A 115,343-nucleotide genomic window follows, 5' to 3' on the forward strand; every position below is an offset into this window, starting at 1 on the left:
CTACCAACCCCAAAAACAGAAAACACCCCCAACCAACAACTGAGGGTGTTCACTATGTCGCGAGACATCTGTCCTCGATGTCTCGCGACATCACAGTGTGTCCGAGGGGGGACTTGAACCCCCACGCCCATTAGTAGGGCACTAGCACCTCAAGCTAGCGCGTCTGCCATTCCGCCACTCGGACCAGACCAACGAGAGTTGGCAGCTAAGGCTAGCGGATCGGCCCGCGCCGACCCAACTTAGCTCGCCGTCGGTGGTTTGAAGCGTTGGCGAGCTAGCGGTGGTGGTGGCGTACGCGACAGGGCAGACAACCACCCTGATGGCCCTCTATCGCACGGCCGGCGACTTGGGCGCGTCCCGGAGCGGCGGTAGCCACCTCGGCCAGCCCCAGAACGGCAGCTCCCAGAATGGCAGCTCCCAGAATGGCGACGGCCGCCACGCCCGCTAATCTCCGCATCCGCAGAAAATACCATACCCCCCTTGGGTACCTGTAAAGGCTCGCCGAGTTTTCCGGGCCGCCCGCGGACCGATTGGGTTCCGCTGCCTGAGCCGGGCATCCTCGGCAGTGGTAGGAAAGGTGGTTGTGACAGTTGAGAACGGAGTTCCCAACCATCCGAGCGACGATGTGGTCGAAGTTGTCAGCCGGTTGATCCGGTTCGACACCACCAACACCGGTGACCCCGAGACCACGCAGGGCGAGGCCGAATGCGCCCACTGGGTCGCCGAACAACTCGCGGAGGTCGGCTACCAGCCCGAATACCTCGAATCCGGCGCCCCCGGGCGGGGCAATGTGTTCGCCCGTCTCAAGGGCGCCGACAGCTCACGCGGCGCACTGCTGATCCATGGGCATCTCGACGTTGTGCCGGCCGAACCCGCCGATTGGAGCGTGCATCCGTTTTCCGGCGCGGTCGAGGACGGCTATGTCTGGGGCCGCGGCGCGGTCGACATGAAAGACATGGTCGGCATGATGATCGTCGTCGCCCGCCAGTTGAAGCGGGCCGGCATCGTGCCGCCACGCGATTTGGTGTTCGCGTTCGTGGCCGACGAGGAGCACGGTGGCAAGTACGGGTCACACTGGCTGGTCGACAACCGCCCGGAGCTGTTCGAGGGTGTCACCGAGGCGATCGGCGAGGTGGGCGGGTTCTCGCTGACCGTGCCGCGTCGTGACGGCGGTGAACGCCGGCTGTATCTGATCGAGACGGCCGAGAAGGGCATCCAGTGGATGAAGCTGACCGCCCGGGGCCAGGCCGGGCACGGCTCGATGGCCAACGACCGCAACGCGGTCACGCTGCTTTCCGAGGCCGTTGCCCGGATTGGCCGGCACCAGTTTCCGCTGGTGATGACGGACACCGTCGTCGAGTTCCTGGCTGCCATCAGTGACGAGACCGGCCTGACCTTCGACACCGAATCCGGCGATCTGGAGGGCGTGATCGAAAAACTCGGCCCGATGGCTCGGATGCTGAAGGCGATCGTGCGGGACACCGCCAACCCGACGATGCTCAAGGCCGGATACAAGGCCAACGTGATCCCCGGCAGCGCCGAGGCGGTGATCGATTGCCGCGTCCTGCCCGGCCGGCAGGCCGCGTTCGAGGCCGAGATCGACGAGTTACTCGGCCCGGATGTGACGCGGGAGTGGATCCGGGACTTGCCCTCCTACGAGACCAATTTCGACGGGGATCTGGTCGACGCGATGAACGCCGCAGTGCTGGCGGTCGACCCGGACGGCCGCATCGTGCCCTATATGCTCTCCGGTGGTACCGACGCGAAAGCCTTCGCGCGCATAGGAATTCGTTGCTTCGGCTTCGCGCCGCTGCGGTTGCCGCCGGAATTGGATTTCGCTTCACTGTTCCACGGTGTCGATGAGCGGGTACCCGTCGACGCGCTGCGGTTCGGCACCGACGTGCTGGCCCACTTCCTGACCCACTGTTAGAACGAACCGACACGAGAGGATCGCCATGAGCCTGAAGCCCGACCCGTATGACGCGCTGCCAAAGCTGCCGACATTCACCGTGACCTCGACCTCGATCACCGACGGTCAACCGCTGGCCATGCCTCAGGTCAGCGGCATCATGGGCGCCGGGGGAGAAGACGTGAGCCCGCAGCTGAGCTGGTCGGGATTCCCCGCCCAGACGCGCAGCTTCGCGGTCACCGTCTATGACCCCGACGCGCCGACGCTGTCCGGCTTCTGGCACTGGGCCGTAGCCAACCTGCCGGCCGACGTCACCGAGCTGCCCGAGGACGCCGGCGACGGCCGCGAACTGCCCGGCGGCGCACAGCAACTGGTCAACGACGCCGGCATGCGGCGATTCATCGGTGCCGCGCCGCCGCCCGGACACGGTCCGCATCGCTACTACGTCGCTGTGCATGCCGTCGACGTCGACAAGCTCGACCTCTCCGAGGACGCGAGCCCGGCGTTCCTCGGCTTCAACCTGTTCCAGCACGCGATCGCGCGGGCCTACATTCACGGCACCTACGAACAGCAGTAGGTGAAACCTCGCGCGTGTGTGCTGGTCCTCCCGGGCGGGCGGGTGCGCAGCGATGAGGCGTCGCGCTGGTGGCAGCTGGCCAACGTCCGGATGATGTTGGTCGTTGCCGCCCTTCGATGGCGGCTGGGGCGCGACGTCGAGGTGCGACGCGTCCAGTACCGACTGCGCGGCTGGAACAGTCCGCGCTACGACGCGGTCGCCGACGCCACCGCGGTACTGGACGTCGTTCGGGATCGCTTCGATGCGGAAAGCATTGTGCTAGTGGGTCATTCGATGGGTGGTCGAGTCGCGACCCGGCTCGCCGCCGGTGGACAGGTCGGCGCGGTGGTTGCGCTGGCGCCGTATTGGCCCCGCGACGACGGCGACCTGATTCCGCCGTCGACCCGGCTGTTGGTGGTGCACGGCACCGCCGACACCCGCACCGACCCCGAAGCATCGCGTATCCAGACGCTACGAGCCCGCCAGCGTGGATTGGACGCCCAATGGGTGGGCATTGCGGGTGCGGGCCATTCGATGATGCGGCCGTACTTTGAATGGCAGCGCCGCACAGTCGATTTCGTCGCAGAGTACCTTCAGTAAGTGTTCAACATAGGGCACATTTGCTTGAGCCAGTTGGCAATTGAGCTGCGATTGGTGTCGAGAGTGGGATCGCTGGGTTGGGCGCCGACGGTGGTGACGAAATGCTCGATCGCGGCTTTGACCGCGTCGGGAGGGCTGTGCTTCTCGAGCGTGTCGGCAGCCGTGCGGGCGGTTTCCGGTTTCGACGCGAGCATGAGGTTGTCCTTGGCGCTGCCAAGGTCGTAACACGTGGCGGTGTCGGGCGGCTCGCCGTTCGCCGTGCCACCGAAGCAGCCCGCGATAACCACTGCTATGCCAGTCGTTGCGACAATCGTCAATCCCTTGAATCGCACCGGAGGCCTCCTTGGGAGGATCGTTTGTGGTGCGGCCACCATACAGCTATTGCCAGACCAAGACAGCGAATCTCGAAAACGTTCTTAGATGCTTCGTATGCACGGACGGCAAAGGTGTCGGCGACCGGAGTGCCTTCGTCCAAACCACTTGAGTCACTTTGGTTTCAGCGGTTTCACGCTGGCATTCTTGTCGGTGGAGCCCGCTATCATTCGAACATGGGTTCGATCAGTCGCGAGGAGATTCAGCAGGATTTCGATGCGCTGCGCACCGCGGTGTCGCGCGTCGTGGCGCACTCGTACGACGCGCTTGCCACGCCGGAGCGGTTGGCATTGCTGGAGCGACTCGAACACGAGACTCGGCGGCTGCGGGTCCCGGGGCATGAATTGATCAACCAGATCGGCGAACAGGCGACGGCCGAAGAATTGGGTGGCAGCCTGGCCGTGGCACTTGCCGATCAGTTGCGAATCACTCGAAGTGAAGCCAGCAGCCGGGTGTCGGAGGCTGCGGACCTAGGGCAGCGGCGCGCGATCACGGGCGAGCAGCTGCCGCCGCGGTTGACCGCGACGGCAATGGCGCAGCGCGACGGCAAGATCGGTCCCTCCCATGTCGCGGTGATTCGCCAGTTCTTCAAGGAGTTGCCGCAGTGGGTGGACATCGAGACCCGGGAATGTGCCGAGAAGGATCTGGCCGAACACGCCACCCAATATCGGCCCGACCAGGTGGCCAAGCTCGCCGAGCGGCTGGCCACCTACCTCAACCCCGACGGCAACTACTCGGATGACGATCGCGCCCGACGGCGCGGACTGACCCTGGGCAAGCAGGGCATCGACGGCATGTGCCGGCTCAGCGGCTGGCTGACTCCCGAGGCCCGCGCCACTATCGAGGCCGTGCTGGCCAAAACGGCTTCCCCCGGCATGTGCAATCCCGAGGACGACCTGCCCGTCGTGGACGGCACACCAGCCGCCGATGTCGCGCGGCGTGATATCCGGACTGCCGCCCAGCGCAATCACGACGGCCTCAATGCCGCACTACGCGCCGTGCTGGCCAGTGGAAAGCTCGGTCAGCACAACGGTTTACCTGCCGCAATCATCGTGACAACCGCGCTGAAGGACCTAGACGCCGCGGCCGGCAAGGGATTGACCGGCGGCGGCACGGTGCTCCCGATGAGCGACGTGATCCGGCTGGCCCGCCACGCCCACCACTACCTGGCGGTCTTCGACGACGCGAAACCCGTTGCGCTGTACCACACCAAGCGGCTGGCCTCGGCGGGACAGCGAATAGTCCTCTACGCCAAGGATCGGGGGTGTACCCGCCCGGGCTGTGACGTGCCCGGCTACTGGTGCGAGGTCCATCACGTCGAAGACTGGGTGACAACCCGTCGCACCGACATCGACCAGCTCGCCCTGGCCTGCGGCCCCGACCACAAACTCCACGAAAACGGCTGGAAAACCCGAAAACGCGTTAACGGCGACACGGAATGGATCCCGCCGCCACATCTGGACCGAGATCAGCCGCGGGTCAACACATTCCATCACCCGGAGAATCTGCTGGCCGACGAAGGACCCGGCGCGGCCTAGGTCGGCGGGCTGATCGCCGACCCGACCGCTTCGCTCAGTGAGGCGAACCCGCCGTCGTGCAGCCGCCTCGCGATGCCTTCGTGAATGTGCTTGGGCCACAAGCCACCCCCGTAGACGAAGCCGGTATAGCCCTGCAGCAGTGAGGCGCCCGCGGTGATGCGCTGCCATGCGTCATCGGCGGTCTCGATACCGCCGACGCTGATCAGTACCAGCCGATCGCCGACCCGCCGGTAGAGCCGGCGCAGCACCTCGACCGCGCGGTGTGCCACCGGCGGCCCGGAGATGCCGCCGGGCCCCAGCGCGTCGACACCCGGGGTACGCAGACCCTCTCGCGACACCGTGGTGTTGGTCGCGACGATGCCGGCCAGTCCCAGCTCGACGGCCAGGTCCGCGATGTCGTCGACGTCGGTATCGCTGACATCCGGGGCGATCTTGACCAGCACCGGCACCGACGTCTCGGCGAGGACCGCGGCCAGGACGGGCCGCAACGATTCGACCGCCTGCAGATCACGCAGCCCCGGCGTGTTCGGCGAGCTGACGTTGACCACCAGATACGACGCCAGCGGGCCGACCAGCCGTGCGCTGGCCCGGTAGTCGTCGACGGCCTCGGCGGCCGGCGTGGCCTTGGTCTTGCCGATGTTCACCCCGATCGGCACGTCCGGCCGATGGCGGGCCAGCCGGGTGGCCAGCTCGCCGGCGCCGTGATTGTTGAACCCCATCCGGTTCAGCAGCGCCCGATCCGCTGGCAGCCGGAACAGGCGCGGCGCCGGGTTGCCCGGCTGCGGGTGCGCGGTCACGGTGCCGACCTCGGCGTACCCGAAGCCCAAGGCGCCCCAGGTGCGCAGCCCCATGCCGTCCTTGTCGAAGCCGGCGGCCAGCCCCAGCGGCGCGGGGAAGTGCACGCCGAACACCGTGCTGGCCAACACCGGATCCGTCGGGCCCAGCAGCCGGTGCAGCAGCCGGCGCGGCACCGCTGTGGCGGTCGCGGCGCGCAGCGCGGCGAAGACCAGCGTGTGAATCCGCTCGGGCGGGATCAAGAAGAACAGGCGGCGCAGCAGACCGTACAGACCGTTATCCACCGTCACAGTTCCGGCTGATCGGGCCGTCGGTCGCTGACGCGTGTTTTCTTGCGGCGCAACAACACCCGTCTGCTGCCGTCGTTATACAGCCGCACCCGGGTGAGCTCCCAGCCACGGTATTCGGCCTCGATGGACAGCCGGATGGAGGCGCTGAGCCTGGTCACCTCGGGGGGCAGGCGCAGCGGCACCCATTCGTAGTCGTCGGACATGTCCGAGACCCAGCCGGCCGGTAGGCGACTCCAGCGCGGCGCCGTCAACGCGTGCCCGCCGCGCGCTCGATGACCTGGACCCCCGCACCGGACCCCGACACCACGTACAAAGTGTCCGAGGTCTCGTCAAAGGCCAACGAGTTGGGTTGCTGCACAGTTGGGTAACGCACCTTTTCGACGGGAATTCCGGTTGCTAAATCGTAACCAATAACCATATTCGATGCGGTTTGTGACACCCAGGCCAAATCCCGAGAGCCGGCCAGTCCGTACGGGGCCTGCCGGACCGGGTATGCCTGCCGCAGGATCAGCGGGTCGACGCCGTACACCAGCAGCTCGTCGCCGCGGGTGTCGGCCACCAGGACCCGACCCACCGGATCGGCGACCATCGTGGTCGCGCCCGCACCGGCCCGCAGCGACTGCGCGACACGGCCGTCGGAGTCGATCGTCGTCACCGAGGTCTGTCCACGATCCAGTACCACCGTCGTATTGCCCTGTGTCACAAGCCCGTCAACCCGGGCGAAAATTTTCGTCCGGTTCTGCACCGTCGCGCCGGCCGGGCCTTCAGCGCCCACGGTGTACACCGCACCGTCGGCGCTGCCCAGCATCAACTTGCCGTCGGCTCGGCGCGTGATCGCGGTGAAGTCCACCCCGGCGCAATCGGCGACCTTGACCTGCGTGGCGTGGCCGCCGGTCAGATCCAGCACGACGTAGCCGCCGCGGGCGGCGAGGTAGGCCGTGCCGTGGCCGTCGCTGGTCAGCGCGCTCGCCGGGCCCGGCAGCTCGACCATCCGCGGCACGACCTGCCCTGGGCCGAACACCGCGACGCCGGCGGGCGCTGCCGGATCGGCGCCGGCAGTCAGCACTGCCAGCTGCCGGGTGCCGTCGTCGAAGACACTCGAAGCGGCGGGCGCGGCCAGCGGCCGCACCGTGCCGGCCGGATTCTGCGACACCGGCGGTGACTGGGCGGGATGCGCGGATTCGATGGTCGGCGGGGCGCTGTCGAGCGGATTCGATGAACAGCCAGCGACCAATGTCAGCAAAGTGACCAGGCTAACAAAAGATCGTTGAGCTGTGGCCTTACGAGGTGATAGCAACAACCAACCTTGAATCGGAGGACATGGAATACAAATTCTAAGGAACGCTTGCGCATCCAATAGGGCGATGTTGCCGACATGCGCCCGTACTGGAGAGGTATGGTCGGACTATGACCGTCATCGCTGACCGGCATACCGCGGACAAAGAGTTTGCTGTCGAAGACATTTCGACAGGCATCTTTGCCAGCGGATACGGGCAAGTCGGTGACGGACGCAGCTTTTCGTTCCACATCGAGCATCGCTCGCTCGTCGTCGAAATTTACCGGCCGTGCCTTGCCGGGCCCGTTCCGCAGGCCGAGGACGTGGTCGCGACGGCGGTGCGCGGTTTGGTCGACATCGACCTCACCGACGAGCGCAGCTTGACCGCGGCGGTGCGCGACTCGGTCGCCGCCGCGGTCCCCGTGTCTCGCTAGTCACCTCCGGGCACCGCGATTCGCAGCGGGTACGGTCGTCGTCGTGACACAAACGGTGGCCGCGACGTGACGGTGATCCTGCTGCGCCACGGCCGTTCGACCTCGAACACCGCGGGCGTCCTGGCCGGCCGTTCCGAGGGCGTCGACCTCGACGACAAGGGCCGCGAGCAGGCTGTGGGCCTGATCGACCGGATCGGCGACCTGCCGATCCGTGCGGTGATCACCTCGCCGCTGCTGCGCTGCCGGAACACGGTCGCGCCGCTGGCCGAGGCGCTGTGCCTACAACCGTTCGTCGAGGACCGGCTGGCGGAGGTGGACTACGGCGAGTGGACCGGCCGCAAAATCGGCGAGCTGGGCAAGGAGCCGCTGTGGCGGGTCGTACAGGCGCACCCCAGCGCGGCGGTGTTTCCCGGCGGCGAGGGGTTGGCCCAGGTGCAGACGCGCGCGGTGGCCGCGGTGCGGGAACACGACCGGCGGCTGAGCGAGGAGCACGGCGGTGACGCGCTGTGGGTGGCTTGCACTCACGGTGATGTCATCAAGTCGTTGATCGCCGACGCGTACGGCATGCATCTGGACGGCTTCCAGCGCGTCACCGCCGATCCGGCGTCGGTGAGCGTCATCCGCTACACCCCGCTGCGGCCGTTCGTGTTACACGTCAACCACACCGGTGGACGGCTGGCCGCGACGCTGCGGGCCGGTCCGCCGGCCAAGGCGGACGACGAGGCCGACAAATCAGAAGAGCCGCAACAACAACCGGCCGAAGCGGAGCCGTCGAGCGACGCGGTCGTCGGGGGATCCACTGACTAAGTCGGTTGCTGCAACCGAATCGAATCGCCTTGCGACGGCAACAGCCGGTATTTTGGAGGTGCCATGGCTCGCGCAATCCATGTATTCCGCACTCCCGACCGCTTCGTGGCCGGGACCGTCGGTCAGCCCGGAAACCGGACCTTCTACATCCAGGCTGTGGGCGATTCCCGGGTCGTGTCGGTGGTCCTGGAGAAGCAACAGGTCGCGGTGCTCGCCGAACGCATCGGTGCGCTGTTGCTCGAGGTGAACCGCCGGTTCGGTACGCCGGTGCCGCCGGAACCGTCCGAGGTGGACGACCTCAACCCGCTCATCACGCCCGTCGACGCGGAGTTCCGGGTCGGGACCATGGGCCTGGGCTGGGATTCGGAAGCCCAGACCGTCGTGGTCGAACTGCTGGCCGTCACCGACGCCGAGTTCGACGCCTCGGTGGTGCTCGACGACACCGACGAAGGCCCGGACGCGGTGCGCGTGTTCTTGACCCCCGAATCGGCACGGCAGTTCGCCACCCGCTCCAATCGGGTGATCTCGGCGGGACGACCGCCCTGCCCCCTGTGCGACGAACCGCTGGACCCTGAGGGTCACATTTGCGCGCGCGCCAACGGATATAAGCGCGGCGCGCTGCTCGGGTCGAACGATGACCCCCCTGAATAACAAGAATGACGATCGAGAGGTCTTGCGGGGCGGCGAGCTGACGGTTCTCGGACGGATCCGCTCGGCCAGCAATGCCACCTTCCTGTGCGAGGCCACGTTGGGCGAGTCCAGCGTGCACTGCGTCTACAAGCCCATCTCCGGCGAGCAGCCGCTGTGGGACTTCCCGGACGGGACGCTGGCCGGCCGCGAGCTTGCCGCGTATCAGGTGTCGGCACAGCTGGGCTGGAACCTGGTGCCCTACACCATCATTCGTCATGGTCCGGCGGGGCCGGGCATGCTGCAGCTGTGGGTGAAGCAGCCGGGCGACGAGGTGGACAGCGATCCGCGGCCGGGGCCGGATCTGGTGGACCTGTTTCCCGCCGGTCGCCACCAGCCGGGTTATCTGCCGGTGCTGCGCGCCCAGGATTACCGCGGCGACGAGGTCATCCTGATGCACGCCGACGACATTCGCCTGTGGCGGATGGCGGTGTTCGACGTCCTGATCAACAACGCCGACCGCAAGGGCGGGCACGTCCTGCGCGACCTCGACGGCCACATCTACGGCGTCGACCACGGAGTGTCCCTGCACGTCGAGAACAAGTTGCGCACGGTGCTGTGGGGCTGGGCCGGCAAGCCGATCGACGATCAGACGTGCCAGGCCATCGCCGGCCTGTGCGACGCGCTCGGCGATGAATTCGGCGACGCGCTGGCCGGGCAGATCAGCCGAACCGAGATCGCGGCGCTGGGGATGCGGGCGCACGCGCTGCTGGACAACCCGGTGATGCCCGTCCCCAACCGGCATCGCCCCATTCCCTGGCCCGCCTTTTAGGGTCCGGCATCGCCGTCGGCGATACTGAGACGGTGAGCCCGGCCTCCCACGACCAATCGGCGGAGATGACGGACGCCGAATTGGCCGCCGATCTCGCCGCCGACGCGGGGGAGCTGCTGCTGAAAGTCCGCGAGGAGATCGGGTTCGGTCATCCATGGATGCTCGGCGACGCGGGTGACAGCCTGGCCAACGAGCTGATCCTGCGGCGGCTGCGGGCCGAGCGTCCCGACGATGCCGTGCTCAGCGAGGAAGCCTACGACGATCTGAAGCGGCTCAAGCACGACCGGGTGTGGATCATCGACCCGGTCGACGGCACCCGCGAGTTCTCCACCCCGGGGCGTGACGACTGGGCGGTACATATCGCGCTGTGGCAGCGTCCCGTCGATGGCCGGCGCGAAATCACCGATGCGGCAGTCTCTTTGCCCGCGCGCGACAACGTCGTGTATCGCAGCGACACCGTGGACGGCAGCCAGGCGCGGGTCGGGATTCCGCACACGTTGCGCATCGCCGTCAGCGCGACCCGGCCACCGGCCGTGCTGCACCGCATCCGGCAGTCGCTGGCGATCCAGCCGGTGGGGATCGGTTCGGCGGGCGCCAAGGCGATGGCCATCATCGACGGCGATGTCGACGCCTACCTGCACGCCGGCGGTCAATGGGAGTGGGATTCGGCGGCGCCGGCCGGGGTGGTGATGGCGGCGGGTATGCACGCGTCGCGGCTGGACGGCTCGCCGATGCGCTACAACCAGGAAGACCCGTACCTGCCCGACTTCGTGATGTGTCGCGCGGAGGTGGCGCCGATCCTGCTCGGCGCCATCCGCGACGCGTGGCGCTGAACCCCGGGCCTAAAGTCGACAGCATGCAGTCGTGGTCTCCCGCACAGGTTCCGGTGCTGCCCGGACGCGGCCCGGAGTTACGGCTTTACGACACCTCCGACCGCCAGGTCCGCCCGGTGGCGGCCGGGTCCGGTCCTGGTTCAGTCGCCACCATGTACGTCTGCGGGATCACCCCGTACGACGCCACGCACCTGGGCCACGCGGCCACCTATCTCGCCTTCGACCTGATTCACCGGCTGTGGCTTGATCTCGGGCACGACGTGCACTACGTGCAGAACGTCACCGACGTCGACGACCCGCTGTTCGAGCGGGCCGCGCGCGACGGCATCGACTGGCGTGAGCTCGGCGATCGTGAGGTGCAGCTGTTCCGCGAGGACATGACCGCGCTGCGGGTGCTGCCGCCGCGCGAGTATGTCGGCGCGACCGAAGCCATTCCCGAAGTGGTGGAGCTCGTCGAAAAGATGCTGGCGTCAGGGGCGGCCTACGTCGTCGACGACAAGTATCCGGACGTCTACTACCGCGCGGATGCCACGCCGCAGTTCGGCTACGAGTCGGGCTATGACCGCGACACCATGCTGCGGCTGTTCGCCGAGCGCGGCGGCGACCCGGACCGCACCGGCAAGTCCGACCAACTCGACGCGCTGCTGTGGCGGGCCGAGCGGCCCGGGGAGCCCAGCTGGGCCGCGCCGTTCGGTGCCGGGCGGCCCGGCTGGCACGTGGAGTGCGCGGCGATCGCACTCAGCCGCATCGGCAGTGGCCTCGACATTCAGGGCGGCGGCCGCGACCTGATCTTCCCGCACCACGAATTCACCGCCGCGCACGCCGAATGTGTAAGGGGCGAAAGGCGATTCGCCCGGCACTATGTGCATGCCGGGATGATTGGCTGGGACGGGCACAAGATGTCGAAGAGCCGCGGCAACCTGGTGCTGGTGTCGGTGCTGCGCGCGCAGGGCGCCCCGCCGGCCGCCATTCGGCTCGGTCTGCTGGCCGGGCACTACCGCGCGGACCGCTCCTGGAGCCAGCAGCTGCTCGACGAGTCCGCCGCACGGTTGCAGCGCTGGCGCACCGCGGCGATGCTGCCCGCCGGCCCGGATGCCACCGACGTCATCGCCCGGGTGCGCAAGTACCTGGCCGACGACCTCGATACTCCCAAAGCGATTGCGGCACTTGATGGTTGGACCACCGACGCGCTCGAGTACGGCGGACACGACGAGGCTGCGCCGAAGTTGGTGGCCACCGCGATCGACGCGCTGCTCGGCGTGGAACTGTGAAAGGTAGTTGACGGCAATGACATCGCTACAGGGCAAAGTCGTTCTCATCACCGGGGGTGCCCGGGGAATCGGCGCCGAGGTCGCTCGCCGGCTGCGTGGCAAGGGCGCCAAACTCGTCCTGACCGATCTCGACAAGGCCGCGCTGGACACCCTGGCCGCCGAACTCGGTGGCGACGAGCACGTGCTGACGGCGGTCGCCGACGTGCGTGACCTGCCTAGCATGCAGGCCGCCGCCGAGGCCGCCGTGCAACGCTTCGGCGGGCTCGACGTTGCCGTGGCCAACGCCGGCATCGCCAGCTACGGCTCGGTGCTGCAGGTCGACCCGGAGGCATTCAAGCGGGTGCTCGACGTCAACCTGCTCGGCGTCTTTCACACCGCGCGCGCGGCGCTGCCCGCACTGATTGAGCGGCGTGGTTACCTGCTGATCGTGTCGTCGCTGGCGGCGTTCGCGGCGGCCCCGGGAATGGCGTCCTACGACATGTCGAAGGCCGGCACCGAGCACTTCGCCCACGCGCTGCGACTCGAGGTGGGTTACCGCGGCGTCGACATCGGGGTGGCGCACATGTCGTGGATCGACACGGCTCTGGTACGCGACACCAAAGCCGACCTGCCCGCGTTCACCACCCTGCTCAAGAAACTGCCCTGGCCGTTGAGCAAGACCACCGACGTGGACAGTTGCGCGACCGCCTTCGTCAAAGGCATCGAAGGGCGCAAGGACCGGGTCTACTGCCCGGGCTGGGTGGCCGCCTTCCGCTGGCTCAAGCCGGTGCTCTCCACTCGCGTCGGCGAACTGCCGATTCGCAGAACCACCGCGGAACTGATGCCTCAGATGGACGCCGAGGTTGCCGCGCTCGGTCGTTCCACCAGCGTCTACAACCAGGAGTTGGGCCAGGCCTAGTGCCCGCTCACCAGCGCGTCGTGGTGGCGGCGACCCGCTTGCGTACCACGAACCAACCCACGACCAGCGCCGGACCGATCACCAGCAACGAGCCGACGGTGAAGATACCGACCGGTTTGTCGAACGCCATCAGCACCACGACGCATACCAAGAACACCAAGGTGAGATAGCCGCTATACGGGGTCAACGGCATCCGGAAGCGGGGGCGCTCCAGGATTCCGGCCTGGGTCTTCTTATAGAACTGGAGCTGACACAATACGATCATCGCCCAGGACGCGACGATGCCGAGCGAGGCGCTGTGCAGCACGATCTCAAAGGCTTTACCGGGATTGAAGGCGTTGAGCGCGACGCCGAAAAGACAGATGACAGCGGTCATCGCGATACCGCCGAACGGCACGCCACGGCTAGTCATCCGTTTCGCGAACTTAGGGCCGCTGCCGCTCACCGCCAGCGAGTGCATGACGCGGCCGGTCGAATACAGTCCCGCGTTCAGGCTGGACAGCGCCGCGGTGAGCACCACGACGTTCATCAAATCGCCGGCACCGTGGAAGCCGATGCTGGAGAAGAACGTGACGAACGGACTCTCCCCGGCCTTGAATGCGGTGTAGGGCAACATCACCCCCAGCAGGGCGACCGAACCGACGTAGAACACCGCGACTCGGGCGATCACCGAGTTGATAGCCCGCGGCATGATCTTCTCCGGCTCGGCGGTCTCGCCGGCGGCGATACCCACCAATTCGACTGCCGCATAAGCGAATACCACCCCTGAGGTGGTCACCAACAGGGCTATCGCGCCGGTCGGGAACAGGCCGCCATGGTCATCCCAGATGCCGGTCCCGGTGTCGTGCCCCTGGATTTGAAATCGCCCGGCCAGGAACACAAGAGCGATGATCAGGAACGCGACGAGCGCGAACACCTTGATCAGTGCGGCCCAGAATTCGAGCTCACCGAACCACTCGACGGAGATCAGGTTCATCGACAACACCACCACGAGGGCTGCCAGGGCCAGAACCCATTGGGGGACAACCACAAACGCCGTCCAGTGGCGCAGGTAGGTGGCGATCGCGGTGGTGTCGACGATCGACGTCATCGCCCAGTTCAGGAAGTACATCCAGCCCACGACGTAGGCGGCCTTCTCGCCGAAGAACTCGCGCGCGTAGGACACGAACGAACCCGACGACGGACGGTGCAGCACCAGCTCGCCCAATGCGCGCAGGATCAGGAAGACGAAAACGCCGCACACCCCGTAGACGATGAACAGCCCGGGCCCGGCGTTGGCCAGACGCCCGCCGGCGCCCAGGAACAGGCCGGTGCCGATCGCGCCGCCGATCGCAATCATCTGCAGCTGGCGGGGTTTCAGTCCTTTGTGGTAGCCGGCTTCCTCGTTGAGAGTTGCCGGCGGGACGTCGGGTTGCGGCGTGTCAGGCAGGGCGGTCATCGAGGTCCAATCGTCGTCGTTCGCCCAACCTGCGGGATGGCCCGGAATCGCCAAGACCAGGACTGTCAACCCGGTTGGTTTGCCAGCGATCTTTTCGCAGTCGGCCGCCGACGGCAACAGGACAGGCCCGTCAATTACTTCCCGAATCCCGGGCGGCGACGACGCAGGTAACGCTCGAACTCGGCGGCAAGCGCGTCGCCGTCGATCTTGCCCAGGGCCTCGTTCACATCGACCTCGGCGTCGCCGCGTTGCTCGAGCGACAGCACGTATTCGGCCAAGTCCTCGTCCTCGGTGGCCATCTCGGTGACCGCCAGCTCCCACTCCTCGGCCTGGGCGGGCAGGTCGGCCAGCGGAACCTCGATATCGAGCACGTCTTCGACGCGGCGCAGCAGCGCCACCGTCGCCTTCGGGTTCGGCGGGTGCGACACGTAGTGCGGCACCGCGGCCCAGAACGTCACCGCCGGGATCCCGGCGGCCACGCAGGCGTCCTGGAAGACCCCGGCGATCCCGGTCGGCCCTTCGTAGCGGGTCTCCTGCAGGCCGAAACGTTCCGCCGACTCGGGGGAGTAGGCCGCGCCCGACACCGGGACGGGCCGCGTGTGCGGGGTGTCGGCCAGTAGCGCACCGAGGATCACCACCGTGTCGACGTTGAGCTTGTCGGCGATGGCCACCAGCTCGGCACAGAACGTGCGCCAGCGCATGTTGGGCTCCACGCCGTGCATCAACACGATGTCGCGGTCGCTGCCCGGTGGCCGGCAGTGCGTGATCCGCATCGCCGGCCACACCAGTTCCCGGGTCACCCCGTCGACCTGGCGGATGACCGGGCGGTTCACCTGGTAGTCGTAGTACGCCTCGTCGTCGATCTCCACGATCGGGTGGGCTTCCCAGATCGCGTCGAGGTGCTCGAGCGCATCGCTGGCCGCGTCACCGGCGTCATTCCAGCCTTCGAACGCCGCCACAACAATCGTGTTGTGGAGGTCGGGGAGCGCTGATGCTTCCGGGCCACGATCCGGCGGAGTCACGCCAATCAGCCTAAGGCCTGCCCGCCCCGCGACGATTCCCAGCCGCGCGGGCGGCCGGCGCACCTCGGTATTTGCATAGGCCGACTATCCTTGCGGCGTGGTTGCTACCAGCGCACACGACTACGTCACGGGCTGCTCGAATGCGGTCGACCCGAAATACGCTCGGCAGCAAACTGGTTAACATTGGTAATTACTACACTGCCGGTACGATCCGCCAGCACCGAGCGGGTCCGATCGAGCTGGGCGTCCAGACGTCGGGGGAGGACGTAGACTTTTCTGGTCGAGAGGCGTTGCAACGGTTCGCCGGTTCCTGCCGGTAGCCGCCACGCTCGGCAGAGTCAAGGACGCCTTCCGCTATGGAAGGAACGTACGTGAGCGCCTCCGAATCGAGCACGGTGTCGAAGACCTTCGCGCCGAACATCCGCCCCGACTGCACCGACGAACTGACGGCGGCGCTGCGCCAGCGGATCATGGTGATCGACGGCGCGATGGGCACGGCGATTCAGCGCGACCGCCCGGACGAGGCCGGCTACCGCGGCGACCGCTTCACCGAATGGCCGACCGCCCTTCAGGGCAACAATGACCTGCTCACCCTGACGCAGCCACAGATCATCGAGGGGATCCACCGCGAATACCTCGAGGCCGGCGCCGACATCCTCGAGACCAACACCTTCAACGCGAACGCGATCTCGCTGTCCGACTACGACATGGCCGACCTGGCCTACGAGCTCAACTACGCCGGCGCCGCCCTGGCCCGTAAGGCCGCCGACGAGTACAGCACACCGGACAAGCCGCGCTACGTCGCCGGCGCCATCGGACCGACGACCCGGACCGCGTCGATCTCGCCGGACGTCAACGACCCCGGAGCCCGCAACGTCTCCTACGACCAGCTGGTCGCCGCCTACCTCGAGGCCGTCAACGGCCTGGTCGACGGCGGTGCCGACCTCCTGATCATCGAGACGATCTTCGACTCGCTGAACGCCAAGGCGGCGGTGTTCGCCGTCGAGACGCTGTTCGAGGAGCGCGGCCGCCGCTGGCCGCTGATCATCTCGGGCACGATCACCGACGCTTCGGGGCGCACGCTGTCCGGCCAGGTCACCGAGGCGTTCTGGAACGCGATCAGGCACGCCAAACCGCTCGCGGTGGGCCTCAACTGCGCCCTGGGTGCACCGGAGATGAGGCCCTACATCGCCGAGGTGTCGCGGATCGCGGACACTTTCGTGTCCTGCTATCCGAATGCCGGTCTGCCCAACGCCTTTGGCGAGTACGACGAGTCCCCGCAGCGTCAGGCCTCCTACATCGCCGACTTCGCCGAGGCCGGCCTGGTCAACCTGGTCGGTGGCTGCTGCGGAACGGCGCCACCGCACATCGCCGAAATCGCCAAGGTCGTCGAGGGCAAAGCGCCGCGCGAGCTGCCGGAGATCCCGGTGGCCACCCGACTTTCGGGGCTCGAGCCGCTCAACATCACCGACGACTCCCTGTTCGTGAACATCGGTGAGCGCACCAACATCACCGGTTCGGCGCGATTCCGCAACCTGATCAAGGCGCAGGACTACGACACCGCGCTGTCGGTTGCTTTGCAACAGGTCGAGGTCGGCGCGCAGGTCATCGACATCAACATGGACGAGGGCATGATCGACGGCGTCGCCGCGATGGACCGGTTCACCAAGTTGATCGCGGCCGAGCCGGACATCAGCCGCGTTCCGGTGATGATCGACTCCTCCAAGTGGGAGGTCATCGAGGCGGGCCTGAAGAACGTGCAGGGCAAGCCGATCGTCAACTCGATCTCCATGAAGGAGGGCGAGGAGAAGTTCATCCGCGAAGCGCGGCTGTGCCGCAAGTACGGCGCCGCCGTCGTCGTGATGGCCTTCGACGAGCAGGGGCAGGCCGACAATTTGGAGCGCCGCAAACAGATCTGCGGGCGTGCCTACCGGATCCTGACCGAGCAGGTCGGCTTCCCGCCCGAGGACATCATCTTCGACCCGAACTGCTTCGCGCTGGCCACCGGTATCGAGGAGCACGCGACCTACGGCATCGACTTCATCGAGGCCTGTGCCTGGATCAAGGAGAACCTGCCCGGGGTGCACATCTCCGGCGGTATCTCGAACGTGTCGTTCTCGTTCCGGGGTAACAACCCCGTCCGCGAGGCGATCCACGCGGTATTCCTGTTCCACGCCATCAAGGCCGGCCTGGACATGGGCATCGTCAACGCCGGTGCGCTGGTGCCCTACGACTCGATCGACCCCGAGCTGCGCGAGCGCATCGAGGACGTGGTGCTGAACCGTCGCGAGGACGCGGCCGAGCGGCTGCTCGAGATCGCCGAGCGGTTCAACAGCACGGAGAAGTCCGACGAAGCGGCGGTGGCGCAGTGGCGCAACTTGCCGGTCCGCGAGCGGATCACCCACGCGCTGGTCAAGGGCATCGACGCTCACGTCGACGAGGACACCGAGGAATTGCGGGCCGAGATCGCCGCCGCGGGTGGCCGCCCGATCGAAGTGATCGAGGGCCCACTGATGGACGGTATGAACGTCGTCGGCGACCTGTTCGGCTCGGGCAAGATGTTCCTGCCCCAGGTCGTGAAGTCGGCCCGGGTGATGAAGAAGGCCGTGGCGTACCTGCTGCCGTTCATCGAGGAGGAGAAGGTCACCTCCGGTGCGGCCGCCGGTAAGGACACCAACGGCACGATCATCATGGCGACCGTGAAGGGCGACGTCCACGACATCGGCAAGAACATCGTCGGAGTTGTCCTGCAGTGCAACAACTTCGAAGTGATCGATCTCGGTGTGATGGTGCCCGCCGAGAAGATCCTGGCCGCGGCGAAGGAGCACGAGGCCGACATCATCGGGTTGTCCGGGCTGATCACCCCGTCGCTGGACGAGATGGTCAACTTCGCCGTCGAGATGGAACGCGAGGGGCTGGAAATTCCGCTGCTGATCGGTGGAGCGACCACGTCGCGCGCCCACACGGCCGTGAAGGTGTCGCCGCGTCGCAGCGGTCCGGTGGTCTGGGTCAAGGACGCGTCGCGCTCGGTGCCGGTCGCCGCGGCGTTGCTCGACGACAAGCAGCGTCCGGCCCTGTTGGAGGCCACCGAGAAGGACTACGCGGCCCTTCGCGAGCGGCACTCCCAGAAGAACGAGCGGCCGATGCTGACGCTGCAGAAGGCCCGCGCGAACCGGACGCCGATCGAGTGGGATGGCTACACGCCGCCGGTGCCCGCCCAGGGCCTCGGCGTGCGCGATTTCCATGACTACGATCTCGCCGAGTTACGCGAATACATCGACTGGCAGCCGTTTTTCAACGCCTGGGAGATGAAGGGCCGGTTCCCCGACATCCTCAACAACCCGACCTCGGGCGAGGCCGCCCGCAAGCTGTACGACGAAGCCCAGGAGATGCTCGACACCCTGATCAAGGAGAAGTGGCTGACGGCCAACGGCGTGATCGGGTTCTTCCCGGCCAACGCGGTCGGTGACGACATCGAGGTCTACACCGACGAGACCCGTACCGAGGTGCTGACCACGTTGCACAACCTTCGCCAGCAGGGCGAGCACCGCGACGGCATCCCGAACCGCTCGCTGGGTGACTACATCGCGCCCAAGGACACGGGTCTGGCCGACTACGTCGGTGCCTTTGCCGTCACCGCGGGGCTCGGTAGCCAGGACAAGATCGCGGAGTTCAAGGCTGCCAACGACGACTACAGCGCGATCCTGCTGGAGTCGCTCGCCGACCGGCTGGCCGAGGCGTTCGCCGAACGGATGCACCAGCGGGTTCGCAAGGAGTTCTGGGGATTCCAGCCGGACGAGCAGTTGGACAACGAGGCACTCATCGGCGAGAAGTACGTGGGAATCCGTCCTGCCCCCGGCTACCCGGCTTGCCCGGAGCACACCGAGAAGGTGACGCTCTTCGAATTGATGGACGTCACCCAGCGCTCCGGTATCGAGCTGACCGAGTCGATGGCGATGTGGCCGGGTGCCGCCGTCAGCGGCTGGTACTTTTCGCACCCGCAGTCGCAGTACTTCGTGATCGGCCGGATGGCTCAGGACCAGGTCGCCGACTATGCCAAGCGCAAGGGCTGGACCCTGGCCGAAGCCGAGCGCTGGCTCGGCCCCAACCTCGGCTACAACCCGGAGGACTGAGCTCTAAACTCAATAGGCATCTGGGAGGGATGTCATGCTTGAGCGAGAACGCAATCGCATTGCATATCTGGCGGTTGAGGCCGTCGGCGCTACCGCGCTGCATATCCGGCGCATTGTCGGGGCGCTACATACCGCGGTCGGCCGGGCCAAGCGCGAAGTCAGCGATTTGGTCTGGGATTACCACGAATTGGCGGGAAGCGTGCGCTGGTCCGCCCACCGCAGCAAGACGGCCACGGATGATCATCACCAGAGCGTGCACGAGGAGCACATCGCCGATGTGATTTCGATCGATCTGCGCCGGCGGCAGGCAAACTAACGAACCGCCGGGGTCAGCTTTCGGCGGCAGCCTGGAAGACGCTGGCGATCTCGGACACTCGTGGATCGACACGCAGTTGCTCGAGCGTCTGCGGCAGCGGCAACCGCCAATTCGGGTATTCGTCGATGGTGCCAGGCAAGTTGGGTTGCCGCGGTTCGGCGACGATGTCGTAGGGTGAGATCAGCTTCAACCGGCTCGGGGTGGCCGCTAAGAAGCGATGCATCGCCGAGATGATCGCGGCTTCGTCCGGATCGGCCGGCAACAGGCCGTGGGAACGCAACAGTGCCAGCCACTCGGCTTTTTCCTTGCCGGCCGCGGCTTGTTCGGCCGGTACGTCGTTGAGCAGATCGAGTTCGGCGCGCACGCGCACATGTTCTCCACGCAAAAAGCCTGCCGCGGTGGGCAAGTCGTGCGTGGACAGGCTGGCGGCCACCCGCGTTGGCCATTGCGATGCGGCAAGTAGCGGTTGTCCGGACTTCGATTCGTCGCGGGTAAACCAGGACACCGCAGAACCCAGCATGCCGTTTTCGCCGAGTGCCTCGGTGACTTCCGGTTCGACGGTGCCCAGATCCTCGCCGACGACGGTCGCGCCCGCCCGGTGTGCCTCGAGGGCAAGGACCGCGAGCATAACATCGGCGTCGTAGTGCACGTAGGTGCCTCGGTCGGGGGTGTCACCGGGAGGAATCCACCACAGCCGCCACAAGCCGGCGACGTGATCGATCCGTAAGCCGTCGGCGTGAACGACGATCGCGCGCAACATGTCTCGCAGCGCGGTGTATCCGGTGGCGGCTAGCCGGTCCGGACGCCAGGGCGGTAGTCCCCAGTCCTGGCCGCGCGGGGTGAAGTTGTCCGGCGGTGCACCGACGTGCACCCCGGCCGCCAGCATGTCGGCCAGCGCCCACGCGTCAGCCCCGTCCGAATCGACCCCCACCGGCAGGTCGTGCAGAACGCCGAGTGCCATACCGGCATTGCGCGCGGTATCGCGCACCGCGCGGAGTTGCTCCGCGCAACGCTGCTGAACCCACGCGTGGAAGCCGATTCGGTGCGCCAGCTCGCCACGGGCCGCAATCACGGCCGGCCCGTTGACATCTCGTAGCGGTTGAGGCCATCTCGACCAGCGACCACCGTGGCGCTCGGCCAGCGCGCAGTAGGTGGCCCAGTCGCGCAGCCCCGCAGAAGCCCCCGGTTCCTCCAGGGGACTGGGCCGGCCTTCGGCCCGCCACAACAATTCCAGCGCCGAGCGCTTGGCCGCCCACACGAGATCGTGGTCGACGCGCTCGGTATCGGGCGCGACGCGCAGCGCATCGACTTCGGCACGCGTCGCGGGCTCGGCCCGACGGTAAGCGTCGAGGTCCTCGATGTGCAGCGCCAGCGGATTGGCGAATCGTCTGCTGGACGGCGTGTAGGGCGAGGGCTGCACGGGGTGTGTCGGCCCGGGCGCATTCAGCGGGTTGAGTAACACCGCGCCCGCGCCGTGTTCGGCCGCGGTCCACTCGATGAACTCGCGTAGGTCCGCCAAATCACCGATGCCCCACGATCGTCCGGAACGCAGCGCGTAGAGCTGCAGCATCCATCCCCAGGTAGCCGGTGTCTGCGGCACCCGGGGCGGGGCTGCCACCAGGGTGACCTCCTGGCCGTCACGGGTGTGCAGCCGATACCACCCCGGTGACAGATCGGCCGGCAATTCCTCGCGAAGGGCGGTCTCGGCCCCGTCCTCGCCGACCAACCCCACCGCACCGGGGAAGGGCCGGCGACGACCGTCGATGCGGACCGCGATCGTGGGCGCCAGGGCTGCATCCCGCTCGGCCAGCTTGTCCAACTCGCGGAGCCGACCGGCGTGGGTCGCGGCATCGACCTCCAGTAGGGAAAGCACCTTGACCACGACGTCGGCGTCGACCTCTACCGGCTCGCGCCGTTCATTGCGGTAAAAGGTCGCCACCCCATGGGCTTTGGCGAGTCGGCGTAGATCGTCGGGCAGCGAGGACACCACCGAGGTGTACCCACGTCAGCCCGGCTTACACGGACCCCCTCGGCTCGGTGTCCGCGCCCAGCACCGCCGACAGGTAACCGGAGGATCCACCGAATGAGGCCAGCTCGTCTTGCGGAAGCTGGAAACCCTGGGCGGCGAACGCCTGCTCGGTCGTGGTGATGTCGACCCGCCAACCGCGCTCACCGAGATACTCACCGGCGGTGTTGCGATCACCGGTGTAGAACAACTCGGCCAGATTGATCTTCGAGCCGATGCGCCGCGACCTCTCGGTGAGCTTGTCCGCCCAATCCGCGGGAATGTTGCGGAAATCCAGGTGCTCACAGGCGATTCGGCTGCCTGGCGCCGACAGTGCGGCGACGTTGTCGAACAAGCGGTCCTGCGCCTCCGGCGGCAGATAGACGAGCAGGCCTTCGGCGCTCCACGCGGTCGGCTTGGAGGTATCGAATCCGGCGTCGACGAGTGCGGTGGGCCAGTCCTCGCGCAAGTCGATCGCGACCGTGCGACGTTGCGCGGGCGGCTTAGCGCCCAGGTCGGCCAGCGTGCGGGTCTTGAAATCGATGACCCCGGGCTGGTCGATTTCGTAGACCACCGTGTCGGCCGGCCACGGCAGCCGGAAGGCCCGGGTGTCCAGACCGGACGCCAGAATCACCGCCTGCCGCACGCCGGCATCGGCGGCTTGCAGGAAGAAGTCGTCGAAGAACCGGGTGCGCACGGTGATCTGCTCGATCACAGCCTTTCGGTTCATCACTGGATCGTCGGTGTCGCCGAGCTTTCCGTCGATCAGCTTGATGAAGGTGTCGCTGCCCACCGCGCGCACCAGCGGATCGGCCCAGGGGTCGTCGAGCAGCGCATCCGGCCCCTGCGACGCCATCGCGCGCTGTGTCGCGACTGCCGTCGCGGTCGCGCCGACGCTGGAGGCCAGATCCCAGGTGTCATTCTCGGTGCGCGCCATGGGCATTCCCTTCCCGGCGTTAGTTAGGTGACTTAACCACTGCCACTGTACGCGGCAAGGCCGCCGACTAGACGCGCAGGACCGGGCCCAGCGCCGCCAGGGGAATGTGGGCCTGGACGGTGCCGCCGTCCATGTACCACTGCGGCAGGCCCGGCGAGAAGTTGACCGGCTCGTCATGGCCGACGGGATAGTCAGGCATGTAGAGGATCAACTCGTCGGGAGTCAGTGCCCACGCCTTGTAGGCCCCGGAGTAGACCTTGTCGGGAGTCCAGCGATCGACGATGAACGGGTAGGTCCCGGGGTCATGCGGGGGCGGTGCTTGATTGAGCGCGGTCTCGATGAAGGGCTGCGCCAGCGGTGGGATCGCGGTCAGCGGATTCGACGTCGTCACATCGGACAGCTGCAACCGCCGGCCGCTGGCCATGTCGAACGTGAAGGTGCGGTAGGCGTTGTTCGGCTTGGGCCCGTCGGCGTGATAGTCCTCGTGGAACACCGCGCTCAGCAGGTTGCCGTGCCGGAAGATTTCGTAGTTCTCCTCGCCGTAGCTGTCGGCGGCCATGTGCGCGTTGGCATTGCGCCAGTTGTTGACCAGGGTGTGCAGATAGTCGCGCACCGCACCACTGGTGACGGGGTTGTCGATCAGCTCACCGGGCAGCGCGACCTTGATGTCACGGACGGCATTGCGTTCCGAGGTCACCGTGGTGTGGCAGTACTGGCCGTCCCAGTCGCCGCCGAGCTCACCGCAGAACGACGGGGCGGAGGCCCGCGCGATGGCCGGATCGGGAATCGCCGTCGCGGCGAGCAACAGAAGTGCGGCGCTCAGTCTCCTGCACATGGCCTGGCTCATCGGCTCAGAGCAGCTGGACTTTGCTGGCCCGCCAGCGGCCGTCGACCTTTTCCATCGTCATCTTGATCCGGCTGCGGTCGATGCGTGGATCCGGCGACTGCGAGTTGGCCACGGTTTGGTCGATAAAGACAAGCACCACAACTTTATTCGTGGATGCGGACTGAATCGCCGAATCCACCACCACCCCGTGCGCGCTTGCCTTGTTGTCGATCAGCAGCTGTCGAAGTTGCACGCTGGATTGGGTGTACATGTCTTTGAACTCGCCGGTCGCGCCGTCGAGCACCTGCCGGAAGTTCTCGTCGACCTTGTTGGAGTCGATGCTCGTGAGCACCTGTGCGTAGGCGATCGCGGCCTGTTGAGCCTGCTGGCCGGCCTCCTTCACCTGATGCTCTTGCCACAGCTTCCAGCCCAGCAGGCCGCTAACCGCAAGCGAGGCAACGAGTAACAGGGGCAGCGCGCTGCGGCGCAGGTAGCGCCCCCACGGCCGATCGCGCAGCGGGGTCTTGTCGGCTTTGTCCTTGTTGGCCCCACGCCCGAACGGGATGTCCTCGTCGTCCTCGTCGGTCGCTTCGGCGTCCTTGACGCCGTCGTCTATGCCGTCGGTGCCCTCGAGGTCTTCGGGTTCTGAGCTTGGCGCTTCGGGCATTTCGGCCTCGGCAACTTTCTCGGATGTGGCGGTCACAGTCAACTCCTCCGTCAGAGTTTAGGTTGGTCTCAGTGGGGCGGTTCGATCGGCAGCGGGGGTCCGCCGTATGGCGTCGGAATCGTGAAGCGGCCGTTGGGTGTTGGGTCGGTTCTGCGGCCCAGGTCGGCTCCCGGTGGCGGACCGGCGGTGTCATCGCCGCCGGGGCGCGGTGCGTTCTTGGCCCCGCGGATGGACACGGCGGGGTCGGTGTCACGGCAATAGGTGTACATGAACGGCTCGTAGTAGTCCGCGGCCGACGGCGGGTGCGCGGGCGTCCCGTAATCGCACACGTAGCGGGGATAAAGGTCGGCGATTGCCCAGACCCCTTGGTCGTGAAAGGAGCTCGACACCGCGTCCAGCACCGAGCCGCGGTAGTCGGGGAACAGCGCGTTGAGCGCCGGCACCCGCTGGTAGAGCAATTGCGACATGGTGGCCATGCTGCCCAGCAGCTGCACCATTGTCTCGGAATTGTCCGAGAATAAATTGTCGACCGCCGAGAGCGTCTGCGGTGTCTGCGCGGTCAGCCGCCGGTAGCCGGCTTGCATGCGCGCAACCCCGGACAACGTGCGGTTGAGTTTGGTTGCGGTGGAGGCTAATCCGGCGTTCTTATCACTCGCCAGGGTGAGCACCACCCGGCTGGTCTTGATGATGCTGGTTGTTTGGGGCAGCACCGAATCGAGCGTCGACAACAAGAACGTGCCGCCGTCGACGATGGCGGCCAGCTTCGCCGGGCCCTGGCTGCTCAGGCTCAGTTCCTTCTTGATCAGCTCGACCTTTCGGGGGTCGACCTGGGCCAGCATCCCGTCGGCGTCGCCGAGCAACTGCGCCAGGCTGACCGGCACACTGGTGTGGGCCGGCCCGATCAGGCTGCCGTCGTGGAGATACGGCCCGGCATCGGATTCGGCTTGGAAGTCGATGTACTGCTCGCCGGCCGGTGAGAGCGCCGACACGCGCGCGACGCTGCTGGCCGGAATCCGCACCTTCGAGGAGATGCTGGCGATCGCGTTGACTCCACTGTCGGTGATCTGCAACGACTCGACGCGACCGATCCGCACGCCGCGCAACGCCACATCCTGATTGGGCAGCAGGCCGCCGGATTCGGGTAGCTGCACGGTGACTCGATAGGACGACGCCAGCGGTGCTACCCGCAATGCCCCGATCAGCAGATAAGCGGTTCCGACCACCAGGGTGAGCACCAGCCCGGCCACCGACAGCCAGACCTGCTGGCGGTGAGCGGCGCGCACCACCCGGACCACGACGTTGGCGGCCGCGGCGATCATGGCCGCGGTCCCGGCGCCGGCGACAACGGACCGGGGGCGATGTCGATTTGGCCCGGCACGTTCGGGTCGGGCACGACCGGAACCTGCGGCGAGTTCGGGCCCCGCCCGACGACGCGTTCTTGCAGGCGCCACAGGGTGTATTTCAGGGTGCCGACGAGAAGGTTCATGTTGTAGTGGTGCGGCCCGTGCAGTCCGATGTCGCCGGGATATCCGATGTCGGGCAGCGATCCGAGGATCAGCTTGTCGACGCCCACGTGCACCGAAATCGCGCTTCCCGACGTCGATTTGACCAATGGGGGAATCAGCCGGTTGATCGCGTAAAAGCTGGTGTCCGGGCTTATCGCAACGTCGTTGGCGGCCCCGGCGATCGTGTTGAGGTCGCGGATCATGCTGCGCCCGCTGGTGTCGGTCCCCCCGATCGACGGGAACCTGGCCAGCAACCGGGAGGTGTTGCCTACCTGCACGGCGAGATCGGACAGCTGGGTGGTGTTGTCGGCCAGGGCCGAGGTGGCGGGCCGGGCCGCGGTCATCAAGTCGGTGACGGCGGCATCCTTGGCATCGAGTTCGTTTGCCAGACGGGATAATTCGGTCAACGCACCCGAGATCTGGCCGGATCTGGCGTCGAGCGTGGCGACCAGTTGGTTGGACTTGCGGATCAGCTCACCGAACGCCTGGCCCTGATCACCGGTGGCTTTCCCGAAACCGTTAATGATATTGGTGAAATTGCGCACCGCTCCGCCGTTGACGAGGATCGCCGCCGAGCTCAGCACCGATTCGACGGTCGCCGCCGCGGCCGTCGAATCCAGGCCGATGGTGTCGCCGTCGTGCAGCATCGGATCGTCGACGGGATCGTCGGCGGGGGGCTTGAGCGCGACGAACACGTCGCCCAGCGGTGTGGCGGTGCGCAATTCGGCGGTACTGCCGCGCGGCAGTAGCACCCCGTTTCTGATCCGCAGCGTGGTGACCGCGGTGTAGTCACGTGCGACCATCGCGTCGACCTGCCCGACGTCGGCGCCGGCGAGCTTCACCTTGGCGTTCATCGGAAGGTTGAGCGCATTGGAGAACACCGCGGTCAAGCGGTATCCGCCCGAACCCAGTCCTGGAGCCGGAAGGGGCAGGCTGGCAAGACCATTCGTGCCGCATCCGGACGCGATCAGCACCGTGGCCGCCATGGCCAGTGCGACGCGGACGCGGGGGGTGATCATTTCTGCCCCATCGCGGCCATGCCGTCCAGCACGTAGGTCAGCCCGAAATCCGGCCCGAAGTCCTGGATTGTTCCGGTGCTGCATCCGAGTTGCCGCAGGCCCATCAGGTTGCAGATCTCTTTGGTGTATTGGCTGTCGAAGACCAATCGGTCGGTGAGGAAACGGGCGCGCACGGCACCGTTGGCGCGGTCGATCATGTTGTAGGCGTTGTCGGCCAGCATCGGTGCCACATCCAGGAGCTCGGCAAGGTCGCGGCGCTGATTAGTCACCATTGTCAGCATCTTGTTGCCGTGGAGCAAAGAATTCTTGATGGTGTCCCGGTTGGTGTCGAGCAGCTCACCGGCCCGTTGCACCAGCTGGTCGAATCTGCGTCCGGTGCTGCCGCCGCCGATTTCCTCGTCGGCCATGATCTGGCTGACTTGGTGGATGGTGGAAGCGAATTCGCGCAGCTTGCCGTCGTTGGCGGCCACCGCGTCGAACAGCGCGCTGATGTTCTTGACGATTGTGGTGATCTGCTCGCGGGTCGCCGCCCCGCCGTCGCTGGACAGGCGCAGCGCCCGGGACAGCTCGTCGAGCGCCGATTTGATCTGCCCGCCGTTGCCTTCGACAACCTTGGTGCCGTTGTTGAGCACATCGGCGACGGGGCCACCGCCGTGGCCGTCGCCCTCGAGCGACTTGGTGACCTTGTCGAGAACGCTGAGCACACGGCTGAATTCGACGGGCGTCTTGGTCCGGGTCAGGCCGATGGTGTCGTGGTTCTCAAGCACCGGACCGCCACGATAGGGCGGCGTCAGCTCGATCTGCCGGTCGGTGAGGATCGAGGTGGACACCGTGACGGCTTGGGCGGTAGCGGGTACCTTGACGTGGCGATCAACGGTGAATTCGACTTCGACGTAGCCGCCCTTGGCGTTGATCTTGGTGATCTTGCCCACCGGCATTCCCAGCACCGCGACCACATTGCCCTCGTAAAGGCCTGAGGCGCTGTCGAATTGGGCTGTTACCGTGATGGTGTCCTGATCAGGTGCCAGGTACCACCACGAGGCCCCGACGGCCGCGGCCACCACCGCCAGGGTAGCGACGATGGCCACCGCCTTGGACCGGCTCTTCGAGGCCATCACTTGCAGTCCTTGAAGTATTGGATCATCCCGAACTGCTTGGCACGGCCGCTGATGGCGCACATCCACGAGTCGACGAGCGGGACGTTGTTGGCGTTGAAATTCAGCGCATTGCCCTCGCCGGTGAGGTTGGCCGCCTCGCGGAAGAAGATGGGGCTGATTTGCAGCAGGTTGCTCATCAGGTCGTCGTGTTGCGCCATCATCGCGGTGAAGTCGCGCATGTCCGCGATCAGCGAGTCAAGACCCGACCGGTCGTTGACCACGATCTGGCTCATGGTGTTGACGAGGTTGGTCAGCGATTGCATCATCGCGTGGAAAACGGCTCGCCGCGCGACAAATTGGCCCAGCAGGTCTTGTCCCTGGTTGATCAGATTGCCGAGGCCGGCCTGCTGGCGGCGCAATGTGTTGGTCACCCGCTCGGTGCTTGCCAGCAGCTGGCCCAGTTGGTCGCGTCGTACCGCGATGATGGACGACAGCGAGTGAATGTTCGTCATCGCCTGTGGCACCACCGCGGGCAAGCCCTCGAGTTGCTTGCCCAGCACCGCGAGCGATTGCGCGAACCGGTCGGAGTCGACCTGCTCGAACGTCGTGGTGGCGTCCTGCAATGCGGATTGCAAGTCGTAGGGAACCTCGGTGTGCGCCAGGTCAAAGGTGCCGTGGGGCAGCGCGGCCGAGCCGTTGGGCTGCACCGAGAGATAACGCGATCCCAGGATCGTGGTGACCTTGATCGTGGCTCGAGAATCCTTGCCCAACGCGATATTGTCGCGAATCTTCAGCCCCGCCTCGACGTGATCGCCGTCGAGTTTCATGCTGGTCACTTCGCCGACCGGGATGCCGGCGACCACGATCGGGTTGCCGGCCCGCAGCGAGGCGGCCTGCAGAAACTCGGCGGTGTAGTGCCGGTAGCCGGCACCGAGCGCGTGCACCGCGAGCATGCCCCCGATCACGACCGCAACCACCGCGACGGCGATAAACCCCATCCAGGTAGTGTTGTAGCTTTCCAGCGGACGCTTCCTGATCCGCGAAAGTCGAAGCCAGACAGACGATTCAGCCACCGGCGGTGCTCCTGCATCTGGGTGTGTGCCACGTCTTGTTTCCCGGGGTGGCGGCGGCGACGATGATCGGCACGACGTCGTTCAGACCGGGGAAGAAGCCCATGAAGTTGACGTCGCACACATAGGCGTTGCCGTAGGCGCCCTGGTTGCCCACTCGGACAAGCCCTTTGAGCAGCAGCGGGATGTTGTCGCCGAAAAAGGCCACCTGCGGCTCGACATCCATCAAATGCCTGGCCACACCGGGTTTGCGGTCGATGAATTCTCGCAGCGCGGGGTAGACGTCGTTGGCCGACGTCGAGAGCCGGCCCATCACCCGGGACAGTGAACCCAGCGAGGCCACCAGCTCGGGACGTCGGCGGTCGAGTTGGTCGACCACGTCGCGGGTTTGGGTGATGACCCCGTCGAAATTGTCGTTCTGCCGCGCCAGGTTGCCGACCACCTTGTTGAGGTTGGTGATCACGTCGCCGAGGGCTTGGTCTCGCCCGGCGAATGTCTGTGTGAGCGTTGATGTCTGGCTGATCAGCGTGGTCAGTGACGAGGTGTCGCCCTGCAGCGACGCTATGATTCCCTTGGTGAGGTTGTCGGCATCCTGCGGGTTCAGCAGACTGAACAGCGGCTCGTAGCCGTTGAGCAGCGCGGTGACGTCAAAGGATGGTTCGGTGCGTTCCAGCGGCAGCACACTGCCCGGCGGGAGCAGGCTTCGACTGCCCTCCGGCCCCAACGACAGCCCGAGGTAACGCTGTCCGACGATGTTTTGGTACGTCACCGACGCGACGGTGTTGCCGTGCAGGTGCTGAGAGGTTTGCACCACGAAAGCCACTCTCGCGAGTTTCCCGTCGAGTTCCACGCTTTCCACCCGGCCGACCCGCACCCCGGCCATCCGGACGTCGTCGCCTTCGCGCAGCCCGTAGACGTCGGTGAACAGTGCCGAATACTTGGCCGTGTCGCCGGCAACATCACGTCGCAGGCTCACGTACACCAGCCAGGTGAGGGTCAGCGCGACGACCATGAACAGCGTCAGACCGATCAGCGGCGCACGAAATCTCATTCGCATCTCACTTGGGTTGTCCGACTGCGGGTTTGGGGGCATGACTTAGCGAGACCGTGGATCCGCGGGCCACCGGTCCCAGCAGTAGCTCGGTGGCCGGCGTGGTGGTCTGTCCGGTGATCACGCTGAGCATGTTTCGCTCGTACTGGCTGCCGACGGGTCCGACGTTGCCTCCGAAGGACGATTGCGGTATCCACGGCGCCTTCGGCGCCACCGGCGGAACCCACGGTGCGTTCGGCGACGGAGTTGCGGGAGCACCGGGTACCGGGTTATCGGGGTTGGCGCTGCCCGGCACCGGCGGCGCCGGCGTAATACCAGGGGCCAGCGGGGGATTGGGATCGGTCAGGTCGGGATTTGGGTTGATCAACGGTGGTCCGACGGCAACAAGGTTTCCGTTGGGGCCGATGACGGTTCCCGGCGGCGGCGCCAGATCCTCGGGCGGCTGATAGTTCTGCGGCAGCAGCACTTCCGGCAGGTCGGGGCGCACCGGGATGAGCGGTGCGGTAAAGCAGCTGGGCCCCTTCAGGTCTCCGTAATGTGGACAGTCCGCGCGGGTGTAGGTGGAGCTGGGAGTAAAGGTCAGCATCGCGCGCATATTGCCGACGTCTTGGCCCGGCACCCAGACTTCCTCCATGAACCTGTTGGCGAGGTTGTCCAACTTGGTGACCGCGGGCACGAAATTGTTCGACTTCATCGCCAACACACCCAGCACCGGGGTGAAATCGCTGGTGATGTGAATGAGCTGGTCGATGTGATGGTCGAAGGACTGATGCACCGTGGCGACGGTGTCTTCGGCGCCGGAGAGCAGCGCGGTCAACTGCCCCCGCGTCTCGGCGAAGGTTTGCATCGGTTCGACGGCCTGGTGCAGGGCGTCGAGCAGATCGGGTGCGGTGGCCTGCAGCCCACGAGCCGCGTCAACGAGCGCGGACACCGTCGACGGCCCAGTGTCGGTGCTGACGATCGAATTCAGTTGGTCAAGAAGACGATTCAGCTGCGCCCCGGCGTTCAGTAACGGAACGCGGCGGTGGTCGGTGGCCGCACCGAGTGCGGCCAGGATCCCGATGGATCTGTCGTCGCGGCCACGGCCGGCGGCGGCCAGCAGGTCGCGCAACTTGCTCACTGTGGTCTGAAACAGCACGGTCGGAAGCCGGGTGTCTTCGGGGATGTGCGCGCCGGGGCGGATCGCCCCGCCGGGGCCCTGCTGTCTCGCGGAGCCCACCAACTGCACCGACGACACCGCGAAAACGTTACTGGGCACCACGCGAGCGGTGACCCCAGCCGGAATCGACTTGGCGTACTCGGTTTTGAGATCGATGTGGACGTAGTTGGGTTTTCCGTTGGACGCGGGGGTCACATCATCGACCGTCCCCACGAGCACGCCGTGATACTTGACGTCGGACTTCTGCGGCAGGCCGTCGCCGACGTTGACCAGATCGGCGACCACCCGGACATAGTCGTTGAGCCGGCCGGTGGACTTGAGCAGCATCGCGACGGTGAGCAGCGCCGCGACCACTACCACCGCGGTGCCGGTGAGTAGCAACTGCCGGTCCGAGGGCCCGCGGCCGTCCAGCTCAAAGGAATTCGGCTTACCCATCCGGCTAACCACCGAACCTTGCGCCGGCGTCTACCCCCCACAACGCCATGGTGAGCAGCATGTTCACCATGATCACGACGGTGATGCTGGCCCGCATTCCGTGCCCGGCGGCCACCCCGACGCCCTCCGGCCCGCCGGTCGCGTAATAGCCGTAGTAGCACTGAATGGTGGACGCGATCCACACGAAGATCACGGCCTTGATCAACGAGTAGACGATGTCCTGGCCGGCCAGCATCAGCGTGAAGTAATGCAGGTAGGAGCCCGTCGAGCCACCGCTGCTGATCCCCACCACCAGCTGGGTGGTCAGATAGCCGATCGCCAGGCACGCCACATACAGCGGGACGATTGCCGCGACCGAGGCGATCAGTCGCGTCGTCACCAGATACGGAATCGGGCGGATCGCAATGGATTCCAGCGCATCGATCTCCTCGGCGATCCGCATCGACCCCAACTGGGCGGTGAAGCGGCAACCGCCCTGCATGGCGAACGCCAGCGACGCCATCAGCGGCGCCAGCTCGCGGGTGTTGACCAACGACGACACGAAGCCGGTGGCCGGCCCGAGGCCCAGCAGGTCCAGGAAGTTGTAGCCCTCGATACCGACCAGCGCGCCCACGGTCATGCCGAGAACGACGGCCACACCGGCGGTTCCGCCACCCACCACGATCGAGCCGTTGCCCCAGGTGATGTTCGACAACAGCCGCAGGAACTCGCCGCGGTACTGGCGCAATGCGAGTGGCACCGCGACCAGCGCCCGGATGAAAAAGACCAGCAAATGGCCCAGCCGGATGATCGGTACCGTGCCCCGGCGATACAGCCGCAGCATCGGGACGGTGATGGGTGCGAACGGCAGGTAGGGGGCGGCCGCCATGTCAGAGCCCCGTCCTGGGCACCAACATGATGTAGAGCTGGCTGATCGCGACGTTGACGATCATCAGCAGCAGGATCGCTTCGACGACAGCGGCATTGACCGAGTTCGCGACGCCCGTTGGGCCACCGACGGTGGACAGGCCCTTCTGCGCCGACACGACGGCGACGATCGCGCCGAAGATGACCGCCTTCACCAACGCCAAAATCATGTCGTCGGTGGTCGCGAACGACGCGAAGGTCGACACGAAGCTCCCGGGAGCGCCGTTCTGGAAATACACGTTGAACATGTAGCTCGCGAAAAATCCGACGAAGCACACGACACCGGTGAGCGCGACGCCGATCATGACGGCCGCGGCAAAGCGCGGCACGACCAGACGGCGGATCACCGATACGCCCATCACCTCCATTGCATCGGTTTCTTCGCGCATGGTTCGTGACCCCAGATCGGCGGTGATCGCCGAGCCGACGGCCGAGGCCATCAACACGGCGGCGACCAACGAAGCGCCCTGCCGGATGACGGCCAGACCGCTCGCAGCGCCGGCCAGCGAGGTGGCGCCCACCTGCCCGGCGAGCAGGGCGAATTGAATGGACAGCGTGACGCTGATCGGCAGTGACACCAGAATCGTCGGCAATACCGCGGTGCCTGCCATGAACGCGCCCTGGCGAACAAACTCCTGCCACTGAAATCGGCCCGTCACCAGGTCGAAAAAGAAGTACTGAATGGTGCGCACGCCGAGGACGAACTGCTCGCCCACCGTCGTCAGCGACGCGATCGGATGACGTTTGACGTAACCGACAGACCAGTTTTGAATCGCGACGATGCCGTCTTCCTGGGTCGTCATCGCCCGACTATTTGTCGTATGTCTAGCAAACTCGCGGCACCCGTCATCGCGAACCAATTACGTCCTGACCGCCGAGCGGAGAGGTCGGAGCACGGGAAGCCTAACTTCACTAAAATAGCCTTATCAGGTTCCGTAACTTCGCAGCTCATAGGCGTGTGCTGAGTCACACTAGCCTACTTGATAGGGACTTTCAATAGTGTAGAGTCACTCATCTGGCTCGCCGTTGAGCGGCTCCATGGGGCTGAAATGTCGGACTGGCGAAGGTGAAGGCATGCCCTCAGCAAACACCGGCTCGTTACGAGACCGCCGCCGTGCTGAGCTAGTTTCGCAGATCCAGCAGACCGCCCAGCGGCTTTTCGCCGAACGCGGTTTCGACGCGGTGACCACCGAGGACATCGCCGCGGCGGCCGGCGTATCGATCAGCACCTATTTCCGGTACGCACCCACCAAGGAGAGCCTGCTGGTCGGTCCCGTCCGGGAGGCTAGCGCCGAGATCGTCGAGTCCTACAGCGCGAGACCATCGGACGAGTCACCGGTCGAGGCGTTGATCCGGCTGTTCGTCGTGCGCGCGCAAGAGGTCATCGAAGTCCAGACGCTGGACACCTGGCGGCAGGCCGTCGCCACCGCCCCGCACCTGCTGAGCCAATCGGTGCTGGTCACCGAAACCGAACATCGCGAATTCATCGCACAGGTGGCTGCCCGCATGGGCGTCGACGCAGCGGCGGACGTCCGGCCCGCGCTGTTGGTGCACACCAGCTTGGCCACGGCCAAGTTCGTCATCGATCGTTGGCTCACCGAACCCGTCGACGGCCCCGAGTTTCACGTTCAGCTCGAAGAGGCGCTGCGCATGACGCTCGCCGGATTCGATTAGCGGGTTGCCCGCACTGCGAAAAAACCTGTGCGGCTTCGGGATTCCAGTAGGCATGGTCACCAGGAGAAACCGAGGTGACTTTGCTCGCTGCCTCGTGAAACAATCGCTGGCCGTGAAGACATTCGAGGATCTGTTCGCCGAACTCGGCGACCGTGCCCGCACCCGACCGGCCGGCAGTGCCACGGTCGCCGCGCTCGACGGCGGGATTCATGGGGTGGGCAAGAAGATCCTGGAGGAGGCCGGCGAGGTGTGGCTGGCCGCCGAGCACGAATCCAACGACGCATTGGCCGAGGAGATCAGTCAGTTGCTGTACTGGGCTCAGGTGCTGATGATCGCGCGCGGACTGTCCCTCGACGACGTCTATCGGAAGCTATGAGCATGCTGCGAGTCGCCGTACCGAACAAGGGCACGCTCAGCGAGCCGGCCAGTGAGATCCTCTCGGAGGCCGGCTACCGGCGGCGCACCGATTCCAAAGACCTCACCGTCATCGACCGCGCCAACCATGTCGAGTTCTTCTTCCTGCGGCCCAAAGACATTGCCATCTACGTCGGTTCGGGACAGCTTGACTTCGGCATCACCGGACGCGACCTGGTGCTCGACTCGGACGCCCCGGTAACCGAATGCCTGGCATTGGGTTTCGGGTCGTCCAGCTTCCGCTACGCGGGGCCGGCCGGGTTCGACTGGACGACGGCCGACCTGGCCGGCAAGCGAATCGCCACCGCCTACCCGAATCTGGTACGAAAAGATCTGGCGGACAGAGGAATTGAAGCGACGGTCATCAGACTTGACGGCGCTGTGGAGATTTCGGTGCAGCTCGGCGTGGCCGACGCGATCGCCGACGTGGTCGGATCCGGCCGCACCCTGAGCCTGCACGATTTGGTGGCCTTCGGTGAGCCGCTGTGTGATTCGGAGGCGGTGCTGATCGAGCGCGGCGCCGGGGACCGCGACGGCGCACAGCAGGCGGCACGCGATCAGCTGGTCGCCCGGATTCAGGGTGTGGTGTTCGGGCAGCAGTATTTGATGCTCGACTACGACTGCCCGCGCTCGGTGCTGGATCAGGCGACGTCGATTACCCCGGGCCTGGAGTCGCCGACCATCGCCCCGCTCGCCGACCCGGACTGGGTTGCGATCCGCGCGCTGGTGCCGCGTCGGGGCGTCAACGAGATCATGGACGAGCTCGCGGCCATCGGCGCCAAAGCGATCCTGGCGTCCGATATCAGGTTCTGCCGATTCTGATCTCACCAGCTCGGCCCAGGCTGTGTTAGCGTCCGGCTAGGGGTTGGGGGCCCGAGCGGCCGCCGCCCGCTCTTATGGTTGACGCGCTGTTCATCCCCCAGGAGGGTTGCCGTGACGCATGTCCTTGTTCTGTTGCTGGCTTTGCTGATTGGCGTTGTCGCCGGGTTGCGTTCCCTGACGGCTCCTGCGGTGGTCGCGTGGGCCGCGTACCTCGGCTGGATCGACTTGCACGGCACCTGGGCATCGTGGCTGGGCAACATCATCACCGTCGTCGTCTTCAGCGTTCTGGCCGTGGGCGAATTGGTGAACGACAAGCTGCCCAAGACGCCGCCGCGGACCGCGCCACCGGTCTTCGCGGCCCGGCTCCTAATGGGCGGGCTCGCTGGCGCGGCGCTGGGCGCGTGGCCGCACTGGACGTTTACCGCCCTCGGGGCCGGCATCATCGGCGCGGTGCTGGGCACCCTCGGCGGCTATCAGGCACGCAAGCGGCTGGTGGCGGTCAGCGGTGGGCGGGACCTGCCGATCGCGCTGCTCGAGGATGCGGTCGCGATCCTGGGCGGGTTCGCCGTCGCGGCACTGACGGGTCACGTGCTGGCCGAATACCTGGTCTCGGGCGTTAAGTGAGCGAGCATTTCGACGCGATCATCGTCGGGGCCGGCCAAGCGGGACCCCCGCTTGCGGGTCGGCTGACCGCTGCGGGGCAGCGCGTCGCGGTCGTCGAGCGCAAACTGATCGGCGGCACCTGCGTCAACAACGGATGCATCCCGACCAAGACGCTGGTCGCCAGCGCGCACGCCGCCCAACTCGCCCGCCGCGGCGGCGAATACGGTGTGGCGACCGGTTGGATCAGCGTGGACATGGGGAAAGTCAAGGACCGCAAAGAGGGCATCGTGCTCGCCGACCGCAAGGGTGTGCAGGACTGGCTCGAGGGCATGGACGGTTGCACCGTTGTTCGCGGCCATGCCCGTTTCACCGACCCGCACACGCTGCGCGTCGATGACCGGGAGCTGCGCGCCGACCGGATCTTCCTCAACGTCGGTGGCCGCGCCGTGGTGCCCGACATCCCGGGCCTGGCCGATGTCGACTACCTCACCAACGTGTCCATCCTCGAACTCGACACGCTGCCAACCCATCTCGTCATTGTCGGCGGCAGCTACATCGCTCTGGAGTTCGCCCAGATGTACCGGCGCTTCGGCGCGGCGGTCACCGTGGTGGAGCGGGGACCGCGGTTGGCCCCCCGCGAAGACGAGGACGTCTCGGCCACCATCAAGGAAATCCTGGAAGCCGAAGGCGTCGCGATCGTCCTGGGTGCCGACGATGTGCGGATCACCAAGACAGACAACGGATTCGAACTCACGCCACGCGCCGGGGCCGAGCCCATCGCGGGAAGCCACCTGCTGATGGCGGTCGGGCGCCGGCCCAACACCGACGATCTGGGACTGGAGGCCGCCGGTGTGCAGACCGACGCGCGCGGCTACATCGTCGTCGACGACGCGCTCAAGACCAACGTCGATCACATCTGGGCGATGGGCGACTGCAACGGCAAGGGTGCATTCACCCACACCTCCTACAACGACTACGAGATCGTGGCCGCCAACCTGCTCGATGACGATCCACGCCGGGTCAGTGACCGCATCACCACTTATGCGCTCTACATCGATCCACCGCTGGGCCGCGCCGGGATGACCGTCGGCGAGGTCCGCGCGTCGGGCCGCAAGGCGCTGATCGGCAAGCGGCCGATGACCAAAGTTGGCCGGGCCGTGGAAAAGGGTGAGACGCAGGGCTTTATGCAGGTAGTTGTCGACGTGGAAACCGACCAGATCCTCGGCGCGGCCATCCTCGGGGTCGGCGGTGACGAGGCGATCCACGCCATTCTGGATGTCATGTCGGCCAAGGTGCCCTACACCACGTTGTCGCGCACGATGCACATCCATCCCACCGTCAGCGAGCTCATTCCCACCATGCTGCAGGAGATGACACCGCTCGACTAGCCGGTGGCGACTAGGCCGCCGGTTCGCTCGAACACGAAATGGCTTGCGCCCGAACGTCGTCCGGCCAGCCGGGGTAGGGCGGCGGGGTGCCGCCGAAAACCGGGCAGAACTCCTGGTGCGGACACCAGTCGCACAATCGCGACTTGCTGGGGCGGAAATCGCCTGTCGCACCGGCAGATTGGATGGCACGCCAGATCGCCATCAAGGTCTTCTCGAAGCGCTCCAGCTCGTCGCGCTCGGGCGAGTAGTCCAGCACCTGGCCGTCGGCGAGGTAGATCAGGCGCAGCCGGGTCGGCGGCACCCCGCGGGTGCGCAGCAGCGCCACCGCATAGAACTTCATCTGAAACATCGCCTTGAACTCGGCCAGTGCCCGCGCCTCCGGCGGTGCCTTGCCGGTCTTGTAGTCGACCACCCGCAGCTCGCCGGTCGCCGCGACGTCGATCCGGTCGATGAAGCCACGCAGCAGCGTGCCATCGGCGAGTTCCACCTCCACCCGCTGCTCGCAGCACTGCGGGTCGAATCGGGTCGGGTCTTCCAGCCGGTAGTAGCCGGACAGCAGCGCGCGAGCATCCTCGAGTACCTGGGCGCGCTGCGCGGCGTCCAGCTCGCCGAACCGGCCCGGTTCGGCGGCGATCACCTGCTCCCATGCGGGCTCCAGTAGCGAGATCGCGGTCTGGGGATCGCGCGACGCCGCGGGTAGACCGTAGAGCTGCTCGAGCGCGGCGTGCACGACCGACCCGCGGATCTGCGCCGTCGACGGCGGCTCGGGCAGTCGGTCGATCGCCCGGAACCGGTACAACAACGGGCACTGCTTGAAGTCGGCCGCTCGCGACGGCGACAGTGCCGGCCGCGAAGCCGATCTGGAAGCCGCCCGCGCCTGCTCTACTGGCTGGTCGGTCATATTCGCAGCCTAGGACGCCGTGCCGACAACCCCGAGCATCGCCAACGGCGAGTCGGCTGGCACGCTGAACGGCGTGTCCAACACCGGTCCATTCGTCGTCGGCGAGCGTGTTCAGCTCACCGACGCCAAGGGCCGTCACTACACGGTGGAGCTGACCGAGGGTGCGCAGTTCCACACGCACCGCGGTGCGATCCCGCACGACACGATCATCGGGCTGCAGCAGGGCAGCGTGGTCAAATCCAGCAACGGCAACCCCTACCTGGTGCTGCGCCCGTTACTGGTCGACTACATCATGTCGATGCCGCGCGGGCCGCAGGTCATCTATCCCAAGGACGCCGCGCAGATCGTGCACGAGGGCGACATCTTTCCGGGAGCCCGGGTGCTGGAGGCCGGAGCCGGCTCAGGCGCGCTGACCTGTTCGCTGTTGCGTGCGGTGGGTCCCGAGGGGCGGGTGGTGTCCTACGAAGTGCGCGCGGATCACGCCGAACATGCGCGGCGCAACGTGGACGTCTTCTTCGGCGCAGCACCGGCCAACTGGGAGCTGATCATCGGCGACGTCGTCGACTCCGGGCTGCCCGACGGCTCCTTCGACCGGGCCGTGCTGGACATGCTGTCGCCGTGGGAGGTGCTCGACGCGGTGTCGCGGCTCGTCGTCGCCGGCGGGGTGCTGCTGATCTACGTGGCCACGGTCACCCAGCTGTCGAAGGTGGTGGAGGCGCTGCGGGCCCAGCAGTGTTGGACCGAACCGCGTGCCTGGGAGACGATGCAGCGCGGTTGGCATGTCGTCGGCCTGGCGGTCCGGCCACAGCACACCATGCGCGGCCACACCGCGTTCCTGGTGGCGTCGCGACGGCTCGCGCCGGGCACGGTGGCCCCGATGCCCTTGGGCCGCAAGCGAGCGGGCCGGGACGGCTAGTCCCGGCTAGTCATCGTCCTCGCTGCGCACCAGCGAGCGTCGCACCGATAGCAGCTCGAACTCGGGATGCGCGGCGACCAGACGTTCGGCCGCTTCCAGGACGTCGACGGCATGCGCCCGGTCGCCGGACACCAGGGCCACCCCGATGCCGGCGCGCCGATACAGTTCCTGCGAACCAGTCTCGGCGGCCGACACGCTGAACTTGCGGCGCAACTCGGCGACAACAGGACGGATCAGCGAGCGCTTCTCCTTGAGCGATCGAACGTCACCCAGCAGCACGTCGAATTCCAGCCAGGCGATCCACATCAGCCAGGCGCGGGTTGCGCGGGCTCGGGAGGCGGCGCGGGCGTCGTTGGTGAAGCGGGCGCAGGCGGCGCGGCCGGGGCGGCGGACGGCGGAGCTGGCGAAGGAGAAGGCGGCTGGACCGGTTCCGGCGGCGGGGGCAGCGGAATGGTCGGGCTGGGCGGCGGGGGTGGCGGGGCCGGCGAGTTGCCCAACGCCAACAGCATTTCCGCCGTCTTGCGGGAAAGCTGCCAGCCGCCCGCCAGCGGAGCGAACTCCATCGGGAAGGTGAACGCGCCGTTGGGCCCCTTGGCGGTGTTGACGCTGACCGTGGCCACCACGTTGGCCGGATTCTTGTCCGACCACGCGATGTTGTTCGCCACGAACGTCATCGGCAGGTAGCCGTTGTCGCGCAGCGCGTTGACGAACTTGTCCAGCGTGGCCGCGCTTTCCGGCGTCGCGCCTTCGACGAGGTTCACCTTGTTCATCCCGGGGACGTTCGGATCGACCAGCCGGTTCAGCACCTCGACCAGAGCTTCGGGCACCGGCAGCGGCGCGGTCGGTGGAGCCGCGGCGATCAGCGGACTCGACGTCGGCACCGGCACCGCCAAACTCGTCGACGGCAGCACCTTGGGCTCGCTGTGCGAGCATGCCGCGACCCCGAACGCCGCCACGACGGTGGCGGTGCTCAGCGCTACGGACAGGTGTCGGTGCATCCGTTGACCGGCCGGGCTATTCGGCGCCGTCTGATTCGTGGAGGGCGGTGGTTGCCGCGATCTGGCCAACTGGTGCAATGGAAGTCACAGTTGGAAACATTGCGTTGATGACCGCGACCACGGCAGGGCCTGTGGTGAGGGGTTTTGCGGTCACGGGGTGTCCTTTCGGTGGTCCCAAATCGACGCCGAGGTTACCAGCGGGAGTAAAGACGCGACTTTTGATGGCTTTTGAGTTCACGCATGAACGGCCAATCGCCGGTAGCGTTGTAAGGATCCACCGCATCAATTCGGGGCGGGAAAGGAGCGCAACATGGGTGAGTCAGAGCGTTCTGAAGCATTCGGGATCAATCATGAAACCGGCATGTCCAGCAGCGATGCTGCCGAGCTGGAACAGCTGCGCCGCGAAGCCGCGGTGCTGCGCGAGCAACTTGAGCAAGCCGCCGAATCGCCGGCCGGCACGCGCTCCGCGCGCGATGTGCATCAACTCGAAGCGCGGATCGACTCGCTTGCGGCCCGCAATTCCAAATTAATGGAAACTCTTAAAGAGGCCCGGCAACAACTGCTGGCGCTGCGGGAAGAAGTCGACCGGCTGGGGCAGCCGCCGAGTGGCTACGGCGTTTTGCTTGCGTCGCATGAGGACGAAACCGTCGACGTGTTCACCTCGGGTCGCAAGATGCGACTGACCTGCTCGCCCAACATCGACGTGCCGGCGCTGCGCAAGGGACAGACGGTTCGGCTCAACGAGGCACTGACCGTCGTCGAGGCCGGGACGTACGAATCCGTGGGCGAGATCTCGACTTTGCGCGAGGTACTCAACGACGGACACCGCGCATTGGTCGTGGGCCACGCCGACGAGGAACGGATCGTCTGGCTGGCCGAGCCGCTGGTGGCCGAGGACTTGCCCGACGGGGTGCCCGACGCACTCAACGATGACACCAGGCCGCGCAAGTTGCGGCCTGGCGATTCTCTGCTGGTCGACACCAAAGCCGGCTACGCGTTCGAGCGCATTCCCAAGGCCGAGGTCGAGGACCTGGTGCTCGAAGAGGTGCCCGACGTCAGCTACCAGGACATCGGCGGTCTGACCCGGCAGATCGAGCAGATCCGCGACGCGGTGGAGCTGCCGTTCCTGCACAAGGAGCTCTACCGGGAGTACGCACTGCGTCCGCCCAAGGGTGTGTTGCTCTACGGTCCGCCCGGTTGCGGTAAGACGCTGATCGCCAAGGCGGTCGCCAACTCGCTGGCCAAGAAGATGGCCGAGGTGCGCGGCGACGACGCCCGCGAGGCGAAGTCGTACTTCCTCAACATCAAGGGTCCCGAGCTGCTGAACAAGTTCGTCGGTGAGACGGAGCGACACATCCGGCTGATCTTCCAGCGGGCCCGCGAGAAGGCGTCCGAGGGTACGCCGGTGATCGTGTTCTTCGACGAGATGGACTCGATCTTCCGGACCCGCGGTACCGGTGTGTCGTCGGACGTCGAGACCACGGTGGTGCCGCAGTTGCTGAGCGAGATCGACGGTGTCGAGGGTCTGGAGAACGTCATCGTGATCGGCGCGTCCAACCGCGAGGACATGATCGACCCCGCGATCCTGCGGCCCGGACGTCTCGATGTGAAGATCAAGATCGAGCGGCCCGATGCCGAAGCGGCACAAGACATCTTCTCGAAGTATCTGGTCGAGACGCTGCCGGTGCACGCCGACGATCTCGCCGAGTTCGACGGCGACCGCGGAGCGTGCATCGCCGCGATGATCGAGAAGGTCGTCGAGCGGATGTACGCCGAGATCGACGACAACCGGTTCCTGGAGGTCACCTACGCCAACGGTGACAAGGAAGTCATGTACTTCAAGGACTTCAACTCCGGGGCCATGATTCAGAACGTCGTCGACCGGGCGAAGAAGAACGCGATCAAGTCGGTGCTGGAGACGGGTCAGCCCGGTCTACGGATCCAGCACCTGCTCGACTCCATCGTCGACGAGTTCGCCGAGAACGAGGACCTGCCCAACACCACCAACCCCGATGACTGGGCGCGGATCTCGGGCAAGAAGGGCGAGCGGATCGTGTACATCCGCACCCTGGTCACCGGCAAGTCGTCGAGCGCGTCGCGCGCCATCGACACCGAATCGAACCTCGGCCAGTACCTCTAGGGATCCAATCCCTAAGCGGCTCAGTCGAATTCGAACGAGTAGGTGTTCGTCAGGTCGTCCTGCGTCACGCGCGCGGGACGATCTGTCGTGTCGACTCGCAGCGTCTCGGTGAGCACCCGCGGCTGATAGCTCCACCCGTCGGGCAGGGTCAGCCGCTGCGCCAGCCCGGCCAGGTCGGTCCGCGACAGGTTGGGGTCGACGACCTGGCTCCAGGTCTGCATGACCCAGCGCTTGCCGTCGGGATCGATCAGTTCGTAAATCTCTTCGCCGGCGTTGAAGACGAAGACCGTATCGCGGGTCACTTCGTTGACGGTGTAGGGCGCGGGGTTCATCGACGACAGCGCCACGGTGGCCTGTTTGATCATCTCGATGCCGCCGAATGTCTTCCGCTCTTGCGGACCGTCGGCTTGCTTATCGATCGCGTTCATCAGCCAGTAGCGCGGGCCGTTGAGCAAGGCCGCGGCGGCGCCGTGTTCGGCCGCGATCGCCGCCGCGTCGAGCTTGGACCACAACTCGGCCGGACAGTCGTTGAGCGGAAAGCTGTTGTAGACGGTGGCTTGTGGGCCGGATTCGCCCACCTCGACGAGAAGTACTTCGCCATAACGCTTCCCGGACAGGTCGGTCATTTGCTTACTCGCTTTCTCTCGTTGTGTCGGATGCGACGTTGCCCAGGTAGCGGTTGCGCGCGGCCAGAGCGGTGTGCAGGTCCTCGACCAGTGGGTCGAGGAACATCGCCCGGTACTCGGCATCGTCGACCGCGCGGGCCGCGATGTACATGAACGTCAGCGCGCCGAGGAACAGGCACATGTGGATCAGCGAGTCCGGTACGGGCAGCGTCCATCCCAACACCGTCGCGGTGCTCACCGAGGTGTGCGTCCATTCGTTGAGCAGCGACGGCGTCAGGATGATCAGGCCGAGAATGAGATACATCGTGGCGCCGACGAGCGCGACCACCAGGATCTCGACCAGCTGCGAGGTCGCCAGCAGGAACACCACATTCAGGCGTTCGGCTTTCTTCAGCGCCGAGCCGGGCGACGGGTCGGCCATCGTGGCGAAGGGGGTTCCGGCGAGGCCCTCGCTGCCCTCGGGTAGTGACGCCGTCGACCTGAGCAGCGGCCTGACCCGCTCGACGGTTTTGGAGACGACGAATGCTGCCGCGATGCCGAGCAGAAAGGCGATGGCCAGCGAGAGCCGTTCGCCGTTGATGGTGGCGGCCATCAGCCAGACGTAGGTGTTGAAGAACACCAACGCGGTCAGTAGCACGATCGGCAGCGCCCGGACCGCCAGCGTCCCGACCGTCGCGAGATGTTCGAACGTCATCCGCATTGCCCACGCGAGCACCGATCCGACACCGGAACCGGTCAGCACCAACACCAGCGCCAGAATCACCGCGTCGCGCGTCAGCCGGACAGGGCCGCTTTCGACGACTCCACAGACGATCACGAAAGCCAGTGCCAGCGATGCGACCGCCGCGCGGGTGCGCCCGCTCGATATGCGCGACACCAGCCAGCCGAACAGGGCGGCCAGCGGCAGGGCGGCCGCGAGCAAGGCCAGGATCACCCATTGCCGCGTCGTGGGTGTCCCGTCGATGAAGACCTCGTTGCCGTCGCTGGCGAAGAAGCAGCCCAGCAGGCAGGCCTCGATGGTCGCCCATGCGGTCAGCATCGGTGACGACCGCGGCCAGAGCCGTCGCCATCGGCCCCGGGTTGTGAGCACCGACGGTAAACCGCGCTCCAGGAACCACTTTTCAGCGGCGGCTGTGGCTGCCTTCTGGGTGTTCGGCGTGCGGCGCGCAGTTACGTCCACACCGGCACACCCTAGTGGCGCAGCAACCCGCGTGCGGGTCGTTCTCGTCGGCACGCCTACCCTTAAGGCATGCAACGGATTATCGGGACGGAGGTCGAGTACGGCATTTCGTCGCCGACCGACCCGACCGCCAACCCGATCCTTACTTCGACTCAGGCGGTGCTGGCCTACGCGGCCGCCGCCGGCATTCAGCGCGCCAAGCGCACCCGCTGGGACTACGAGGTGGAGTCGCCGCTGCGCGACGCCCGCGGTTTCGACCTGAGCCGCTCGGCCGGCCCGCCACCGGTGGTCGACGCCGACGAGGTCGGCGCGGCGAACATGATCCTGACCAACGGCGCGCGGCTCTACGTCGACCACGCGCACCCCGAGTACTCCGCGCCCGAGTGCACCGACCCACTGGACGCGGTGATCTGGGACAAGGCCGGTGAGCGCGTGATGGAGGCTGCCGCGCGCCACGTCGCCAGCGTGCCCGGGGCCGCCAAGCTGCAGCTGTACAAGAACAACGTCGACGGCAAGGGCGCCTCGTACGGGTCGCACGAGAACTACCTGATGAGCCGGCAGACGCCGTTCTCGGCCATCATCGCCGGTCTGACGCCGTTTTTGGTGTCGCGGCAGGTGGTCACCGGCTCCGGCCGGGTCGGCATCGGCCCCTCGGGGGACGAGCCCGGCTTCCAGCTGTCGCAGCGCTCCGACTACATCGAGGTTGAGGTCGGGCTGGAGACCACGCTCAAGCGCGGCATCATCAACACCCGCGACGAGCCGCACGCCGACGCCGACCGTTACCGCCGACTGCACGTGATCATCGGCGACGCCAACCTCGCCGAGACGTCGACCTACCTCAAGCTGGGCACCACGGCGCTGGCCCTGGACCTGATCGAAGAGGGCCCGATGCACGGCATCGATCTGAGCGATCTGGCGCTGGCCCGGCCGGTGCACGCGGTGCACGCGATCAGCCGCGACCCGTCGCTGCGTGTCGCGGTGGCCATGGCCGACGGCCGGGAGCTGACCGCGCTTGCGCTGCAACGGATCTACCTCGATCGGGTGGCCAAGCTGGTCGACGGTCGCGACCCCGACCCGCGGGCCGCCCACGTGGTCGAGACCTGGGCGCATGTGCTGGACCTGCTCGAGCGCGACCCGATGGAGTGCGCGGAGCTGCTGGACTGGCCGGCCAAGCTGCGACTGCTCGAGGGGTTCCGGCAGCGCGAGAACCTGAGCTGGTCGGCGCCGCGGTTGCACCTCGTGGACCTGCAATATTCCGACGTCCGGCTGGACAAGGGCCTGTACAACCGGCTGGTCGCGCGCGGCTCGATGAAGCGTCTGGTCAGCGAACACCAGGTGCTCGAGGCGGTGGACAACCCGCCGACCGACACCCGTGCGTACTTCCGCGGCGAATGCCTGCGCCGATTCGGCGCCGACATCGCCGCGGCCAGTTGGGACTCGGTGATTTTCGATCTCGGTGGCGATTCGCTGGTGCGCATCCCGACGCTGGAGCCGCTCCGGGGCAGCAAAGCGCACGTCGGAGCCCTGCTGGACTCCGTGGACAGCGCCGTCGAACTGGTGGAACAACTGACGAGCTGAGGTCTGTTAACCAAAGAACGTCGGCTTTGACCGGTAGGGTAGAGATACCAGCGGGCGGCTTAAGCGGCCAGTGAGCAAGCCCAGACATAGCAGGAGGCGGCGATGGCGCAGGAGCAAACCAAACGTGGCGGTGGCGGCGGCGACGAAGATGACGTCGCTGGCACCACGGCTGCGGGCCAAGAGCGTCGCGAGAAACTGACCGAGGAAACCGACGATCTGCTCGATGAGATTGACGACGTCCTGGAGGAAAACGCCGAGGACTTCGTCCGCGCGTATGTCCAAAAGGGCGGACAGTGACCTGGCCTTTCCCTGATCGCTTGTCCACTAACTCGGCTCTACCCGGATTTTCTGCTGTAAATACGTCGTCCTTCGCGGACCTGTTGCGCCGTCAGGCGCCGGAGTTGCTCCCGGCCGTCCTGGGGGGTGGCTCCGGCCGATCCGGTGGTGAGGCCGGGCTGCCGCACGGCACCACGATCGTCGCCCTGAAATACCCCGGCGGTGTCCTGATCGCCGGTGACCGGCGCTCCACCCAGGGCAATATGATCGCGGGCCGCGACGTCAAGAAGGTCTACATCACCGACGACTACACCGCGACCGGCATCGCCGGCACCGCCGCGATCGCCGTCGAATTCGCCCGCCTGTATGCGGTGGAGCTGGAGCACTACGAGAAGCTGGAAGGCGTCCCGCTGACGTTCGCCGGCAAGGTCAACCGGCTCGCGATCATGGTGCGCGGGAACCTGGCCGCCGCGATGCAGGGGCTGGTCGCGCTGCCGCTGCTGGCGGGCTACGACATCCACGCCGCCGACCCGGAAACCGCCGGGCGCATCGTCTCGTTCGACGCCGCGGGCGGCTGGAACATCGAGGAAGAGGGCTACCAGTCGGTGGGGTCGGGGTCGATCTTCGCCAAGTCATCGATCAAGAAGCTGTATGCCCAAGTCACCGACGTCGACTCCGCGCTGCGGGTAGCCGTGGAGTCGCTGTACGACGCCGCCGATGACGATTCCGCCACTGGCGGGCCGGATCTGGTGCGCGGCATCTTCCCGACGGCGGTCACCATCGGCGCCGAAGGAGCGGCCGACGTGCCCGAGAGCCGGATCGCCGAATTGGCCCGCGAGGTCATCGAAAGTCGCTCGCGCGCAGACACTTTCGGCCCGGACGGCGGTGAGAAGTGAGCTTCCCGTATTTCATCTCACCTGAGCAGGCGATGCGCGAGCGCAGCGAGCTCGCGCGCAAGGGCATCGCCCGGGGCCGCAGCGTGGTGGCGCTGGCCTACGCCGGCGGTGTGCTGTTCGTCGCGGAGAACCCGTCGCGGTCCCTGCAGAAGATCAGTGAGCTCTACGACCGGGTGGGTTTCGCCGCCGCCGGCAAGTTCAACGAGTTCGACAACCTGCGGCGCGGCGGCATCCAGTTCGCCGACACCCGCGGCTACGCCTACGACCGCCGCGACGTCACCGGCCGGCAGCTGGCCAACGTCTACGCGCAGACCCTAGGCACCATCTTCACCGAGCAGGCCAAGCCGTATGAGGTCGAGTTGTGCGTCGCCGAGGTCGCCCACTACGGCGAGACCAAAGCGCCTGAGATGTACCGGATCACCTACGACGGGTCCATCGCCGACGAGCCACACTTCGTGGTGATGGGCGGCACCACCGAGCCGATCACGACCGCGCTCAAGGAGTCGTATGCCGAAAACGCCGACCTGAGCGGTGCTTTGGGGATTGCCGTCGACGCGCTGCGAGCCGGGAGCGCCAACGGCAGTGACGAACACAGTCTGGACGTGGCCAACCTCGAAGTCGCCATCCTGGACGCGAACCGGCCGCGGCGCGCGTTCCGGCGCATCGGCGGGTCCACCCTGGAGAACCTGCTGCAGGAGTCGAAGGGTGCGAAATCCGAGGGCGATTCCCCGGATTCAGCCGGCGAATCTTAGCCCCTGGGCGCGGCTGCTGCTCGTCGCGTTCAGACAACCAGTACCCTCGATAATGTGCAGCGACGAATCATGGGCATCGAGACCGAGTTCGGTGTCACCTGCACGTTCCACGGCCATCGCCGCCTGTCCCCGGACGAGGTAGCCCGCTACCTTTTCCGCCGGGTGGTGTCATGGGGTCGCAGCTCCAACGTGTTCTTGCGTAACGGTGCCCGGCTGTATCTCGATGTGGGTAGCCACCCCGAGTACGCCACCGCCGAGTGCGACAGCCTGGTGCAGCTGGTCACCCACGACCGGGCCGGGGAATGGGTGCTGGAAGACCTACTCGTAGACGCCGAGCAGCGGCTTGCTGACGAAGGCATCGGCGGCGACATTTACCTGTTCAAAAACAACACCGACTCCGCGGGCAACTCCTACGGGTGCCACGAGAATTACCTGATCGTGCGGGCCGGTGAGTTCTCCCGGATCTCCGACGTGCTGCTGCCTTTCCTGGTCACCCGCCAGCTGATCTGCGGGGCCGGCAAGGTGCTGCAGACCCCCAAGGCCGCGACGTTCTGCCTGTCGCAGCGCGCCGAGCACATCTGGGAAGGTGTTTCGTCGGCCACCACCCGCAGCCGCCCGATCATCAACACCCGTGACGAGCCGCACGCCGACGCCGAGAAGTACCGGCGGCTGCACGTCATCGTCGGTGACTCCAACATGTGCGAGACCACCACCATGCTCAAGGTGGGCACCGCCGCGCTGGTGCTGGAGATGATCGAAGCCGGTGTGCCTTTCCGCGACTTCTCGCTGGACAATCCGATCCGCGCCATCCGCGAGGTCAGCCACGACATCACCGGCCGCCGTCCGGTGCGGCTGGCCGGCGGGCGTCAGGCCAGCGCGCTGGACATCCAGCGGGAGTACTACACCCGCGCCGTCGAGCACCTGCAGACCCGGGAGCCCAACGCGCAGATCGAGCAGGTCGTCGACCTGTGGGGACGCCAGCTCGACGCCGTCGAGAGTCAGGACTTCGCCAAGGTCGACACCGAGATCGACTGGGTGATCAAGCGCAAGCTGTTCCAGCGCTACCAGGACCGCTACAACATGGAGCTGGCCGACCCCAAGATTGCCCAGCTCGACCTGGCGTACCACGACATCAAGCGTGGTCGCGGTGTGTTCGATCTGCTGCAGCGCAAGGGCCTCGCGGCGCGCGTCACCACCGACGAGGACATCGCCGAGGCGGTCGACAACCCGCCCCAGACCACCCGGGCGCGGCTGCGCGGCGAATTCATCAGCGCCGCGCAGGCAGCCGGCCGCGACTTCACCGTCGACTGGGTGCACCTCAAGCTCAACGACCAGGCCCAGCGCACGGTGCTGTGCAAGGACCCGTTCCGGGCCGTCGACGAGCGGGTGAAGCGGCTCATCGCCAGCATGTGACGCCCTCGGGGTCCACCGCGAGTCGGTGCGCGCGGCGGGTCCGGGCCATCTAACCTGGAGCAAATGGCGACCTCGAAAGTCGAACGGCTGGTCAATCTCGTCATCGCCCTGCTGTCCACTCGCGGATACATCACCGCGGAAAAGATCCGGTCCAGCGTCGCCGGCTATTCGGACAGCCCGAGCCTCGAGGCGTTTTCCCGGATGTTCGAGCGCGACAAGAACGAACTGCGCGACCTGGGCATCCCGCTCGAAGTCGGCCGGGTGTCGGCGCTGGACCCCAGCGAGGGGTACCGCATCAATCGCGACGCCTACGCGCTGCCGCCGGTCGAACTGACCGCCGACGAGGCGGCCGCGGTCGCCGTCGCCACCCAGCTGTGGGAGTCACCCGAACTGATCACCGCGACGCAGGGCGCACTGCTCAAGCTGCGCGCCGCCGGTGTGGACGTCGACCCCGAGGCGCCGGTGGCCATCGCCTCCCCGGAAGGTGTGCCGGGTCTGCGTGGCTCCGAGGACGTGCTCGGAATCCTGTTGTCCGCCATCGATTCCCGGCAGGCCGTACGGTTTCCGCATCGCCCGTCGCGTGCCGAGCCCTACACGATGCGCACCGTCGAGCCGTGGGGGGTGGTCACCGAGAAGGGCCGCTGGTATCTCGTCGGTCACGACCGTGACCGCGACGCCACCCGCACCTTCCGGCTGTCCCGCATCGGCGTCGACGTCGAGCCGATCGGCCCGGCCGGCGCCGTCACCGTCCCCGACGGCGTCGATCTGCGCAAGATCGTCGCCCAGACCGTCACGGACGTTTCAGGGACACCGACCGGCGCGCAGGCCCTGGTCTGGGTCGCCGACGGGCGGGCCACCGCGCTGCGCCGCGCCGGACGATCCACCGGCGCGCGGCCATTGGGCGGGCGCGACGGCGAGGTGATCGAGCTCGAGATCCGCTCGAGCGACCAGCTGGCCCGCGAAATCGCCGGATACGGGGCCGACGCCGTCGTGCTCGAGCCGCAAACACTGCGCGACGACGTGGTGGCCCGGTTGCGCGCCCAGGCGGAGGTGGATGCGTGACTCCCGTGTCGACCCGCCTGGTTCGGCTGCTGAACATGGTGCCGTACTTCCAGGCCAATCCGCGGATCACCCGCGCCGAGGCCGCCGCCGAGCTGGGGGTGTCGGCCAAGCAGCTGGAGGAGGACCTCAACCAGCTGTGGATGTGTGGGCTTCCCGGCTACTTCCCGGGTGATCTCATCGACTTCCAGTTCTCCGGCGACACCATCGAGGTCACGTTCTCGGCGGGCATCGACCACCCGCTCAAGCTCACTTCGCCGGAGGCCACCGGTCTGCTGGTCGCGCTGCGGGCGCTGGCCGACATCCCGGGCGTGGTCGATCCGGAGGCGGCCCGCAGCGCGATCGCCAAGATCGCCGCCGCGGCCGGCGCCGTCGGACAGGACGCGACGGGTACGGTCACGGCGATCGACGAGCCGGCACCCATCGAGAGCCGGGCCGCGGCCGTGGTCCGCACCGCCGTGCAGTACAAACACGCGCTGGCCATCGACTACTACTCGGCCTCACACGACACCCTGACCAGCCGGATCGTCGACCCCATCCGGGTGCTGCTGATCGGCGGACACAGCTATCTGGAGGCGTGGTCGCGCGAAGCCGAGGGCGTGCGGCTGTTCCGCTTCGACCGGATCGTCGAGGCGACCGAGCTGGGGGAGCCGGCCGCCCCGCCCCAGCCGGCGCTGCAGGCGCCGCCGGACACGTCGCTTTTCGACGGGGACCCCTCGCTACCGTCGGCCAAGCTGCGAGTTTCTGCGGCCGCGTCGTGGATGTTCGAGTACTACCCGATGCGTGACGTGCACGAGCTGCCGGACGGGTCGTGCGAGGCGGTCATGACGTATGCCTCCGAGGACTGGATGACACGCCTGGTGCTGGGCTTCGGGCCGGACGTGCGGGTGATTGAACCGCAGTCGCTCGCCCAGCGTGTACGGGATGCCGCGGCGGCGGCCCTGGAGTCCTACCAGGCTGTGACGTCCTGACCGCACGGCGCGGGCACACCGGCAGTTGGCCGCGCTGCGGTAGCATCGGGTGGACGTCTGGAGGTAATCAAAGTGGGCAGTCTTAGTCCGTGGCATTGGGCGATCCTCGCGGTCGTCATCATCCTGCTGTTCGGCGCCAAGAAGCTCCCGGACGCAGCGCGTTCGCTGGGCAAGTCGATGCGCATCTTCAAGTCCGAAATGCGGGAAATGCAGACGGAGAGCAAGTCCGACGCGCCTTCCATCGAAACCCCCGCGGCGGCTCCGCAGCCCGTGCAGTCGCAACGGGTCGACCCGTCGGCCTCCGAGCAGGGCCACACCGAAGCGCGCCCCGCTTAGGGGGCATCGGCCGCGGTGCCTGAGCGCCACTGACCGAGCGTCGTGAAAGCATTCAAGACTTCAGCCCGTACTGCTGCGTTTCTGAAGCATCTCAATCCGCGCAACAGGCGCAGTCGGACCAATCCCGACGCGACGATGTCGCTGGTCGACCATCTGACCGAGCTGCGCACCCGGCTGCTGATCTCGCTCGCGGCGATCCTGGTCACCACAATTTTCGGCTTCATCTGGTACAGCCATTCGGTGTTTGGGCTGGAAAGCCTGGGCGAGTGGCTACGCCATCCCTATTGCTCGCTGCCGCAGTCGGCGCGCGCGGACATCAGCGCCGACGGGCAGTGCCGGTTGCTGGCGACGGCGCCGTTCGACCAATTCATGCTGCGGCTCAAGGTTGGGATGACGGCCGGGATCGTGCTGGCCTGCCCGGTGTGGTTCTACGAGCTGTGGGCGTTCATCACGCCTGGGCTCTATCAAAAGGAACGCCGCTTCGCGATCGGGTTCGTGATTCCCGCCGCGTTGCTGTTCGTCGGCGGTGCGATCCTGGCCTACTTCGTGCTGTCCCAGGCGCTGGGCTTCCTGCTGACGGTCGGCAGCGACGTGCAGGTGACCGCGCTGTCCGGCGATCGCTATTTCGGCTTCCTGATCAACCTGCTACTGGTGTTCGGATTCAGCTTCGAATTCCCGCTGCTGATCGTCATGCTCAACATGGTCGGCGTGCTGCCCTACGAGAAGCTCAAGGCGTGGCGGCGCGGCCTGATCTTCGCGATGTTCGTGTTCGCGGCGGTGTTCACCCCCGGCTCCGATCCTTTCTCGATGACCGCGCTGGGCGTCGCGCTGTCCGTACTCCAAGAGCTGGCCATTCAGATCGCCCGCGTCCACGACAAGCGAAAAGCCAAGCGCGAAGCCCAAACCGCGATCCCCGACGACGAAGCGTCGGTCATCGAGCCGGCCGGACCCCTATCCGAGCCGCAGCCCGAGCCGTCGTTGCACGCCGGGCAACACGACGACGTCACGTAGATGACCGCACCACCTGACGGCGGCGTGACCGAACTGACCGAGCTGCCACGGTTCACCGCGGAATTGCCGTTTGGGCTCGACGATTTCCAGACCCGGGCCTGTGCGGCGCTAGAACGCGGTCACGGCGTATTGGTTTGTGCGCCAACGGGTGCCGGCAAGACAGTGGTCGGCGAATTCGCCGTGCACCTGGCGCTGGCCGCCGGCAGTAAGTGCTTCTACACCACTCCGATCAAGGCGTTGAGCAACCAGAAGCACACCGACCTGACGGCACGCTACGGTCGCGACCGGATCGGGCTGTTGACCGGTGACGTGTCGCTGAACGCCGACGCTCCCGTGGTGGTGATGACCACCGAGGTGCTGCGCAACATGCTTTACGCGGATTCGGCTGCGCTGCAAGGACTTTCCCATGTGGTGATGGACGAGGTACATTTCCTGGCCGACCGGATGCGGGGTCCGGTGTGGGAAGAGGTGATCCTGCATCTGCCCGACGAGGTGCGGCTGGTCAGCCTGTCGGCGACGGTGAGCAACGCCGAGGAGTTCGGCGGCTGGATCCAGACCGTGCGCGGCGACACCACGGTCGTCGTCGACGAGCACCGGCCGGTGCCGCTGTGGCAACACGTATTGGTCGGCAGGCGCCTGTTGGACCTGTTCGACTACGAGAACGAGAAACCGGCCGCGGATCGTCAGCCGCGGGTGAATCCCGAACTGCTGCGCCACATTGCGCACCGTCGCGAGGCCGACCGGATGGGCGATTGGCGTGGTCCTCGCCGGCAGTCAGGAAGGGGCCGCCCCGAGCGCCCACGGTTCTACCGGCCGCCCGCGCGACCGGACGTGATCGCGACGCTGGACTCCGAGGGGCTGTTGCCGGCCATCACGTTCGTGTTCTCGCGGGCGGGGTGCGATGCCGCCGTCGCGCAGTGCCTGCGCTCGCCGCTGCGGCTCACCAGCGAGGAGGAACGCGCCCAGATCGCCGAGGTGATCGACCACCGCTGTGGTGACCTCGCCGAAGCCGACCTCGCGGTGCTGGGCTACTACGAGTGGCGGGAGGGGTTGCTGCGCGGGTTGGCGGCCCACCACGCCGGCATGTTGCCGGCCTTCCGGCATACGGTCGAGGAGCTGTTCACGGCCGGGCTGGTCAAGGCGGTGTTCGCCACCGAAACCCTGGCGCTGGGCATCAACATGCCCGCCCGAACGGTGGTGCTCGAGCGGCTGGTGAAGTTCAACGGCGAGGCGCACGTGCCGCTGACGCCGGGGGAGTACACGCAGCTGACCGGGCGGGCCGGGCGGCGCGGGATCGACGTCGAGGGGCACGCGGTGGTGCTTTGGCATCCCGCCGAGGAGACCTCCGAGCCGTCGGCGGTCGCCGGGCTGGCGTCCACCCGGACGTTCCCGCTGAAAAGCTCGTTCGCGCCGTCGTACAACATGACGATCAACCTGGTCCAGCACATGGGTCCGGAGCAGGCGCACCAACTGCTGGAGCAGTCGTTCGCGCAGTACCAGGCCGACCGGTCGGTCGTCGGGCTGGTGAAAGGCATCGACCGCGGCAAGCGGATGCAAGACGAGATCGCCGCCGAACTCGGCGGGGCCGACGCGCCGATCCTGGAATACGCCCGGATGCGCGCACGGATCACCGAGATGGAACGCGCGCAGTCCCGGGCGTCGCGGCTGCATCGGCGTCAGGCAGCCAACGACGCGCTGGCCGGATTGCGCCGCGGCGACATCATCACGATCACCAACGGCCGGCACAGCGGTCTGGCGGTGGTGCTGGAATCGGCGCGCGACGGCGACGACCCGCGACCGCTGGTGCTCACCGAACACCGTTGGGCGGGCCGGATTTCGTCGGCCGACTACTCGGGTGCCTCGGCGCCGCTGGGGTCGATGTCGTTGCCCAAGCGCGTCGAACATCGTCAGCCGAGGGTGCGCCGCGATCTGGCTTCGGCGCTGCGGTCGGCCGCAACTCCGCTCGACGTTCCGTCGCGTCGTCGCGCCGCGGATCCCGACGGCGGCTTCCACGATCCGGAGCTGGCGTCGTTGCGGGAGGAGCTGCGCCGCCACCCGGCGCATAACAGCCCCGGCGTCGAGGCACAGGTTCGTGAGGCCGAGCGCTATCTGCGCATCGAACGCGACAACGCGCAGCTGGAAAAGAAGGTCGCCGCCGCCACCAACTCGCTGGCGCGCACGTTCGACCGGATCGTCGGGCTGCTCACCGAGCGTGAGTTCATCCAGGGCTCCGCGGGTGATCCGCGCGTCACCGACGACGGTCGGCTGTTGGCCCGGATCTACAGCGAAAGCGACCTGCTGGTCGCCGAATGCCTGCGCACCGGTGCGTGGGCGGAGCTGAAGCCCGCCGAGTTGGCCGCCGTCGTCTCGTCGGTGCTCTACGAGACCCGCGGCGGTGACGGCCCCAGTGCTCCGTTTGCGGCCGAGGCGCCCACGCCGCGGTTGCGGCAGGCGTTGCTGCAGACCGCGAAGCTGTCGTTCGCACTGCGCGCCGACGAGCAAACACATCGCATCGCGCCCAGCCGCGAGCCCGACGACGGTTTTGTCACCGTGGTCTACCGCTGGGCCCGGACCGGCGATCTGGCTGCCTCGCTGGCCGCGGCCGACGCGACCGGCAACGGTTCGCCGTTGTTGGCAGGCGATTTCGTACGGTGGTGTCGCCAGGTGCTCGACCTGTTGGACCAGGTTCGCAATGCCGCGCCGGATGCCGAACTGCGGGCCACGGCGAAGCGGGCTATCAACGACGTTCGGCGCGGCGTCGTCGCAGTTGACGCCGGGTAGGCTGGCTCCGAGCTACCGTTACAGGGCCAGAACACGAGGTGATTGAGGAGAAATGATGAGCGGACCGCACGGATCGGACCCGGGCCAGCAGTGGCAGCCGCCCGCCGAGGGTGGCGATCGCTCCCAGGAACCGACTCAGGTGGGTCAGGTGGGCTCGCCCTGGCAACAGCAGCAACCGGCGGCCCAGGAAGGGACCTGGCAGGCGCCTGCGTACACGCCGCCCGCCGAGTACCCCCAGTACCAGCAGCCGTACCCCCAGCAACCGCAGCCGGGGTACGGGCAGCCCGAGCAGCAGTACGGTCAGCCCGGCCAGTATGGCCAGCCGGGTCAGTACGGTCAGCCCGGTCAGTACGGCCAGCCGGGTCAGTACGGCCAGCCCGGTCAGTACGGCCAATACGGTCAGCCGGGCCAGTACGGTCAGCCCGGCCAGTACCCTCAGCAGTACCCGGCTCAGCCCCAGAAGAAGCGCTCGATGGCGTTGATCGGCGGCATAGCCGGCGCGGTCGCCTTCCTGCTGATCGCGGTCGTGCTGGTGCTCGGATTCTGGGAGCCCGGCTTCTTCGTCACCACGAAGCTGGACATCAACAAAGCGCAGGCCGGTGTGCAGCAGGTCCTGACCGACGAGACCAACGGCTACGGCGCCAAGAACGTCAAGGACGTCAAGTGCAACAACGGCGCCGATCCCACCGTGACGAAGGGCGCCACGTTTGACTGCGCCGTCAGCATCGACGGGGCTCAGAAGCGCGTGACGGTGACCTTCCAGGACGACAAGGGCACCTACGAGGTCGGCCGGCCGCAGTAACTCACTGCGGCAACGAGTCGAGCGCTTTCTGCAGTCGGGCGACCGAGGATCCCACGCCGAATTCCGTGGCCAGCGTCGCGGTGCGCTGCGGGTCGGCGGCGACCAGCGGTAGCTCGTCGGTGGGCGTCGACAAGGTGATCGGTGCGTCGGTGGCCACCCGCACCACCTGGCCGGCGGCCTCGATGTAGTCGGTCGCGCCCAGCAGTTTCGTACGCAAGCCCTTGGCTAGCTTGGATTTCGGGTCGTGGGCGGCGGCCAGGATCTGATCCAGCGAGCCGTGCTGGGCCAACAGGGTGGCGGCCGTCTTCTCGCCGATGCCCGGCACACCCGGCAGGCCGTCGGACGGGTCGCCGCGCAGCAGCGCGAGTTCGGCGTAGGCCGGCCCGGCGCGGTCGATTGGCACGGAGTAGTTTTCGGCCACCTCGGTGGGCCCGAACAGGGTGGCTTTGGCCAGGCCGCGGCCCAGGTAGAGCACCCGGACCGGGACCGGGTCGTCGGCCACCACCTGCAGCAGGTCGCGGTCCCCGCTGACCACGACGACCGGGTCGTCGCGTTCCCGGGCGGCCAGCGTGCCGAGCACGTCGTCGGCCTCGAAGCCTTCCGAGCCGGCTGTCGCAATCCCGAACGCGTCCAGCAGCGCCATGATCATGTCGACCTGCGGTGTCAGCTCGTCGGGCACCTCCTCGATGTCGGGCGTGCCTTCGGGTTCCGGCTCGGCCACCCGATGCGCCTTGTACGACGGGATCAGGTCGACCCGAAACTGCGGGCGCCAGTCCAGATCGAGGCAGACCGCCAGCCTTTTCGGCCGCTGCGCGGTGATGACGACGGCCATCGAGTCGATGAATCCCCGGACGGCGTTGACCGGCCGGCCGTCGGGGGCGGTGATCGACGACGGCACCCCGAAGTACGAGCGGAACCACATGCTGGCGCCGTCGAGGAGGCACAGAGGTGCGGGCATGCGGCTATCCTGCCAGCGCGGTTAGCCTGGCTGCCATGGACTCTCACCGATTCGACGCCGAGGTCTACGCCCGTCGCCTGGCCGCGGCCGCCGCGGTGACCGCTAAGGCCGGACTCGACGGCCTGGTGATCACCCCCGGGTACGACCTGCGCTATCTCAGCGGCTCGCGCGCGCAGACGTTCGAGCGGCTGACCGCACTGGTGGTGCCGGCCTCCGGCGATCCGACCGTCGTGGTGCCGCGGCTGGAGCTGGCTTCGCTCAAGGGATCGGCCATCACGGAACTGGGCGTGGCGGTGCGCGATTGGGTCGACGGCGACGACCCCTACCAGTTGGTTCGTGCGGCGCTGGGTGGTCCGGCCGCTGTTGCCGTCACCGATTCGATGCCGGCGTTGCATTTGCTGCCGTTGGCCGGAGTGCTGGGCGTGACGCCGGTGTTGGCGACCGACATCCTGCGTTCGCTGCGAATGGTCAAGGAGGAGTGTGAGATCGACGCGCTGCGTAAGGCCGGTTCGGCCATCGACCGGGTGCACGCCCGGGTGCCCGAGTTTTTGATCCCGGGCCGCACCGAAGCCGATGTGGCCGCCGATATTGCCGAAGCCATTGTCGCCGAGGGGCATTCGGATGTGTCCTTCATCATCGTCGGATCCGGGCCGCATGGGGCCGACCCGCACCATAGTTATTCGGATCGCGAGCTGCGGGCCGGTGACATTGTCGTCGTCGACATCGGCGGAGCCTACGAGCCCGGATACCATTCCGACTCGACGCGTACCTATAGCCTCGGTGAGCCGGATGCTGTTGTTGCGCAGCAATATTCGCTGTTACAGCAGGCGCAGCAAGCGGCGCTCGAGGCGGTTCGTCCGGGAGTGACCGCCGAGCAGGTCGACGCCGCTGCGCGCGACGTGTTGGCCTCAGCCGGCCTGGGTGAGTTTTTCGTGCACCGCACCGGCCACGGCATTGGGCTCTCGGTGCATGAAGAGCCGTACATCGTCACGGGCAATGATCTGCCTTTGACTGCGGGAATGGCCTTTTCGATCGAACCTGGTATCTACTTTCCGGGCAGCTGGGGCGCGCGCATCGAAGACATCGTCATCGTGACCGAGAGCGGCGCGCTGCCCGTCAACAACCGCCCGCACGAACTGGTCGTGGTGCCGGTGGCCTAGGTGGGGTAGACGGCGCGCACTTGGGCGGTGTTGTGTTCCTCCATGTCGGCGAAGGTGACGGCGGCTTTGTGCGCCTTGGCGCCGACGTCGGACAGCGTTTCGCCATGGGCCTGAAGGTTTTTCACGTGCTTACCGTGGGCAACGCTTACTGCTTGGTGAAAAGCGTCCGCGGCGTCGAAGTCGCCGAACATGCCCGACATGACGGGTCCGCGCGACAGGCGATCGGCCGCGTCTTGCGCGTGGCCGCCCGCGCGGTGCGACTGGCTTGCGCCCGAGTGCAGTAATCCCATGTCGACGAACAACGCTGCCGTCCTTAATGGCTAATCGAGGCGCTGCAGGCCTGGAACCAGGCGAGGTGATAGTTGGCTTCCGACTTGTCCCCGGCCACCAGGGCTTCGATCGCGGCCAACAGCTGCCAATTGCCGACATCGTGGAAGTCGACATTGTCGGGGTAGCTGTCCAGAACCCGGGTGCTGACCTCTTTGAGATGCGTTTGCAGGAGTTCGACCTCTTTGTCCAATACTCCGGTGCCGCTGGTGGCGGCCTTCGCCAGCGTGTGGGCCAGACGTGGTAGGCCGTCGCGCCATTGGGTCGCTTGGTTGAGTTCCCAGCCGAGCTCGTCGATTTCGGGCAGGCGTCGCGGGCGAGACGAGCTGGGGACCGGCTCGTCCTCTTCGGGAACGTGGTGGATCGGGGTGTAGCCGGCGGCGAGGGTTACCTCGCCGAGCAGAGTTTCGATATCGCCGCGGCGGCGTTCGGGAGACAGTAGCGTGACTGCGGCCGGGAGCTCGATGCCCGGCGGAATCCAGCCGCTGGCGAGATCCGTTGTGAGAACGGTAGTTTCGTCGTCTCGGTCGCCGGCTGCCCAAGCCAGTCGGGGCTGCTGGCGGGCGACCGAGGCCACTAGTCGCTCCAGTCGTGCCCGCTCGGCGGCGTTGGCCGAGGCGGCCCCGGCGACTGCGCCGGTGGCAGTCGCCGCGACGGCCTCGGTGCCCAAACTCGACGGCGACGACGGAGGTGGCGGAGTGGGGGTTTGACGGACCATCGTCGGGCCAGCCGGGCTGGCTTGTCCTGCCGAGGGGTGTACCGGCGCGGAGCTAGCCATTGCCGAGGGTGGTGCGCTCGACGGGACAACCGGAGCGGAGGCCGCGGGGGCTGCTGGGCGCATGTCGGAGGCGTAAGCGGGCAGCGGACCCGAAGGTGCGGATGCGGCCGGGGCAGCCGGTGCCGACGGTCCCGCAACGACCTGCGGTGCCGGGGTCGCGTCCGGGGCCGTTGCGTGGGCGACCGGCGGTGCCTCATATGCCGGTGCGTTGGCCGCGACGCTGCCCATGCCCGAGGTGGGCGTTGTCGGTGGGGCTTGCGGCTCTGGGGCTTGAGGCGGTGGCATTGCGCCAGCAGTCGCCGAAATCGGCGTTCCCGCTTGCATTCCCTTGTCAAAGCTATGCATCAAGTCGGCCGGCGTGACCGGTTGTACCGGGCTCGCGGGTGCGATCGGTGCGCCGGTTAGGGGTGTGCCAGGGGTAGCGGCCGTTGACGGCACCCCGGCATGTACACCCGGGTTCGGTGGCGCGAGCGGGGCCGGGGCAGACGCGGATGGTGCACTGGGAAAGATCGAGGGAGACGGCAACCGTGCGTCCGTGGGCGCAGGAGGCGAAGGAGATTTAAACGCCGACGTCAGGTTCGTGCGAGAGCCGGGTGCGCCAGGAACGGCTTGCCCTTCCGCAGACGGGGGCGGTTTGCCAGCTGCAGAATGAAAACTTGTCGAGGCCCCAGTGGCAACGCCGGCAGGCGCAGTCTGCCCTCCGACGGGCGGTGCCGCGCCCGGCTGTGGTGTGGCGAAGTCGGGAGTCCCGCCCGGATGTGGTGTGGCGAAGCCGGGAGTCCCGCCCGGTTGTGGTGTGGCGCCCGGCCGTGGTGTAGCGAAGCCTGGTGTGGCGCCTGCCTGCGCCCCGTTATGGCCGAGATTGCCCCTAACGTATTGCTCCAAATTTTTTTCGTCTTCGGGGGGACGGAACATTTGCCCGACATTGACACCGTTGGCTTGTGCGAATTGACGCGCTGACTGCCCGGTTCCCTCTGTATCAAGGATCCGTTGCATCGCATCAAATATGTTCCCAGAATATTTTGCTGCCACCATGCTCGCCTGGGCGCGATATTGGTGCACCGTTGCAACTATCTGGGTTACCTTAGCTTCCATCGGCAACTTGGAATCCTGTATTTCAGTGATCCGGTTATTGGCCTCCTCGGCAATGTTAGTTAGGTCGTGCTGGAGGCTTACGATGCTTTCGTAAGCGGTGCCGTATGCGTTCTCCTTGACGCCGTTTTTCTCTGCGACCTCCCGTGCTTGCTCTTCGCCCTGGCGATAAGCGCTGCGGAGATCGTCCGCCGTGTGGCCCCGTTGGTCGGCTAGCGGTCCAGTTTGCGCATTGCGCAGGGTGTCCGCAAAATTTGAGAACCCCGTCTTGATAATCCCGCGGTTAGCCTTGCCATGAGAAAGTATCATTAGGTCTTGGTCAAATACCCATTGATCACCGACAATGGGAATCGAGTAATCCCCAGGTGGGAAGATCATTTACACATACCTTGTATTGTTACCGTTGCATCGTCGCTTGCGCGTAGGGTTGGCTCCATTTCAGAATCAGGTATTCCATTTTGATAGTCGACCACAAGCTCTTGAAAAATGTCGGTGAGTCTCCGCACTGTTCTGGCCAGCTCTTCTGGCGTCGCTGGCTGCTGAGAAAGCGTTGTCCGAAGAAACTCGCTTCCGGCGAGAATTGATTGTTGACCATTGATTGCGAACACTAATTGGGCAGTTGGATCGGTGCCCCGCTCGCGAGCCGAACTCGCTTTGATCGCACTATGCACCTTCTCGTGCGCGGCACACACCTGCGCCTTTGCGTCTGCAACCTGCTTCGCGGTGTAGGTGGGAGCTGGTGGCGGCTTGGGCTGTACGGGTCGGAACCAGCCGACGATCGCGACACCGAGCGTCACTAGCAGCGCAACGATTAGGAACACCGACATCCGCCAGGGCTGTCTGGGCGGGGATGGCATGGGTACTGGCCACGAGGGTGATGAAGGCGACGGGGGCGGTCCGAAGTTCGACACGTTATCAATCGTATCGTCCCGGGCGAATATCGGTAGTCACCCCAAAGCGACCCTTCTCGCTTCGTTACTATCGAATTCGCTTTTATCCATAGTCGGCATTAGTTATTAAACACTGCAGAGCGATATAGACATCCTAATTAGCTTGCGACTGGGTATTCGTGCGAGAATACTACACGGAAGATTTCGAGCTCTTAATATGAAGCGATAGTCATCTACAGAGTCCCGCGATTGTTGTGTTCTACCAACAGCTCGCAATTGACTACCTCGCGGAAGCGCCTGATTCTGAGACGGAGCCTTTAATCCGCGCCGGAACTGAAGCGCACGCTCGCGAGCTTGCGGACCGCCGCAGCGAGATCAGACGGTGTAGCGGGTTGCTCGGCAAGCTTTGTTGAGAGGTAACGACTTCCTGCATCGAAAACTTGCCTCGAGCTCGTCGCTACCGTGAGCTGCCCTGTCGGGCCACTGCCTCCACTTCGGGCCCCTGCCAAATCGCCGGCTTTACGCACGTGCTCGTAGGCCGTACAGATCGCAGCCTTCGCGTCGGCAATCTGCTCACTGGAATATGTCGGTAGGGGCGGCGGCTTCCTCGGTATGGGTCGAAACCATCCGACGATCGCGACGGCGAGTGTTACGAGCAGTAGGACCGTCAAGAACGCAAACATCGGCCACTGTCGCCTGCGCGGGGCCGGCATTGTGGGAGGCCACGGATATGGGGCAGGCGAAATTGGGGGCGGGGGCAGATCTGACACGGTCTTGATCGTAGCGCCGACTTCGAATTCCGCTAGTCAGCGGTCTGCGTTGAGGCGATAGCCAAGTTCAGTGTTCGAAATTCGTTCTCGCGCAGATGGTCTGATCTGGTTGCCAGCGAGCTACTGCCGCTGGCCTTCCGATGCCGCTACCGGTTCGCGTCCTTGTCGTCGTCATCGCGCTTTTGATCCGGCAAGATGATGCGTCGACTCGCAACCGGTTTGCCTTCAACACGTTTGACGATTTCGGGAGCCGGCGGGGGCGTCGTAATTCGACCTTGGACCGGAGCCCCGTTCTTAACTGACGGTGCCACAATGCGTTTGGTGTCGGGCTTCTCGTCTTTGCCGCCGCCCGCTCCGTGCATTGCACCAGGCGGCATCATCGGCATCGCGCCCATCCCACCCCGCGACGCGCTAGTCGGAGCCGACGCACTCGCCGGCGGTATCGAGGTGGAGCGCGCTGACGCGGGCTCAGTGCCGGCCGATGGAGCGGGCAGTGGATTGAGGCTTCCTGTTGGCGTGGTGGCGCCACCGAGTCCGCCGCCGCCCACGCCGCCACCGCCCGCGCCTGCACCGGCGCCGCTGGTGGATCCCGTTAGTTCACCGGGGATCGCCGCCGCTTCTCCCGCTCCGTGCTGCATCGCGCCCATGCCCGCTTGCATCATCTGCTGTCCGATTTGAGCAGCCTGCTGTGGAAGCTGACTCAATGGTTGCAGTAAACCTTGCATGGCCCCGGAAATGCCGCCAGCGACGCCCGAGATCATCTGCGGAATCTGCTGGGCCATCTCGGCCGGACTACCGGCGCCGCCCAACTTTCCGGCCGATTCTGCTTCATTCGCAGGGAATTTGGCCATAGCGTCAGCGGTTTTCGCGTCGCGCTCGGCGTACCCGTTTTGGGCGTCGCCCATATCCCTGGGATCGCCGCCATTTGCGGCCAGGCCAAGGGCCCTGAGTAGCTGGCTGAGAGGAACGGTGCCCGTAGCCAGCTGATCGGGCGTGATCCCCGGTGGTGGTGGACCGCCACTCAACTTGGCCAGGTGCTCGAGAATTATGCGAATTTCATCGTCGCCGCCGCTCATGGTTCCCTCCCGAGCGGAAATGTGCGAAGCAAGGCGGTGTCGACCAACATGACATCCTCCCTGGCTACCACGAATTAACGTGCCCCCATGCCCTAATGGCGAGGCTAACGACGGTGTGAACGCTGGTCAATTCACCACGAAGTCCTCAAACGCTGGCCGAGCCGCGCCGGCCATCCCCGAGGGTCGCTTGTTGATGAATGAGTTGTACCGCGAAGCGGTCGAGGCTAGCTTGGCAGCGCGATCCGCGGGTGAATAGCTTCGACGGCCAGCTCGGGCAAAAATCTCGCGTGTGGCACCCATTGTTGTCGACCCAGACGCGTTGTCCGCTGCGGGCAGCGCCGTGGTTGCGGCGGGCGACGGCCTGGACGCGGCGATGACAGTGTTGACGGCGGGCTTCGGCGCCAACACGGGTTTGGATGTGGCCGGTGAGGTGTTCGGGCTGTCGTATCAAGCGACGGCGGAGTCGTTGTTGAAGGCTGCGGCGGCGGCGATCAACGCATGTCGGCGCAATGGCGTCATGATCCAAGTCGACGCATCGAACTGGTCGCAAGCTGAAGCGGCCTCGCGCCTGGGAGGCGGTGCGAGCGTGCTGCACGCACCAACGGAGCCGGCACACATTGGCGCGCCCGGGCCGCCGGGAACATTGGGCCCAGGGGAGCCCCCGCCGCTGTTATGGGCGGTCGTGCAGTCATTCGTCGACGATGTCTGGCCGAACGGCGACGTGGCAGCGATACGTTCCGCGGCCGGGTGCTGGCGCACATTTAGCTCAGCGGTCAGCGGGATGCAGGATGCGCTGGATGGATCGAAGACGCTGGTCGGGACACAGCAGATCCCCGAAGGCGAAAAGATCAATCAAGTCCTTTCGCGCATCGTCGTCGCGATGGCCACGTTGGGGGCTCAATGCTGGCATATGGCGACCGTCCTCGATGATTTCGCCGGGCAAGTTGCCAAGGCTCAGAACGACATCCGAAATCTGTTGCGCCGCTTGGAGTCGCTAACTGATGTCTGGCATGACGTCGTCTCGATACTCGATGGAAAAGCGTTCGAAGAAATCAAGGAGATCGCTTGTGACATCAACGTCGTATTGCATGACTTGGGCCGAGAGGCAAGGGCTTTCGAGCAGGGCATAAAGCTGCTGATGCAGGTTGCCGACGGCTTGGTCGTCGACATGGAGAAGTCCATGCGCGGTCGGTTCACCCACTTCTTCGGCGACGCCGTCGGAAACCAGGTCGCCACTGTTTTCGACACTTTCGTCAACGCAAACGAGGGAGTTGTCAAAGTAGCCGCCCAAACGGCCCTAGGCGTGGGCGATTTAGCAGCGCCATGGTTGCTCCTCGATCCCCAGGGTGCGGAGACCACCTGGAAGGACATGGTGCAGGGCCAGTTCAGGGCAAGTCTTCTCAACGAAATTCTGCATCCGCGGGAAGGCGGGGCGGCCAACCTGCAGATGTGGAAATCGCTTCTACACCTTGATGATTGGAGCACAGCTCGGCCGGGCTTGGGATTCGGGGAGAACGTTTTTGACGGCGCGACCTTATTTATGCCCGGACTCGGCGAGGCCGGTGTGGGGGCGAAAGCAGGGTCTGCGGCTGCACGTGGTGCCGAAGAGGCCGCGGAAGGCGCGGGCGCAGCGGGGCGTGCCGGAGAATTCGCGGTTACCGGGGGCGCGCTGGGCGACATCGGCAAGGCCGGCACCAACCTGACGAAAGACCTCGACAACCTGAAACTCGACCTGCCCAAAACAGATCTTCCGGCAGGCGGTCGTCCGGTCAGCCCGCCACCGCTCGAAGCTCCAAAGGTGCCGCCGCCACGACCGGTGGAACCGGCGCCGCCAGGCACGTCAGCGCCTCATTCGCCAACGGCGCCGGGTGGTTCGGCCCCGGGTCGCCCAGAGGCGCCGGTCAGTCCGCATGATCCAGCGCCTGCGGGTAGACCGCATGAACCGGCGTCCGCGCCCGCCGGAGGCCCACGAGAGCCCGCACCGGTGTCGGCCGCACCCACCGAGCATCTGCCGTCACGCAATCCGCAGCTCGAAGAGCCCAATTCGCTACACGTGCCGTCGGCGGCCGATGGGGCTTCGCTTGAAACTGCACCAGCCGCGGTGCCCTCTGCAAACCAGTCACCGGCGCTCGCATCTGCGGCACCTCATGCATCGCCTTCACATTTCACGCCGTCCAGTGCGCCATCCGCCGAACTAACTCCTCCAGGTGGCGGCGGATGGCGCGGGATTGGCGAGGAAGTCTCCCAGGGCAGCCCGCACGATGCGGCACCAGGCGGCGGACCCGGTAACGGCCGCAGCGACGCACCAGGATCCCCTCGCGACGGAGACGACGGGAAATTGGAGGATGGGCGGCCGCACGACGACAAGTCGGGCGATGACATCGAAGGCGAGCTGAATCAAGGTGAAGGGGATTCGTACGCCCTTCCGCGCCCTGAGCTTGTCTCTCCACCGCCAGACGGTGCCTTTTTCTGGTCCGGACGAACCTCTGAGGGAATCGGTATCGGGCCAGTATCTGCGGGAGGTAACGGCGCCGCCGATCTGTACGCGGGCTCGCACGAGGGAACCACCTTGGAAGGGCTGTTGGAGCGGAATGGTGTAGTGCCCCCTAAGTGGAGCTTTGACGACCCGGCTGCACAAGATTGGTGGTCTCGAGTTTCCGGAATGTTCGCCGAGAACGTCGTAGGTCAAGTTCATGCTGTTATCGGATCGGATCTTCGTACCGGTAACGTCTGGGAGACGGTCGAACTACCGAGGCTTATGGACAACCCGAATGTGACTAGAATTGTGATCATTGACCCTGAGAATGGTTCTGTGACGAATATCTTCGAGCGCTGAGGAGCTGAATGTTGAACTCGGACACCCTTAACTCCGCCATCGTCATTGCTGTGAAAGACACCGCTGTCCCACGGGTGGACAAAACCAAGCTGCTCCAAGCGTTCGGACCGGCCGAAGGAGAAGTACTGAGCGCGCAGGTTTCCGATCTCATTCGCGAGGCTGTCAGTATGCCCATTGAGTGGGGCAGCATGACATTGGAAGAAGGCGTTAACGACATCTTGGGGCGATTTCATGAGCGGCACCCGGAGCTATCGGCGGAAGCGCTTCATGAGATAGGGCGATGCGTTGGGTGGAACCTTCGGTAATCACACGAGGGCCGTGCTATCGCATGAAATTTGAAGACACTTATTTTTCGAGAGATGACAGATATTCAATTGGAATCGAGTCCGTCTCCGGTCGGTATTATGCGTCAATACCCGTAAGCAACGGCATAGTTGATTACGAAGAGTATTACGAGTTAACCCAAGACCAGTATCGCACTTTTCTAGGTGACCGCACAGCAGCGATCGAATTCATACAGGCTTGTCGTAATCGTGAGCACGATGACCTGCTGTTGCAAAGACCGGGCAGCAATCGAGGAACGCCCGTGTAAGTTCCTGCTGGGTACAGCGGGATTGGATTACTACTCGCCGCCGCGGTCGAGCAGGTCTGACGACCCGAGCACGCGCTCGATTTGGACTTCGATGACCACGCGTCGCGGGTTCGGGCGCGGCGTGCGGTAGCGCTGCGCATACCGCAGCTCGGCATCGCGCACGGCATCGGCGTCGTTGTTGACCTTGGACCGGCCTTCAAGCGAAATCCAGCGCGCGCCGTCGACCTGGCTGAGCACGGCCACCCCGGCGCGGTCGGCGTTGACGGCCTTCTGCGTGCCCCCGCTGGTGATCACCCGCGCGATGTGCGTCGTGGGGTCGAAGGTGAATCCGACGGCTACCACGTGCGGCGAGTTGTCCGCCCGAAGCGTGGTCAGCATCGCCAGGTGACGCTCGGACAGAAACGCCAAAGCATCGTTGGTCAGCCGCGTCGTGGTGTTCGCCATCACCGCTCACGCTAGCGCAGGTGATAATCGCAGCCGTGGACGACACGGGCGCAGGTCCAGTTCTGATTCTGGGCGGCCGCAGCGAGATCGGCATCGAGCTCGCGCAGCTGCTGGCCCCAGGCGCAACCGTGGTGCTGGCCGCACGCCGGTCTGACCAGCTCCAGGAGCAGGTCGCCGGGCTCCAACAAGCCGGCGCGAAGGCGGTGCACACCCGAGAGTTCGACGCCGACGACCTGGCCTCACACGGCCCGTTGGTCGCAGACGTCACCGCCGAGCACGGACCCATCGGCACCGCGGTGCTGGCCTTCGGGATCCTGGGCGATCAGGCCCGCGCCGAGGCCGACGCCACCCACGCGACCGCCGTCGTGCACACCGACTACGTCGCCCAGGTCAGCATGCTCACCCATCTCGCCAACGCCATGCGCGAAAGCAACAGCGGCCAGCTGGTGGTGTTCTCCTCGATCGCCGGCGCGCGCGTGCGTCGGGCCAACTACGTCTACGGTTCGGCGAAGGCCGGTCTGGACGGCTTCGCCAGCGGCTTGGCCGACGCACTGCACGGCAGCGGGGTGCACCTGCTCATCTCGCGCCCCGGCTTCGTGATCGGGCGTATGACGGAGGGCATGACCCCGGCACCGCTATCCAGCACCCCGGAACAAGTGGCCGCCGCCACCGCACGCGCGCTCGCCAAGAAAAAGCGCACGGTGTGGATCCCGTGGGCGCTGGGACCCGCGGCGGCCGTGATGCGGATGTTGCCGCAATTCGTCTGGCGCAGGATGCCGCGATGATCGTCGTGGTCGGCATCGGCGCCGACGGTATGGCCGGCCTTGCCACGGAATCCAGGGACGAATTGCACACGGCCACAGTCATTTACGGTGCCGAACGACAGCTGAATCTGCTCGACGGCACGGTGACCGCCGAACGCAGAGCGTGGCCGTCGCCGATGTTGCCGGCTCTGCAGGCGCTTCGGCCCGATGCCGACGTTCACGTCGTCGCCAGCGGCGACCCGCTGATGCACGGCATCGGCGGCACGCTGATCCGCCTGCACGGAGCCGGAAACGTCCGCGTATTACCGCATGTCTCCTCGGTGACGCTGGCGTGCGCCCGAATGGGCTGGAATGTCCACGACACCGAGGTGATCAGCCTGGTCACGGCACCGCCACACACCGCGGTCCGCCGCGGCGGCCAAGCGATCGTGCTGTCGCAAAGCGGGTCCACGCCGAAAGCCTTGAGCGAATTACTCATCGCGCACGGCCGCGGTGATTCCGAGTTCAGCGTGCTCGAACAACTGGGCGGCCCGGCCGAACGCCGCCGCGACGGCACCGCCCGCGACTGGGCCAACGACGACATCGACGACCTCAACGTGATCGCCATTCGTTATCTGCCCGACGAACGCATCACGCCCTTACCCGACGAGATGTTCGTCCACGACGGCCAGATCACCAAACACGGCATCCGCGCGGTCACCCTCGCGGCTCTGCAACCACGGCCCGGTGAGCGGTTGTGGGATGTGGGCGCGGGCTCGGGCAGCATCGCCGTCGAATGGTGCCGCAGTTGGCAAGGCTGCACCGCCGTGGCGTTCGAGCACGACGAGCAGCGTCGCAAGAACATCGCGTTCAATGCCGCCGCCTACGGCGTCGCGATCGACGTGCACGGCGAAGCGCCGGACGAGTTCGACGGCGCGCCAGCCCCTGACGCCATCTTCATCGGCGGCGGCCTAACCCATCCCGGCCTCCTCGATGTCTGCCTGGAGCGGCTCTCAGAAGGGGGCCGCCTGGTCGCCAACGTCGTGACCATAGAATCGGAAGCTGAACTACTGCAGGCATATTCACGACTCGGTGGCGAGCTGCGGCGCTTCCAGCACTATCAAGGCGAACCGCTGGGCGGCTTCACCGGCTGGCGCCCGCAATACCCGGTTACCCAGTGGGCGGTGACGAAGTGACGGTTTACTTCATCGGCGCCGGCCCCGGCGCCGCCGACCTGATCACCGTTCGCGGTCAACGACTGCTGCAACGATGCGAAACCTGCCTCTACGCGGGCTCGATCATGCCGGACGACCTGCTTGCCCTGTGCCCGCCCGGCGCGAAAATCGTTGACACTGGACCGTTGACGCTCGAGCAGATCGTCGCCGAACTCGCCGATGCGAACGACAAAGGCCACGACGTCGCTCGACTGCACTCCGGCGATCCGTCGCTGTACAGCGCGGTGGCCGAGCAATGCCGCCAGCTCGAAGCGCTGGGAATCGGCTACGAAATCGTGCCCGGTGTACCGGCTTTCGCCGCCGCAGCAGCGGCTCTGAAGAAAGAGCTCACCGTTCCGGGAGTGGCGCAGACCGTCACGCTGACCCGGGTATCGACGCTGTCGACGGCCATGCCCGCCGGTGAAGACCTGCCCACCCTCGCCCAATCTGGCGGTACGCTGGTACTGCATTTGGCGGCCGCTCAGATCGACGCCATTGTTCCGCAACTCCTGCAAGGCGGCTACCCGCCCGAAACCCCAACAGCGGTCGTGGCTTTCGCGAGCTGGCCGCAAGAAATAGTGCTCCGCGGCACCCTCGACACCATTGCCGGCCAAATGCACGACGCCGGCATCACCAAGACCGCCGTCATCATCGTCGGCGATGTGCTTGCCGCCAAGGGCTTTACGGACAGCTATCTGTATTCGACCGCGCGCCGCGCAACAAGCCAACACTGATGCGGGTACTGCTGCTCGGTGGCACCGCTGAGGGGCGCGCGCTCGCCAAAGTATTGCACCCCGACGTCGACGTGATCAGCTCGTTGGCCGGGCGAGTCCCGGACCCGGCGCTGCCCGTCGGCGAAGTGCGCATCGGCGGATTCGGTGGCGTCGACGGCCTCAAAAACTGGTTGCGAGAACACGACATCGATGCCGTCGTCGACGCCACCCACCCGTTCGCGGCGACCATCACCGCGCACGCCGTGCAGGCCTGCACAGAACTGCGCATCGAGCACCTGGTGCTGGCCCGCCCGGCCTGGGAACCCGGCGCCGCGCAGGTCGTAAAGTCCGATAGCGAAGCCGCGAAAGCCGTTGCCAACCAACGGTTTGAACGGATATTCCTCACCACTGGCCGCTCGGGAACCAAGGCCTTCGCCAAAAGCAACGCATGGTTTCTGATTCGCGCGGTCACCGAACCGGAGAAGGCCGACCTACCGCAAAATCACCGGGTGCTGTTGTCCCGTGGGCCGTACCACTACGACAACGAAATCGCCCTCATGCGCGAGCACCGCATCGACGCCCTGGTGACCAAGAACAGCGGTGGCGACATGACGAAGGCAAAGCTGGATGCGGCCGCGGCATTGGACATTCCGGTGATCATGGTTCAGCGACCGCCGCTGCCGGACGGCGTGCTCAAGGCCGACACCGTCGAACAGGCGGCGGATTGGGTTGCGCGCCAAGCCTAACCGGTGAGGTCGTCGCGTTCCGCGTCGGCCATCAGCGCATCACGAGCCCGGGCGACACGGGACCGGATGGTGCCCACCGGGCAGCCACACACGGCGGCGGCGTCGGCGTAGGGCAGCCCGAGCAGCTGGGTCAGCAGCAGGGCCTCGCGTTGCTCAGAAGTGAGGTTGGCGATCATCGTCGTCACCTCGACCAGGTCCTCGAATCCGCGCGCGTGCCGGTCGCTGGTGCGCACGTGCTCGGGATTGGCACCCGGCGCGGTGCGCGGCCGCGACTGGACGTGGCGGATGTGGTCGGCGACCACGCGGCGCGCGATGGACAGCAGCCAGGTGCGGGCGCTGGAGCGGCCGGAGAACCGCTCGATCGCCCCGATTGCCCGCAGGAATGTTTCCTGGGTCAGATCGTCGGCGTTACCCGCGTCGGAAAGGTAGGTGACGAACCGCCACACGTCTTGCTGGGTGGCTTTGATGAATGCCTCGAGAGCTCGCTCGTTCCCGCGTGCGGCTGCCAAGGCCAGTTCGGTCACGGCCTCGTCGTCGCTGGACGCGGTCATGGCCAACCACCTTAGTTGTGCGGGTTCGATCAGTCTACGACGGGCCGTCGTAGACTTTGCGGCGAGGTCCGACGGAGAACGGTTGATCGGCCGCAGATGGCCGCGGCGGCGAGTGGGGAAACTGGCGGGCAGCTCGCCATCGAAAGCGTCGAAGTCGGCCTCGCCCGACCCGCTGCCGCCGGTTCGTTCGCGCGCCACCAACACCGCGAACGCCAGCCCCAGCAGCACGGGCACGTGACTGGCGACGCGTGTCGCGGTGACTTGGCCGTCCAGGGCGTCGGCCGCCACATAACCCATCAGTCCGAGGGAATACGCGCCGGCTATCGCCGCTACGCCGGTCGCCATCACCGGCCAGACACCGGCCGCGATCATGGCCGTCCCCAACGCCAATAACCAGGCCGTGGACTCGTGCAACAGGTGCTCGCCGGACATCGCGCCGTGCATGTGATGCGACACCATCCCGAAGCTCATCCCGCCGATTTGCGCAGCCGCGATCACGACCTGGAAGGCGCCTACGGCGATGAGTCCCCACCGCGCGTAGCGCGCCCGAACGGCGCGCATCCAGCCGTTACGCGCTGTCGGGTCCTCGTCGATGCTCGCCATGATCCGGGCGACCAGGTCCGGGCCGTCACCGGGTTCGATCGAGGCCAGCCGCCGAGTCTGGGTGGCCGCGCCGATCAACCAGGTACGACACCCACGACACGTCTCCAGATGGGCATCCACCTGCTGGGCGAGCACGTCCGTTCGCTCGCCGTCCAATCGGGCGGAAAGCGCTTCACGCGCAACATCACACCGCATCCCTGCATCGTTGCGCATGCGTGCGCCGGGCGCAAAGAAGAAACCCGGTGGGAACTAAATCGTGCGCCGCAACGACCACTGAGGACAGCCCACGTCGCCCCGGAAGGCCCGCTTTCATGACCGCCCCGATCTGGCTCGCGTTTCCACCCGAGGTGCATTCCACGCTGCTGAGCAGTGGGCCCGGACCGGGGCCGCTGCTGGCGGCGGCCGGTGCGTGGTCGGCGTTGAGCACCGAATACGCCGACGCTGCCGACGAACTCACCGGTCTGCTGGGCGCGGTGCAGGCCGGGGAGTGGCAGGGCCCGAGCGCGGAGCAGTACGTCGCCGCCCACGCCCCGTACCTGACCTGGCTGCTCGCCAGCGCGGCGGACAGCACGGCCGCGGCCGCATTGCACGAGACGGCCGCCGGCGCCTACACGGCTGCGCTGGCCGCGATGCCCACGCTGGGCGAGCTCGCCGCGAACCACGTCATTCACGGCACCCTGGTCGCGACGAACTTCTTCGGCATCAACACGATTCCGATCGCCGTCAACGAGGCCGACTATGCGCGCATGTGGGTGCAGGCCGCCACGACGATGAGCACCTATGAGGCAGTTAGCGAATCCGCGCTCGCCGCGGTGCCGCCGTCGACCCCCGCACCCCAGATCATGACGGCGGCCGCGAACACGTCGACCACCCAGCAGCAAGCCACCACCGCGGCGCCACAGTACCCGTCCTGGATGGATCAGCTCGAGGCGTGGATTCGGCAGTACACGACCAGTTTTGCCTGGCCGGTATCCAAGGAACTCAACCCCGGTGGCTGGCCGTTCCCGCCGGTGCCCTGGGTCAACAGCCTCGCCTCCTTTTTCACGCAGTTGGGGCTGTCGCCGACGCTGGCCAGCGCGATGGGCTGGGCCATCTTCCACACCCTGATGATTTTCTGGCCGTTCATCCAGGTCGCTGTTCAGCTGGCCGTCGTCGCCATCCCGGCCATGATGGCCGTCGCCGCTGCGGCGGGTGCCGGGGCGGCGGCGGGCGCCGCGGCGATCGCGGTGAGCACCGCGGTTCCCCTGTCGATCCAGCCGCCGTTACCCGCGATGGCGCCCACGCCAATGCCCACCGCGCCGGCTCCAGCGGGATTCGGCAATGTGCCGACCAGCTCGAGTGTCAGCGCGCCCGCTCCGGCGCCCGCGACGGCAACGGCCATGCCCGCGCACGGTGCCCCACCGGTCGGTGGCGGCCCCGGGGTTGGCTTCGGCCCGACCAGTACGACCGGACTCGGCGCCGGCCTGTCCGACGCGCTGTATGCCGTTGGGCTGTCCGGACTTTCGGGGAGTGCCAGCGCGCGAAACCGATCCCGCCGCAAGTCCGAGGAGCCCGCACCGGACGACGCTGAAGCCCCGGCCGCGTCGGCGGCGGCATCCGCCAAGGAGCGGTTGAAGGCCCGCCGCCGTCGCGGCGGAACCGCAAAGGACAAGGCCTACCGATACGAGTACATGGACCTCGACGACACCCCCGCCGCGCCGGACGACAAGCCCGTCTCCACGGCTGGGGAGTCCGGTGCGGGGCCGCTCGGATTCGCCGGTGCCGCAGCCAAATCCGGCGCAGACCACGCCGCAGGGCTGACGACGCTGACCGGTGACGGGCTCAATGACGGCCCGTCCATGCCGATGCTGCCGAAGACCTGGGGCAAGGACTAACCGGCTTCAGGTAGGGTAGCGCCGCGGCGTGAACACCTTGTCGCCGGAATCGTCTGTGTACCAATGGGTTTGAGACGAACCAACGATCAGCAGGCAGCGCATGTCGACGTCGGCCGGATCAAGGTCGGCCAGCCGCACCACGCGGACATCCTCGTCGGGCCCGGACACGTTACGGCCGATCACTACCGGCGTTCCCGGCTCGCGATGGGTCAGCAGGATGTCGCGCATGGCGCCGACCTGCCAGGTCCGGCTCTTGGACGCCGGGTTGTAGATGGCCAGCACCAGATCGGCCGCGGCCGCGGCGGTCAGGCGTGTCTCGATCACGTCCCACGGCTTGAGCCGATCCGACAGCGAAATCACCGCGTAGTCGTGACCCAGCGGCGCACCGACGCGGCTGGCGACGGCCTGGGCCGCGGTCATCGCCGGGATCACGCGAACCTGAATCCCGGGCCACTGTTTGGCCTCTTCCAGCACGGCGGTGGCCATTGCGAACACTCCGGGATCGCCCGAGGACACCACCGCGACGGCGCGGCCCTGTTCGGCCAGTGCGCAGGCCAGGCGCGCCCGCGCGGGTTCGTCGGTGTTGTCGCTCGGGTGGCGCTGCTGGCCGTCGCGCACCGGGACGCGGTCGAGGTAGTTGCCGTAGCCGATCAGGTCGGTCGCGGCGGCCAGCTCACGTCGGCTCTGCGGTGTCATCCAGTCGTGGTCGCCGGGGCCCAGACCCACGACGGCGACGGCCCCGACCGGCGCGCGTTCCGCCAACCGACGTCCGCCCGGCAGCATGGCCAGGGAGAAGTAGGGCACGCTGCCCTCGTCGACGTCAGCGGCCGGCGAGATGCGTTGCGCGGCCATACTGGCCCGCTCCACATAGAACGCTTCGTCTAGTCGCCCGGACGCCGAAAGAGCTTCCCGCACAGTGCGATACGAACGGCCCAGCTTGAGCACCACGGCGGCGTCCGCATCGGCGAGCCGGCGGGTCAGCTCGGCGACGGGCAGGGTTCCCGGCAGCACCGACAGCACCTCGTCGCCGGCCACCAGTGGGATTGCCACGGCCGCCGAGGCAGCGCTGACCGACGTCACGCCGGGCACGATGACGGCGTCGAACCGCTGCGTCAGCCGGGTGTGCAGATGCATATACGAGCTGTAGAACAGCGGATCGCCTTCGGCCAGCAGCGCCACATTGCGTCCCGCGTCGAGGTGCGCGGCGATGCGCTCGGTGGCCTCGATATAGAAGTCCTCGATCGCGCCGGCGTACCCGCCGGGATGATCGGTCGCCTCGGTGGTCACCGGATAGACCAGGTGCTCCTCGATTTGGCCGGGCCGCAGATACGGTTCGGCGATGCCGCGCGCGATGCTGCGGCCATGCCGGGCGCTGTGGTACGCGACGACGTCGGCCTCGGCGATCACCCGCGCCGCCTTGACGGTCACCAGCTCCGGATCGCCGGGGCCCAGGCCGACGCCCCACAGCGTGCCTCGCTGGTCTGAGGAGTCCGTCATTCGGCGTCGCTCGCGATCGCGTTGACGGCTGCGGCGGCCATCGCGCTGCCACCGCGGCGGCCCCGCACCACCAGATACGACATCCCGCGGGGGCGTTCGATCAGCTCCACCTTGGACTGTGCCGAGCCGACGAATCCCACCGGCCCGCCCAGCACCGCCACCGGTGCCGGGGCCCCCTCGTCAATCAGCTCGAGCAGCCGGAACAGCGCGGTAGGGGCATTGCCGATCGCCAGCACCGCGCCGTCGAGCCGGTCGGCCCACAGTTCGACGCCCGCCGCCGACCGGGTGATCTGCTGTCGCGCGGCCAACTCGGGTGCGCGAGGGTCGGCCACCAACGACACGACCTCGTTGGCGGCGGGCAGCCGTGCTTTGGTGATCCCGGCGGCCACCATCGACGAATCGCACAGCACGGGAGCGCCATCTCGCAGCGCGGCGCCGGTCCGCGCCACCACGTCCCGGGTGAAGGCGACATGCTCGGCGACGTCCACCTGCCCGCAGGTATGGATCAACCGGACGACGACCTGGGCCACGTCGGCGGGGAATCGGGCCAAGTCGGCCTCGGCGCGGATGGTCGCGAACGACTGGCGATAGATCTCCGCCGCGTCGCGGATGTAGTCGAGCACCTGCCCACCCTACGGCCCCCTAACTTCGAAGCAGCCGGTATCCGTCGCCGGTGGCGACCAGCACCTGTCCGGTCGGCGGGCTGCCGCACGCGCGTTCGCATCCGACCAAGTGACGATGCACCGACGAATCCGTGCCGACCAGGTCGGCCGCATCGGCCCGCACGTCGGCGGCCGAGCGCGCGCAGCCCGGACTGCCGGTACAGGCGCTGATGTCGAGCCAGGGGGAGTTCTCGTCGAATACCAGACCCAGCGGCGCTAGCACCCGCAGCGCGGCGTCGGCGACGCCCTCGTCGAGGTCGCACACCAGCACCGAACGCCACGGCGTGAACACCATCGGGGCCTCGATGACGGCGAGATACTCTGCGACTTGTGCGGGCAGCACACCCAGCGGTACCGCGGCGCCCAATGCAACCCGGCCTTCCTGGCCCGGCCAGTCCTGGGCTATCCAGCCCACTGGCGGTTTGGCGGCCGGCGCAAACCGGACGGCACCGAAATCCGCGCCGGGCAGTAGGTCCTCGATGTCAGTCAATTCATTGATTCGCCAAGCACTTTCGCGTATCTCGGTGAACCGGACGGCGATCCCGACCAGCGTCGTCACCACATCGTCGGCCGCCATGCGCAGGCCGGTATCGCGTCCCATCAGCAACAGCGCGTACCCGTCATCGCAGACGTGCACACCGACGTCGGCGCCCAGCCCGGACACGTCGGCGCGGCCGTCGTCGACGCTGAACCAAAACCGGCCGCCCAGATCCGCCAGCTTGGGCTCGGCACAGATCGCCGCGTCCAGCGCGCCCACCCAGGCCCGCACATCCGCGCGTCCGCCCGCACGGCCGGACAGCGGCGAGGCGACGATGTTTCGCGCCCGTTCGTGCGTTAACGACGGCAGCAGCCCCGCCCTGGCGATCCCTTCAGCGACGGCCGTCACGTCGGTGATCGCGCGCAACTGCACATTGCCGCGCACGGTCAGTTCCAAGGTTCCCGAACCGAATCCGCTGGACAGGCCGGCCAGCGCCGCCAGTTGCGCGGCGGTGATCATCCCACCGGGCAGTCGCACGCGCACCAGAGCGCCGTCGGCGGCCTGATGCACCTGCAACGCACCGGGGCAAGCGTCGCTGTCGCGGGTTCGGGCCATGTATTCCACGGTAGAGCAAAGACGGCCTGCCAAAGTTCTAGAACGGCGGCGGGTGATTTCGTTCGGCGACGTGAGCGGCGTTGAGTGAACGCTCGGCGTTGATGCGGCGGACGCGATCTTGCTCCCGGGTGCGCCGCCGCTTGGGCATCATGACCCCGCGGCAGTCGAGTCGGTCGGCAGCCCTTGGCGCACCGGCCAATTCGCCTGTTGGCAGGCACAGCGTCGGAAATAGCAGGAGACTGCCGGGCCGGGTGGTGTAGGTGTGCCCGCTGGGTGAAGTCCAGACAACGGCACCATCGGGGCGCTGCTCGTCGCGCCAGGCTGTCCAGAAAGTCTTGAGCAGGTGATGTTTTCGGCTCAGGCATTTGAGGTTCGACGGATGCGTGGGGCCGAACGGATAGGGGATCGTATGGTCGATGTCGCAGATCTCGGCGGGACGATCGCAATCGGGGAATCGACAGGTCATGTCGCGGCATCGCACAAATGCTTCGAGCGCCGCCGAGGGGCGATAACTCGGCTCGCGCGCATTGGCGTCGCCGGGATGACGCAACGGCCGCACCTTCGCACCAGCCCGTACCAGCTCGGCGAGCCGTGGGGAGGGAACCGTTCCGCCGCCGGTGATCAACGCGGATGGCCGGTTAATGCCCGAGGGTGCGGGCGCACTCTGCAGCGCCGCCGGCTCGGTGACGACGTGGATGACGACACCCGTCGCGCGCTCGTCGTGCTGTAGGCGCGCCGCGCATTCGGCGTTGTCGCAGCCACAGCCGAGTCGCTCTGCTCCCGCGGCGAGCGCGCCCAACGCGTCGGCACGGCGCTGGGCGACAGTCCGCGGGTCGTCATCGCAGACATCGTGGGCCATTTGCCCGAGCCGTCGCTCCAAAGCCGCGGCGTCGGTGGAGTACAGCCGGCCCCACACCGCGGCGGTTCCCGACTCGTCATTGGCCAGGTCGACCACCAAGTCCCGGCTGCGCGCGGCCGCTCGGGTCCGGCGCAATGCACCGGGGTCATAGCGGTCGACTATCGCGTCGATGGCCTGCGCCGTCTTGTTCACCGACAGCGGCCCATATCGGGCCGCACTCTTGGCCAGTGCCGTATCGACCAACCGCAGCGTGTCCGGGTCCTTGATCAAATCCGTGTGCCACACGATGGCCGCGGCCAGCCGAGCGCTGATGGCGCCGTCGTAGAAGAGGGCTGCTACTTCTGGCAGCCGGTCCCGCAATGCCACGGCCTGATGCATCTGACCGGACGCCCTGGAGTGACTGATGCCTTGTGCAGCAGAGACTTCGGCGGCCATCGCATCCCAGTTGTCACAGGACCACATGGCATGGTCGACGCGGCCCACCGCGCGGCGGCGCACCAGTTCGGCGATGGCTGCCAGCCGGCGCGAGGAGGCGGCGGCTTCGGCTCGCGTCCACTCCGCGATCGCCGCGACCACGGTCGCATCGTCGGCGCGCAGTAGCTCGTCCGCACCCTGCAGTCCATCGAACATATTTTCGATTCTAGCGACGGCCACTGACAAGTCCGAAGATTGCCACGGGTCACGGTGGGCACCCTCCTGTGGTGCAGACGATGGAGTACGCCCCGGGACGCTTGGCCGATGTCTTCGGTGATCCGACTCAACCGGCCGTTCTCGTCTGGCACGGCATGCAGGCCAATGCCCGCGCTGTCGTCCGGCCGCTGGCCCGCTTGCTGGCCGACCGTGGCGCCCACGTCGTGGTGGCCGACTGGAATTCGCATTCCCACGACGGAGGCCGCGCGGACTTGTTGGGATCGGTCGAATTCATGCGGCAGCGCAGCGACGGCTTCGTGCTCGTCGGGTGGTCGATGGGCGGCCTCGCCGCGGCGGGTCTGACGCTGACTCGCGAGGATGTCCCGCTGACCCACACCGTTTGTCTGGCGGGCGCTTTCACGGTCCCCGACCCGATCACGGGTCGCCTCCCGGGCAACGGGCTGAGTCCTGGCCGGGGCGGTCCGCCGTTCACTCTGCTGCACGGCCTGGCCGACGATGTGGTTCCGGTGACGGCCAGCCGCGACTTCGCCACTCAGCTCGAGGCCGTCGGGTGGCCGGTGCAGCTGGTGGAGTTGGCGGCCGATCACGGGTCGATCGCTGGAGCGGAGTACGACCAGGCCGCCGATCGCTACCACGCGGCCGAGCAGGCTGACGTCGCGGGCGGGGTCGCCGCACGGATCGCGGCGGTGCTCCGTTGAAAACGGTATGAACACGCGCGGTCCGGCGGCATTTGTGGCAATGTTTGCTGAGGGGGAATCGGTACGCACGGAGAGCTGTGATGTTCGGGATAGCGAATCGCTTGGCACTCACCCTCGCGCCCGCTTTCGCGCTCGCCGTCGCCGCGAGCGCGATGTCGCCGGCAATTAGTCGAGCAGCCCAATGTGGCGAAGGGACCATCTACGACGCGCCAACCAACACGTGCGTCGTCGCCGCGCAAGCGCCGGCCCCGCCGCCCCCGGCCGCTCCGCCGCCCCCGCCCCCGCCCCCGCCGCCGGCGTGGTCCGGCCCGCGGCCGCACGTCTGGGTCAGCGTCTGCGCGCCGATCCGTTTCATCAGCATCTGCACCGGGATCTGAGCGGGCGCTGTCCGCCCACCGGTCGCGCTACGGTACGAATGATGGGTGGCTGAGCCGACGATCGTCCTGCTGTCGACATCCGACACCGACCTGATCAGCGCCCGTTCCAGCGGGAAAAACTATCGGTGGGCCAACCCCGCGCGGCTGTCCGATGAAGAGGTGCCCGATCTCTTGGGCGACGCCGAGATCGTGGTGGTCCGGATCCTCGGCGGCTACCGCGCCTGGCAAAGCGGCATCGACACCGTGCTCGCGAGTGGCATTCCGACGATCCTGGTCAGCGGCGAGCAGGCCGCCGACGCCGAGTTGACCGGACTGTCCACCCTGGCCGCCGGAATCGCGGTGCAGGCGCACATCTACCTGGCGCACGGTGGCGTGGAGAACCTGCGCCAGCTGCACGCCTTCTTGTCCGACACCGTGCTGATGACGGGCGTCGGCTTCACCGAGCCGGTGGTGACCCCGACCTGGGGGGAACTCGAGCGGCCTGCGGCCCGGCAGACGCCGGGCCCCACCATCGCGGTGCTGTACTACCGCGCGCAACACCTGGCCGGCAACACCGCCTACATCGAATCGCTTTGCACGGCAATCGAAGACGCCGGCGGGCGACCGCTGCCGGTCTACTGCGCGTCGCTGCGCACCGCCGAGCCCGAGCTGCTGCAACGGCTCGGTGACGCCGACGCGATGGTGGTCACGGTGCTGGCCGCCGGGGGACTGCGGCCCGCGGCCGCGTCGGCCGGTGGGGACGACGACAGCTGGAACGTCGAACACCTTGCCGCTCTGGACATTCCGATCTTGCAGGGGCTGTGTCTGACGAGCTCGCGGGAACAGTGGAACGAGAACGACGACGGCCTGTCCCCGCTGGATGTGGCCACCCAGGTGGCGGTGCCCGAGTTCGACGGGCGCATCATCACCGTCCCGTTCTCGTTCAAAGAGATCGACGACGACGGGCTGATCTCCTATGAGGCCGACCCCGAACGCTGCGCGCGGGTCGCCGGCCTGGCCATCCGGCACGCGCAGCTGCGACACATCGCCCCCGCCGACAAGCGGGTGGCCCTGGTGTTCTCGGCGTATCCCACCAAGCATGCGCGCATCGGCAACGCGGTGGGACTGGACACCCCGGCCAGCGCGGTGGCACTGGTACAGGCGATGCGCGAGCGCGGCTATCGGGTCGGCGATCTGCCCGGCATCGACGCCAACGACGGCGACGCGCTGGTCCATGCGCTGATCGAACGCGGCGGGCAGGACCCCGACTGGCTCACCGAGGAGAAACTGGCCGGCAACCCGGTCAGGCTGTCCGCCGCGGACTACCGCGCCTGGTTCGCCACCCTGCCCGACGACTTCCGCGAGGCGGTCGAGACCCATTGGGGCCCCGCACCCGGGGAGCTGTTCGTCGATCGCACCCACGATCCTGACGGCGAGATCGTCATCGCCGCAATGCAATCCGACAACCTGGTACTGCTGGTGCAGCCGCCGCGCGGGTTCGGCGAGAACCCGGTTGCCATCTATCACGATCCCGACCTGCCACCGAGCCACCACTATCTGGCCGCCTACCACTGGCTGGATACCGGATTCGGATCCCACGCGGTGGTGCACTTGGGCAAGCACGGAAACCTGGAGTGGCTGCCAGGCAAGACGCTGGGCATGTCGGCGGCCTGTGGGTCCGACGCCGCACTGGGCAACCTGCCGTTGATCTACCCCTTCCTCGTCAACGATCCCGGCGAGGGCACTCAGGCCAAGCGCCGGGCGCACGCCGTACTCGTCGACCATCTGATCCCGCCGATGGCCCGTGCCGAAAGCTACGGCGACATCGCGCGTTTGGAGCAACTGCTCGACGAGCACGCCAACGTCGCCGCCCTGGATCCCGGCAAGCTGCCCGCCATCCGCCAGCAGATCTGGACGCTGATCCGGGCCGCCAAGATGGACCACGATCTGGGCCTGACCGAGCGGCCTGAAGAAGACTCGTTCGACGACATGCTGCTGCACGTCGACGGCTGGCTGTGTGAGATCAAGGATGTCCAGATCCGCGACGGTCTGCACATTCTCGGGCAAAAGCCCACGGGGGAAGCAGAACTCGACCTCGTCCTGGCCATTCTTCGGGCCCGCCAGCTGTTCGGCGGCGAGCAGGCCATCCCCGGTCTGCGACAAGCACTCGGTCTCGCCGAGGACGGCACCGACGAGCGGACGACCGTCGATCAAACCGAGGCGGTTGCCCGCGAACTGGTCGCAGCGCTGCAGGCCAGCGACTGGGACCCGGATACCGCCGACACGATCACCGACAATGCCGACGTCGCCACGGTGCTGCGATTCGCGGCCACCGAGGTAGTGCCCCGGCTGGCCGGTACCGCATCGGAGATCGACCAGGTGCTGCGGGCGCTCGACGGCCGGTTCATCCCCGCAGGACCTTCGGGGTCACCGCTGCGCGGCCTGGTCAATGTGCTGCCCACCGGCCGCAACTTCTACTCCGTCGACCCCAAGGCGATACCGTCGCGGTTGGCTTGGGAAGCCGGTGTCGCGCTTGCTGATTCACTGTTGGATCGGTATCGCAACGACCACGGGGAGTGGCCGCAATCGGTCGGGCTGTCGGTGTGGGGCACCTCGGCGATGCGCACCTCCGGCGACGACATCGCCGAAGTCCTTGCGCTACTCGGTGTTCGGCCGGTGTGGGACGACGCGTCGCGCCGTGTGGTCGGATTGACACCCATTCCGCTGGCCGAGCTGGGCCGCCCGCGAATCGACGTGACCGTTCGCATCTCGGGATTCTTCCGCGACGCGTTCCCGCATGTCGTCACGATGCTTGACGACGCGGTGCGCTTGGTCGCCGAACTCGACGAACCCGCCGACGCCAACTTTGTCCGCGCGCACGCGCAGGCCGACCTGGCCCAGCATGGTGACCAACGACGATCCACTACAAGGATCTTCGGCTCCAAACCGGGTACATACGGCGCGGGGCTGCTGCAACTGATCGACAGCCGGAACTGGCGCGACGACGCCGACCTCGCTCAGGTGTACACGGCCTGGGGTGGGTTCGCCTACGGACGCGACCTCGACGGCCGCGAGGCGGTCGAAGACATGAACCGTCAATATCGGCGAATTGCGGTGGCCGCCAAGAACACCGACACCCGCGAACACGACATCGCCGACTCGGACGACTACTTCCAATACCACGGCGGCATGGTTGCCACGGTGCGAGCGCTGACCGGCAAGGCGCCGGCGGCCTACATCGGCGACAACACCCGACCCGACGCGATCCGCACCCGCACGCTGTCCGAGGAGACCACGCGGGTGTTTCGCGCCCGGGTGGTCAATCCGCGCTGGATGGCCGCGATGCGCCGGCACGGCTACAAGGGCGCGTTCGAGATGGCGGCCACCGTCGACTACCTCTTCGGCTATGACGCCACCGCCGGGGTTATGGCGGACTGGATGTATGAACAGCTCACCGAGCGTTACGTGCTGGATCCGGAAAACCGGAAATTCATGACCGAATCCAACCCGTGGGCGTTGCACGGCATGGCGGAACGACTGCTCGAGGCCGCCGGGCGCGGTATGTGGGCGCAGCCGCAGCCGGAAACTCTGGACGGGCTGCGCCAGGCGCTGCTGGAAGCCGAAGGCGATCTCGAAGGCTGACCTAGATGAAGTGGGCCGACTGCTGAGAATGTCAACGTTCACAGGTAGGTTGAGACCGTGACGCCCACCTTTGCCGACCTCGCCAAGGCGCAATACATCCTGTTGACCACCTTCACCAAGGACGGTCGAGCGAAGCCAACCCCGGTCTGGACCGCGGTGGACGGCGACCGCCTGCTGGTGATCACGCAGGCAAACTCCTGGAAGGTCAAGCGGATTCGTCATACACCCCGCGTGACGATGGCGACCTGCACCATGCGTGGTCGCCCGACGAGCGAGGCGGTCGAGGGCACCGCGGCGTTGCTCGACAAGTCGGACACCGGCACTGTTTACGACGCGATCGGCAAGCGTTACGGCATCATTGGCACGGTTTTCAACTTCTTCAGCAAGCTGCGCGGCGGTATGGAAAGCAACATCGGTCTCGAACTGCGAGTGGCCCAAGGCTGAAGCCTTCATGAGTACGGTGCTCATTCCGATCCCGGATCGTGACTTCGACCCGACCGAGGTCGCCGTCAGCTGGCGGGTCTTGACCGACAACGGGCACCGGGTGATCTTTGCGACCGAAAGCGGAGCGCCCGGTGTCGCCGACGACATCATGGTGACCGGTCGAGGGCTCGACATCTGGTCCGCGCTGCCGTTAGTGGGCTCACTGTCACTCGTCGGACTGGCGCTGCGCGCCGACAAGAACGGTCGCGCCGCCTACGCCGCGATGGCGGATTCACCGGAGTACCAGCATCCCGTCAGCTGGCATCAAGCCACGCTGGACGGCGTCGACGCGGTGCTGCTGCCCGGGGGTCATCGCGCCCGGGGGATGCGCAGCTACGTCGACAGCGGCATCCTGCAGCGCCTCGTCGTCGAGGCGTTTGCCCGCGACATGATCGTGGCCGCGATTTGCCACGGGGTGCTGCTGGCCGCGCGCAGTATCGACCCCGACACGGGTCGCTCGGTGCTCTACGGACGCAAGACCACCGCGCTCACCTGGGCGATGGAACGGCTGGCCTGGCGGCTGACCCGAATCACCCGGTTTTGGGATCCCGACTACTACCGGACCTACACCGAAGCGCCCGGTCAGGCGCAAGGCTCTATGTCCGTGCAGTCGGAAGTCACACGCGCGCTTAAAGATCCGACGGATTTCCGCGACGTCGAACGCGGTACGCCGCACTGGCGGCTGAAGTCGTCGGGGATGGCGCGGGACACCGCGACGGACTCGCGGCCCGCATTCGTCGTCGACGACGGCAACTACATCTCGGCGCGCTGGCCCGGCGATACCCACACCTTCGCCGGCGTCGTGTCGGACAAACTACGTCTTTAGCTGCTCGCCGAAGAAGGAAAAGACGCGGCTCCAGGCGTCTTCGGTCGCGGCCTCGTCGTAGCCGAACCCCGCGATGCGCAGCAGTGGTTGGGCGGGAAGGGTATTCGCGAAGCTGTGCCCGGCGTCGGGATAGACCTTGACGTCACTGGTGATCTGCTTGGCCGCAATCACTTCGCGCAATTTCTCGGGTGCGCCCTTGCCCAGTGGGTCGCGCCCGCCGAAGCTGGCCACGATCGGGCACGCCCCCTCCAGTGTGTCGTTCAGGTGCCGGGGCAGGGGAGCGCCGTAGAACGGAGCGGAAGCCCCAAATCCCTTGGGCGACATGATGAGTGCAAACTGGCCGCCCATGCAGAAGCCGGCGATTCCGACCTGTCCGGTGCAGTCCGGCCGCTTCAGCAGGTAATCGCGGGCCGCAAGAATGTCATCGAGAGCGCGGCCACGCTGTGTCATCAGCTCACGCATCACCCGAGTGATGCAGCGGATGCGGCCGCCGCGCGCGTACATGTTCGGCGTGAGCGCCAGATAGCCCGCCTGTGCGATGCGGTCGTTGGTCTGCTGCTTGTCCCGGCCGTAGCCGAAGGCGTCGTGGATTACCACCACACCCGGCCAGGGGCCGTCACCGGCCGGGATGTTCAATAGCGCATCGATCGGTCCGTCCGGCGTATCGATCTCAATCGTGGTCATATCGTCATCTAACTGCAGCCGCGACACCGATCACCAGGGGAACTCGAGTGCAATGCACAGACGTTGGCATCACATGGTGAGCCGGTTGTTACTCGTCTACGCCGTCGTCGAACTGGCGGCGATCTTCGCGCTGGTCTGGACGGTCGGGTGGGGCTGGACCCTGCTGGGTCTGCTGGTCACGTTCGTTATCGGCTGGGGCCTGCTGGCCCCGATCGCGGGGTCGCAGCTGATTCGCGACATCGGTCGGATGCGCGCCGGTCTCAAGGAACCGCGCACCACCCTGGGCGACGGCGCGCTGGTGACGGTGGCCACCGCGCTGGTCCTGGTTCCGGGCTTCGTCACCACGCTGGTGGGAATGCTGCTGCTGCTCCCGCCGGTGCGTGCGGCCGCCGGGCCCGGATTGACCCGGATCGCGCTGCGCAGTTTTCAGCGACACGCACCACTGGTCATGACCGATTTCACGGCCAGACGCGGGGATTACATCGACGGCGAGGTCATCGATGTCTACGACGTCGAGCCGGCCGCGCTGCCGAAGAACCGGCCCGCCGACGAGCACTGGGGCGGCCCCCGCTACGCGTCCGGCCCGTACTGACGGGCTCGTGTTCCACGTAGTTTTGCCCTGTGACCCCGATTCCGACCACTCTGCTGCTCAACGGGCGGGTGCACAGCCCCACCAACCCCGACGCGACCGCGATGGCGGTGCGCGGCGAGGTCGTTGCCTGGCTGGGCAGCGACGACGTCGGCCGCCGGCAGTTTCCTGACGCCGAGCTGGTGGACCTCGAGGGCGGCTTCGTGGCCCCGGGATTCGTCGATAGCCACATTCATGTGACCGCGACCGGCCTCACCCTCAGCGGCCTGGACCTGCGGGGGGCCCGCTCCCGCGCGCAGTGCCTGCGGATGGTCGCCGACTATGCCGCCGCCCACCCCGGCGAGCCGATCTGGGGTCACGGCTGGGACGAGTCGTCGTGGCCCGAGAACAGCCCGCCGTCCACCGCCGAGCTCGACGCGGTGCTCGGCGGCCGGCCGGCCTACCTGGCGCGCGTGGATGTCCACTCCGCGCTGGCCTCGACCGGGCTGCGCAGGCTGGTGCCGGACCTGGCGGCAGCGCGCGGTTTCACCGCCGAGGGGCCGCTGGCCGGCGACGCTCACCACCTGGTCCGTGCGGTCGCCCGCGGCCTGCTCACGCCCGCGCAGCTCGCGGCGGCCAGGACCGCCGCGCTGGGTGCCGCGGCCGCGGCCGGCGTCGTCGCCGTCCATGAATGCGCCGGGCCCGAGATCGGTGGCCTCGACGACTGGCTACAGCTGGACGCCTTCGACCACGGCGTCGAGGTGATCGGCTATTGGGGTGAGGCGGTCAGCACCGCCGCGCAGGCCAGCGCGCTGATGAAGCAGACCGGAGCCCGCGGCCTGGCGGGTGACCTGTTCGTCGACGGAGCGCTCGGCTCACACACCGCCTGGCTGCACGAGCCATACGCCGACGCCCCGGACCGTGTCGGCACCTGCTACCTGGACCGCGACGTCATCGAAGCCCACGTACGGGCGTGCACCGAGGCGCAGGTGACGGCGGGTTTCCACGTCATCGGCGATGCCGCGGTGTCGGCGGCGGTCGACGCGTTCGAACGGGTCGTCACCGACCTCGGGGTAGTTGCCGTCGCCCGCTGCGGGCACCGGCTCGAGCACCTCGAGATGGTGACCGCCGACCAGGCCGCCAAGCTGGGCGCGTGGGGCGTCATCGCCAGCGTGCAGCCCAATTTCGACGCCCTCTGGGGTGGTCGCGGCGGCATGTACGCCGACCGTCTCGGTGCCGAACGAGGCAGCCGGCTCAATCCACTCGCGCTGTTAGCATCCCAAGGCGTGCCCCTCGCGCTAGGTTCCGACGCCCCGGTGACCGGGCTCGACCCGTGGGAAAGCGTGCGCGCGGCCGTCAACCACCACACCGCGGGCAGCGGCGTCTCGGCCCGGGCGGCATTCGCCGGCGCCACCCGCGGCGGTTGGCGCGCGTGCGGTGTGCGCGACGAGAATATGGGCGCCCTGGTGCCGGGTGCTCCGGCCTCCTACGCGGTCTGGGACGCCGGAGACCTCGATGTACACGCCCCGGACGACAGCGTCCAGCGGTGGTCCACCGACCCACGGTCGCGGGTCCCCGCGTTGCCGCGCCTGGGCCCGGCCGACGAGCTCCCGCGGTGCCGACGCACCGTGCACCGAGGTGCTGTCATCCATGGTTAGGGAGGAGCCGGTCGACGACGCGGCCGAGGACTACGACGAAGCCGAGGACGAGCCGGAAGCCGACGACAAGAGCCGTCCGGGCCCGGCCGGTCGAATAGCCGCCGCGGGCGGCCGCGGATTTGCGCGGCTGGGCAAGGGGGCGATCACCCGGCTCGCCGGCACGGGGGCCGCGCTGCGGCCCAGGCTGCCGCGCCTGGTGGCCGCCATCGCGGGCGGAGCGCTGCTGTGTGCCAGCTTCCCGTCGGTCAACTGGTGGTGGGCGGCCGTCGTCGCCGCCGCGTTGCTGGCCTGGGTGCTCAAACATCCCGCCACGACACTGGCGGGCGGATTCGGTTACGGATTCCTGTTCGGGTTTGCGTTCTACGCCCCACTGCTGCCTTGGATCAGCCTGCTGGTGGGCGCCATCCCGTGGCTGGCGTTGGCGACGATGTGCGCGCTGTTTCCCGGCCTGTTCGGCTTCTTCGCCGTCCTGGTGCGCCGACTGCCAGGGTGGCCGCTCTGGTTCGCCCTGCTGTGGACGGCCCAGGAGTGGCTGAAGTCGATCCTCCCGTTCGGCGGCTTTCCCTGGGGTGCGGTGGCCTACGGCCAGGCCGAGGGCCCACTGCTGCCGTTGGTCCAGCTCGGCGGGGTGGCGCTGCTCTCCATGGGGGTCGTCCTGCTGGGCTTCAGCGTGACCGCGATCGCGTTGGAAATCGCCAAGTGGTGGCGGACCGGCAGCCGGGCGCGCGGGGAGGCCTCGGAGGAAGGTGTGGCGGCCGCGTCCCCGCCCGCCGTCGTGCTTCCCGGCGTCTGCTTCTGTCTGGTGCTCTTTGCCGCGGTCATGATCTGGCCACAAGTGCGGCACTCCGGCGCCGGATCGGGTGGCGAACCGACGGTTACGGTCGCGGCCGTGCAGGGCAATGTGCCCAGGCTCGGCCTCGGCTTCAACGAACAACGGCGCGCGGTGCTCGACAACCACGTCGACGAGACCTTGCGGCTGGCCGAGGACGTCCGGGCCGGGGCCGCCCCGCAACCGCAGTTCGTGATCTGGCCCGAGGATTCCTCCGACATCGACCCCTTCGTCAACGCCGATGCCGCGCAGCGCATCGCGGAGGCGGCGCACGCGATCAACGCACCGATCCTGATCGGGTCGGTACTCGCGGTGCCACACCACGACCAAGGACCCGAGCAATACACCAACACCGCCATCGTCTGGAATCCGGTCACCGGGCCGGCCGATCGCCACGACAAAGAGATCGTCCAGCCGTTCGGCGAATACCTGCCCATGCGGTGGCTTTTCGAGCATCTGTCGAGCAAGGCCGGGCTGGCAGGCAATTTCGTCCCCCGGACGAGCACCGACGTGGTGCAGATCGCCGGCGTGCCCGTCGGCGTGGCCACCTGCTGGGAGGTGATCTTCGACCGGGTGCCGCGCAAGGCGGTGCTCAACGGTGCCCAGTTGTTGGCGGTGCCCGCCAACAACGCCACCTTCAACAAGCGCATGAGTGAGCAACAACTCGCATTCGCGAAGGTTCGCGCTGTCGAGCACGACCGATACGTCGTGGTCGCCGGGACCACCGGGGTCAGTGCGGTGATCGCTCCCGACGGCGCCGAGCTGGTCCGTACCGACTTCTTCCAGCCCGCTTACCTGGACATCCAGGTGCGTCTCAAGACGAAGCTGACGCCGGCAACGCAGTGGGCCCCGATTGTGCAGTGGGTCTTGGTCGCGGCGGCCGGAGCGGTCATTCTGGCCGGAATACGGCACAATGGGAGCTTCCCGCGTTCGATTCGCCGGCGGTCCAGGCCGTCGGCGGAATCGGCAGACGTCGGGGCAGCCCCGGACGAACCCGGGCCCGACGAGCAGGCTCCGGCGACCGCGCACGACGCTGCGCCGGACACACTCGGCGACTACACTCCGCTCCACCAAAAGGGCGGCCGACAACCTCGGTATCTCGGGCGACACAGAGGAGATCAATGACCACCGGCGAGCAGGCGACCCGGCCTCCGGCCAATCGTCCCAGCCAGCGTGTCCTGGTTATCATCCCGACCTTCAACGAGCGGGAGAACCTACCGCTGATCCATCGGCGGCTGACGGACGCCTGCCCCGATGTGCACGTGCTGATCGTCGACGACGGCAGCCCCGACGGGACCGGCGAACTCGCCGACGAGCTGGCCGCTGCCGACGGTGGTCGCACCCACGTCATGCACCGCACGGCCAAGGACGGCCTGGGCGCCGCTTACCTCGCCGGTTTCGGCTGGGGTTTGAGTCGGGACTACGCGGTCCTCGTCGAGATGGACGCCGACGGCAGTCACGCGCCCGAGCAGCTGCGCCGGCTGCTGGACGCCGTCGACGCCGGAGCCGACCTGGCCATCGGTTCGCGTTACGTCGAGGGCGGAGCGGTACGAAATTGGCCGAAGCGGCGCTGGGCCCTGTCCTGGACCGCCAACACTTACGCGCGGCTGGCGCTCGACATCGACATCCATGACATCACCGCCGGCTACCGGGCCTATCGCCGCGAGGTGCTCGAGGCGATCGACCTCGACGGCGTGGACTCCAAGGGCTATTGCTTCCAGATCGACTTGACCCGGCGCACCCTGGACAACGGTTTCATCGTCGTCGAGGTGCCGATCACCTTCACCGAGCGCGAACTCGGCGTCTCCAAAATGAGTGGATCCAACATTCGCGAGGCGTTGGTGAAGGTCGCGAAGTGGGGCATTGAGAGCCGCCGCAACGGCGCACGGGCCGCGCGCGCGGCCAACCACAGCTAGCCGGCCGGGCGCACCGCCCGGGTCAGCCGCGTCGCTTCGAGCGGATCAGCTCAAGGCGCTCCTTGAGCAGTTCTTCGAGCTCTTCGACACTGCGGCGCTCCAGCAGCATGTCCCAGTGGGTGCGCGGCGGCTTGACCTTCTTCGGCTCGGGTAGGTCACCCTCGATCAGGGTGCCTTCCATGCCGTTGCGGCACAGCCAGGTGCCGGGGATGTCGGCGTCGTCGGCGAACGGAACCTCGAATTCCTCGCCGTTCTCGGTGCGGTACTTCGCGAGCTGACGGGGCGCCAGGTCGTGGTTGCGGTCGGTCTCATAGCTCACGGCTCCGAGGCGACTGCCCCTCAGTACACGATCAGCCATGGCTGTTACTCCTTTAAATTGCTCTGAGCCCTAGGCTCCGGTGACGCGATTCTATTCGCATAGCAAACGTTAGGACGTTGTGTGTAGTTCCCGAGTCGACACGCGGCATACGCGACTCGACCGTCAATGATACCGGGATCGCGCGATGGGGCCGACTAAAGTCGGCAGCGTGAGCCGCCGTTCCCACCCACAACCATGCCGCTGGTGCGGTCGAGACGTGACCGAAGTCGGGATGGGTCGGCGCCGCCAATACTGTCGGCAGTCTTGCCGGCAGCGGGCCTACGAGCAGCGGGCTTCGATCAGCCGGGGCGAGGTAACGGCCGTGCCGGTCGATGCCGTGGTGCTGTCGGCTGACGATGCGTCCGACCTGTCAGATCGCGTCTACCAGGTCCGATGCGCTGCCGAGGATGTCGCGACAGCGCTGGACGAAGGCGCCGAGGCAACCGAACTGCGCGAGCTCTGCGAAGTGCTGATCCGCGCGGCCCAGGCCGCCGACGGCTGGCGTCGAGCGGTCGTCTGACCGCACTTGACCACGACAGATGGTTAGCCGGGTACAGTCGCGCCATGGACGGGCGCCCGTGCCTGCGGATTACGGGACGTTTTGAAATCCGGTCGGAGTTGGCCATACTCACCAGCGACATCTTGGGTCGTAGCAGCACGACCACGTCGCTCGTGCCGCAACTGCCGTGACTCGGCATCCGGTGGTTGAACGGCCAGTGTTAGGCAAGGGGTACTGAGGTGGATCAACTCCAGCATGCGACCGAGGCGCTGCGGAAAGCGCTGGTCCAGGTTGAACGCCTGAAGCGCACCAACCGTGCGCTGCTGGAGCGCTCGAGCGAGCCGATCGCGATCGTCGGCATGTCCTGTCGCTTCCCGGGCGGGGTCGACACCCCCGAGCGCCTGTGGCAGATGGTGGCCGAAGGCCGCGACGTCATCTCGGACTTTCCGACCGATCGCGGCTGGGATCTGGCGGGGTTGTACGACCCCGATCCCGACGCGCGGCACAAGACATACGCCCGCACCGGAGGGTTCGTCGACGATGTCGCGGACTTCGACCCGGCGTTCTTCGGTATCGCACCCACCGAGGCGCTCGCCATGGACCCGCAGCATCGAATGCTGCTGGAGCTGTCGTGGGAGGCGCTGGAGCGCGGCGGCATCGACCCCAGCGGGCTGCGCGGCAGCGCCACCGGAGTGTTCGCCGGACTCATCGTCCAGGGCTACGGCATGCTCGCCGAGGAGATCGAGGGCTACCGCCTGACCGGCATGACCTCCAGCGTCGCCTCGGGCCGGGTGTCCTACGTGCTGGGGTTGGAAGGCCCGGCCGTCTCGGTGGACACCGCGTGCTCGTCCTCGCTGGTGGCATTGCACATGGCGGTCCAGTCGCTGCGGTCCGGTGAGTGCGACCTGGCCCTGGCCGGCGGCGCGACCGTCAATGCCACGCCCACTGTTTTCATCGAATTCAGTCGCCACCGGGGGCTCGCCCCGGATGGCCGGAGCAAGGCCTACGCGGGCGCGGCCGACGGGGTCGGCTGGTCCGAGGGCGGCGCCATGCTGGTCGTGGAGCGGTTGTCGGATGCGCGCCGGCTCGGCCATCCGGTGCTGGCGTTAGTGCGCGGCTCGGCGGTCAATCAGGACGGGGCTTCCAACGGGTTGACCGCGCCCAACGGCCCGTCGCAGCAGCGGGTGGTGCGCGCGGCCTTGGCCAACGCCGGGTTGTCGGCCGTCGAGGTGGATGTCGTCGAAGGTCACGGGACGGGCACCACATTGGGCGATCCCATTGAGGCCCAAGCGTTGTTGGCGACCTACGGCCAGGATCGCAGCGAGCCCCTGTGGCTGGGCTCGATCAAGTCGAACATGGGTCACACCCAGGCCGCCGCCGGCGTCGCGGGCGTGATCAAGATGGTGCAGGCGATGCACCACGAAATGCTGCCCGCGACGTTGCACGTGGATCAGCCCAGCCCGCACGTGGATTGGACCGCGGGAGCGGTGTCGTTGCTGAGCGAGGCGCGGCCGTGGCCGGCCGCGGATCACGCACGCCGCGCGGGAATCTCGTCGTTCGGCATCAGCGGCACCAACGCCCACGTGATCGTCGAATCCGCCCCGCCCCGGCAACCGCGGGAACCCGCCCCGGCCCGCGCGGTCGTGCCATGGGCACTGTCGGCAAAGTCGTTGCCGGCGTTGGCCGCTCAGGCTTCTCGGTTGGCCGCGCACGTAGCCGCCGATGACGGGCTCGACATCGCCGACGTGGCGTGGTCGTTGGCGGGCCGGGCCACCTTCGAGCACCGAGCCGTTGTCGTCGGTGGTGACCGCGACCGGTTGCTGGCCGGGCTGCAGGAATTGGCCGGTGACCAGCCGGGCGCCTCCATCATCCGCGGCACCGCGTTGCCCGCAGGCAAACATGTCTTCGTCTTTCCGGGCCAGGGCTCGCAATGGGTCGGCATGGGCATCGAATTGCTCGATACCGCACCGGTATTCGCTCAGCACATCGAAGCCTGCGCGCAGGCGTTCGACGAATTCGTCGACTGGTCGCTGATCGACGTCCTGCGCGGCGCGCCGGGCGCTGCGAGTACGGACCGCGTCGATGTCGTGCAACCGGTGCTCTTCGCGGTGATGGTGTCGTTGACCGAATTGTGGAAGTCGGTCGGGGTCAACCCCGATGCGGTGATCGGTCACTCGCAGGGCGAGATCGCCGCGGCGTATGTCGCCGGTGCGCTGTCGTTGCGCGATGCCGCGCGGGTGGTGACGCTGCGCAGCAAACTGCTGCGCTCGCTGGCCCACCCCGGCGGCATGGTCTCCATCGCGTGCAGCACCGAGCGCGCACGAGAATTGCTGGCGCCCTACGGCAATCGGATCAGCATCGCCGCCGTCAATGGCCCGTCCGCGGTCGTGGTCTCGGGTGAGGTCGCCGCGCTGGAGGAACTCATCGGCTTTTGCGCCGATCTCGATCTGCGGACCCGCCGTATCGACGTGGACTACGCATCGCATTCGGTCGAGGTCGAGGCGGTTCGCGACGAGCTGACCGCAGCGCTGGCCGGCATCGAGGCGCGCACCTCGCGGGTCGCCTTCTTCTCCACCGTATCCGGAAGCCGGTTGGACACGGCCGGTTTGGATGCCGCCTACTGGTACCGCAACATCCGCCAGACCGTGCAATTCGAGCAGGCGGTGCGCACCGCGTGCGAGAACGGGTACCGGACATTCATCGAATCGAGTCCGCATCCCGCATTGATCGCCGGCATCGAGGACACCTTCAACGACAGCAACACCGCGGGCGACACCGAGGCCATCGTCGTTCCCACCCTGGGCCGTGACGACGGCGGACTCGAGCGGTTCCTGACCTCGGCCGCCGCCGCCTTCACCGCGGGCGTGAACGTGAACTGGCGTGGCGTACTCGACGGGGCCGGTTTCGTCGAGCTGCCCACGTATGCCTTTGACCGACGCAGGTTTTGGCTGTCGGGTGAGGGCATCGGCGCCGACGTCGCAGGCTTGGGGCTGGGCACCAGCGAGCATGCGTTGCTGTCCGCGGTCGTCGAGCTGCCGGCCTCGGGTGGGGTGGCGCTGACCGGACGCCTGTCACCCAGCCAGCAGGGCTGGCTGGCCGATCACGCCGTGTCCGGCACGGTGGTGTTCCCCGGCACGGGGTTCGTGGAGCTCGCTATCCGCGCCGGCGACGAAGTCGGATGTTCGACGGTCGAGGAGCTCACGCTGCAGGCGCCGTTGCTACTGCCGGCCGGCGATTCCGGGTTCGGTTCGGTGGCAGTGCAAGTCGTGGTGGGCCCGGCCGAAGAGTCGGGGCAGCGCAGTGTCGCCATTTTCTCGCGCGTCGACGCCGACTCCGCGTGGGTGTGCCACGCCGAGGGGGCCCTGAGCTCCGCGACGGTCGAGCCGAGTGCCGATCTGTCGGTGTGGCCGCCGGCGGGTGCGGTCGCGGTGAACGCGGCCGACGGCTACCAGAAGCTGGCGGCCCGCGGGTACGGCTACGGCCCGGCGTTCCAGGGCCTGACCGCCACCTGGGTCCGCGGCGACGAAGTGTTCGCCGAAGTGCGACTGCCGGACGCGGCCGGCGGCGTCAGCGGGTTCGGGGTGCACCCGGCATTGCTCGACGCGGCAATGCATTCCATCGTCATGGCTCACCAGGTCGAGGACCAGGCCACCGATGTAGTGTTGCCCTTTGCCTGGCAAGGCATTTCGCTGCACGCCGGGGGTGCGTCGGCGGTTCGCGCACGCATCGCGCCGGCGGGGCCCACCGGATTCTCGATCGAGCTGGCCGACGGGCTGGGGTTGCCGGTGCTCTCGGTGGGCACCATGGTCGCCCGCCCGGTCAACGAGCAGCAACTACGCGCGGCGATCTCAAGCTCGGGCCCGGACCGGCTGTTCGAGGTGGTGTGGTCGCCGACGCCGGCAGCCGCAGCCGCCGCCAACGGCTCATCCCACCAGCTACTTGAATCCGTTGCCACCGAAGACGATCCGGTGGCGGCTACCTATCCGCGCACCCATCAGGTGCTGGCGGCCGTGCAGTCGTGGCTGACCGAACACGACTCGGGCGTTTTGGTCGTGGCCACCCGCGGGGCGATGGGATTGCCGGGGGAGGACGTCACGGATCTGCCGGGCGCCGCGGTGTGGGGGCTGGTGCGATCGGCGCAGACCGAACACCCCGGCCGACTCGTGCTGGTGGATTCCGATGTGCCCCTTGACGATGACGCGACAGCCGCGGTCGTGGCGGCCGGTGAGCCTCAGGTATTGCTGCGTGGCGCAACGCTTTACACCCCACGAGTGCGGGGCAGCCGCGCGGTCGACGGCATCTTGGTGCCGCCCGTCGAGGGGCCCTGGCGCCTGGGCATCAGCAACGCAGGCACCTTCGAGAACCTGCGCCTGGAACCGGTTCCCAACGCCGAGGCGCCGCTGGAGCCGGGCCAGGTTCGGGTGGCACTGCGGGCCATCGCCACCAACTTCCGCGACGTCATGATCACCCTGGGCATGTTCACCCACGACGCCCTGCTCGGCGGCGAGGGTGCGGGCGTGGTGGTCGAAGTCGGTCCGGGCGTCACCGAATTCGCGGTCGGTGATTCGGTCTACGGATTCTTCCCCGACGGCAGCGGCACGCTGGTGCCGGGCGATACCCGGCTGCTGCTGCGCAAGCCCGCCGACTGGTCCTACGCCGAAGCCGCCGCCATTTCGGCGGTTTTCACCACCGCGTACATGGCATTCATCCATCTGGCTGACGTCAAGCCGGGTCAGCGGGTGTTGGTGCATGCGGCCGCCGGCGGTGTGGGCATGGCCGCCGTACAGCTGGGCCGGCACCTGGGTCTGGAGATTTTCGCCACCGCCAGCCGCGGCAAGTGGGACACCTTGCGGGCCATGGGCTTTGACGACGACCACATCGGCGACTCGCGCAGCCTGGACTTCGAGGAGAAGTTCCGCACGGTCACCGGCGGGCGCGGTATGGATGTGGTGCTGGACTCGCTGGCCGGTGAATTCGTGGACGCATCGCTGCGTCTGGTCGCCCCCGGCGGTGTGTTCTTGGAGATGGGCAAGACCGACATCCGCGACCCCGGGGTCGTCGCCCGGGAGTACCCGGGGGTGCGCTACCGCGCCTTCGACCTGTTCGAACCGGGCCGTCCCCGCATGCACGAGTGGATGCTCGAGCTTGCGCAATTGTTCGACAGTGGCGTGCTACGGCCGCTGCCGGTAACGACTTTCGATGTGCGACGGGCCCGTTCGGCGTTGCGGTATCTGAGTCAGGCCCGCCACATCGGCAAGGTGGTTCTCACGCTGCCCGACGCGTGGGCGACGGGAACCGTGTTGATCACCGGCGGTACGGGGATGGCGGGTTCGACGCTGGCCCGCCACCTGGTGACGCGGCATGGCGTGCGGGACTTGGTGCTGCTGAGCCGCAGCGGCCCGGATGCCGCCGGATCTGCCGAGCTGGTCGCCGAATTGGAGGCGGCCGGGGCGAGCGCCAAGGTGGTCGCCTGCGACGCCGCCGACCGGGCCGAACTGGCCGCGGTGCTCGCCGAGATTGCTGACCTGACCGCGGTCATTCACGCCGCCGGTGTGCTCGATGATGCCGTGGTCACCTCCCTGACGCCCGAGCGGGTGGATGCGGTGTTGCGCGCCAAGGTGGACGCGGCCTGGAACCTGCACGAGCTTACGCGCGAGCTCGATGTGTCTGCGTTCGTGATGTTTTCGTCGATGGCCGGCCTGGTGGGTTCGTCGGGTCAGGCCAACTACGCCGCGGCCAACACCTACCTGGACGGGTTGGCCGCGCATCGCCGTGCCCACGGACTGCCCGCGATCTCGCTGGGGTGGGGGCTGTGGGACCAGGCCAGCGCCATGACCGGCGGACTCGACGCCGCCGACCGCGCCCGCTTGAGCCGCGACGGCATTCTGGCGTTGCCGTCGGATGAAGCGATGGAACTGTTCGACACCGCCTTGATTGTCGACCGGGCCTTCATCGCGCCCGCCCGCATCGACCTGGCGGCGCTGCGCGCGCATGCGGCGGCCGTACCGCCGATGTTCGCCGACCTGCTCAACGCGCCGGCCCGACGCCAGGTCGACGATTCGCTGGCCGCCGCGAAGTCGAAATCGGCTCTGGCGCACCGGCTGCACGGGCTCTCCGAGGCCGAACAGCACGCGGTGCTGTTGGATCTGGTCCGCTCGCACATCGCGACCGTGCTGGGCAACACGACCGTCGAGGCGATCGACCCCGACAAGGCTTTCCAGGATCTGGGCTTCGACTCGCTGACCGCCGTCGAAATGCGTAACCGGTTGAAAACCGCCACGGGGCTGGCGCTTTCGCCCACCCTGATCTTCGACTACCCGACGCCGAACGGGTTGGCCGGTTACATCCGCAAGGAGCTCGCCGGAGTTCCGCAAGAAATCGCGCACACCCCGGCCGTGGCGGTCACCGGTGACGACCCGATCGTGATCGTGGGCATGTCGTGCCGCTACCCGGGTGGGGTGAGCTCTCCCGAGGACCTGTGGGAGATGCTGACCGAGGGCCGCGATGTGCTCACCGAGTTTCCGAGCGACCGCGGCTGGGATATCGCCGGCGTGTACAACCCGGACCCCGATGTTCCGGGCACCTGCTACACCCGCACCGGCGGTTTCGTGGACGGGGTCGGCGACTTCGATCCCGCCTTCTTCGGCATCACGCCGACCGAGGCACTCGCGATGGACCCGCAACAGCGGATGTTCCTCGAACTCTCGTGGGAAGCCTTGGAACGGGCCGGGATTGAGCCCGGCGCGCTGCGGGGCAGCGCAACGGGCATGTTTGCCGGCGTTTACACGCAGGGGTACGGCATTGGCGCCGCACCGACCGCGGAGGGTTTCCGGCTGACCGGTCAGTCCTCGAGCGTCGCGTCGGGCCGAGTGTCCTACGTGCTGGGGCTGGAGGGCCCCGCGGTGTCGGTGGACACCGCATGCTCGTCGTCGTTGGTCGCGTTGCACATGGCTGCGCAGTCGCTGCGCTCCGGCGAGTGCGACCTGGCCCTGGCCGGCGGTGTCACGGTCAACGCCACCCCCGACATCTTCGTGGAGTTCAGCCGGATGCGCGGGCTGTCCGTCGACGGTCGTTGCAAGGCCTACGCGGGAGCCGCCGACGGCACCGGATTCTCCGAAGGCGGCGGCATGCTCGTCGTCGAGCGGCTGTCGGACGCCCGTCGGCTGGGTCATCCGGTACTGGCGGTGGTCCGCGGCTCGGCCATCAATCAGGACGGGGCCTCCAACGGGTTGACCGCCCCCAACGGCCCGTCGCAGCAACGCGTGGTGCGCGCCGCCTTGGCCAGCGCCGGTTTGTCGACGGCCGACGTCGACGTGGTGGAAGGCCACGGCACCGGCACCACCTTGGGCGATCCCATTGAGGCCCAGGCATTGTTGGCGACTTACGGTCAGGATCGCACCGAGCCGCTGCTACTGGGCTCGATCAAGTCGAACATGGGTCACACCCAGGCCGCCGCGGGCGTGGCCGGTGTGATCAAGATGGTGCTCGCGATGCGCCACGAGCTGCTGCCGGCGACCTTGCACGTCGACGAGCCCAGCCCGCACGTGGATTGGTCGGCGGGTGCGGTGTCGTTGCTGACCGAAGCGCGGCCGTGGCCCGCCGTGGGGCGCAGGCACCGGGCGGGTGTGTCGTCATTCGGCATCAGCGGCACCAACGCCCACGTGATCATCGAGGCTGCCCCCACCGACGTCGACGACGTCGTCGAGCGCGCAGTGGGACCGGTGCTGCCGTGGGTGATATCGGCAAAGTCATTGCCGGCGTTGGGTTCTCACGCGTCCCGGCTGGCCGCCTACCTGCGCGGCCACCGTGACCTCGAGTCCGCCGATGTGGCGTGGTCCCTGGCGGGCCGGTCGAACTTCGAACATCGTGCCGTCATCGCCGGTGCCGATCGCGCGCAGTTGCTGGCCGGCCTGGACGAATTGGCCACCGGCGAGGCCGCTTCGGTGATCCGCGGCAGCGCAACGGGCGGCAAGACCGTCTTCGTGTTCCCAGGCCAGGGCTCCCAGCTTCTGGGCATGGGCATGGGCCTGCACGCCGGATACCCGGTGTTCGCCGAAGCGTTCAACAGTGTGGTCGCCGAACTCGACCGGCACCTGCTGCGCCCCCTGCGCGAAGTCATGTGGGGCCACGACGAGGCGCTGCTGAACACCACCGAATTCGCCCAGCCCGCCTTGTTCGCGGTGGAAGTCGCCCTGTTCCGGCTGCTCGAATCCTGGGGTGTGCGACCCGACTTCGTGATGGGTCACTCGATCGGCGAGGTGGCTGCCGCGCACGTCGCCGGTGTGTTGTCCCTGGAGAACGCCGCGGTGCTGGTGGCCGCCCGGGGTCGCTTCATGCAGGCGCTACCGGCGGGCGGGGCGATGGTGGCCGTGCAGGCCGGCGAAGAAGAGGTGCGTCCGTTGCTGACGGTCGACACCGGCATCGCTGCGGTCAATGCACCGGGCTCCGTGGTGATTTCGGGCGCCGAGGACGAGGTCACCGCGATCGCCGAGCGACTTCGTGCCGACGGCCGCCGCGTGCACCGGCTGGCCGTTTCGCATGCGTTCCACTCGCCGTTGATGGATCCGATGATCGACGAATTCGGTACGGTCGCGGCCGGACTCGCCATCGGCACGCCCACCATCCCGATCGTGTCGAATGTGACCGGCCAGCTGGCCGGCGACGACTTCGCCACGGCGGCGTATTGGAAGCGGCACGTGCGCGAGGCGGTGCGATTCGCCGACAGCATCCGGTTCGTCAACGCAGCGGGTGCAACCCGATTCCTCGAAGTCGGGCCCAGCGGCGGCCTGACGGTTTCCATCGAGGAATCGCTTCCCGATGCCCCGATTATCACAATGTCCGCACTGCGCAAGGACCGTCCGGAGCCGGAAACCCTGATCACGGCGATCGCGCAGGGGTACGTCGCGGGCATGGCCGTGGACTGGCTCGCCACCATTGGCCGGGCAAAATTCGTCGAGCTTCCCACCTATGCCTTTGAGCGACGGCGCTTTTGGCTAGCCGCCGACGGTGCCCCGGCCGACGCGGCGGGCCTGGGCCTGGCGGCCGGCGAACACCCACTGCTGGGGGCGGTGGTCGAGTTGCCGGCCTCGGGCGGGGTGGTGCTGACGGGCCGGCTATCGCCGAGCGTGCAGACCTGGTTGAACGACCACGCCGTCGGTGGGGTCGTCCTGTTCCCCGGAGCCGGATTCGTCGAGCTGGCGATCCGCGCCGGTGACGAGGTGGGCTGTGGAATCGTTGACGAATTGAATCTCGCGGCGCCCCTGGTGTTGCCGGCCGGCGGGTCGGTCGCGGTCCAGGTGGTGGTCGGTGGGGCGGACGAATCGGGTGTTCGTGCGGTGTCGGTGTTCTCCCGCGGCGAAGCGGGCTCGGGCTGGTCGATGCACGCCGAGGGCATGCTGCGCGCGGGCTCGGCCGAACCGAGCACCGACCTGTCGGCCTGGCCCCCGGTCGGTGCGGTCCCGGTCGACATCGGCGACGGCTATGAGCGGCTGGCCGAACGCGGATATGGATACGGGCCCGCATTCCGTGGCCTGGCCTCGATGTGGCGCCGCGGCGACGAAGTGTTCGCCGAAGTGGCATTGCCCGCGGATGCGGGCGTGTCGGTGGCCGGATTCGGGGTGCACCCGGCGATGCTCGACGCCGCACTGCACGCGGTGATCCTGGCGTCCGATGGCGACGAGCTTGCCGAAGGTTCGATGTTGGTGCCGTTCTCCTGGCAGCAGGTGTCGCTGCACGCCGCGGGCGCGGCGGCGGTACGGGCGCGGATCGTGCCGGTGGGCGAATCGGCCGTGTCCATCGAACTCGCCGATGGCCTTGGGCTGCCGGTGCTGTCGGTAGCGTCGATGGTGGCCCGGCCCGTCACCGATCAGCAACTGCTGGCCGCGGTCTCGAAGTCGGGGCCGGACCGTCTCTTCGAAGTCGACTGGGTCGTGCAGCCGTCGTCCTCGGTGCAACCGGTCTCGGTGTCCGCTTGGGGCGCACCGGAATCGGAGGCCGCCGAGGGACAACGGTCGGCAGTCGTGTTCGAGTCGGCGCCGTTCGCCGACGACATCCTGGCCGGGGTCTACACCGCCACCCGCGCGGTGCTGCCGGTGCTGCAATCGTGGTTGGCCCGTGAGGGCGCCGGCACGCTGGTGGTGGCGACCCGGGGCGCGATGCCGTTGCCGGGGGAGGACATCACCGATCTGGCCGGTGCCGCGGTGTGGGGCTTGGTGCGTTCGGCGCAGACCGAGCATCCCGGGCGCATCGTACTGGTCGACACCGACGGACCGCTCGACGACGAGGCGGTCGCCGCGGTCCTGTCCGCCGGTGAGCCGCAGGTATTGCTCCGTGGCGCAAGGCTTTACATCGCTCGCGTGCATGGCAGCCGCGCGGTCAGCAGTCTCTTGGTGCCGCCGGGCGATGGCCCGTGGCGGCTGGGGATGACCAGTCGCGGTACCTTCGAGAACCTGCGACTGGAGCGGATCCCTGACGCCGACGCGCCGCTGGGTCCCGGACAGGTTCGGATCGCGCTGTCGGCGATCGCGGCCAACTTCCGTGACGTGATGATCGCGCTTGGTCTCTACCCGGACCCTGACGCGATCATGGGCATCGAGGCATCCGGCGTGGTCGTAGAAACGGGGCCGGAAACCGCCTCGCAGGAAGGTCGTTTCGTTGTCGGCGACCGCGTCATGGGTCTGTTCCCCGACGGAACCGGAACAATCGCCGTGACCGATGAGCGACTGCTGGCCAAGGTGCCGGCCGGATGGTCGCACACCGCCGCCGCGACCACCACGGTGGTTTTCGCGACCGCCTACTACGCCCTGACGGATCTTGCCGCGGCCAAGCCCGGCCAGCGGGTATTGGTGCACGCGGCCGCCGGCGGCGTCGGCATGGCTGCCGTGCAGCTGGCCAGGCACCTGGGTCTGGAGGTCTTCGCGACCGCCAGCCGCGGTAAGTGGGACACGTTGCGGGCCATGGGCTTTGACGACGACCACATCTCCGACTCGCGCAGCCTGGACTTTGAGGACAAGTTCCGCGCGGTCACCGCGGGGCGCGGCATGGATGTGGTACTGGATTCGCTGGCCGGCGATTTCGTCGATGCCTCGCTGCGGCTGGTGGCCCCTGGCGGAATCTTCCTGGAGATGGGCAAGACGGACATCCGTGAACCCGGTGAGGTCGCCATCGAGCATCCGGGTGTGCGATACCGCGCGTTCGATCTCTTCGAGGCGGGACCCGAGCGCATCCAGCAGATGCTGGACGAGCTGGCCGCACTGTTCGGCGACGACGTGCTACGGCCGTTGCCGGTCACCAGGTTTGACGTGCGACGCGCTCCGGCGGCGTTGCGGTACCTGAGCCAGGCCCGCCATGTCGGCAAGGTCGTGATGACTGTGCCTGTTGGGCCAGGTAACTGGCTGGGTACCGGCACCGTGCTGATCACCGGTGGAACCGGGATGGCGGGCTCGGCACTGGCCCGTCATGTGGTGTCGCGACATGGCGCTCGCAATGTGGTGTTGGTGAGCCGGCGTGGTCTGGATGCACCGGGCGCCGCGGAATTGATGACCGAACTCAGCGCGACCGGCGCTGTGGTGCAGGTGGTGGCCTGCGATGTGGCCGATCGCGAGGCGCTGGCCAAGGTGATCGCCGATATCCCGGTGACGCGACCGCTGTCCGGCGTGATCCATGCGGCCGGGATGCTCGACGACGCCGTCATCTCCTCGTTGACCCCGGAGCGGGTGGATGCGGTGTTGCGGGCCAAGGTCGATGGCGCTTGGAATCTGCATGAGTTGACCCGCGATCTGGACGTGTCCGCCTTCGTGCTGTTTTCGTCGATGGCCGGGTTGGCGGGAGCGTCCGGCCAGGCCAACTACGCGGCTGCCAACTCGTTCCTGGACGGGTTGGCGCTGCACCGACGAAGGTCCGGGTTGCCGGCGATATCGCTGGGCTGGGGGCTGTGGGACCAGGCCAGTGCCATGACCGGCGCGCTGGGCGCTGCCGACCGGGCCCGGTTCGGCCGGGACGGCATCGTCGCGATGTCCTCCGACCAGGCGCTGGAGTTGATGGACACCGCACTGATCGTCGACGAGCCGTTCCTGTTGCCGGCTCATATCGACCTTGCCGCGCTGCGGGTGAAGTTCGACGGCGGAACGCTGCCGCCGATGTTCGTCGATCTGATCAACGCGCCGACCCGGCGTCAGGTCGACGATTCGCTGGCCGCCGCCAAATCGAAATCGGCTCTGCTGCAACGCCTCGAAGGCCTACCAGAAGACGAGCAATACGCCGTGCTGCTGGATCTGGTGCGCTCCAACATCGCCACGGTGCTGGGCAGCTCCAGCCCCGAGTCCATCGATCCGGACCGCGCGTTCCAGGAGCTCGGTTTCGACTCGCTGACCGCCGTCGAAATGCGCAACCGGTTGAAGTCCGCGACGGGCCTGGCACTTTCACCCACGCTGATCTTCGACTACCCCAACTGCGCCGCGCTGGCCGGCTACATGCACTCCGAGCTCATCGGAACCGAAGAGCAAAGTACTCCGTCGGCCGCGCCTGGAGAAGCCGACATCCAGCGTGTGGTGGGCTCGATTCCGGTGAAGCGACTACGGCAGGCCGGCGTGCTGGAGTTGTTGCTCGCATTGGCGACCGAAGACGCAACCGTGCAGGCGCCGGTTGCCGGGCTGAGCGCCGAAAAGGACATCGCGGACATGGACCTCGAGGACTTGCTCAATGCCGCGTTGAGCGACGACGACGAATAGCCGATGAAAGCCAGTAGTCAGTGAGAGTCGCGGTCACCGGGGCCAGCGGTGTCCTCGGCCGCGGTCTGTCCGCCCGGCTGCTCAGCCAGGGCCACGAGGTCATGGGGATCGCGCGGCACCGACCCCAAAGCTGGTCGAGCGCAGCCGATTTCATCGAGGCAGATATCCGGGACGCGAGCGCGGTCAAACGTGGGATCGCGGGCGCGGACGTCGTCGTGCATCTCGCCTGGGCACGCTGCCCCGGACCCGACGAACGCATCGGTCATGAGGTCAACGTCGGTGGCACGGTCAACGTCCTGGAAGCGATGGCCGAAACCGGTTCCAGGCGCATTGTTTTCGCCTCGTCCGCGCACGTCTACGGCAGGGCTGACGGGCCGAAAGGCGAGCAGCAGCCGATGGTTCCGGTGCTGGCCGACGGCGTGCATCAGGCCCGCGTCGAGGATCTGCTGGGTGGGTTGGACGCCGAGTGGGTCGCGATCCGCTCGGCGCTGATCGTCGGGCGCAACGTCGACAACTGGGTGCGCGGTCTGCTGGCGTCGCCGGCGTTCCCGCACGGATCTGACGATCGCCGCATTCAGGTCGTCCACCTCGACGACGCACTGCGGCTGTTCACCCGCGCCGTAGCGGACGCCGACATTGCCCACGGCCCAGTCAATCTGGCCGCCGCGGGTGGGCAGACGTTCCGTCAGATCGCGGCCGCGCTCGGTCGTCCGACCCTGCGGCTGCCCGGGCCGTTGCGGCCTTGGGCACGACGCGGCGAGCTGGAGCTGGTGCGCGGCGCCCCGCTGATGGATACCGCGCGGCTGCGCGAGCAGTGGGGATTCCAGCCGGCGTGGAACTGCGACGAATGTATCGAGGACTTCGCGATCGCGGTGCGCGGCCGCATCGCGCTGGGCAAGCGGGTCGTGTCGCTGCCGTGGCGGCTGGCCAACGTCGCGGACCTGCCGGCCGTCGATGCGGCAGCCGATGACGGAGAGGTCCCCAGATTGGCTGGTCCGCCGGGAGATAACGGCGAGTTCGACACCCCGATCGACCCGCGCTTTCCCACCTTCCTGGCCACCAATTTGTCCGAGGCGCTGCCAGGGCCGTTTTCGCCCGCCTCGGCGTCGGCGACCGTACGCGGGTTGCGCGCCGGCGGCGCCATCATTGCCGAGCGGCTGCGGCCGGGCGGAATGGTCCAGCGCGAAATCGCCATGCGCACCGTCGCGGTGTTCGCCCATCGGTTGTACGGGGCGATTACATCGGCGCACTTCATGGCCGAAACCGTGCCGTTCGCCAAGCCGTCGATGATCGTCAGCAACAGCGGGTTCTTCGGACCCAGCATGGCGTCGCTGCCCGTGTTCGGTGAGCAGCGGCCCGCCGAAATCGGCCGGGCCCGAAGGCAACTGCGCAATGCCCGCAATATCGGGGTGTTCGGTGTCAATCTCGTGGGCCTGAGCTCCGGCGCATCCCGCGATACCGAAGACTTCATCGCCGACGTAGACCGCCTGGAACGGCTGGCCGAAGATGTCACTCAGCTCGACGATCGCCGACTGCTGAGCCTGATCGGGTTGGCGCGCGACCAGGTGGTGCACGGATGGGTGCTGGCCTCGGCGTCATTCATGCTGTGCGCCGCGTTCAACGTGTTGCTGCGCGGCTTGTGCGGCCGCGACACCTCCCCGGCCGCGGGGCCGGAACTGGTCAGTGCTCGCTCGGTAGCCGCGATGCATCGCTTGGTTCTTGCGGCACAACGTGATCCGAATGTGGTGCGGCTGTTGGACGAACCGGGAGAGCGGCTCGACAAGCTGGCCGTCGACGCGCCGCAATTCCACGCCGCGGTGCTGGCCGAGCTGGCGTTGATCGGTCACCGCGGCCCCGCCGAGCTCGAGATGCTCTCAACGAGCTATGCCGATGACCCCGAGCTGCTGATCCGGATGGTGGCCAGGGCAATGAGCGCGCCGGCGGCGCCCACCCCGCATCATCCGCGAATTCCGTTGCGGGCCAAGCCGGTCGCGGTGCTGGCTGCACTCCAACTGCGCGACCGCGAAGCACGTCGCGACAAGGTGGTGCGCGCCAACTGGGTGCTGCGCGGTCTGCTGCGCGAATACGGGCGCAGGATGGTCGACGCCGGGGTCTTCGACGCCGCCGACGACGTGTTCTACCTGCTGGTCGACGAACTCGACGCCCTGCCGCCCGACGTCAAGAAGCTGGTGGCACGCCGCCGGGCCGAGCGGCGCCGTCTGGTCACCGTCGCTCCGCCAACGGTATTCAGCGGGAGGTGGGAGCCGTCCACCACGTCGGCGCCGGTTCTTTCCAGCGGAGACACCCTGCACGGCGTCGGCGTGTGCGGGGGACGGGTGCGCGGCCGGGTGCGGATCGTGCGGCCCGAAACGATCGACGACCTGCAACCCGGTGAGATTCTGGTCGCGGAGGTTACCGACGTCGGGTACACCGCGGCTTTCTGCTACGCCGCGGCGGTCGTGACAGAACTCGGCGGGCCGATGTCACACGCGGCCGTCGTGGCCCGCGAGTTCGGATTCCCCTGCGTGGTCGATGTTCACGGGGCAACCACCTCATTGCCGTCGGGTGCGCTGATCGAGGTCGACGGCACGACGGGCGAAATCTGCGTGCTCTAACCGGCCGGTGCAGACGAGAACCACCACGGGAAGGATGACGTAACGATGCGCAGAGTGATCCAGTTCTCCACTGGGAATGTGGGCCGGCATTCGCTGCGGGCGATCATCGGCCGGCCGGACCTCGAACTTGTCGGCGTGCACGCCGCAAGCGCGGACAAGATCGGCAAGGACGCGGCTCAGCTGTGCGGACTCGACACTCCGACCGGCGTTGTCGCCACCGATGACATCGATGCCCTGGTGGACCTCGGTGCCGATTGTGTGGTGTACACGTCGCAGGGCGAGACCCGGCCGATGGAAGCGATCGAGCAGATGTCTAAGTTCCTCGCCGCGGGCACCAATGTCGTCGGTACCTCGATGGTCTGGCTGGTCACACCACGCCACGCCGAAGACTGGTTGCGCGAGCCCCTGGAGCGCGCCTGCGCGGCGGGCAACACCTCGCTTTACGTCAACGGCGTCGATCCCGGCTTCTCCGGCGATACGCTCGTACATGCGGCGGTCAGCCTGACGACTCGCGTCGATTCGATCACCGTGCAGGAGATCTTCGATTACGGGAACTACGATGATGCCGAGTTCACCGGCGCTGCAATGGGGTTCGGATCGACTGAAGACGACGATTCGCCGATGATGTTTCTGCCCGGGGTGATTGTGTCGATGTGGGGTGGTCAGGCCCGGAGTCTGGCGGACAATCTGGACATCAAGCTCGACGAGGTGCGCCAGCGCGTCGAGCCCTGGTACACGCCCCAACGAATCGACTGCACGATGATGACGGTCGAGCCGGGACAGATGGCCGCGGTGCGTTTTGCGACCGAGGGCGTGCGCGATGGCAAACCGGTGATCACCCTCGAACATGTCACCAGGCTGACCAACGCGGCGGCACCGGACTGGGAATTCCCGCCCGAGGGTCACACCGGGGTGCACCGTGTCGTCGTGGAGGGCGAACCGCGCGTCGAGATCAACACTCACCTTTCGCACCCGGTGCTGGATTCCACTGACGCAGGCTGCATTTCGACGGCGGGTCGCGCGGTCAATGCGATCGAATGGGTGTGTCGCGCACCGCAGGGACTTGTTGCGGTAGAGGATATTCCGCTGTCCGCGACAATGCGCGGCGCGATGTGGGCCGAGGGTTGACCGCTACAGCGGCCAGCTGTCCGGCCTGGCCTCGTAATGCAATGCGACGGGCGGCGGCAATGGCTGTCGTTCGTTGACCGAGATCGCATCGACGACAAGGGCGACATACCGTCGCCAGCCGTCGCTGCCGGTCGCCATCGTGGACAGCACACCGAAGAGCATCGCGACCAGGCGGGGAAGGTCGTCGGCGACCAGGTCGTCGCGGATGCTGCCCACCCGCTGGCCTTCTCGCACAAGCTCGCCCAGCGCTTCGTTGAGCGAAACCGAGATGTCGGACGTGAGCGATCCGGCCCGGCGTGCGGCGGTCAGCAGGTTGTGTTCGCGGGCTCCCAGCGATATCGCCGCTTCGATCAGCTGGGTGAGACCCCACAGCGGATCCGTCGCACGGCGGGCGCTTTCGATCACCGGTGTGAGGTCCTCGGCGATGCTTTGGTCCAGGGCGGCCCGCACCAGGTCAGCCTTTGCCGGGAATCTGCGGTAGAGCGTGCGCTCACCCACGCCGGCGTGCCGCGCGACCGCTTCCACCGGGGCGTCGGGCCCCAGCTGACCATAGACTTCCCGCGCCGCGCGCAGGATGCGCTCGACGTTGCGCGCCGCGTCGGCCCGCAACGGCCGGTCTTCCACCGCGGTCATGGTGACAGCCTAACTGACAGTTGACTGCCAGTCCGCTAGGTTCTACGCTGATGCAACTGGCAGCCAACTGACACTTATGGGGAAATGCGGCTAATGTCAATTGCTTTCGAAACCTCCGAATCCAGCCTGCCCGTCATACCCGTTCAACGTGCGACGCAGTGCCCGCTGCACCCGCCGGCCGAGTTCGTCAACTGGCGCGACGAGCCCGGACTGCGCAAGGCGATGTATCACGGCCAACCGACCTGGGTGGTGAGCCGCTATCACGACATCAGGGCGGCGCTGCTCGACCCGCGGCTGTCCGCCGATACCATCCCCGCCTCGTTCAAGCCCGAGAGCCCGGACAGCACCGTGCCGGTGATGTTCCCGCGCATCGACGATCCCGAACACAATCGGCTGCGCCGGATGTTGGTGCGCGACTTCACTTTCCGGCGTTGCGAGTCGATGCGGCCGCAGATCCAGGAAACGGTGGACGAATTCATCGAACAGATGATCGGCAACGGGCCGCCCGCCGACCTGGTCAGCGACTTCGCGCTGCCCATCCCGTCGCTGGTTATAGCGCTGTTGCTGGGTGTGCCGCCCGAAGACCTGGAACTGTTCCAGCGCAACTCGACGCTGGGGCTCGAGGTCGCCACACCCGACGACGTCAGGGCACAGGCCTTCGCCGAGATGTACGTCTACATACAGGACTTGGTGGAACGCCGGACGCACGACCCGGGCGACGACATGATCAGCCGCCTTGTCACCGACTACGTCGCGACGGGTCACCTCACCCGCGAGACGGCGGCGATGAACGGCGTGGTGATGATGCTTGCCGGTCACGAAACCAGCGCGAATATGATCTCGCTGGGAACGGTCGCGCTGCTCGAGCATCCAGAGGTTTACGAACGTCTGGGCCGTACCGACGACAATTCCGTCATCGCCAACATCGTCGAAGAGTTGATGCGGTATCTGTCCATCGTGCACAGCCAGGTGGACCGGGTGGCGACCGAAGACTTCGTTCTGGGCGGTCAGATGATCCGGGCCGGTGACATGGTCTTGATGAACATACCCGCCGGAAACTGGGACGCCGAGTTCGTCGATAACCCTGAACGCTTCGACCCCGAACGGAATACGCATGGGCACTTGGGGTTTGGTTACGGCGCGCATCAGTGTATCGGACAGAATCTGGCCCGTGTCGAGATGCAGGTCGCGTTCGCGACGTTGGCACGACGACTGCCCGGACTCACATTGGCGGTCTCTGCGGACAAGCTGAAGTTCAAAGAAGCGGACATCTACGGCATGAAGGAACTGCCGGTCAGTTGGTGAACGAGCTGAGGTTCGACGATCAGGTTGCCGTCATCACCGGTGCCGGCGGCGGCCTGGGCAAGCAGTACGCGCTGTTGCTGGCGTCTCGGGGTGCGCGCGTCGTCGTCAACGACATCGGTGGTTCGGTGACGGGCGATGGTTCGAGCAACCAGGCGGCGGACGCCGCCGCACACGAGATTCGCGAGCTGGGCGGCCAGGCCGTTGCGGACAGCCACAGCGTGACCAGCGCCGAAGGGGGACAGGCGATTATCGATACCGCCCTGAGCGCATGGGGCCGCGTCGATATCGTGATCAACAATGCCGGAATCGTTCGGGATGCGCCGTTCGAGGACATGACCGCCGAGCGCTTCGAGCCGCTGCTGGATGTGCATTTGCGGGGTGCTTTCCACGTGACGCGACCGGCATGGAAGGTGATGCGCGAGCAGGGGTATGGCCGGATCCTCAACACCACTTCGGCAGCCGGCATTCTGGGCAATGCCGGAATGAGCAACTACGGCTCGGCCAAGACCGGGCTGCTCGGTTTCACCCATGTGCTGGCCGCCGAAGGTGCTGGCGGCGATATCAAGGTCAACGCCGTCGCCCCGATCGCCTACACGCGGATGCTGACGCACTCGATCGACGGTGCCGCGCCCCCGGCCGACGCGGCGGCGCGAGCCGTGTTGGACGACCTGACGAACCATTACCTCAAGAAGCTGGATCCGGCCCTGGTTGCTCCGGTGGCGGCTTTCCTGACACATCGCGATTGCCCGGTGTCGGGCGAGGTTTATACCGTTGGTGCAGGCCATGTTTCGCGATTTTTCATCGGGCGGACCAAAGGCTTCTACAGTCCCGAATTGTCAATCGAAGAGGTGCGGGACAACCTGGGGCAAATTCGCGACGAAGCCGGCTACACGGTGCCCGGGGGACCCGCCGACGAGATGGCCGAGCTCTTCGCCATGATCATGGCTTCATGAGTTGCCGTGATCAGCAGCTGAACGCAATGCCGATGCCGTCGGGCGGCGGCACCGACCGCAGACAGCCGAACTGCTGGATCCCGGCGCTGCTGAACCGTACGGCCGACTGACGGGCGTAGTTCACGCAGAACAGGCCGGCCTGGTCGGCGCGACAGCGATAGTCGTCATAGGACAACGTGTCCCCGCCCGCCAATTCGGCCCCATTGCCGTAGACGAACGGCCCCGGGTCGGCGCGGGCCGCTCCGATCTGCAGGTTCGTCCCGTCGAAGGTGACCCAGCCGCCTTTCCATTCGCCGTAGGCGGTGTCCGGGCGGGGCGGCGGACTGGACAGCTCGACCAGGCAGGTCAGCGCACCGCCGGTGTGTGCGGAATCCGTCGTGCATGCGAGCTTGGCGGCCGGGACGCTGAAGGCGACGTCGGGACCGAGCTGGGTGGTGACGCCGTCGCGGACGACCGCGTGATAGCGGGCCGGATCGGCGGGATGACCTGCTTCGATCCAGGCGATGACATCGGAGATCGGCGCGCCGGCCGCTGGGACGGCCGACGGCCCCGGCGGTTTACTCCCGGGTGAGACCGTGCTGGTGGGGGAGTAACCCGACACCGCGGTTGTGTTCGGTGCCTGGCTGGGTGCCGATTGACCGCCGCCGCGGTGCGAGCATCCGGCGGCCACCAGCACCGAGAGTGTGACCCAGACGGCCATTCGCATGCCGACAGGCTATCCGTCACACCGCGGATTTAGCCGCTACGCGCGCTTTGTCTACGTAGTGTCGGCTACCGTCGGCGTATGCACGAGCGCACTATCCGCGCACGCACCGCCAACGGCATCGTCGAAGGCTTCACCCGTGATGGCGTCAACCGTTGGCGATCCATTCCCTATGCCCGGCCGCCGGTCGGACGGCTGCGGTTGCGGGCGCCGCAGCCGGCGCAGGCCTGGTCGGGCGTGCGTCATTGCCACGGTTTCACCAGCTGCGCGCCCCAGCAGCGCCGCTACACAATGCTGGGTGTCGGCCGATACCAGCCGATGAGCGAGGATTGCCTCACCCTCAACGTCGTTGCGCCGGAGTCGGGCCACGACGAACCGTTACCGGTCATGGTCTTCATTCACGGCGGCGGATACATCCTGGGCAGCTCCGCGGTCCCGCTCTACGACGGTGCGGCGATGGTCCGTCGCGGTTGCGTGTACGTATCGGTCAACTACCGACTGGGTGCGCTGGGATGTCTTGACCTGTCCTCGTTGTCGACCGCGGACACCACCATCGACAGCAATCTGTACCTGCGCGACCTGGTGATGGCGCTGCAGTGGATTCGAGAGAACATCGCGGGATTCGGCGGCGATCCCGGCAACGTCACCATTTTCGGCGAAAGCGCCGGTGCTTGTATCGCCGCCACGTTGTTGGCGGTGCCGGCAGCCGAAGGCCTGTTCGCGCAGGCGATTGCCGAAAGCCCGGCATCGGGCCTGGTTCGGTCGAAGGAGATTTCGGCGCAGTTCGCGACGAGGTTCGCCGAGTTGCTGGGCGCGCGTCCCGAGGATGCCGCCAACGCGCTGATGCAGGCATCCCCGGCGCAACTCGTCGAGACCCAACACCGGCTGATCGACCAGGGCATGGAGAACAGGCTGGGCGCCTTCCCGATCGGCCCGGTGATCGGCGACGACTGCCTGCCCGAAGACCCGGTGCTGGCGATGCAGAACGGTCGGGCGCATCGGGTCCCGCTGATCGTGGGCACCAACGCCGAAGAAGGCCGGTTGTTCACCAGGTTCCTCAAGATGCTGCCGACCAATGAGTCGATGATCGAGGAGTTGCTGGCCGACCTGGAACCGGTTGCCCGCGAACGCATTATGGCCGCTTACCCGGGCTACCCGTCATCCTCGGCATGCATCCAGCTGGGCGGCGACTTCGCATTCAGCTCGGCGGCCTGGCAGCTGGCCGAGGCGCACAGTCATCACGCCCCGACGTATCTGTATCGCTACGACTACGCTCCGCGGATGCTGCGCTGGTCGGGGTTGGGTGCGACCCATGCCACCGAGTTGTTGGCCGTTTTCGACTTCTATCGAACCCGGCTCGGGGCGTTCTTGACCGCGGCGGCCGATCAGCGCGCCGCAATTCGGGTCAGCAACGAGGTGCAGCGCCGTTGGCGAGCATTCAGTCGCGGCGGGGTGCCGGGTGAGGACTGGCCCGCCTACACCGTCGACGACCGCGCCGTGATGGTCTTCGACCGCAAGAGCCGTGTCGAATTCGATCCGCACCCGCATCGCCGGATGGCGTGGGCAGGCTTCTCATTGGCGCAGTGACCTGGCACGCTGACGTGGCACGCTGAACCCGTCAGCGCAAATTCGGCCAAAGGACGTCAATGCAGACCCAGCCAGTCGAACGACCCAGTGATCTCACCGCTTCGTGGTTGACCGCCACGATCGGCGCCGGCCAGGTCGCCGACTTCGAGACCGAACGCATCGGTACCGGCCAGATGAGTGAGTGCTACCGGGTGCGGCTGCGCTACGTGGATGGGGTCGCGGGACCGGAGTCGGCGGTGTTGAAGGTCGCGGCCAGCGATCCGATCAGTCGGCAAACCGGGTTGGCGCTGGGCCTCTACGAGCGTGAAGTCCGTTTCTACAGCGATATCGCGCCACGCCTGGGCGGACCGATCGCACCGTGCTATCACGCCGCGATCGACACCTCGACCGGTGTCTTCGATCTGCTGCTCGGCGACGCCGTTCCGGCAATTGTCGGCAACGAAATCGCCGGTGCCACAATCGAACAGGCCACCGTGGCGGTCGTCGAGTTGGGGCGGCTGCACGGCCCGCTGCTCGGCGACACCTCGCTGGCCGACGCGCCCTGGCTCAATCGGGACGCACCGCTAAACCAGGCCATGATCGCCCCGCTGTATGCCGGCTTCCTCGACCGCTACGGCGACCAGATCGCGCCGGCGCACCGCATGGTGTGCGAACGCCTGGTCGGGGCGTTCGATGCCTATCTGGCCGCCGAAACGGAACGAAACCGGATCCTGGGCCTGGTCCACGGCGACTACCGGCTGGACAACCTGTTGTTCGGCGTCGACGGAGCCGACCGCGCGCTGACCGTCGTCGACTGGCAGACCGTCTCCTGGGGTTTGCCGTTTACCGACCTGGCCTACTTCCTCGGCTGCGCACTGGGGACACAGGATCGTCGGGCACACTACGACGCGTTGCTGCGGGCTTACCACGAGGCGCTCGGTCCCCAACCGCCGATCACGCTTGCCGATGTCACCGAAGGTGTTCGGCGGCAAAGCTTTTTCGGCGTGATGATGGCGATCGTGTCGTCGATGCTGGTGGAACGAACCGAGCGCGGCGACCTGATGTTCATGACAATGCTCGCGCGGCACTGCGATCATGTCCTCGATACCGACGCGCTGGCGACGCTGCCCAATGCGGTCGCGCCCGAACCGCTACGGCCAACCGATGACGACGAACTTGCGCATGTGCCGACCGACGAGCCGCTGTGGAGCGAGAGCTGGTATGCCGACTTCGTCGATGCGGCACAGGGATTCGGCGGCTGGTTCCGCATCGGCCTGGTCGCCAACCAGCGGGCCGCCTGGGTTCAGGTGCTGGTGTGCGGACCGGACCTGCCGACCGTCGCGGTGCTCGATTACGAAGTTCCGCTGCCCGAAGACCCGTGGGTGCTGCGCACCGATGCCTTCGAAATCAGCCACGCCGCCAGCGCGCCACTGCAGACCTACCGGGTCGACGTGCGCGCGAAGGGGCAGTCCTACGCGGACCCGTCGGCGATATTGCGCGGCGAACCGGGAACACCCGCCGACGTGACAATGAATCTGGTGTGGACCACCGACGGCGCCCCATACAAGTACCGGGTGACGACGCGCTACGAAATACCCTGCACCGTCACAGGAACCGTCTCCGTCAACGGCACCACCTATCGGATGGATTCTGTTGCGGGACAGCGTGATCACTCGTGGGGTGTCCGCGACTGGTGGAGCATGGACTGGATGTGGAGTGCGCTGCACCTCGGCGACGGCACGCACCTGCACGGGTTGGACATCAACATCCCGAATGTTCCTCCGGTGGGGATCGGTTACATCCAGGACGCCGACCGCAACGTCACCGAACTGCACACCGTGACGAACCCAAGAGCATTCGGCGACAACGGGTTACCGCTGAAAATGACCTTGAGTCTGGACCCCGGCGGCCTGCGCGGCGACGTCGACATCCATGGCCACGCCCCGGTGCTGCTGACCGGCCCCGACGGACAGGTCAGTGAGTTCGCCCGCGCCTGGGTCAGCATCGACACCGCGGACGGCCGCAGCGGCGTCGGCTGGATGGAATGGAACCGCAACCTCGAGCGACAGACTTAGGCGCGGTGCCGACCGTCGTGGTGATGGGTGTGTCCGGGTCGGGCAAGTCGACGGTAGGCCGCGCGCTCGCCCAGCGGTTGCAGGTGCCCTTCGTCGACGCCGACAGTCTGCATCCACCGGCCAACGTGGCCAGGATGACCGCCGGGCAACCGCTTAGCGACCAGGATCGCCGTCCGTGGCTGGAACGTGTCGGGCAATGGTTGGCCGATCACCGTGCGGGTGGGGTAGCGAGTTGCTCGGCGCTCAAACGCAGCTACCGCGACCAGTTGCGGGCGCACTGCCCGGGCGTGGAGTTCCTGTATCTGAGCGGCTCCCCGGAACTGATCGGCGCGCGGTTGGCGGCCAGATCGGACCATTTCATGCCGGCCGCATTGCTGCGGTCACAACTCGACACGTTGGAACCGCTGGGGGCCGACGAGCCCGGGGTCACCGTCGACATCGATCAAGGTGTCGACGCGATCGTCGACACCTTCCTGGCGGGCTAGCCGCTACCAGGGACGACGACGGGTATTGGCCTGCCCGCCGACTCGGTCGCGCGCCGCGTCGGCTATCTGGTTGCCGTGCGTGCGTGCGGATTCGGCGAATTCTTCGCCACGCACCCGAGCGTTCTTGGCCAGCTTCTCGCTGCGCTTGCGCGCCTTCTTCGCCAGTGGTCCGGCCTTGTCGGCGGCCTCTTCCGCCAGCTTCTCGCTGCGCTTGCGCGCCTTTTCGGCTCGCTCGGCCACCTCGTCGGCCAGCTGCTCACCGCGCTTGCGGGCCTTCTTGGCCAGCGGCTCGGCGCGCTCGGCGGCCGCACTGGCCAGTTCGCGGCCGCGGTCGAGGGCGAGCTC

The 115,343-nt window shown here is 67.0% G+C and carries 94 protein-coding genes, 1 tRNA gene and 2 pseudogenes (1 of these 97 running past the window's edge); 56 read left to right on the plus strand and 41 right to left on the minus strand.

What is annotated here, in order from left to right:
- Window positions 1–98 precede the first annotated feature (98 nt).
- Window positions 99–184: transfer RNA gene (locus AAHS21_RS20160), tRNA-Leu, on the minus strand.
- 399 nt (window positions 185–583) lie between these two features.
- On the opposite strand from AAHS21_RS20160, the gene AAHS21_RS20165 reads away from it, so the two are divergent.
- The 3 genes from AAHS21_RS20165 to AAHS21_RS20175 are packed head-to-tail and all read left to right on the plus strand — an operon-like array spanning window position 584 to window position 3,065.
- A complete protein-coding gene (locus AAHS21_RS20165) occupies window positions 584–1,930 on the plus strand; it encodes a M20/M25/M40 family metallo-hydrolase (protein WP_342929346.1) in 1,347 nt (448 codons plus the stop codon).
- 25 nt (window positions 1,931–1,955) lie between these two features.
- On the plus strand, window positions 1,956–2,486 hold the full coding sequence (locus AAHS21_RS20170; protein ID WP_342929347.1) for a YbhB/YbcL family Raf kinase inhibitor-like protein: 531 nt from the start codon (window positions 1,956–1,958) through the stop codon (window positions 2,484–2,486).
- The gene (locus AAHS21_RS20175; RefSeq protein ID WP_342929348.1) at window positions 2,487–3,065 is read left to right on the plus strand and encodes an alpha/beta fold hydrolase; all 579 of its coding nucleotides are present in this window, start codon (window positions 2,487–2,489) and stop codon (window positions 3,063–3,065) included. It abuts the gene before it with no gap.
- On the opposite strand, the gene AAHS21_RS20180 is transcribed toward AAHS21_RS20175, so the two are convergent.
- The gene (locus tag AAHS21_RS20180) at window positions 3,059–3,439 is read right to left on the minus strand and encodes a hypothetical protein (RefSeq protein ID WP_342929349.1); all 381 of its coding nucleotides are present in this window, start codon (window positions 3,437–3,439) and stop codon (window positions 3,059–3,061) included. The two genes, AAHS21_RS20175 and AAHS21_RS20180, sit on opposite strands and share 7 nt — an antisense overlap.
- A 174-nt stretch (window positions 3,440–3,613) precedes the next feature.
- On the opposite strand from AAHS21_RS20180, the gene AAHS21_RS20185 reads away from it, so the two are divergent.
- The gene (locus AAHS21_RS20185) at window positions 3,614–4,975 is read left to right on the plus strand and encodes an HNH endonuclease signature motif containing protein (protein WP_342929350.1); all 1,362 of its coding nucleotides are present in this window, start codon (window positions 3,614–3,616) and stop codon (window positions 4,973–4,975) included.
- On the opposite strand, the gene AAHS21_RS20190 is transcribed toward AAHS21_RS20185, so the two are convergent.
- From AAHS21_RS20190 to AAHS21_RS20200, 3 genes are read right to left on the minus strand one after another with little or no spacing between them, the layout of a single operon-like run.
- On the minus strand, window positions 4,972–6,042 hold the full coding sequence (locus AAHS21_RS20190) for a quinone-dependent dihydroorotate dehydrogenase (protein ID WP_342929500.1): 1,071 nt from the start codon (window positions 6,040–6,042) through the stop codon (window positions 4,972–4,974). The two genes, AAHS21_RS20185 and AAHS21_RS20190, sit on opposite strands and share 4 nt — an antisense overlap.
- Before the next feature lie 14 nt (window positions 6,043–6,056).
- Window positions 6,057–6,311, minus strand: a complete 255-nt coding sequence (locus tag AAHS21_RS20195) for a DUF5703 family protein (RefSeq protein ID WP_096288478.1) — start codon at window positions 6,309–6,311, stop codon at window positions 6,057–6,059.
- Entirely contained in the window at window positions 6,308–7,357 is a 1,050-nt protein-coding gene (locus AAHS21_RS20200) for a hypothetical protein (RefSeq protein ID WP_342929351.1), read from the minus strand. Before AAHS21_RS20200 ends, AAHS21_RS20195 begins: the two co-directional genes overlap by 4 nt.
- 110 nt (window positions 7,358–7,467) lie before the next feature.
- Between AAHS21_RS20200 and AAHS21_RS20205 the strand changes: the two genes are divergently transcribed.
- From AAHS21_RS20205 to AAHS21_RS20235, 7 genes are all read left to right on the plus strand, one after another.
- A complete protein-coding gene (locus AAHS21_RS20205; RefSeq protein WP_342929352.1) occupies window positions 7,468–7,770 on the plus strand; it encodes a hypothetical protein in 303 nt (100 codons plus the stop codon).
- A gap of 66 nt (window positions 7,771–7,836) precedes the next feature.
- Window positions 7,837–8,577, plus strand: coding sequence for a histidine phosphatase family protein (locus AAHS21_RS20210; protein WP_342929353.1), 741 nt, complete (start codon window positions 7,837–7,839; stop codon window positions 8,575–8,577).
- 63 nt (window positions 8,578–8,640) lie between these two features.
- Entirely contained in the window at window positions 8,641–9,228 is a 588-nt protein-coding gene (locus AAHS21_RS20215) for a DUF3090 domain-containing protein (RefSeq protein ID WP_342929354.1), read from the plus strand.
- The gene (locus AAHS21_RS20220; RefSeq protein WP_342929355.1) at window positions 9,212–10,036 is read left to right on the plus strand and encodes an SCO1664 family protein; all 825 of its coding nucleotides are present in this window, start codon (window positions 9,212–9,214) and stop codon (window positions 10,034–10,036) included. The genes AAHS21_RS20215 and AAHS21_RS20220 overlap by 17 nt, the downstream gene beginning before the upstream one ends.
- Window positions 10,037–10,101: 65 nt before the next feature.
- Window positions 10,102–10,869 (plus strand): inositol monophosphatase family protein, encoded by a 768-nt coding sequence (locus AAHS21_RS20225; protein ID WP_342929501.1) that lies wholly within the window; start codon window positions 10,102–10,104, stop codon window positions 10,867–10,869.
- A gap of 23 nt (window positions 10,870–10,892) precedes the next feature.
- Complete coding sequence (gene mshC, locus AAHS21_RS20230) at window positions 10,893–12,140, plus strand: cysteine--1-D-myo-inosityl 2-amino-2-deoxy-alpha-D-glucopyranoside ligase (protein ID WP_342929356.1); 1,248 nt, start codon at window positions 10,893–10,895, stop codon at window positions 12,138–12,140.
- 16 nt (window positions 12,141–12,156) lie between these two features.
- Entirely contained in the window at window positions 12,157–13,038 is an 882-nt protein-coding gene (locus tag AAHS21_RS20235; protein ID WP_342929357.1) for an SDR family oxidoreductase, read from the plus strand.
- 7 nt (window positions 13,039–13,045) lie between these two features.
- Here AAHS21_RS20235 and AAHS21_RS20240 read toward each other — a convergent pair whose 3' ends face one another.
- Window positions 13,046–14,476: an amino acid permease gene (locus tag AAHS21_RS20240; RefSeq protein ID WP_342929358.1), complete on the minus strand. Its 1,431-nt coding sequence runs from the start codon at window positions 14,474–14,476 to the stop codon at window positions 13,046–13,048.
- Window positions 14,477–14,610: 134 nt separating this feature from the next.
- Window positions 14,611–15,498 carry a PAC2 family protein gene (locus AAHS21_RS20245; protein ID WP_096288465.1) on the minus strand — a complete coding sequence of 296 codons (888 nt, stop codon included), beginning with the start codon at window positions 15,496–15,498 and terminating at the stop codon, window positions 14,611–14,613.
- Between the two features lie 356 nt (window positions 15,499–15,854).
- Here AAHS21_RS20245 and metH point away from each other — a divergent pair, with 356 nt between their 5' ends.
- A complete protein-coding gene (metH, locus tag AAHS21_RS20250) occupies window positions 15,855–19,631 on the plus strand; it encodes a methionine synthase (RefSeq protein WP_342929359.1) in 3,777 nt (1,258 codons plus the stop codon).
- A 34-nt stretch (window positions 19,632–19,665) separates the two neighbouring features.
- Entirely contained in the window at window positions 19,666–19,947 is a 282-nt protein-coding gene (locus tag AAHS21_RS20255; protein WP_342929360.1) for a hypothetical protein, read from the plus strand.
- A 13-nt stretch (window positions 19,948–19,960) separates the two neighbouring features.
- Here the strand turns inward: AAHS21_RS20255 and malQ are convergent, their stop codons facing one another.
- From malQ to AAHS21_RS20315, 12 genes are all read right to left on the minus strand, one after another.
- The gene (gene malQ / locus AAHS21_RS20260; RefSeq protein ID WP_342929502.1) at window positions 19,961–21,925 is read right to left on the minus strand and encodes a 4-alpha-glucanotransferase; all 1,965 of its coding nucleotides are present in this window, start codon (window positions 21,923–21,925) and stop codon (window positions 19,961–19,963) included.
- 37 nt (window positions 21,926–21,962) lie between these two features.
- A complete protein-coding gene (locus tag AAHS21_RS20265) occupies window positions 21,963–22,889 on the minus strand; it encodes a class I SAM-dependent methyltransferase (protein WP_342929361.1) in 927 nt (308 codons plus the stop codon).
- 67 nt (window positions 22,890–22,956) lie between these two features.
- Window positions 22,957–23,724, minus strand: a complete 768-nt coding sequence (locus tag AAHS21_RS20270; RefSeq protein ID WP_342929362.1) for a mannan-binding family protein — start codon at window positions 23,722–23,724, stop codon at window positions 22,957–22,959.
- Window positions 23,725–23,740: 16 nt separating this feature from the next.
- Window positions 23,741–24,424 (minus strand): tetratricopeptide repeat protein, encoded by a 684-nt coding sequence (locus AAHS21_RS20275; protein ID WP_342929363.1) that lies wholly within the window; start codon window positions 24,422–24,424, stop codon window positions 23,741–23,743.
- 26 nt (window positions 24,425–24,450) lie between these two features.
- The gene (locus AAHS21_RS20280; RefSeq protein WP_342929364.1) at window positions 24,451–25,701 is read right to left on the minus strand and encodes an MlaD family protein; all 1,251 of its coding nucleotides are present in this window, start codon (window positions 25,699–25,701) and stop codon (window positions 24,451–24,453) included.
- Window positions 25,698–26,906, minus strand: coding sequence for an MCE family protein (locus tag AAHS21_RS20285; protein ID WP_342929365.1), 1,209 nt, complete (start codon window positions 26,904–26,906; stop codon window positions 25,698–25,700). The genes AAHS21_RS20280 and AAHS21_RS20285 overlap by 4 nt, the downstream gene beginning before the upstream one ends.
- Complete coding sequence (locus AAHS21_RS20290; RefSeq protein ID WP_342929366.1) at window positions 26,903–28,021, minus strand: MCE family protein; 1,119 nt, start codon at window positions 28,019–28,021, stop codon at window positions 26,903–26,905. Before AAHS21_RS20290 ends, AAHS21_RS20285 begins: the two co-directional genes overlap by 4 nt.
- Window positions 28,021–29,001, minus strand: coding sequence for an MlaD family protein (locus tag AAHS21_RS20295; protein WP_342929503.1), 981 nt, complete (start codon window positions 28,999–29,001; stop codon window positions 28,021–28,023). Before AAHS21_RS20295 ends, AAHS21_RS20290 begins: the two co-directional genes overlap by 1 nt.
- A gap of 67 nt (window positions 29,002–29,068) precedes the next feature.
- Window positions 29,069–30,124, minus strand: a complete 1,056-nt coding sequence (locus AAHS21_RS20300) for an MlaD family protein (RefSeq protein ID WP_342929367.1) — start codon at window positions 30,122–30,124, stop codon at window positions 29,069–29,071.
- Window positions 30,125–30,131: 7 nt separating this feature from the next.
- Window positions 30,132–31,718: an MCE family protein gene (locus AAHS21_RS20305; protein ID WP_342929368.1), complete on the minus strand. Its 1,587-nt coding sequence runs from the start codon at window positions 31,716–31,718 to the stop codon at window positions 30,132–30,134.
- 4 nt (window positions 31,719–31,722) lie between these two features.
- Window positions 31,723–32,586 carry an ABC transporter permease gene (locus tag AAHS21_RS20310; RefSeq protein WP_342929369.1) on the minus strand — a complete coding sequence of 288 codons (864 nt, stop codon included), beginning with the start codon at window positions 32,584–32,586 and terminating at the stop codon, window positions 31,723–31,725.
- 1 nt (window position 32,587) lies between these two features.
- Window positions 32,588–33,427, minus strand: a complete 840-nt coding sequence (locus tag AAHS21_RS20315; RefSeq protein ID WP_342929370.1) for an ABC transporter permease — start codon at window positions 33,425–33,427, stop codon at window positions 32,588–32,590.
- A gap of 271 nt (window positions 33,428–33,698) precedes the next feature.
- On the opposite strand from AAHS21_RS20315, the gene AAHS21_RS20320 reads away from it, so the two are divergent.
- From AAHS21_RS20320 to AAHS21_RS20340, 5 genes are all read left to right on the plus strand, one after another.
- Entirely contained in the window at window positions 33,699–34,298 is a 600-nt protein-coding gene (locus AAHS21_RS20320; protein WP_342929371.1) for a TetR family transcriptional regulator, read from the plus strand.
- Between the two features lie 94 nt (window positions 34,299–34,392).
- Entirely contained in the window at window positions 34,393–34,674 is a 282-nt protein-coding gene (locus AAHS21_RS20325) for a phosphoribosyl-ATP diphosphatase (RefSeq protein ID WP_342929372.1), read from the plus strand.
- A 2-nt stretch (window positions 34,675–34,676) separates the two neighbouring features.
- Window positions 34,677–35,534 carry an ATP phosphoribosyltransferase gene (hisG, locus tag AAHS21_RS20330; RefSeq protein WP_342929373.1) on the plus strand — a complete coding sequence of 286 codons (858 nt, stop codon included), beginning with the start codon at window positions 34,677–34,679 and terminating at the stop codon, window positions 35,532–35,534.
- A gap of 111 nt (window positions 35,535–35,645) precedes the next feature.
- A complete protein-coding gene (locus AAHS21_RS20335) occupies window positions 35,646–36,158 on the plus strand; it encodes a DUF4126 domain-containing protein (RefSeq protein ID WP_342929374.1) in 513 nt (170 codons plus the stop codon).
- Entirely contained in the window at window positions 36,155–37,525 is a 1,371-nt protein-coding gene (locus AAHS21_RS20340; RefSeq protein ID WP_342929375.1) for an FAD-containing oxidoreductase, read from the plus strand. Before AAHS21_RS20335 ends, AAHS21_RS20340 begins: the two co-directional genes overlap by 4 nt.
- Before the next feature lie 10 nt (window positions 37,526–37,535).
- On the opposite strand, the gene AAHS21_RS20345 is transcribed toward AAHS21_RS20340, so the two are convergent.
- The gene (locus AAHS21_RS20345) at window positions 37,536–38,426 is read right to left on the minus strand and encodes a RecB family exonuclease (protein ID WP_342929376.1); all 891 of its coding nucleotides are present in this window, start codon (window positions 38,424–38,426) and stop codon (window positions 37,536–37,538) included.
- Between the two features lie 73 nt (window positions 38,427–38,499).
- Here AAHS21_RS20345 and trmI point away from each other — a divergent pair, with 73 nt between their 5' ends.
- The gene (trmI, locus tag AAHS21_RS20350) at window positions 38,500–39,342 is read left to right on the plus strand and encodes a tRNA (adenine(58)-N(1))-methyltransferase TrmI (RefSeq protein ID WP_342929504.1); all 843 of its coding nucleotides are present in this window, start codon (window positions 38,500–38,502) and stop codon (window positions 39,340–39,342) included.
- Window positions 39,343–39,348: 6 nt separating this feature from the next.
- Here the strand turns inward: trmI and AAHS21_RS20355 are convergent, their stop codons facing one another.
- Both AAHS21_RS20355 and AAHS21_RS20360 read right to left on the minus strand, forming a co-directional pair.
- Window positions 39,349–39,648, minus strand: coding sequence for a DUF503 family protein (locus AAHS21_RS20355; protein WP_342929377.1), 300 nt, complete (start codon window positions 39,646–39,648; stop codon window positions 39,349–39,351).
- Complete coding sequence (locus AAHS21_RS20360; RefSeq protein ID WP_342929378.1) at window positions 39,648–40,340, minus strand: hypothetical protein; 693 nt, start codon at window positions 40,338–40,340, stop codon at window positions 39,648–39,650. Before AAHS21_RS20360 ends, AAHS21_RS20355 begins: the two co-directional genes overlap by 1 nt.
- A gap of 310 nt (window positions 40,341–40,650) precedes the next feature.
- On the opposite strand from AAHS21_RS20360, the gene arc reads away from it, so the two are divergent.
- Window positions 40,651–42,480: a proteasome ATPase gene (gene arc, locus AAHS21_RS20365; protein WP_342929379.1), complete on the plus strand. Its 1,830-nt coding sequence runs from the start codon at window positions 40,651–40,653 to the stop codon at window positions 42,478–42,480.
- Window positions 42,481–42,500: 20 nt separating this feature from the next.
- Here arc and AAHS21_RS20370 read toward each other — a convergent pair whose 3' ends face one another.
- Both AAHS21_RS20370 and AAHS21_RS20375 read right to left on the minus strand, forming a co-directional pair.
- The gene (locus tag AAHS21_RS20370; protein ID WP_342929380.1) at window positions 42,501–43,106 is read right to left on the minus strand and encodes a hypothetical protein; all 606 of its coding nucleotides are present in this window, start codon (window positions 43,104–43,106) and stop codon (window positions 42,501–42,503) included.
- A 4-nt stretch (window positions 43,107–43,110) separates the two neighbouring features.
- Window positions 43,111–44,286: a hypothetical protein gene (locus AAHS21_RS20375; protein ID WP_342929381.1), complete on the minus strand. Its 1,176-nt coding sequence runs from the start codon at window positions 44,284–44,286 to the stop codon at window positions 43,111–43,113.
- 69 nt (window positions 44,287–44,355) lie between these two features.
- On the opposite strand from AAHS21_RS20375, the gene dop reads away from it, so the two are divergent.
- The 11 genes from dop to AAHS21_RS20430 all read left to right on the plus strand — a co-directional run bounded on the left by dop (window position 44,356) and on the right by AAHS21_RS20430 (window position 56,161).
- A complete protein-coding gene (gene dop / locus AAHS21_RS20380) occupies window positions 44,356–45,864 on the plus strand; it encodes a pup deamidase/depupylase (RefSeq protein ID WP_342929382.1) in 1,509 nt (502 codons plus the stop codon).
- Window positions 45,865–45,966: 102 nt separating this feature from the next.
- The gene (locus tag AAHS21_RS20385) at window positions 45,967–46,161 is read left to right on the plus strand and encodes a ubiquitin-like protein Pup (RefSeq protein ID WP_330979897.1); all 195 of its coding nucleotides are present in this window, start codon (window positions 45,967–45,969) and stop codon (window positions 46,159–46,161) included.
- Window positions 46,158–47,036 carry a proteasome subunit beta gene (gene prcB, locus AAHS21_RS20390; RefSeq protein ID WP_342929383.1) on the plus strand — a complete coding sequence of 293 codons (879 nt, stop codon included), beginning with the start codon at window positions 46,158–46,160 and terminating at the stop codon, window positions 47,034–47,036. Before AAHS21_RS20385 ends, prcB begins: the two co-directional genes overlap by 4 nt.
- A complete protein-coding gene (gene prcA / locus AAHS21_RS20395; protein ID WP_342929384.1) occupies window positions 47,033–47,788 on the plus strand; it encodes a proteasome subunit alpha in 756 nt (251 codons plus the stop codon). Before prcB ends, prcA begins: the two co-directional genes overlap by 4 nt.
- A gap of 54 nt (window positions 47,789–47,842) precedes the next feature.
- On the plus strand, window positions 47,843–49,201 hold the full coding sequence (gene pafA, locus AAHS21_RS20400) for a Pup--protein ligase (RefSeq protein WP_096288412.1): 1,359 nt from the start codon (window positions 47,843–47,845) through the stop codon (window positions 49,199–49,201).
- Between the two features lie 63 nt (window positions 49,202–49,264).
- Complete coding sequence (locus AAHS21_RS20405; protein WP_342929385.1) at window positions 49,265–50,263, plus strand: YafY family protein; 999 nt, start codon at window positions 49,265–49,267, stop codon at window positions 50,261–50,263.
- Complete coding sequence (locus AAHS21_RS20410) at window positions 50,260–51,231, plus strand: YafY family protein (RefSeq protein WP_342929386.1); 972 nt, start codon at window positions 50,260–50,262, stop codon at window positions 51,229–51,231. The genes AAHS21_RS20405 and AAHS21_RS20410 overlap by 4 nt, the downstream gene beginning before the upstream one ends.
- A gap of 72 nt (window positions 51,232–51,303) precedes the next feature.
- A complete protein-coding gene (tatA, locus tag AAHS21_RS20415) occupies window positions 51,304–51,567 on the plus strand; it encodes a Sec-independent protein translocase subunit TatA (RefSeq protein ID WP_096288406.1) in 264 nt (87 codons plus the stop codon).
- 135 nt (window positions 51,568–51,702) lie between these two features.
- Window positions 51,703–52,578, plus strand: a complete 876-nt coding sequence (gene tatC, locus AAHS21_RS20420; protein ID WP_342929505.1) for a twin-arginine translocase subunit TatC — start codon at window positions 51,703–51,705, stop codon at window positions 52,576–52,578.
- A 24-nt stretch (window positions 52,579–52,602) separates the two neighbouring features.
- Complete coding sequence (locus AAHS21_RS20425; RefSeq protein WP_342929506.1) at window positions 52,603–55,359, plus strand: RNA helicase; 2,757 nt, start codon at window positions 52,603–52,605, stop codon at window positions 55,357–55,359.
- 55 nt (window positions 55,360–55,414) lie between these two features.
- A complete protein-coding gene (locus AAHS21_RS20430; RefSeq protein ID WP_342929387.1) occupies window positions 55,415–56,161 on the plus strand; it encodes a DUF4333 domain-containing protein in 747 nt (248 codons plus the stop codon).
- Between the two features lies 1 nt (window position 56,162).
- On the opposite strand, the gene AAHS21_RS20435 is transcribed toward AAHS21_RS20430, so the two are convergent.
- Window positions 56,163–57,119, minus strand: coding sequence for a 5'-3' exonuclease (locus AAHS21_RS20435; RefSeq protein WP_342929388.1), 957 nt, complete (start codon window positions 57,117–57,119; stop codon window positions 56,163–56,165).
- Between the two features lie 35 nt (window positions 57,120–57,154).
- On the opposite strand from AAHS21_RS20435, the gene AAHS21_RS20440 reads away from it, so the two are divergent.
- Window positions 57,155–58,279 carry a Xaa-Pro peptidase family protein gene (locus AAHS21_RS20440; RefSeq protein ID WP_342929389.1) on the plus strand — a complete coding sequence of 375 codons (1,125 nt, stop codon included), beginning with the start codon at window positions 57,155–57,157 and terminating at the stop codon, window positions 58,277–58,279.
- Here AAHS21_RS20440 and AAHS21_RS20445 read toward each other — a convergent pair.
- The 4 genes from AAHS21_RS20445 to AAHS21_RS20460 form a co-directional block, all read right to left on the minus strand.
- Window positions 58,276–58,581, minus strand: coding sequence for a DUF2563 family protein (locus AAHS21_RS20445; RefSeq protein WP_342929390.1), 306 nt, complete (start codon window positions 58,579–58,581; stop codon window positions 58,276–58,278). The genes AAHS21_RS20440 and AAHS21_RS20445 overlap by 4 nt on opposite strands.
- 11 nt (window positions 58,582–58,592) lie before the next feature.
- On the minus strand, window positions 58,593–59,384 hold the full coding sequence (locus tag AAHS21_RS20450) for a DUF5631 domain-containing protein (RefSeq protein WP_342929391.1): 792 nt from the start codon (window positions 59,382–59,384) through the stop codon (window positions 58,593–58,595).
- Window positions 59,385–60,850: 1,466 nt separating this feature from the next.
- On the minus strand, window positions 60,851–61,303 hold the full coding sequence (locus AAHS21_RS20455) for a hypothetical protein (protein ID WP_342929392.1): 453 nt from the start codon (window positions 61,301–61,303) through the stop codon (window positions 60,851–60,853).
- A gap of 979 nt (window positions 61,304–62,282) precedes the next feature.
- Window positions 62,283–63,212: a hypothetical protein gene (locus tag AAHS21_RS20460; protein ID WP_342929393.1), complete on the minus strand. Its 930-nt coding sequence runs from the start codon at window positions 63,210–63,212 to the stop codon at window positions 62,283–62,285.
- A 289-nt stretch (window positions 63,213–63,501) separates the two neighbouring features.
- Here AAHS21_RS20460 and AAHS21_RS20465 point away from each other — a divergent pair, with 289 nt between their 5' ends.
- Genes AAHS21_RS20465 through AAHS21_RS20475 form a run of 3 tightly spaced genes read left to right on the plus strand, consistent with a single transcriptional unit; the run spans window position 63,502 to window position 66,640 of the window.
- Window positions 63,502–66,048, plus strand: coding sequence for a hypothetical protein (locus tag AAHS21_RS20465; protein WP_342929394.1), 2,547 nt, complete (start codon window positions 63,502–63,504; stop codon window positions 66,046–66,048).
- 8 nt (window positions 66,049–66,056) lie between these two features.
- Window positions 66,057–66,353, plus strand: coding sequence for a hypothetical protein (locus AAHS21_RS20470; RefSeq protein ID WP_342929395.1), 297 nt, complete (start codon window positions 66,057–66,059; stop codon window positions 66,351–66,353).
- A gap of 23 nt (window positions 66,354–66,376) precedes the next feature.
- Window positions 66,377–66,640, plus strand: coding sequence for a hypothetical protein (locus AAHS21_RS20475; RefSeq protein ID WP_342929396.1), 264 nt, complete (start codon window positions 66,377–66,379; stop codon window positions 66,638–66,640).
- A 30-nt stretch (window positions 66,641–66,670) separates the two neighbouring features.
- On the opposite strand, the gene AAHS21_RS20480 is transcribed toward AAHS21_RS20475, so the two are convergent.
- Complete coding sequence (locus AAHS21_RS20480; protein WP_090603160.1) at window positions 66,671–67,084, minus strand: F420-dependent biliverdin reductase; 414 nt, start codon at window positions 67,082–67,084, stop codon at window positions 66,671–66,673.
- A 35-nt stretch (window positions 67,085–67,119) separates the two neighbouring features.
- Here AAHS21_RS20480 and AAHS21_RS20485 point away from each other — a divergent pair, with 35 nt between their 5' ends.
- Genes AAHS21_RS20485 through AAHS21_RS20500 form a run of 4 tightly spaced genes read left to right on the plus strand, consistent with a single transcriptional unit; the run spans window position 67,120 to window position 70,500 of the window.
- On the plus strand, window positions 67,120–67,869 hold the full coding sequence (locus tag AAHS21_RS20485; RefSeq protein ID WP_342929397.1) for an SDR family NAD(P)-dependent oxidoreductase: 750 nt from the start codon (window positions 67,120–67,122) through the stop codon (window positions 67,867–67,869).
- Window positions 67,866–69,023, plus strand: a complete 1,158-nt coding sequence (gene cbiE, locus AAHS21_RS20490) for a precorrin-6y C5,15-methyltransferase (decarboxylating) subunit CbiE (RefSeq protein WP_342929398.1) — start codon at window positions 67,866–67,868, stop codon at window positions 69,021–69,023. Before AAHS21_RS20485 ends, cbiE begins: the two co-directional genes overlap by 4 nt.
- Window positions 69,020–69,775, plus strand: a complete 756-nt coding sequence (gene cobM / locus AAHS21_RS20495; protein ID WP_342929399.1) for a precorrin-4 C(11)-methyltransferase — start codon at window positions 69,020–69,022, stop codon at window positions 69,773–69,775. Before cbiE ends, cobM begins: the two co-directional genes overlap by 4 nt.
- A complete protein-coding gene (locus tag AAHS21_RS20500) occupies window positions 69,775–70,500 on the plus strand; it encodes a cobalt-precorrin-6A reductase (RefSeq protein WP_342929400.1) in 726 nt (241 codons plus the stop codon). The genes cobM and AAHS21_RS20500 overlap by 1 nt, the downstream gene beginning before the upstream one ends.
- Here the strand turns inward: AAHS21_RS20500 and sigC are convergent.
- Both sigC and AAHS21_RS20510 read right to left on the minus strand, forming a co-directional pair.
- Complete coding sequence (gene sigC, locus AAHS21_RS20505; protein WP_342929507.1) at window positions 70,497–71,051, minus strand: RNA polymerase sigma factor SigC; 555 nt, start codon at window positions 71,049–71,051, stop codon at window positions 70,497–70,499. The two genes, AAHS21_RS20500 and sigC, sit on opposite strands and share 4 nt — an antisense overlap.
- Before the next feature lie 183 nt (window positions 71,052–71,234).
- A pseudogene (locus AAHS21_RS20510) lies at window positions 71,235–71,867 on the minus strand (DUF2275 domain-containing protein); the annotation flags it as partial.
- A 98-nt stretch (window positions 71,868–71,965) separates the two neighbouring features.
- Here AAHS21_RS20510 and AAHS21_RS20515 point away from each other — a divergent pair.
- On the plus strand, window positions 71,966–73,528 hold the full coding sequence (locus AAHS21_RS20515) for a PPE family protein (protein WP_342929401.1): 1,563 nt from the start codon (window positions 71,966–71,968) through the stop codon (window positions 73,526–73,528).
- 6 nt (window positions 73,529–73,534) lie between these two features.
- On the opposite strand, the gene AAHS21_RS20520 is transcribed toward AAHS21_RS20515, so the two are convergent.
- Genes AAHS21_RS20520 through AAHS21_RS20535 form a run of 4 tightly spaced genes read right to left on the minus strand, consistent with a single transcriptional unit; the run spans window position 73,535 to window position 78,269 of the window.
- Window positions 73,535–75,025, minus strand: a complete 1,491-nt coding sequence (locus tag AAHS21_RS20520) for a precorrin-2 C(20)-methyltransferase (RefSeq protein ID WP_342929402.1) — start codon at window positions 75,023–75,025, stop codon at window positions 73,535–73,537.
- Window positions 75,022–75,648: a precorrin-8X methylmutase gene (locus tag AAHS21_RS20525; RefSeq protein WP_342929403.1), complete on the minus strand. Its 627-nt coding sequence runs from the start codon at window positions 75,646–75,648 to the stop codon at window positions 75,022–75,024. Before AAHS21_RS20525 ends, AAHS21_RS20520 begins: the two co-directional genes overlap by 4 nt.
- A 19-nt stretch (window positions 75,649–75,667) precedes the next feature.
- The gene (gene cobG, locus AAHS21_RS20530) at window positions 75,668–76,780 is read right to left on the minus strand and encodes a precorrin-3B synthase (protein WP_342929404.1); all 1,113 of its coding nucleotides are present in this window, start codon (window positions 76,778–76,780) and stop codon (window positions 75,668–75,670) included.
- Between the two features lie 37 nt (window positions 76,781–76,817).
- Window positions 76,818–78,269 (minus strand): DUF222 domain-containing protein, encoded by a 1,452-nt coding sequence (locus AAHS21_RS20535; RefSeq protein ID WP_342929405.1) that lies wholly within the window; start codon window positions 78,267–78,269, stop codon window positions 76,818–76,820.
- A gap of 71 nt (window positions 78,270–78,340) precedes the next feature.
- Between AAHS21_RS20535 and AAHS21_RS20540 the strand changes: the two genes are divergently transcribed.
- The 4 genes from AAHS21_RS20540 to AAHS21_RS20555 all read left to right on the plus strand — a co-directional run bounded on the left by AAHS21_RS20540 (window position 78,341) and on the right by AAHS21_RS20555 (window position 84,295).
- Entirely contained in the window at window positions 78,341–78,988 is a 648-nt protein-coding gene (locus tag AAHS21_RS20540) for an esterase (RefSeq protein ID WP_342929406.1), read from the plus strand.
- Window positions 78,989–79,410: 422 nt separating this feature from the next.
- Window positions 79,411–82,986, plus strand: a complete 3,576-nt coding sequence (cobN, locus tag AAHS21_RS20545; protein WP_342929407.1) for a cobaltochelatase subunit CobN — start codon at window positions 79,411–79,413, stop codon at window positions 82,984–82,986.
- 57 nt (window positions 82,987–83,043) lie between these two features.
- A complete protein-coding gene (locus tag AAHS21_RS20550; RefSeq protein WP_342929408.1) occupies window positions 83,044–83,430 on the plus strand; it encodes a PPOX class F420-dependent oxidoreductase in 387 nt (128 codons plus the stop codon).
- Between the two features lie 7 nt (window positions 83,431–83,437).
- Entirely contained in the window at window positions 83,438–84,295 is an 858-nt protein-coding gene (locus tag AAHS21_RS20555) for a type 1 glutamine amidotransferase domain-containing protein (protein WP_342929409.1), read from the plus strand.
- On the opposite strand, the gene AAHS21_RS20560 is transcribed toward AAHS21_RS20555, so the two are convergent.
- Window positions 84,284–84,979 (minus strand): dienelactone hydrolase family protein, encoded by a 696-nt coding sequence (locus AAHS21_RS20560; protein WP_342929508.1) that lies wholly within the window; start codon window positions 84,977–84,979, stop codon window positions 84,284–84,286. The two genes, AAHS21_RS20555 and AAHS21_RS20560, sit on opposite strands and share 12 nt — an antisense overlap.
- 73 nt (window positions 84,980–85,052) lie before the next feature.
- Between AAHS21_RS20560 and AAHS21_RS20565 the strand changes: the two genes are divergently transcribed.
- From AAHS21_RS20565 to lnt, 3 genes and pseudogenes are all read left to right on the plus strand, one after another.
- Window positions 85,053–85,571, plus strand: coding sequence for an FxsA family protein (locus AAHS21_RS20565; protein WP_342929509.1), 519 nt, complete (start codon window positions 85,053–85,055; stop codon window positions 85,569–85,571).
- 29 nt (window positions 85,572–85,600) lie between these two features.
- Window positions 85,601–87,205 carry an amidohydrolase gene (locus tag AAHS21_RS20570; RefSeq protein ID WP_342929410.1) on the plus strand — a complete coding sequence of 535 codons (1,605 nt, stop codon included), beginning with the start codon at window positions 85,601–85,603 and terminating at the stop codon, window positions 87,203–87,205.
- Between the two features lie 127 nt (window positions 87,206–87,332).
- Window positions 87,333–89,950, plus strand: a pseudogene (lnt, locus tag AAHS21_RS20575) (apolipoprotein N-acyltransferase).
- 22 nt (window positions 89,951–89,972) lie between these two features.
- Here lnt and rbpA read toward each other — a convergent pair.
- Complete coding sequence (gene rbpA / locus AAHS21_RS20580) at window positions 89,973–90,308, minus strand: RNA polymerase-binding protein RbpA (protein WP_090603109.1); 336 nt, start codon at window positions 90,306–90,308, stop codon at window positions 89,973–89,975.
- A 169-nt stretch (window positions 90,309–90,477) separates the two neighbouring features.
- Between rbpA and AAHS21_RS20585 the strand changes: the two genes are divergently transcribed.
- From AAHS21_RS20585 to AAHS21_RS20600, 4 genes are all read left to right on the plus strand, one after another.
- Window positions 90,478–90,828: a hypothetical protein gene (locus AAHS21_RS20585; protein WP_342929411.1), complete on the plus strand. Its 351-nt coding sequence runs from the start codon at window positions 90,478–90,480 to the stop codon at window positions 90,826–90,828.
- A 218-nt stretch (window positions 90,829–91,046) separates the two neighbouring features.
- Window positions 91,047–103,535 (plus strand): type I polyketide synthase, encoded by a 12,489-nt coding sequence (locus AAHS21_RS20590; RefSeq protein WP_342929412.1) that lies wholly within the window; start codon window positions 91,047–91,049, stop codon window positions 103,533–103,535.
- Between the two features lie 20 nt (window positions 103,536–103,555).
- Complete coding sequence (locus AAHS21_RS20595) at window positions 103,556–106,150, plus strand: sugar epimerase family protein (RefSeq protein WP_342929413.1); 2,595 nt, start codon at window positions 103,556–103,558, stop codon at window positions 106,148–106,150.
- Window positions 106,151–106,195: 45 nt separating this feature from the next.
- Window positions 106,196–107,278, plus strand: coding sequence for a dihydrodipicolinate reductase (locus AAHS21_RS20600; RefSeq protein WP_342929414.1), 1,083 nt, complete (start codon window positions 106,196–106,198; stop codon window positions 107,276–107,278).
- 3 nt (window positions 107,279–107,281) lie between these two features.
- On the opposite strand, the gene AAHS21_RS20605 is transcribed toward AAHS21_RS20600, so the two are convergent.
- Window positions 107,282–107,911, minus strand: coding sequence for a helix-turn-helix domain-containing protein (locus AAHS21_RS20605; RefSeq protein ID WP_342929415.1), 630 nt, complete (start codon window positions 107,909–107,911; stop codon window positions 107,282–107,284).
- 93 nt (window positions 107,912–108,004) lie between these two features.
- Between AAHS21_RS20605 and AAHS21_RS20610 the strand changes: the two genes are divergently transcribed.
- Window positions 108,005–109,216, plus strand: coding sequence for a cytochrome P450 (locus AAHS21_RS20610; RefSeq protein WP_342929416.1), 1,212 nt, complete (start codon window positions 108,005–108,007; stop codon window positions 109,214–109,216).
- Window positions 109,213–110,169 (plus strand): SDR family NAD(P)-dependent oxidoreductase, encoded by a 957-nt coding sequence (locus AAHS21_RS20615; protein WP_342929417.1) that lies wholly within the window; start codon window positions 109,213–109,215, stop codon window positions 110,167–110,169. The genes AAHS21_RS20610 and AAHS21_RS20615 overlap by 4 nt, the downstream gene beginning before the upstream one ends.
- Before the next feature lie 10 nt (window positions 110,170–110,179).
- Here AAHS21_RS20615 and AAHS21_RS20620 read toward each other — a convergent pair whose 3' ends face one another.
- The gene (locus AAHS21_RS20620; RefSeq protein WP_342929418.1) at window positions 110,180–110,875 is read right to left on the minus strand and encodes a hypothetical protein; all 696 of its coding nucleotides are present in this window, start codon (window positions 110,873–110,875) and stop codon (window positions 110,180–110,182) included.
- 78 nt (window positions 110,876–110,953) lie between these two features.
- On the opposite strand from AAHS21_RS20620, the gene AAHS21_RS20625 reads away from it, so the two are divergent.
- The 3 genes from AAHS21_RS20625 to AAHS21_RS20635 are packed head-to-tail and all read left to right on the plus strand — an operon-like array spanning window position 110,954 to window position 114,998.
- A complete protein-coding gene (locus tag AAHS21_RS20625) occupies window positions 110,954–112,459 on the plus strand; it encodes a carboxylesterase/lipase family protein (protein WP_342929419.1) in 1,506 nt (501 codons plus the stop codon).
- A 59-nt stretch (window positions 112,460–112,518) separates the two neighbouring features.
- A complete protein-coding gene (locus AAHS21_RS20630; RefSeq protein WP_342929420.1) occupies window positions 112,519–114,513 on the plus strand; it encodes a phosphotransferase in 1,995 nt (664 codons plus the stop codon).
- A 23-nt stretch (window positions 114,514–114,536) separates the two neighbouring features.
- The gene (locus AAHS21_RS20635) at window positions 114,537–114,998 is read left to right on the plus strand and encodes a gluconokinase (RefSeq protein WP_342929510.1); all 462 of its coding nucleotides are present in this window, start codon (window positions 114,537–114,539) and stop codon (window positions 114,996–114,998) included.
- Between the two features lie 3 nt (window positions 114,999–115,001).
- Here the strand turns inward: AAHS21_RS20635 and AAHS21_RS20640 are convergent, their stop codons facing one another.
- Window positions 115,002–115,343 carry the final stretch of a DoxX family membrane protein gene (locus AAHS21_RS20640; RefSeq protein ID WP_342929421.1) on the minus strand. It continues 675 nt past the right edge of the window, so the window shows 342 of its 1,017 coding nt (coding positions 676–1,017); the start codon falls outside the window, past its right edge; its stop codon occupies window positions 115,002–115,004.

The organism is Mycobacterium sp. 050272 (assembly GCF_039023525.1).
Taxonomy (GTDB): domain Bacteria; phylum Actinomycetota; class Actinomycetes; order Mycobacteriales; family Mycobacteriaceae; genus Mycobacterium.

Coding starts and splice junctions, on each gene's coding strand:
- AAHS21_RS20170 (WP_342929347.1), top strand. CDS start 1,956: ATGAGCCTGAAGCCCGACCCGTATGACGCGCTGCCAAAGCTGCCGACA.
- AAHS21_RS20180 (WP_342929349.1), bottom strand. CDS start 3,439: ATGGTGGCCGCACCACAAACGATCCTCCCAAGGAGGCCTCCGGTGCGA.
- AAHS21_RS20185 (WP_342929350.1), top strand. CDS start 3,614: ATGGGTTCGATCAGTCGCGAGGAGATTCAGCAGGATTTCGATGCGCTG.
- AAHS21_RS20205 (WP_342929352.1), top strand. CDS start 7,468: ATGACCGTCATCGCTGACCGGCATACCGCGGACAAAGAGTTTGCTGTC.
- AAHS21_RS20215 (WP_342929354.1), top strand. CDS start 8,641: ATGGCTCGCGCAATCCATGTATTCCGCACTCCCGACCGCTTCGTGGCC.
- AAHS21_RS20220 (WP_342929355.1), top strand. CDS start 9,212: ATGACCCCCCTGAATAACAAGAATGACGATCGAGAGGTCTTGCGGGGC.
- AAHS21_RS20225 (WP_342929501.1), top strand. CDS start 10,102: ATGACGGACGCCGAATTGGCCGCCGATCTCGCCGCCGACGCGGGGGAG.
- mshC (WP_342929356.1), top strand. CDS start 10,893: ATGCAGTCGTGGTCTCCCGCACAGGTTCCGGTGCTGCCCGGACGCGGC.
- AAHS21_RS20235 (WP_342929357.1), top strand. CDS start 12,157: ATGACATCGCTACAGGGCAAAGTCGTTCTCATCACCGGGGGTGCCCGG.
- AAHS21_RS20240 (WP_342929358.1), bottom strand. CDS start 14,476: ATGACCGCCCTGCCTGACACGCCGCAACCCGACGTCCCGCCGGCAACT.
- metH (WP_342929359.1), top strand. CDS start 15,855: ATGGAAGGAACGTACGTGAGCGCCTCCGAATCGAGCACGGTGTCGAAG.
- AAHS21_RS20255 (WP_342929360.1), top strand. CDS start 19,666: ATGCTTGAGCGAGAACGCAATCGCATTGCATATCTGGCGGTTGAGGCC.
- AAHS21_RS20265 (WP_342929361.1), bottom strand. CDS start 22,889: ATGGCGCGCACCGAGAATGACACCTGGGATCTGGCCTCCAGCGTCGGC.
- AAHS21_RS20270 (WP_342929362.1), bottom strand. CDS start 23,724: ATGTGCAGGAGACTGAGCGCCGCACTTCTGTTGCTCGCCGCGACGGCG.
- AAHS21_RS20280 (WP_342929364.1), bottom strand. CDS start 25,701: ATGATCGCCGCGGCCGCCAACGTCGTGGTCCGGGTGGTGCGCGCCGCT.
- AAHS21_RS20285 (WP_342929365.1), bottom strand. CDS start 26,906: ATGATCACCCCCCGCGTCCGCGTCGCACTGGCCATGGCGGCCACGGTG.
- AAHS21_RS20290 (WP_342929366.1), bottom strand. CDS start 28,021: ATGGCCTCGAAGAGCCGGTCCAAGGCGGTGGCCATCGTCGCTACCCTG.
- AAHS21_RS20295 (WP_342929503.1), bottom strand. CDS start 29,001: ATGGGGTTTATCGCCGTCGCGGTGGTTGCGGTCGTGATCGGGGGCATG.
- AAHS21_RS20300 (WP_342929367.1), bottom strand. CDS start 30,124: ATGAGATTTCGTGCGCCGCTGATCGGTCTGACGCTGTTCATGGTCGTC.
- AAHS21_RS20305 (WP_342929368.1), bottom strand. CDS start 31,718: ATGGGTAAGCCGAATTCCTTTGAGCTGGACGGCCGCGGGCCCTCGGAC.
- AAHS21_RS20310 (WP_342929369.1), bottom strand. CDS start 32,586: ATGGCGGCCGCCCCCTACCTGCCGTTCGCACCCATCACCGTCCCGATG.
- AAHS21_RS20315 (WP_342929370.1), bottom strand. CDS start 33,427: ATGACGACCCAGGAAGACGGCATCGTCGCGATTCAAAACTGGTCTGTC.
- AAHS21_RS20320 (WP_342929371.1), top strand. CDS start 33,699: ATGCCCTCAGCAAACACCGGCTCGTTACGAGACCGCCGCCGTGCTGAG.
- hisG (WP_342929373.1), top strand. CDS start 34,677: ATGCTGCGAGTCGCCGTACCGAACAAGGGCACGCTCAGCGAGCCGGCC.
- AAHS21_RS20345 (WP_342929376.1), bottom strand. CDS start 38,426: ATGACCGACCAGCCAGTAGAGCAGGCGCGGGCGGCTTCCAGATCGGCT.
- AAHS21_RS20355 (WP_342929377.1), bottom strand. CDS start 39,648: ATGTGGATCGCCTGGCTGGAATTCGACGTGCTGCTGGGTGACGTTCGA.
- AAHS21_RS20360 (WP_342929378.1), bottom strand. CDS start 40,340: ATGCACCGACACCTGTCCGTAGCGCTGAGCACCGCCACCGTCGTGGCG.
- arc (WP_342929379.1), top strand. CDS start 40,651: ATGGGTGAGTCAGAGCGTTCTGAAGCATTCGGGATCAATCATGAAACC.
- AAHS21_RS20370 (WP_342929380.1), bottom strand. CDS start 43,106: ATGACCGACCTGTCCGGGAAGCGTTATGGCGAAGTACTTCTCGTCGAG.
- dop (WP_342929382.1), top strand. CDS start 44,356: ATGCAACGGATTATCGGGACGGAGGTCGAGTACGGCATTTCGTCGCCG.
- AAHS21_RS20385 (WP_330979897.1), top strand. CDS start 45,967: ATGGCGCAGGAGCAAACCAAACGTGGCGGTGGCGGCGGCGACGAAGAT.
- AAHS21_RS20405 (WP_342929385.1), top strand. CDS start 49,265: ATGGCGACCTCGAAAGTCGAACGGCTGGTCAATCTCGTCATCGCCCTG.
- tatC (WP_342929505.1), top strand. CDS start 51,703: ATGTCGCTGGTCGACCATCTGACCGAGCTGCGCACCCGGCTGCTGATC.
- AAHS21_RS20430 (WP_342929387.1), top strand. CDS start 55,415: ATGAGCGGACCGCACGGATCGGACCCGGGCCAGCAGTGGCAGCCGCCC.
- AAHS21_RS20435 (WP_342929388.1), bottom strand. CDS start 57,119: ATGCCCGCACCTCTGTGCCTCCTCGACGGCGCCAGCATGTGGTTCCGC.
- AAHS21_RS20440 (WP_342929389.1), top strand. CDS start 57,155: ATGGACTCTCACCGATTCGACGCCGAGGTCTACGCCCGTCGCCTGGCC.
- AAHS21_RS20450 (WP_342929391.1), bottom strand. CDS start 59,384: ATGGCTAGCTCCGCGCCGGTACACCCCTCGGCAGGACAAGCCAGCCCG.
- AAHS21_RS20455 (WP_342929392.1), bottom strand. CDS start 61,303: ATGTCGGTGTTCCTAATCGTTGCGCTGCTAGTGACGCTCGGTGTCGCG.
- AAHS21_RS20460 (WP_342929393.1), bottom strand. CDS start 63,212: ATGAGCGGCGGCGACGATGAAATTCGCATAATTCTCGAGCACCTGGCC.
- AAHS21_RS20470 (WP_342929395.1), top strand. CDS start 66,057: ATGTTGAACTCGGACACCCTTAACTCCGCCATCGTCATTGCTGTGAAA.
- AAHS21_RS20475 (WP_342929396.1), top strand. CDS start 66,377: ATGAAATTTGAAGACACTTATTTTTCGAGAGATGACAGATATTCAATT.
- AAHS21_RS20480 (WP_090603160.1), bottom strand. CDS start 67,084: ATGGCGAACACCACGACGCGGCTGACCAACGATGCTTTGGCGTTTCTG.
- cbiE (WP_342929398.1), top strand. CDS start 67,866: ATGATCGTCGTGGTCGGCATCGGCGCCGACGGTATGGCCGGCCTTGCC.
- AAHS21_RS20500 (WP_342929400.1), top strand. CDS start 69,775: ATGCGGGTACTGCTGCTCGGTGGCACCGCTGAGGGGCGCGCGCTCGCC.
- sigC (WP_342929507.1), bottom strand. CDS start 71,051: ATGACCGCGTCCAGCGACGACGAGGCCGTGACCGAACTGGCCTTGGCA.
- AAHS21_RS20515 (WP_342929401.1), top strand. CDS start 71,966: ATGACCGCCCCGATCTGGCTCGCGTTTCCACCCGAGGTGCATTCCACG.
- AAHS21_RS20520 (WP_342929402.1), bottom strand. CDS start 75,025: ATGACGGACTCCTCAGACCAGCGAGGCACGCTGTGGGGCGTCGGCCTG.
- cobG (WP_342929404.1), bottom strand. CDS start 76,780: ATGGCCCGAACCCGCGACAGCGACGCTTGCCCCGGTGCGTTGCAGGTG.
- AAHS21_RS20535 (WP_342929405.1), bottom strand. CDS start 78,269: ATGTTCGATGGACTGCAGGGTGCGGACGAGCTACTGCGCGCCGACGAT.
- AAHS21_RS20555 (WP_342929409.1), top strand. CDS start 83,438: ATGAGTACGGTGCTCATTCCGATCCCGGATCGTGACTTCGACCCGACC.
- AAHS21_RS20560 (WP_342929508.1), bottom strand. CDS start 84,979: ATGACCACGATTGAGATCGATACGCCGGACGGACCGATCGATGCGCTA.
- AAHS21_RS20565 (WP_342929509.1), top strand. CDS start 85,053: ATGGTGAGCCGGTTGTTACTCGTCTACGCCGTCGTCGAACTGGCGGCG.
- rbpA (WP_090603109.1), bottom strand. CDS start 90,308: ATGGCTGATCGTGTACTGAGGGGCAGTCGCCTCGGAGCCGTGAGCTAT.
- AAHS21_RS20600 (WP_342929414.1), top strand. CDS start 106,196: ATGCGCAGAGTGATCCAGTTCTCCACTGGGAATGTGGGCCGGCATTCG.
- AAHS21_RS20605 (WP_342929415.1), bottom strand. CDS start 107,911: ATGACCGCGGTGGAAGACCGGCCGTTGCGGGCCGACGCGGCGCGCAAC.
- AAHS21_RS20610 (WP_342929416.1), top strand. CDS start 108,005: ATGTCAATTGCTTTCGAAACCTCCGAATCCAGCCTGCCCGTCATACCC.
- AAHS21_RS20620 (WP_342929418.1), bottom strand. CDS start 110,875: ATGCGAATGGCCGTCTGGGTCACACTCTCGGTGCTGGTGGCCGCCGGA.
- AAHS21_RS20625 (WP_342929419.1), top strand. CDS start 110,954: ATGCACGAGCGCACTATCCGCGCACGCACCGCCAACGGCATCGTCGAA.
- AAHS21_RS20630 (WP_342929420.1), top strand. CDS start 112,519: ATGCAGACCCAGCCAGTCGAACGACCCAGTGATCTCACCGCTTCGTGG.
- AAHS21_RS20635 (WP_342929510.1), top strand. CDS start 114,537: ATGGGTGTGTCCGGGTCGGGCAAGTCGACGGTAGGCCGCGCGCTCGCC.